This is a genomic window from Gordonia aquimaris (assembly GCF_026262595.1).
Taxonomy (GTDB): domain Bacteria; phylum Actinomycetota; class Actinomycetes; order Mycobacteriales; family Mycobacteriaceae; genus Gordonia; species Gordonia tangerina.
In genome coordinates this window covers 1-115343 of sequence record NZ_JAPKFM010000003.1, presented here as the reverse complement: position 1 = coordinate 115343, position 115343 = coordinate 1, and the positions used below count along the sequence as shown (strand labels likewise).

The 115343-nt window shown below is 64.4% G+C and carries 104 protein-coding genes and 2 pseudogenes (1 of these 106 running past the window's edge); 55 read left to right on the top strand and 51 right to left on the bottom strand.

Annotation, left to right across the window (positions count from 1 at the left end):
- Positions 1-762: the 3' portion of an NADH:flavin oxidoreductase gene (locus tag OSB52_RS04170; protein WP_266060342.1), read on the top strand. It extends 438 nt beyond the left edge of the window; only the last 762 of its 1200 coding nucleotides appear in the window; its start codon lies off the left edge, out of view; its stop codon occupies positions 760-762.
- A 21-nt stretch (positions 763-783) separates the two neighbouring features.
- Here OSB52_RS04170 and OSB52_RS04165 read toward each other — a convergent pair whose 3' ends face one another.
- On the bottom strand, positions 784-2406 hold the full coding sequence (locus OSB52_RS04165; RefSeq protein ID WP_266060543.1) for a serine hydrolase: 1623 nt from the start codon (positions 2404-2406) through the stop codon (positions 784-786).
- A gap of 192 nt (positions 2407-2598) precedes the next feature.
- On the opposite strand from OSB52_RS04165, the gene OSB52_RS04160 reads away from it, so the two are divergent.
- The gene (locus OSB52_RS04160; protein WP_266060341.1) at positions 2599-4662 is read left to right on the top strand and encodes a prolyl oligopeptidase family serine peptidase; all 2064 of its coding nucleotides are present in this window, start codon (positions 2599-2601) and stop codon (positions 4660-4662) included.
- A 13-nt stretch (positions 4663-4675) separates the two neighbouring features.
- Here the strand turns inward: OSB52_RS04160 and OSB52_RS04155 are convergent, their stop codons facing one another.
- The 6 genes from OSB52_RS04155 to OSB52_RS04130 form a co-directional block, all read right to left on the bottom strand.
- Entirely contained in the window at positions 4676-5494 is an 819-nt protein-coding gene (locus tag OSB52_RS04155) for a hypothetical protein (protein WP_266060340.1), read from the bottom strand.
- Positions 5495-5536: 42 nt separating this feature from the next.
- Positions 5537-6499: a polyphosphate kinase 2 gene (gene ppk2, locus OSB52_RS04150; protein ID WP_372475024.1), complete on the bottom strand. Its 963-nt coding sequence runs from the start codon at positions 6497-6499 to the stop codon at positions 5537-5539.
- A 142-nt stretch (positions 6500-6641) separates the two neighbouring features.
- Complete coding sequence (locus OSB52_RS04145) at positions 6642-7160, bottom strand: DUF6764 family protein (RefSeq protein WP_235723933.1); 519 nt, start codon at positions 7158-7160, stop codon at positions 6642-6644.
- A gap of 125 nt (positions 7161-7285) precedes the next feature.
- Positions 7286-7726, bottom strand: coding sequence for an SRPBCC family protein (locus OSB52_RS04140; RefSeq protein ID WP_235723932.1), 441 nt, complete (start codon positions 7724-7726; stop codon positions 7286-7288).
- Positions 7727-7789: 63 nt separating this feature from the next.
- Positions 7790-8467, bottom strand: a complete 678-nt coding sequence (locus OSB52_RS04135; RefSeq protein WP_266060337.1) for a DUF4166 domain-containing protein — start codon at positions 8465-8467, stop codon at positions 7790-7792.
- A 113-nt stretch (positions 8468-8580) separates the two neighbouring features.
- Positions 8581-9186 carry a TetR/AcrR family transcriptional regulator gene (locus OSB52_RS04130; protein ID WP_235723928.1) on the bottom strand — a complete coding sequence of 202 codons (606 nt, stop codon included), beginning with the start codon at positions 9184-9186 and terminating at the stop codon, positions 8581-8583.
- Positions 9187-9233: 47 nt separating this feature from the next.
- Here OSB52_RS04130 and OSB52_RS04125 point away from each other — a divergent pair, with 47 nt between their 5' ends.
- Positions 9234-9734, top strand: a complete 501-nt coding sequence (locus OSB52_RS04125; protein WP_266060336.1) for a PaaI family thioesterase — start codon at positions 9234-9236, stop codon at positions 9732-9734.
- 62 nt (positions 9735-9796) lie between these two features.
- On the opposite strand, the gene OSB52_RS04120 is transcribed toward OSB52_RS04125, so the two are convergent.
- The 5 genes from OSB52_RS04120 to OSB52_RS04100 all read right to left on the bottom strand — a co-directional run bounded on the left by OSB52_RS04120 (position 9797) and on the right by OSB52_RS04100 (position 15207).
- Positions 9797-10672 (bottom strand): DUF3159 domain-containing protein, encoded by an 876-nt coding sequence (locus OSB52_RS04120; protein ID WP_266060335.1) that lies wholly within the window; start codon positions 10670-10672, stop codon positions 9797-9799.
- A gap of 71 nt (positions 10673-10743) precedes the next feature.
- The gene (locus OSB52_RS04115) at positions 10744-11553 is read right to left on the bottom strand and encodes a tyrosine-protein phosphatase (RefSeq protein WP_266060333.1); all 810 of its coding nucleotides are present in this window, start codon (positions 11551-11553) and stop codon (positions 10744-10746) included.
- A 37-nt stretch (positions 11554-11590) separates the two neighbouring features.
- Positions 11591-12376, bottom strand: a complete 786-nt coding sequence (locus tag OSB52_RS04110) for a glycoside hydrolase family 16 protein (RefSeq protein ID WP_266060332.1) — start codon at positions 12374-12376, stop codon at positions 11591-11593.
- A 225-nt stretch (positions 12377-12601) separates the two neighbouring features.
- Positions 12602-14227 carry a chaperonin GroEL gene (groL, locus tag OSB52_RS04105; RefSeq protein WP_235723923.1) on the bottom strand — a complete coding sequence of 542 codons (1626 nt, stop codon included), beginning with the start codon at positions 14225-14227 and terminating at the stop codon, positions 12602-12604.
- Positions 14228-14529: 302 nt separating this feature from the next.
- Positions 14530-15207 (bottom strand): GntR family transcriptional regulator, encoded by a 678-nt coding sequence (locus OSB52_RS04100; RefSeq protein ID WP_235723922.1) that lies wholly within the window; start codon positions 15205-15207, stop codon positions 14530-14532.
- Positions 15208-15263: 56 nt separating this feature from the next.
- On the opposite strand from OSB52_RS04100, the gene OSB52_RS04095 reads away from it, so the two are divergent.
- The 6 genes from OSB52_RS04095 to OSB52_RS04070 all read left to right on the top strand — a co-directional run bounded on the left by OSB52_RS04095 (position 15264) and on the right by OSB52_RS04070 (position 20534).
- Positions 15264-16478, top strand: coding sequence for a nitrate ABC transporter substrate-binding protein (locus OSB52_RS04095; RefSeq protein WP_266060331.1), 1215 nt, complete (start codon positions 15264-15266; stop codon positions 16476-16478).
- Positions 16479-16607: 129 nt separating this feature from the next.
- Positions 16608-17240 (top strand): DUF4178 domain-containing protein, encoded by a 633-nt coding sequence (locus OSB52_RS04090; RefSeq protein WP_266060329.1) that lies wholly within the window; start codon positions 16608-16610, stop codon positions 17238-17240.
- Complete coding sequence (locus OSB52_RS04085) at positions 17237-17776, top strand: DUF2617 family protein (protein ID WP_266060328.1); 540 nt, start codon at positions 17237-17239, stop codon at positions 17774-17776. Before OSB52_RS04090 ends, OSB52_RS04085 begins: the two co-directional genes overlap by 4 nt.
- The gene (locus OSB52_RS04080; protein WP_266060326.1) at positions 17773-18420 is read left to right on the top strand and encodes a DUF4247 domain-containing protein; all 648 of its coding nucleotides are present in this window, start codon (positions 17773-17775) and stop codon (positions 18418-18420) included. The genes OSB52_RS04085 and OSB52_RS04080 overlap by 4 nt, the downstream gene beginning before the upstream one ends.
- Before the next feature lie 71 nt (positions 18421-18491).
- Positions 18492-18917, top strand: coding sequence for a DUF350 domain-containing protein (locus OSB52_RS04075; RefSeq protein ID WP_266060325.1), 426 nt, complete (start codon positions 18492-18494; stop codon positions 18915-18917).
- Between the two features lie 18 nt (positions 18918-18935).
- Entirely contained in the window at positions 18936-20534 is a 1599-nt protein-coding gene (locus OSB52_RS04070; RefSeq protein ID WP_266060324.1) for a polyamine aminopropyltransferase, read from the top strand.
- A 10-nt stretch (positions 20535-20544) separates the two neighbouring features.
- Here OSB52_RS04070 and OSB52_RS04065 read toward each other — a convergent pair whose 3' ends face one another.
- The 5 genes from OSB52_RS04065 to OSB52_RS04045 all read right to left on the bottom strand — a co-directional run bounded on the left by OSB52_RS04065 (position 20545) and on the right by OSB52_RS04045 (position 24714).
- The gene (locus OSB52_RS04065; RefSeq protein ID WP_266060323.1) at positions 20545-21381 is read right to left on the bottom strand and encodes an alpha/beta hydrolase; all 837 of its coding nucleotides are present in this window, start codon (positions 21379-21381) and stop codon (positions 20545-20547) included.
- Between the two features lie 148 nt (positions 21382-21529).
- Complete coding sequence (locus OSB52_RS04060; protein WP_266060322.1) at positions 21530-22414, bottom strand: helix-turn-helix domain-containing protein; 885 nt, start codon at positions 22412-22414, stop codon at positions 21530-21532.
- Positions 22415-22421: 7 nt separating this feature from the next.
- The gene (locus OSB52_RS04055; RefSeq protein ID WP_266060320.1) at positions 22422-23381 is read right to left on the bottom strand and encodes a helix-turn-helix domain-containing protein; all 960 of its coding nucleotides are present in this window, start codon (positions 23379-23381) and stop codon (positions 22422-22424) included.
- Between the two features lie 103 nt (positions 23382-23484).
- Positions 23485-23802 carry a helix-turn-helix domain-containing protein gene (locus tag OSB52_RS04050; protein WP_266060319.1) on the bottom strand — a complete coding sequence of 106 codons (318 nt, stop codon included), beginning with the start codon at positions 23800-23802 and terminating at the stop codon, positions 23485-23487.
- A 72-nt stretch (positions 23803-23874) separates the two neighbouring features.
- Positions 23875-24714, bottom strand: coding sequence for an alpha/beta hydrolase (locus OSB52_RS04045; protein WP_266060318.1), 840 nt, complete (start codon positions 24712-24714; stop codon positions 23875-23877).
- A 148-nt stretch (positions 24715-24862) separates the two neighbouring features.
- On the opposite strand from OSB52_RS04045, the gene OSB52_RS04040 reads away from it, so the two are divergent.
- Genes OSB52_RS04040 through OSB52_RS04025 form a run of 4 tightly spaced genes read left to right on the top strand, consistent with a single transcriptional unit; the run spans position 24863 to position 29010 of the window.
- Complete coding sequence (locus tag OSB52_RS04040) at positions 24863-26080, top strand: sensor histidine kinase (protein ID WP_266060317.1); 1218 nt, start codon at positions 24863-24865, stop codon at positions 26078-26080.
- 28 nt (positions 26081-26108) lie between these two features.
- Positions 26109-26894, top strand: a complete 786-nt coding sequence (locus OSB52_RS04035) for a LytR/AlgR family response regulator transcription factor (protein WP_266060315.1) — start codon at positions 26109-26111, stop codon at positions 26892-26894.
- Entirely contained in the window at positions 26891-27271 is a 381-nt protein-coding gene (locus OSB52_RS04030) for a hypothetical protein (RefSeq protein ID WP_266060313.1), read from the top strand. The genes OSB52_RS04035 and OSB52_RS04030 overlap by 4 nt, the downstream gene beginning before the upstream one ends.
- Complete coding sequence (locus tag OSB52_RS04025; protein WP_266060312.1) at positions 27268-29010, top strand: sodium/solute symporter; 1743 nt, start codon at positions 27268-27270, stop codon at positions 29008-29010. Before OSB52_RS04030 ends, OSB52_RS04025 begins: the two co-directional genes overlap by 4 nt.
- A 197-nt stretch (positions 29011-29207) precedes the next feature.
- Here the strand turns inward: OSB52_RS04025 and OSB52_RS04020 are convergent, their stop codons facing one another.
- Positions 29208-30455 carry an HNH endonuclease signature motif containing protein gene (locus tag OSB52_RS04020; protein ID WP_266060310.1) on the bottom strand — a complete coding sequence of 416 codons (1248 nt, stop codon included), beginning with the start codon at positions 30453-30455 and terminating at the stop codon, positions 29208-29210.
- A gap of 347 nt (positions 30456-30802) precedes the next feature.
- Here OSB52_RS04020 and OSB52_RS04015 point away from each other — a divergent pair, with 347 nt between their 5' ends.
- On the top strand, positions 30803-31162 hold the full coding sequence (locus tag OSB52_RS04015) for a DUF485 domain-containing protein (RefSeq protein WP_266060308.1): 360 nt from the start codon (positions 30803-30805) through the stop codon (positions 31160-31162).
- A complete protein-coding gene (locus tag OSB52_RS04010; RefSeq protein WP_266060306.1) occupies positions 31159-32790 on the top strand; it encodes a monocarboxylic acid transporter in 1632 nt (543 codons plus the stop codon). Before OSB52_RS04015 ends, OSB52_RS04010 begins: the two co-directional genes overlap by 4 nt.
- Positions 32791-33271: 481 nt before the next feature.
- Here OSB52_RS04010 and OSB52_RS04000 read toward each other — a convergent pair whose 3' ends face one another.
- Positions 33272-34843 carry an outer membrane protein assembly factor BamB family protein gene (locus OSB52_RS04000; RefSeq protein WP_266060305.1) on the bottom strand — a complete coding sequence of 524 codons (1572 nt, stop codon included), beginning with the start codon at positions 34841-34843 and terminating at the stop codon, positions 33272-33274.
- A gap of 335 nt (positions 34844-35178) precedes the next feature.
- Here OSB52_RS04000 and OSB52_RS03995 point away from each other — a divergent pair, with 335 nt between their 5' ends.
- The gene (locus tag OSB52_RS03995) at positions 35179-37047 is read left to right on the top strand and encodes a hypothetical protein (RefSeq protein WP_266060303.1); all 1869 of its coding nucleotides are present in this window, start codon (positions 35179-35181) and stop codon (positions 37045-37047) included.
- A gap of 2 nt (positions 37048-37049) precedes the next feature.
- Here OSB52_RS03995 and OSB52_RS24945 read toward each other — a convergent pair whose 3' ends face one another.
- Genes OSB52_RS24945 through OSB52_RS03980 form a run of 3 tightly spaced genes read right to left on the bottom strand, consistent with a single transcriptional unit; the run spans position 37050 to position 40826 of the window.
- Entirely contained in the window at positions 37050-38783 is a 1734-nt protein-coding gene (locus OSB52_RS24945) for an outer membrane protein assembly factor BamB family protein (protein WP_266060301.1), read from the bottom strand.
- On the bottom strand, positions 38784-40196 hold the full coding sequence (locus OSB52_RS03985; RefSeq protein ID WP_266060300.1) for an amidase: 1413 nt from the start codon (positions 40194-40196) through the stop codon (positions 38784-38786). It lies immediately after the preceding gene.
- 9 nt (positions 40197-40205) lie between these two features.
- Complete coding sequence (locus OSB52_RS03980) at positions 40206-40826, bottom strand: TetR/AcrR family transcriptional regulator (protein WP_372512318.1); 621 nt, start codon at positions 40824-40826, stop codon at positions 40206-40208.
- A 79-nt stretch (positions 40827-40905) separates the two neighbouring features.
- Between OSB52_RS03980 and OSB52_RS03975 the strand changes: the two genes are divergently transcribed.
- Complete coding sequence (locus OSB52_RS03975; RefSeq protein WP_266060298.1) at positions 40906-42150, top strand: MFS transporter; 1245 nt, start codon at positions 40906-40908, stop codon at positions 42148-42150.
- A 36-nt stretch (positions 42151-42186) separates the two neighbouring features.
- Here the strand turns inward: OSB52_RS03975 and OSB52_RS03970 are convergent, their stop codons facing one another.
- Positions 42187-42801, bottom strand: a complete 615-nt coding sequence (locus OSB52_RS03970) for a TetR/AcrR family transcriptional regulator (protein WP_266060297.1) — start codon at positions 42799-42801, stop codon at positions 42187-42189.
- A gap of 182 nt (positions 42802-42983) precedes the next feature.
- Between OSB52_RS03970 and OSB52_RS03965 the strand changes: the two genes are divergently transcribed.
- The 4 genes from OSB52_RS03965 to OSB52_RS03950 all read left to right on the top strand — a co-directional run bounded on the left by OSB52_RS03965 (position 42984) and on the right by OSB52_RS03950 (position 46602).
- Positions 42984-44180, top strand: coding sequence for an acyl-CoA dehydrogenase family protein (locus OSB52_RS03965; RefSeq protein WP_235726132.1), 1197 nt, complete (start codon positions 42984-42986; stop codon positions 44178-44180).
- 53 nt (positions 44181-44233) lie between these two features.
- Positions 44234-45346 carry an acyl-CoA dehydrogenase family protein gene (locus OSB52_RS03960; protein WP_266060296.1) on the top strand — a complete coding sequence of 371 codons (1113 nt, stop codon included), beginning with the start codon at positions 44234-44236 and terminating at the stop codon, positions 45344-45346.
- A 123-nt stretch (positions 45347-45469) separates the two neighbouring features.
- Positions 45470-45898 (top strand): DUF350 domain-containing protein, encoded by a 429-nt coding sequence (locus tag OSB52_RS03955; protein WP_266060294.1) that lies wholly within the window; start codon positions 45470-45472, stop codon positions 45896-45898.
- Between the two features lie 230 nt (positions 45899-46128).
- Positions 46129-46602, top strand: coding sequence for an SRPBCC family protein (locus tag OSB52_RS03950; protein ID WP_266060293.1), 474 nt, complete (start codon positions 46129-46131; stop codon positions 46600-46602).
- Positions 46603-47114: 512 nt separating this feature from the next.
- Here OSB52_RS03950 and OSB52_RS03945 read toward each other — a convergent pair.
- The gene (locus tag OSB52_RS03945; protein ID WP_266060291.1) at positions 47115-47915 is read right to left on the bottom strand and encodes an HAD-IIA family hydrolase; all 801 of its coding nucleotides are present in this window, start codon (positions 47913-47915) and stop codon (positions 47115-47117) included.
- 69 nt (positions 47916-47984) lie between these two features.
- Between OSB52_RS03945 and moeA the strand changes: the two genes are divergently transcribed.
- The 4 genes from moeA (at position 47985) to OSB52_RS03925 (ending at position 53370) form a co-directional block, all read left to right on the top strand.
- Positions 47985-49199 carry a molybdopterin molybdotransferase MoeA gene (gene moeA / locus OSB52_RS03940; RefSeq protein WP_266060289.1) on the top strand — a complete coding sequence of 405 codons (1215 nt, stop codon included), beginning with the start codon at positions 47985-47987 and terminating at the stop codon, positions 49197-49199.
- A gap of 109 nt (positions 49200-49308) precedes the next feature.
- A complete protein-coding gene (locus tag OSB52_RS03935; protein ID WP_266060288.1) occupies positions 49309-50025 on the top strand; it encodes a phosphatidylserine decarboxylase in 717 nt (238 codons plus the stop codon).
- Between the two features lie 103 nt (positions 50026-50128).
- Positions 50129-51079, top strand: a complete 951-nt coding sequence (locus tag OSB52_RS03930) for a CDP-alcohol phosphatidyltransferase family protein (RefSeq protein ID WP_372475449.1) — start codon at positions 50129-50131, stop codon at positions 51077-51079.
- Positions 51079-53370, top strand: coding sequence for an AAA family ATPase (locus OSB52_RS03925; protein WP_266060287.1), 2292 nt, complete (start codon positions 51079-51081; stop codon positions 53368-53370). Before OSB52_RS03930 ends, OSB52_RS03925 begins: the two co-directional genes overlap by 1 nt.
- Here the strand turns inward: OSB52_RS03925 and OSB52_RS03920 are convergent, their stop codons facing one another.
- From OSB52_RS03920 to OSB52_RS03880, 9 genes are all read right to left on the bottom strand, one after another.
- Entirely contained in the window at positions 53371-53793 is a 423-nt protein-coding gene (locus tag OSB52_RS03920; protein ID WP_266060285.1) for a Dabb family protein, read from the bottom strand.
- Positions 53794-53832: 39 nt separating this feature from the next.
- The gene (locus OSB52_RS03915; protein WP_266060541.1) at positions 53833-54774 is read right to left on the bottom strand and encodes an NAD(P)-dependent oxidoreductase; all 942 of its coding nucleotides are present in this window, start codon (positions 54772-54774) and stop codon (positions 53833-53835) included.
- The gene (locus tag OSB52_RS03910) at positions 54713-56410 is read right to left on the bottom strand and encodes a dihydroxy-acid dehydratase (protein ID WP_266060284.1); all 1698 of its coding nucleotides are present in this window, start codon (positions 56408-56410) and stop codon (positions 54713-54715) included. The genes OSB52_RS03915 and OSB52_RS03910 overlap by 62 nt, the downstream gene beginning before the upstream one ends.
- Positions 56376-57179: a TIM barrel protein gene (locus OSB52_RS03905; protein WP_266060283.1), complete on the bottom strand. Its 804-nt coding sequence runs from the start codon at positions 57177-57179 to the stop codon at positions 56376-56378. Before OSB52_RS03905 ends, OSB52_RS03910 begins: the two co-directional genes overlap by 35 nt.
- Positions 57180-57332: 153 nt before the next feature.
- Positions 57333-58451: an alpha/beta hydrolase family protein gene (locus OSB52_RS03900; RefSeq protein WP_266060281.1), complete on the bottom strand. Its 1119-nt coding sequence runs from the start codon at positions 58449-58451 to the stop codon at positions 57333-57335.
- 266 nt (positions 58452-58717) lie between these two features.
- A complete protein-coding gene (locus OSB52_RS03895; protein ID WP_266060279.1) occupies positions 58718-59665 on the bottom strand; it encodes a quinone oxidoreductase family protein in 948 nt (315 codons plus the stop codon).
- 99 nt (positions 59666-59764) lie between these two features.
- Positions 59765-60778: an ABC transporter permease gene (locus OSB52_RS03890; RefSeq protein WP_266060277.1), complete on the bottom strand. Its 1014-nt coding sequence runs from the start codon at positions 60776-60778 to the stop codon at positions 59765-59767.
- Positions 60779-60793: 15 nt separating this feature from the next.
- On the bottom strand, positions 60794-62335 hold the full coding sequence (locus OSB52_RS03885; protein ID WP_277614896.1) for a sugar ABC transporter ATP-binding protein: 1542 nt from the start codon (positions 62333-62335) through the stop codon (positions 60794-60796).
- A 17-nt stretch (positions 62336-62352) separates the two neighbouring features.
- Complete coding sequence (locus OSB52_RS03880) at positions 62353-63261, bottom strand: sugar ABC transporter substrate-binding protein (RefSeq protein WP_266060275.1); 909 nt, start codon at positions 63259-63261, stop codon at positions 62353-62355.
- 455 nt (positions 63262-63716) lie between these two features.
- Between OSB52_RS03880 and OSB52_RS03875 the strand changes: the two genes are divergently transcribed.
- From OSB52_RS03875 to OSB52_RS24940, 3 genes are all read left to right on the top strand, one after another.
- Positions 63717-64748: a Gfo/Idh/MocA family protein gene (locus tag OSB52_RS03875; RefSeq protein ID WP_266060274.1), complete on the top strand. Its 1032-nt coding sequence runs from the start codon at positions 63717-63719 to the stop codon at positions 64746-64748.
- A gap of 109 nt (positions 64749-64857) precedes the next feature.
- A complete protein-coding gene (locus tag OSB52_RS03870) occupies positions 64858-65550 on the top strand; it encodes a TetR/AcrR family transcriptional regulator (RefSeq protein ID WP_266060273.1) in 693 nt (230 codons plus the stop codon).
- 76 nt (positions 65551-65626) lie between these two features.
- Entirely contained in the window at positions 65627-66547 is a 921-nt protein-coding gene (locus OSB52_RS24940; protein WP_308203651.1) for an NAD(P)-dependent oxidoreductase, read from the top strand.
- Here the strand turns inward: OSB52_RS24940 and OSB52_RS25140 are convergent.
- The gene (locus tag OSB52_RS25140) at positions 66544-66939 is read right to left on the bottom strand and encodes a 3,4-dihydroxy-2-butanone-4-phosphate synthase (RefSeq protein ID WP_372512329.1); all 396 of its coding nucleotides are present in this window, start codon (positions 66937-66939) and stop codon (positions 66544-66546) included. The two genes, OSB52_RS24940 and OSB52_RS25140, sit on opposite strands and share 4 nt — an antisense overlap.
- Positions 66940-67022: 83 nt before the next feature.
- Between OSB52_RS25140 and OSB52_RS03860 the strand changes: the two genes are divergently transcribed.
- Both OSB52_RS03860 and OSB52_RS03855 read left to right on the top strand, forming a co-directional pair.
- A complete protein-coding gene (locus OSB52_RS03860) occupies positions 67023-67433 on the top strand; it encodes a hypothetical protein (RefSeq protein ID WP_266060270.1) in 411 nt (136 codons plus the stop codon).
- 40 nt (positions 67434-67473) lie between these two features.
- Positions 67474-67776, top strand: coding sequence for a DUF6262 family protein (locus tag OSB52_RS03855; protein WP_266060269.1), 303 nt, complete (start codon positions 67474-67476; stop codon positions 67774-67776).
- A gap of 289 nt (positions 67777-68065) precedes the next feature.
- Here OSB52_RS03855 and OSB52_RS03850 read toward each other — a convergent pair whose 3' ends face one another.
- Complete coding sequence (locus OSB52_RS03850; protein ID WP_266060268.1) at positions 68066-68794, bottom strand: GntR family transcriptional regulator; 729 nt, start codon at positions 68792-68794, stop codon at positions 68066-68068.
- Positions 68795-68962: 168 nt separating this feature from the next.
- Here OSB52_RS03850 and OSB52_RS03845 point away from each other — a divergent pair, with 168 nt between their 5' ends.
- From OSB52_RS03845 to OSB52_RS25135, 8 genes and pseudogenes are all read left to right on the top strand, one after another.
- Positions 68963-70057 (top strand): ABC transporter substrate-binding protein, encoded by a 1095-nt coding sequence (locus tag OSB52_RS03845; RefSeq protein ID WP_266060266.1) that lies wholly within the window; start codon positions 68963-68965, stop codon positions 70055-70057.
- The gene (locus OSB52_RS03840) at positions 70054-71775 is read left to right on the top strand and encodes an ABC transporter permease (RefSeq protein WP_266060265.1); all 1722 of its coding nucleotides are present in this window, start codon (positions 70054-70056) and stop codon (positions 71773-71775) included. The genes OSB52_RS03845 and OSB52_RS03840 overlap by 4 nt, the downstream gene beginning before the upstream one ends.
- On the top strand, positions 71768-72904 hold the full coding sequence (locus OSB52_RS03835; protein WP_266060263.1) for an ABC transporter ATP-binding protein: 1137 nt from the start codon (positions 71768-71770) through the stop codon (positions 72902-72904). Before OSB52_RS03840 ends, OSB52_RS03835 begins: the two co-directional genes overlap by 8 nt.
- Positions 72897-73733 carry a cyclase family protein gene (locus OSB52_RS03830; RefSeq protein ID WP_266060261.1) on the top strand — a complete coding sequence of 279 codons (837 nt, stop codon included), beginning with the start codon at positions 72897-72899 and terminating at the stop codon, positions 73731-73733. The genes OSB52_RS03835 and OSB52_RS03830 overlap by 8 nt, the downstream gene beginning before the upstream one ends.
- A complete protein-coding gene (locus tag OSB52_RS03825) occupies positions 73730-74977 on the top strand; it encodes a CaiB/BaiF CoA transferase family protein (protein ID WP_266060260.1) in 1248 nt (415 codons plus the stop codon). Before OSB52_RS03830 ends, OSB52_RS03825 begins: the two co-directional genes overlap by 4 nt.
- Positions 74970-75830: an HpcH/HpaI aldolase/citrate lyase family protein gene (locus tag OSB52_RS03820; RefSeq protein WP_266060259.1), complete on the top strand. Its 861-nt coding sequence runs from the start codon at positions 74970-74972 to the stop codon at positions 75828-75830. Before OSB52_RS03825 ends, OSB52_RS03820 begins: the two co-directional genes overlap by 8 nt.
- A gap of 237 nt (positions 75831-76067) precedes the next feature.
- Positions 76068-76202, top strand: a complete 135-nt coding sequence (locus OSB52_RS03815) for a hypothetical protein (protein WP_266060258.1) — start codon at positions 76068-76070, stop codon at positions 76200-76202.
- Between the two features lie 11 nt (positions 76203-76213).
- A pseudogene (locus OSB52_RS25135) lies at positions 76214-76573 on the top strand (IS21 family transposase); the annotation flags it as partial.
- A 325-nt stretch (positions 76574-76898) separates the two neighbouring features.
- On the opposite strand, the gene OSB52_RS03805 reads toward OSB52_RS25135, so the two are convergent.
- Positions 76899-77117, bottom strand: a complete 219-nt coding sequence (locus tag OSB52_RS03805; RefSeq protein ID WP_266060255.1) for a hypothetical protein — start codon at positions 77115-77117, stop codon at positions 76899-76901.
- A gap of 314 nt (positions 77118-77431) precedes the next feature.
- On the bottom strand, positions 77432-80920 hold the full coding sequence (locus OSB52_RS03800; protein WP_266060254.1) for an indolepyruvate ferredoxin oxidoreductase family protein: 3489 nt from the start codon (positions 80918-80920) through the stop codon (positions 77432-77434).
- A 155-nt stretch (positions 80921-81075) separates the two neighbouring features.
- Between OSB52_RS03800 and OSB52_RS03795 the strand changes: the two genes are divergently transcribed.
- The gene (locus tag OSB52_RS03795) at positions 81076-82224 is read left to right on the top strand and encodes a PucR family transcriptional regulator (RefSeq protein WP_266060253.1); all 1149 of its coding nucleotides are present in this window, start codon (positions 81076-81078) and stop codon (positions 82222-82224) included.
- A gap of 55 nt (positions 82225-82279) precedes the next feature.
- Here the strand turns inward: OSB52_RS03795 and OSB52_RS03790 are convergent, their stop codons facing one another.
- Complete coding sequence (locus tag OSB52_RS03790; protein WP_266060251.1) at positions 82280-82951, bottom strand: GntR family transcriptional regulator; 672 nt, start codon at positions 82949-82951, stop codon at positions 82280-82282.
- A 22-nt stretch (positions 82952-82973) separates the two neighbouring features.
- The gene (locus tag OSB52_RS03785; RefSeq protein WP_266060250.1) at positions 82974-84002 is read right to left on the bottom strand and encodes an asparaginase; all 1029 of its coding nucleotides are present in this window, start codon (positions 84000-84002) and stop codon (positions 82974-82976) included.
- 200 nt (positions 84003-84202) lie between these two features.
- On the opposite strand from OSB52_RS03785, the gene OSB52_RS03780 reads away from it, so the two are divergent.
- A complete protein-coding gene (locus tag OSB52_RS03780; RefSeq protein WP_266060249.1) occupies positions 84203-85555 on the top strand; it encodes a dihydroorotase in 1353 nt (450 codons plus the stop codon).
- Between the two features lie 62 nt (positions 85556-85617).
- Here the strand turns inward: OSB52_RS03780 and OSB52_RS03775 are convergent, their stop codons facing one another.
- Both OSB52_RS03775 and OSB52_RS03770 read right to left on the bottom strand, forming a co-directional pair.
- Positions 85618-86931, bottom strand: coding sequence for an SLC13 family permease (locus OSB52_RS03775; RefSeq protein ID WP_266060248.1), 1314 nt, complete (start codon positions 86929-86931; stop codon positions 85618-85620).
- 57 nt (positions 86932-86988) lie between these two features.
- Entirely contained in the window at positions 86989-88359 is a 1371-nt protein-coding gene (locus OSB52_RS03770; protein ID WP_266060247.1) for an MmgE/PrpD family protein, read from the bottom strand.
- Between the two features lie 256 nt (positions 88360-88615).
- On the opposite strand from OSB52_RS03770, the gene OSB52_RS03765 reads away from it, so the two are divergent.
- From OSB52_RS03765 to OSB52_RS03715, 11 genes are all read left to right on the top strand, one after another.
- Positions 88616-89419: an IclR family transcriptional regulator gene (locus OSB52_RS03765; protein WP_266060246.1), complete on the top strand. Its 804-nt coding sequence runs from the start codon at positions 88616-88618 to the stop codon at positions 89417-89419.
- Positions 89420-89447: 28 nt separating this feature from the next.
- Positions 89448-90845, top strand: a complete 1398-nt coding sequence (gene leuC, locus OSB52_RS03760) for a 3-isopropylmalate dehydratase large subunit (RefSeq protein ID WP_443673198.1) — start codon at positions 89448-89450, stop codon at positions 90843-90845.
- Complete coding sequence (gene leuD, locus OSB52_RS03755) at positions 90842-91450, top strand: 3-isopropylmalate dehydratase small subunit (RefSeq protein WP_160904046.1); 609 nt, start codon at positions 90842-90844, stop codon at positions 91448-91450. The genes leuC and leuD overlap by 4 nt, the downstream gene beginning before the upstream one ends.
- A complete protein-coding gene (locus OSB52_RS03750; protein ID WP_266060243.1) occupies positions 91447-92349 on the top strand; it encodes an isocitrate lyase/PEP mutase family protein in 903 nt (300 codons plus the stop codon). The genes leuD and OSB52_RS03750 overlap by 4 nt, the downstream gene beginning before the upstream one ends.
- The gene (locus tag OSB52_RS03745) at positions 92346-93500 is read left to right on the top strand and encodes a 2-methylaconitate cis-trans isomerase PrpF family protein (RefSeq protein WP_266060242.1); all 1155 of its coding nucleotides are present in this window, start codon (positions 92346-92348) and stop codon (positions 93498-93500) included. Before OSB52_RS03750 ends, OSB52_RS03745 begins: the two co-directional genes overlap by 4 nt.
- A 102-nt stretch (positions 93501-93602) precedes the next feature.
- The gene (locus tag OSB52_RS03740) at positions 93603-94577 is read left to right on the top strand and encodes an ABC transporter substrate-binding protein (RefSeq protein ID WP_266060241.1); all 975 of its coding nucleotides are present in this window, start codon (positions 93603-93605) and stop codon (positions 94575-94577) included.
- Between the two features lie 7 nt (positions 94578-94584).
- The gene (locus OSB52_RS03735) at positions 94585-95403 is read left to right on the top strand and encodes an ABC transporter ATP-binding protein (RefSeq protein ID WP_266060240.1); all 819 of its coding nucleotides are present in this window, start codon (positions 94585-94587) and stop codon (positions 95401-95403) included.
- Positions 95404-95489: 86 nt separating this feature from the next.
- The gene (locus OSB52_RS03730; RefSeq protein ID WP_266060239.1) at positions 95490-96209 is read left to right on the top strand and encodes an ABC transporter permease; all 720 of its coding nucleotides are present in this window, start codon (positions 95490-95492) and stop codon (positions 96207-96209) included.
- Positions 96194-97003 carry an ABC transporter permease gene (locus OSB52_RS03725; RefSeq protein WP_266060238.1) on the top strand — a complete coding sequence of 270 codons (810 nt, stop codon included), beginning with the start codon at positions 96194-96196 and terminating at the stop codon, positions 97001-97003. The genes OSB52_RS03730 and OSB52_RS03725 overlap by 16 nt, the downstream gene beginning before the upstream one ends.
- Entirely contained in the window at positions 97000-98454 is a 1455-nt protein-coding gene (locus OSB52_RS03720) for an MmgE/PrpD family protein (protein ID WP_266060237.1), read from the top strand. Before OSB52_RS03725 ends, OSB52_RS03720 begins: the two co-directional genes overlap by 4 nt.
- 17 nt (positions 98455-98471) lie before the next feature.
- Positions 98472-100007 carry a long-chain-fatty-acid--CoA ligase gene (locus OSB52_RS03715; protein WP_266060236.1) on the top strand — a complete coding sequence of 512 codons (1536 nt, stop codon included), beginning with the start codon at positions 98472-98474 and terminating at the stop codon, positions 100005-100007.
- A 178-nt stretch (positions 100008-100185) separates the two neighbouring features.
- On the opposite strand, the gene OSB52_RS03710 is transcribed toward OSB52_RS03715, so the two are convergent.
- The 8 genes and pseudogenes from OSB52_RS03710 to OSB52_RS25130 form a co-directional block, all read right to left on the bottom strand.
- Positions 100186-101244 carry a phosphotriesterase family protein gene (locus OSB52_RS03710; protein WP_266060235.1) on the bottom strand — a complete coding sequence of 353 codons (1059 nt, stop codon included), beginning with the start codon at positions 101242-101244 and terminating at the stop codon, positions 100186-100188.
- A gap of 191 nt (positions 101245-101435) precedes the next feature.
- A complete protein-coding gene (locus tag OSB52_RS03705; protein ID WP_266060234.1) occupies positions 101436-101789 on the bottom strand; it encodes a cupin domain-containing protein in 354 nt (117 codons plus the stop codon).
- 55 nt (positions 101790-101844) lie between these two features.
- Entirely contained in the window at positions 101845-103017 is a 1173-nt protein-coding gene (locus tag OSB52_RS03700) for a cytochrome P450 (protein ID WP_266060232.1), read from the bottom strand.
- 154 nt (positions 103018-103171) lie between these two features.
- A complete protein-coding gene (locus OSB52_RS03695; RefSeq protein ID WP_266060231.1) occupies positions 103172-104527 on the bottom strand; it encodes an APC family permease in 1356 nt (451 codons plus the stop codon).
- A 312-nt stretch (positions 104528-104839) separates the two neighbouring features.
- Complete coding sequence (locus OSB52_RS03690) at positions 104840-106315, bottom strand: APC family permease (RefSeq protein WP_266060230.1); 1476 nt, start codon at positions 106313-106315, stop codon at positions 104840-104842.
- 86 nt (positions 106316-106401) lie between these two features.
- The gene (locus OSB52_RS03685; protein ID WP_266060229.1) at positions 106402-106854 is read right to left on the bottom strand and encodes a flavodoxin domain-containing protein; all 453 of its coding nucleotides are present in this window, start codon (positions 106852-106854) and stop codon (positions 106402-106404) included.
- Positions 106851-107978 (bottom strand): ferredoxin--NADP reductase domain-containing protein, encoded by a 1128-nt coding sequence (locus OSB52_RS03680; protein ID WP_266060228.1) that lies wholly within the window; start codon positions 107976-107978, stop codon positions 106851-106853. Before OSB52_RS03680 ends, OSB52_RS03685 begins: the two co-directional genes overlap by 4 nt.
- An 87-nt stretch (positions 107979-108065) precedes the next feature.
- Positions 108066-108221, bottom strand: a pseudogene (locus OSB52_RS25130) (NAD(P)-binding protein); the annotation flags it as partial.
- A 415-nt stretch (positions 108222-108636) separates the two neighbouring features.
- On the opposite strand from OSB52_RS25130, the gene OSB52_RS03675 reads away from it, so the two are divergent.
- Positions 108637-109296: a TetR/AcrR family transcriptional regulator gene (locus OSB52_RS03675; RefSeq protein WP_266060227.1), complete on the top strand. Its 660-nt coding sequence runs from the start codon at positions 108637-108639 to the stop codon at positions 109294-109296.
- 12 nt (positions 109297-109308) lie between these two features.
- Here the strand turns inward: OSB52_RS03675 and OSB52_RS03670 are convergent, their stop codons facing one another.
- On the bottom strand, positions 109309-110082 hold the full coding sequence (locus OSB52_RS03670; protein WP_266060226.1) for a FadR/GntR family transcriptional regulator: 774 nt from the start codon (positions 110080-110082) through the stop codon (positions 109309-109311).
- Between the two features lie 121 nt (positions 110083-110203).
- Entirely contained in the window at positions 110204-111478 is a 1275-nt protein-coding gene (locus OSB52_RS03665) for a type I glutamate--ammonia ligase (protein WP_266060225.1), read from the bottom strand.
- 325 nt (positions 111479-111803) lie between these two features.
- Here OSB52_RS03665 and OSB52_RS03660 point away from each other — a divergent pair, with 325 nt between their 5' ends.
- The 3 genes from OSB52_RS03660 to OSB52_RS03650 are packed head-to-tail and all read left to right on the top strand — an operon-like array spanning position 111804 to position 115329.
- Positions 111804-113177: an aminotransferase family protein gene (locus OSB52_RS03660; protein WP_266060224.1), complete on the top strand. Its 1374-nt coding sequence runs from the start codon at positions 111804-111806 to the stop codon at positions 113175-113177.
- Positions 113174-113971 carry a gamma-glutamyl-gamma-aminobutyrate hydrolase family protein gene (locus OSB52_RS03655; RefSeq protein ID WP_266060223.1) on the top strand — a complete coding sequence of 266 codons (798 nt, stop codon included), beginning with the start codon at positions 113174-113176 and terminating at the stop codon, positions 113969-113971. Before OSB52_RS03660 ends, OSB52_RS03655 begins: the two co-directional genes overlap by 4 nt.
- A complete protein-coding gene (locus OSB52_RS03650; RefSeq protein WP_266060540.1) occupies positions 113968-115329 on the top strand; it encodes an aldehyde dehydrogenase family protein in 1362 nt (453 codons plus the stop codon). Before OSB52_RS03655 ends, OSB52_RS03650 begins: the two co-directional genes overlap by 4 nt.
- Positions 115330-115343: the final 14 nt, after the last annotated feature.

Genomic DNA, 115343 nt, shown 5'->3' with positions numbered 1-115343 from the left:
TTTCGGCGGGCCGCGCGCATCGCGGTGGACTGCGGTTTCGACGGACTCGAGATCCATTGCGGCCACAACTATCTGATCAGTTGTTTCCTGTCGCCACTGCTCAACCGGCGGCGCGACGAATACGGCGGCACCCTGGTCAACCGGGCCAGATTCGCCCGCGAGGTGATAGCCGGGGTCCGCGACGAGGTCGGCGACGAGGCAGCGGTATGGGCGAAGCTGAACATGTACGACGGCGCCGGCCGACTCGGTTTCGGCATCGACGACGCCTGCGCGGTGGCGCAGCTGCTGGAGTCCGACGGCCACCTCGACGCCATCGAACCGACCGCCGGCAGTTCCCTGCTCAACCCGATGTATCTGTTTCACGGCGATCCGCCGAGAGCAGAGTTCGCCAACGCCTTTCACGGCAGCATGCGTGCCGGACTGAAGGTGGCCGCCCCGTTCTTCCTGAAGCACTACGACTATCACGACACCTACCTGTTGCCGCTGGCCCGGCAACTACGCGCAGCCGTGCGGATGCCGCTGATCCTGCTCGGAGGCGTCACCGACCGGGCGTCGATGCAGACCGCATTGGACGCCGGCTTCGACTTCGTCGCGATGGGTCGTGCACTGCTGCGCGAGCCCGATCTGCCGTTGCGCATCCAGGGCGACCCGACGGTCACGTCACGCTGCGTGCACTGCAATCTGTGCATGCCGACGATCTACTCGCGCACCCGCTGCCCGATCCGGGAAGGCGAAGTCCCCGATCCACTCGCCGCGGTGTGACACCCACGCAGCGTCGGCACGCTACTCGGCCTTGGTGAATACTCCATCGCTGCTGTCGTCGTCGTAGTACTCGATCACCATCCGCGACGCCTCCGGTTCGAAGGACACCTTCGAGATCGACCCGAGTTCGGCGTTCTCGTTGCGCAGCGTGAATGTGTAGGTGTTGCCATCCCAGTGGCGCAGTTCGTGGGTGGTGATGCCATCGGGCCCCATCGCGAGGACCAGCTTCCCATCCTCGTCGCGGATCTCGGCCGGACCATAGACGTCGTTGCGGTAAGTGCCGACGTAGGTCGACGGCGGTTGCGCCGGCGCCGGGTTCTGCGGTTGTTCAGCACCGACGAGGTCACCGGTCGGCGCGGAATACGGTGCGAATGCCTGTCCGTAGAGGTCGCGCCAGTCGTTGCGGATCTCACCGAACTGCACGAGGTCGGCGAATTCACCGGTCAGCGCCTCCACCGCGCCGATCGGTGCCGCATTGGAGAGTGCGACGATGGCGACGTCTGCGGAGGGAATCGCCAAGAAGGTGGTACCCGCGCCCATCGCGAACGCGCCGGAATGGCTGAACTGGGTGCGACCGGCCTCGGTGACGCCGACGTTGAATCCGTGCCCGTAGAAGCCGGCACGCTCGTCGGGGGTCTTTGCCGGTGACGACGCGATCTGCGGGGTCACGGCGGGCAGCAGCGCGTCGGCGGCGACGACCTGCGTGCCGTCGTACTCACCGTCGGCGAGCAGCATCCGCATCCAGTGCGACAGATCGTTCACCGACGACGACACACCGCCGGCCGGCGATTGCGCATCGGGGTCGCGCTGGGCGGGCGTCGTGACCCATTCGTCGTCGACCTTGACGTGGCCGACCACCCGGTTTTGTTCACCTTCGAAATCGCTGAACCGTGAACTGGTGTGCGTCATCCCGAGGGGCTCGTAGATCGAGTTCTCCGACAACGTCGCCCAATCCGAGTCGGCTTTACGCGCCGCCGACTCAGCAGCGGCGGTGAGACCGAAGTTGGTGTAGTGGTAGGTGATCCGGAACGGATCGAGCGGGATGTAGCGCAGCCGGTCCAGGACCTGTTGGCGGTCGTAACCCATGTCCTCGAGCTTGTCGCCGGCATGTTCGGGCAACCCGGAACGATGTGTGTACATGTCGGCGATGGTGACGTTGTCGGTGACCCACGGGTCGGCCAGCGCGAAGCCGGGCAGATTGGTCACCACCGGGGTGTCCCAGCTGATCACGTCGTCGGTGACCAGCTTGGCGATCACCGTCGACCCGATGGGTTTGGACATCGATGCGAGGGGAAAGACGGTGTCGGCGTCCACCGCACCGTCGGTGCCGACCTCGGTGACCCCGAAGCCCTTGGCATAGACGGTGTCTCCGCCGTGCACCACCGCGACCGCCATCCCGGGGATCTCGGTGGACTCCATCAGCGATTCGACCAGACCGTCGAGCTGATCCACGGCGCTACCCACCGCATTGTCCGGCAACGCCAGCGCCACCTCGGCGGCCGGATTCGCGAGAGCTTCCGAACTCGAGGACGCAGGCGGCGTCGACGATGCTGCGCCGTCGCTGCTGCTGCCGGTGTCGCAGGCCGCCACCAGGGCCGCGACGACGAGAGCCGAGGTCACCACCCCGACCGGGCGTCGACGCATGAGCGATCGGGCAAGGTCGACCACCACGGGCACCTGCTTCCTGTTCTGCATGCCACGGCGGGCATGACGCTGTCCGACCCGCCCATCAGGCTACGACATCGCGACGTCGACGCGGACATTCCGGACACATGCGCTTGGGTTCGGCCGATAACCCCGACGACGCCACTCCGGCACTCGCGCTAGGTTGGCCGGGTGAGCGATAACGCAGGCCCCGAACCGACCGCCGCCGCTGCGCAGGGCGACGACCCGTTCCTCTGGCTCGAGGACGTCACCGGTGACCGCGCACTCGACTGGGTCCGGGCGCACAACCAGCCGACCGTTGACGACCTCGGGTCCGGCGACCGGTTCGCCGCGCTGGAGGCCGAGGCCCTCGAGGTGCTCGACACCGACGACCGCATCCCGTACGTCCGTCGTCGGGGGGAGTACCTGTACAACTTCTGGCGCGATGCGACCAACCCCAAGGGGCTGTGGCGCCGTACGACGCTGGACTCCTATCGCTCCGACGCACCTCTATGGGATGTGCTCATCGACGTCGACGCGCTGGCCGCCGCCGAAGACGAGAACTGGGTGTGGGCAGGAGCCACCGTGCTGCGGCCCGACTACCGGCACGCGCTGGTGTCGTTGTCGCGGGGTGGCGCCGACGCCACCGTGATCCGCGAGTTCGACATCGACACCAGGTCGTGGGTCACCGACGGTTTCGTGCTGCCCGAGAACAAGTCGAGCATCGGGTGGATCGATCGCGACACCGTCTACGTGGGAACCGATTTCGGCCCGCAGCCGGACGGGTCATCGTCGCTCACCACGTCGGGGTATCCGCGGATCACCAAGCAGTGGACCCGGGGCACGCCGCTTTCCGACGCTGTCGAGGTGTTCGCCGGTCTGGTCGACGACGTGTCGGCCGGCGCCGGATACGACAGCACCCCCGGTTACGAACGGCATTTCGCCAGTCGCGCCACCGACTTCTTCAACTCGCTGCGCTACGAACTACGCGACGGGGAGGCCATCGCCATCGACGTCCCCACCGACGCGCATTCGGCGGTGCGACTGGACTGGCTGCTGGTGATGCCGCGATCGGAGTGGGTCCTCGGAGAGCAGACCTTCGCGCCGGGCAGCCTGCTGGTGTTCGACTACGCGGAGTACCTCGACGGGGGCCGGACGGCGACCGTGCTGTTCACCCCCGACGCCCACACCAGTCTCGCCGACTACTCCTTCACGCGGTCCCATCTGATCCTGACCACCCTGCGCGACGTGCAGACCGAGATCACGACGTTGTCGTTGGGTGACTGGGCACCGATCGAGACCCCGGGTCTGCCCGAGTTGGCGACGATCTCCGTGCTCGACACCGACCCCGACGAGAGCGACGAGATCTTCTGGTCGGCGAGTTCGTTCACCACGCCGCCGAGCTTGCTCTACGGGCAGTCGGGGGCCGCCGCCGAGGTCATCAAGCAGTCGCCGGCGTTCTTCGACTCCGCCGACGTGGTGGCCGAACAACGCTTCGCCACGTCCGATGACGGCACCACCGTCCCCTACTTCGTGGTGCGCCGATCCGACGTGACGTCGGGGCCGACACTGCTGTACGGCTACGGCGGCTTCGAGAATTCGCTGACCCCCGGCTACATGGCGATCGCTGGGCGCGGCTGGGTGGCCCGTGGCGGCATCTACGTCATTGCCAACATCCGCGGCGGCGGCGAGTACGGCCCGTCGTGGCACACCCAGGCGCAGAAGGCCGGACGGCACAAGGTGTACGAGGATTTCTCGAGCGTGGCCAAGGCTTTGGTCGCCGAAGGACTCACCACCCCGCGGCAGTTGGGTGCGCAAGGCGGTTCCAACGGTGGACTGCTCATGGGCGTCATGCTGACCCGCTATCCGGACCTGTTCGGCGCGTTGGTGTGCCAGGTCCCGTTGATCGACATGCGGCGGTTCCATCTGCTGCTGGCCGGGGCGTCGTGGGTGGCCGAGTACGGCGACCCCGACGATCCCGAGCAGTGGGCGTTCATGGAACCGTTCTCGCCGTATCAGAATCTCCGGGCCGACGCCGAGTACCCGCAGTTGTTGGTCACCACCTCGACCCGTGACGACCGGGTCCACCCCGGCCACGCCCGAAAACTGGTGGCGCGGTTGGAGGAACTCGGGCACGCCGTCGCCTACTACGAGAACATCGAGGGCGGACACGGTGGCGCCGCCGACAACAAGCAGGCGGCATTCAAGTCGGCGTTGGCCTACGAGTTCTTGTGGCGGGCGCTCGGCGACGGGTGATCGGGCCGGGCGGTCAGCGGCGACCGCTCGCGAGCCGCCCGATGACGCCGAGGATGACCACCCCGACACCGATGCCCCCGACGACCAGCGCCAGGTCCTGCAGGTCGGATGCGGCGCCGTCGATGATCACCGCGGACACCTCGCGGCCGCCTTCTTCGGCGGCCTCGACCTCGGCCTTGGCGCGATCGGAGAAGAACAACGCCACCGCCCAGGCGAACACCGCCGAGACCACGACGGCGACACCCAGCCAGGCCAGCACGACCGACCGGCGCCGAGCGAAGAGCAACGCGAGCACTCCGGCGGCGATCGCCACCGCCAAGGACGCGTAGGCCATCGCGGTGATCTGCCGGCCGACCTCGTGATAGCGACCCGCCTCCAATCCCGCACCGCCACTACCGCTCAGCGGCACCAGGATCGGGCCGGAGACGCGCGCGTCCACGCCGGTCTGCGCGATCACCCGGTTGACCATGTCGGTGATGTCGAGCTGCATCGTCGTGGTGTCCGATCCGGCCGGCGGCTCATCGAACAACCACGCATGCTGCTGGGACACCACGTCGACGAAATCGGCCTCGAACGCGTCGCTGTGCGTGTAGGCGCGGGCCGCCGGCTCCACGACCGGGGCCGTCGCCGCGATGCCGACCTCCTCGGCGACACTGTCGGCGATCTGACCCGCCAGGTAGTCCTGTACCTGCTCGTTCTGCGCCATCGGCGTGATGGTCGCCACGAAGCCCTCGGAATCGACGAGTCGCTCCTTGACCCACAGCGACGGGAAGGCGACGACGATCGCCACCATCGCCACCACGGTCAACAACCCACTGAGGAAAGTCCGCACGCCCACGAGGCTACCGACGCCGTCGCCGACGACCGGTGACGCCTACTCCCCGACCAGGTCGCGGGCGCGTCCGACCAGCAACGGGTCTGGGGCGCCGACGAGTTCGGTGTTCTTGCCCTCGTACTCGAACAGGCTCAGCACGTGACGCATCGCGTTGATCCGGGCCCGCTTCTTGTCGTTGCTCTTGACCACGGTCCAGGGCGCGTGGTCGGTGTCGGTGGCCGCGAACATCGCCTCCTTGGCGGCGGTGTACGCCTCCCATTTGTCCAGCGACGCAAGGTCCATCGGTGAGAGTTTCCACTGCCTCACCGGATCGATCTGGCGGATCGCGAAGCGGGTGCGCTGCTCGAGCGGGGTCACCGAGAACCAGAATTTCACCAGGTTGATGCCGTCGTCGACCAGCATCCGCTCGAATGCGGGCACCTGGTGCATGAACTGGGTGTACTGCTCCTGGGTGCAGAAACCCATCACCCGCTCGACGCCGGCGCGGTTGTACCAGGAACGGTCGAAGAACACCATCTCACCGGCTGCGGGGAGATGCTGCACGTACCGCTGAAAGTACCATTCGGTGGCCTCACGTTCGCTGGGCTTCTCCAGTGCGATCGTGCGTGCACCGCGTGGGTTGAGGTGCTCGTTGAACCGTTTGATGGTGCCGCCCTTACCGGCGGCGTCGCGGCCTTCGAACACCAGCAGGTGCCGCTGCCCGGTCTGCTTGGACCACTTCTGCAGCTTCAACAGCTCGATCTGCAGGCGACGTTTGGTCACCTCGTACTCACGCCGACTCATCCGTTCGTCGTACGGATAGTCCTGCCGCCAGGTGTCGACGACATTGCGTTCGGGCAGCGTCAACAGGACGGGGTCGTCATCATCGTCGTCGTTGACCGTGAACTGCGTGGTGTCGCGCAGGTCGACGAGCCGCTGCAGCGCCTCTCGCCCGTTCATCACGCTGAAATCCGGGCCGGGCTCGGCCGAGGTACTCAGTACAGGATCGTGTGTCTCGGTCACGTCTCAACGATATGCGCAGCCGTCAAACGTCGCGTGGCGACAAGGTAAACCGCCGCAGGTTCTGGCCGCAGCTGCAAGTTCCGGCTTGGAGCGGGTACTTGCGGCCAGAAACCGTAGCTGCGACCAGAACCATTGCTCTACGTCAGTTGCGCAGGTCGATGGTTCCCGAGCGCAGGCAGGCTTTGCCGGTGGTGCTGTCGAAAGCCGTCGCGAATCCGCCCTGGCACATGGTGCCGTCGGGGCCGGCGACTGCCTGTCCGCCCCATCCCCCGATGGCAACCGTTGTGCCACCCTGACGTGCCTGGGCGACCGAGAATGCCTTGGGTCCGGTGGTCACCGAGAACGCGGTGCCCCCGGTCGAGGCGCCGGCGAGGGCGGTGGAACCGGGCTGCAGATTACGGGCCGTGGAATTGCCACCCTTGTCGGCAACCGCCACCGCAGTGCCTGCATCGCTGGAGTCCTCGGCGAAGGCGGTGCTGCCGGGGCCGGCTTTCGCCCCGCAGCCGCCGTGGCCGACGGTGCGCTCGATCTGGTGACCGTTGGATGCCGAACACGTGGTCGCTGCGTCGGCCGTCCCGCCGCCGAATGCCGCCATCGCCGCCAGCACTCCGCCGCCGAGCACGACGGCCGCCGCACGAATCCGAAGTTTGTTGATACGCATTAGCATTCGACTCCTCGATCGCCCCGAACGCACCGACCCGGCACGTGGGGAAAGAGTACCCATCCGGCGGCGGCTCGTACGCCCGGGGTCGACTGCGAGTCGCCGGTACGGCGCCCACCGCCCGATTAGTCCGAAGAGCGCCGTTCGACCTCGGCCGTGAGTCCTTTGCGTGCGGTGTCGACGGCCATCTTCTGGGCCCGTTTGACGATCATCCCGGGCAGTTTGATCTTCAACTCGACGTCGAGGGTGAACTCGATGTGCGAGCCTTCTTCGGTCTCGGTGATGACGTAGACGCCGTGCTGTTCGCTGAGCTGATTGGCCTCGACCAGATCCCACGTGCAGCTCTGTTCGGTCCAGCTGTACTTGAGGGTCTGCTCGTCGGAAATCCCCGCGGCCGTCACCACGACCCGCACCTCGTGCGGCGACCCGTCGTCGTGCTCGCTGAGGATCTCGGCTTCCCGGTGCGGACCCGACCAGTCGGGCAGGGACTCTATGTCCATGAGGACCTCCATCACGACGGACGGGGGCGCGGCTACATCGAATTCGGTTTTCGCGGAGACAGCCATGGCAGAGAACCTACCCTCCGCAATCAGCGGGAGAGGACGAACCCGATACACCGGTGTTTCCGGTCAGGTCTCGCGGTCGACGAGATTGAGGGGCCATGCCTCGTCCGGGATGTCACGCAGGGTGCATGCCTGGTCGGTCGCAGTGAACCAGCCGCGGAAATGCAAGATCTCACCGATCACTGGGTTGCGGACCGTCGCATCGCACCGGAACCGTTGCCGCGACTCGTCCCACCCTTCGATGTACTTCATCTGGGTGGCGAACATACCCTTCATGCCGATCTTCGGGCCACGTCCGAGCCACCGCATCGGACCACTCTCCAGCAGCAGCTCGCCCGCGGCGGTGACCGACGGCTCGATGGGATAGAGCAACTCGGGACCATCACCGAAATAGTCGACGAGGCCGCCCCGACCGGACACCAGCAGCGAGTTCAGGTTCCGCGTGCCGTTGGTGTACTGGAATGCACGCAGCACGGCGAGACATTCACGCTCCAACTCGTCGACGTAGCAGTAGTGACCTTGCGTGAACGGCACCATCCGACTGCTCTTGGGTGGCAGGGCATTACGTTTCGCGTAGTGCCAGAAGAACGGCGGCGGGAGCGCGGAGGTCACATACACCGATTCATAGATCCCGGTGGCCACCTGCGCCACACCCGACGTCGAGTCGATGCTGTAGCGCCACGCAACGTTGGGGTGCAGGCGGTCGAAGTCCGAGCCCAGGATCTGCCGGTACACCGGCGCCATGACGTCACCCTCCCCGAATCACCTGCGCATCGCCGTCTCCATCCGACGACACCTCGTGCCATTGGGGAAAGAACCTACGCGATGACAGTGGTCCCGGTCACGTCGGGCCTGGACTATCGCCCTGCCGCACTGTCGCACAGTCGGGCCAGTTCGTCGATCACCCGATCCAGCGGTTCGACGCTGCGCTGGGTCTGACAGAGCCCGACTGCCCCCTCGATGGCGGCGATGATCAACTGCGCCAGGGAGTCCGCCCGATCCGCCTCTACACCCTCGTGCACCAGCCGGGCGGCGATCTGCCGGGTCCAGCGACCGAAGATCTCCTCGGCCTCGTCGGCGACCTCGGGCTCCGAACGGCGCGCCAGCCCGCCGGCCAGCACCGGACACCCGAATTCAAAATCGGTGGTGACCAGCATTCGCCGCCAGATGTCGCCGATCTCGCCGACGGCCGCAGCAGGTGTCGCCGACCGCTCACGGCTGATCCGATGCGAGATGAAATCGCCCGCGTGACGCACCGCCTCGGTCATCAGCTGCGTCTTGCCACCTGGGAAGTGGTGATAGATGGAACCGCGCGGCGCCGAGCTGGCGGCGATGACGTCACCGATCGACGTCGCGGCCACCCCGTCGCGGCCGATCAGATCGGCGGCGTGCACCACCATCCGTTCCCGTGGCCCCCGGCCGGCCGATGCCTCAGCAGGCACCGACGTCGAGTCGGTTGTCATCGCTCACACTCCCTCGACTATGCAGGCCTTCATAATCGGACGCTTCTATGCAACCATACATAATCATGACGACCACCTCGCAGACTTCGCCGGAAGCCGCAACGGCCACCGATCCGCTCTCGATGTCGGGACTCGACCTGCTCCGCGCGTGGCAGTCCGATCCCGACCGGGACGCGCGACCCAGCATCGGACGACTCCTCGGGATGGTCCCGAAGCAGATCGACGAGGGCTCGGTGACCTTCACGGTGACACCGCAACCCGACTTCGCCAACCCGCTCGGCACGGTGCACGGCGGAATCTGCGCGACCTTGCTCGATTCGGTGATGGGGTGCGCGGTGCACACCACGCTGCCCGCGGGCGTCGGCTACACGACGCTGGAACTGAAGATCAATTACATCCGGGCGGTCGCGACCGACGCAGGTGAGCTGACCGCGACCGGCACCGTGATCCATGCCGGTGGACGCACCGCGACCGCAGAAGGCAAAGTGTTCTCCCACGACGGCAAACTCGTCGCACACGGCACGACCACCTGCATCGTCTTTCGCTGAGCATGGGCGGCCGCGGTCGGTGCTAAGCGGTCGGTGCTAAGCGACCGGTCGGTGCGACGCGGTCACTGCTGCGCCGACACTCCGCCGGCCGACGCATCGGTCTCCCCGGCACCGGGCTTCGGTTCGTCCGGGAAGAACACCCGCATCAGCTTGATCCCCACCGCACCCACCACGATCAGAATCCACCCCAGGACGCTGGAAATGGAATCGGTGACGAGCCCGGCGATCCCGACGACCAGGACGAAGACCGGCAGCCAGTCGAACAACCTCGCCACAGAGACGGGCGGTTCGGTGGCGAGGCCCATCTTCGCCATCGCCTTCGGCGGGCCGTAGTCGGGGTAGAACTCGGTGAACGCGATGGCGAACACCGTCGCGCCGATCTGGATGATCCAGCCCGTCCAGAAGTTGTCGGACGTGTCCAGGACGGCGTCGCCGATCAGACCGGCGATCGCCGACACCCCGAATGCGGCCACCCACGCCCAGGTGATCACATAGTTGGTCCGGACGAAGATCGGTGAGTCCCAGAACTCCTCGGGTGTCTGCTCCTTGGCGTACTCGATGGTGAACGGACGCCGGATCGCCACCGAGATGAGCGCGAACGTCACCAGGGCGATGTTGACGAGTTCACCGCCCCACAGCTCCAGCCAGTCGATCACCGACGACGAGGCAATCAGACCGATCACGCACATCACGCCGAAGAAGACGGCGTCGAACCACTCCAGCAACTTGATCGAGTTGCCCAGACGCCAACTCGCGAAGATCACCAGCAGCGCCAGACCGAGTGCGGCCGACACCGACTCCTCGAAGCGGCCCGGTCCACTGAACAACGCCATCACGATCCACGGGGCGAGGCCCGACAGTGGCGAGTTCACGAACGCACGCACCAACGATGCGCCTCTGCGACGCGGAACCGACCCGGCTCCGGATGAGGATGTCACATCGCGAATATTATTGCGGCCGGTCCGCCTACGCGGCACATTCGCGTGGTTTGGCTGCCGCCGTTGCCGGGTCAGTCGGCGTCGAGGTAGCGCTCACGCAGCGCGTGCTGAGCGGCAGCGTCCACCCCGAGACCGTCGGCGAAGTAGTTCTCGATGGTCCCGAACCGATCCTGCAGTTCGGCGAACGCGGCGTCGAGGTAGGCCGCCTGCACCCCGAGCAGTGGACGCAGCAGGTCGGGATCGCCACCGGCGGCCTCGAAACCATCGAAGACATGCCCGATGGCCGGCAGGAACATATCGTTGGTGAGCAGGTAATCCTCGTAGACCGCGTCCCGCGACACCCCGAGGAGTGTCAGGAATGATGCTGCGGCCCAGCCGGTCCGGTCCTTGCCGGCGGTGCAGTGGAACAGCGCCGGCGACCCTTCGAGGAGACCGGTGAACAGGGTCCGGTAGGAGCGCAGGGCACTGGGCAGGTTCACCAGTTCCCGGTAGGCCCCCAGCATGTGTTCGACACCGCTGCCGTCGGCGAGTTTCTCATTGGCCGCGGCCACGGTCTCCGGGTCGGAAAGCACCTTGTCCAGGTTGGCGGGAGCACTCACCGTCTCGGCGTCGGCCAGAACGTCGAGGTGCACTCCGGCCACACCGTCGAGAACCAGATCAGGTTCCGCCTCGGATTCGGCCACCGAGCGCAGATCGTAGATCGTGCGGATGCCGAGCCCGGCCAGAAAGGCGCGATCGGTCTCCGAGGCGTCGTGCAGGGCGGCGGATCGATAGACGCGGCCGGACATCACGCGCCGGCCATCGACGCACTCCCAGCCGCCGAGGTCGCGAAAGTTGGCGACGGTGGTGAGATCGAGGCGGTCGACACTGTGTTCGGTCATCGTCTCATCGTCGCAGACCCGCGTGAACACGCGCAGACTACAACGGGTACTCCGCGACCCGGTCCACGTAGAGCGACCCGGTCGGGAAGGTGACGCCGCCGTAGTTGTCCAATTGGAGTGCGAGGTGCATGGCTCGCGGTGGCAGGCGGTTGACGTCGGAACTTCGCGCCCACTCGACGCCGTCGAGGAACACGGCGATGTGGGTCGGGGTCCATTCGACGGCCCAGTTGTGCCATGCGGTGGCGTCCACCGACCGCGTGTGCCGTTCCAGGTTGTCACTGTTGCCCCAGTGCAGGTTGTAGTCCACGCTGTCACGCAGCGGATACGGGATCTCCATGAAGTTGACCTCCCCTCCTGCGGGCCAGTCCTCCGCGTCGGGCCACAGCAGTGCGTTGGGCGTCCACGCCGTGGAGGCCACCGTGGACCGGGCGCAGATCTCCCACCGGCCGTGAAGCCGGCCACCCCAGCGCGGGGTGACGCCACCGCTGTTGCCGGCGAGGTCGGCGCTGATCACCAGTGCGCCGTCGGACACCGTCACCGCATCCGGGGTACGCCGACCATTACCCGCATGACCGGCACCCTCATATCGGTGCCAATTGTCGAGCGAGGCAGCGCTGGTGAAGTCGTCGGAGTGATCCGGGCTGCCCCACCCCTGGGTCTGGGCGGCCGTCGTGGTGCAGGTACCCGAACCACCGAGCGACCCGGTGAACGGAAATGCGTGGGCAGACCCCGCTCCCACCGCCGCACACATCGAGGCGAACAGGAGGGCAACGGCACCGCCGACCGCGACCCGAATCCGCAGACGAGAAGTTAGGTTAGGCATACCGGAGAACGTAGCAGGGCCGATTTCGCCGCGGGGCATCGCCGCCGAAACCCAACGATCGTTGAGACCGATTGTGGGGCAGGCACACCGAGTCACGGTCGGCACCTCCCCGCACTCGACGCCACGGCGGCCCGAATGATCGACAGACCAACCGGGCACGCCGAAGGCCGGCCACCCTGTCGGGTGACCGGCCTTCGGTTGTTCGCTACGAAACGAGAGCTGGACTCAGAAGCCCATTCCGCCCATCTCGTCGCCGCCCGGCATGGCCGGGGCCGGGTTCTTCTCCGGCTTGTCGGCGACAACGGCCTCGGTGGTGAGGAACAGAGCCGCGATCGATGCTGCGTTCTGCAGCGCCGAACGGGTGACCTTCACCGGGTCGTTGATGCCGGCGGCCAGCAGGTCCTCGTACGCGCCGGTGGCGGCGTTGAGGCCGGTGCCCTTCGGCGAGTTGAGGATCTTGTCGGCGACGACGCCGGGCTCGAGACCCGCGTTGATCGCGATCTGCTTGGCCGGGGCCGACAGCGCAACCTTGACGATGTTGGCGCCGGTGGCCTCGTCACCGGTGAGCGAGATGCCCTCGATGGCCGATTCGGACTGCAGCAGGGCCACGCCACCGCCGGCGACGATGCCCTCTTCGACGGCAGCCTTCGCGTTGCGCACGGCGTCCTCGATGCGGTGCTTACGCTCCTTGAGCTCGACCTCGGTGGCCGCGCCCGCCTTGATGACCGCAACACCGCCGGCCAGCTTGGCCAGACGCTCCTGCAGCTTCTCACGGTCGTAGTCGGAGTCGCTGTTCTCGATCTCGCTGCGGATCTGCGCCACGCGACCGGCGATCGCGTCGGCATCGCCCGACCCGTCGACGATGGTGGTCTCGTCCTTGGTCACGACGACCTTGCGAGCGGTGCCGAGCAGCTCGATGCCGGCGCTCTCCAGCGAGAGGCCGACCTCTTCGCTGATGACCTCGCCACCGGTGAGGATGGCGATGTCGGCCAGCATGGCCTTGCGACGGTCACCGAAGCCCGGGGCCTTGACGGCGACGGACTTGAAGGTGCCGCGGATCTTGTTGACGACCAGGGTCGACAGGGCTTCGCCCTCGACGTCCTCGGCGATGATCAGCAGCGGCTTGCCGGCCTGGATGACCTTCTCCAGCAGCGGCAGCAGATCCTTGACGGTCGAGACCTTGCCCGACACGAGCAGGATGTACGGGTCCTCGAGGACCGCTTCCTGACGATCGGCGTCGGTGACGAAGTAGCCCGAGATGTAGCCCTTGTCGAAGCGCATGCCCTCGGTGAGCTCGAGCTGCAGGCCGAAGGTCTGAGCCTCCTCGACCGTGATGACGCCTTCCTTGCCGACCTTGTCCATTGCCTCAGCGATGAGCTCGCCGATGGACGGGTCGCCGGCCGAGATGCCCGCGGTGGCAGCGATCTGCTCCTTGGTCTCGACCTCCTTGGCGCTCTTGAGCAGCGACTCGGTGACGGCCTCGGTGGCCTTCTCGATGCCGCGCTTCAGACCCATCGGGTTGGCGCCGGCAGCGACGTTGCGCAGGCCCTCACGCACGAGAGCCTGGGCGAGAACGGTGGCGGTGGTGGTGCCGTCGCCTGCGACATCGTCGGTCTTCTTGGCGACTTCCTTGACGAGCTCGGCGCCGATCTTCTCGTAGGGATCCTCGAGCTCGATCTCCTTGGCGATGGACACACCGTCGTTGGTGATGGTGGGGGCGCCCCACTTCTTCTCCAGGACGACGTTGCGGCCCTTGGGGCCCAACGTCACCTTGACTGCGTCGGCGAGGCTGTTGAGGCCACGCTCGAGACCGCGGCGGGCCTCTTCGTCGAACGCGATTTGCTTGGCCATGGGTAAGTGATCCTCCGATAGGGGGTGACACCAGGTATCTATGGCCGGACTCGGTGCCCGCGACGGACGACCGGTGTGTCATTCGGAACCGATCTCACCGTCCCGACCTGGCACTCACTGCTTGCGAGTGCCAAAGACCGTTTTAGCACTCGGGCAGGGCGAGTGCAAGGCCGGCGACCTCTCGAGCCGAGCGGCCAGAGATGCCCCTGACCTTCTGCGACAACCACACGGTCGACACGACGCCGCGCACGTCGCGACATGCGCGCCAACGCGACGGGTGCGCGGAACCAGGGCGGCACCGCTCACTTGCGCAGCAACCGGACCAACACACCGGCGGCATGCGCCTTGGCGGCGCGCTCGGCCTCCTCGGCGTCCCCCGCTTCCAGCGCGCCGACGATGCGCCGGTGCTCGGCCACCGCGAGCCGCCGGTTGACGTCGTGGCTCCACATGTCCGACCGATACAGATGTGTCTGTGTGTCCAGGCGGAACAGGGCGTCACACAAGGGTTTGTTACCTGAGTGGGCGCGCACCGCGGTGTGGAAGTCCAGGTCCAGATCGGCATCGCGACGATGATCGGCCGGGGTCTGCAGATAGGACTCCTGCTCGCGGACCCGTTCCCACAGCTCACCGAGGTCGGCAAGGGTCACCCGGGTGGTCGCCTCCCGGGCTGCGAGACCGTCGAGCACCTCGCGTACCTGGAAGACGTGGCGCAGCATGTCGTCGTCGAGGTGGGCCACCTTCGCCCCCGCGCGCGGTGTGTAGACCGCCAGTCCGTCGACGACGAGTTGTTGCACCGCCTCACGCACGGGGCTCCGCGACACCTCCAGCCGAGCCGCGAGGCCGGGCACCGACAGGGAGGTGCCCGCTTCCAACGTTCCGGAGAAGATCTCGTCGCGCAGCTGGCGCAGTACTGCCTGCGTCAACAGCGCACCGTCGGCGCCGGGTGACCGCAGCGCCTGCAGGCTGTCGGGGATGCTCATGTTCTGTCCGTGGTGGTCGATGCGTCGATTGTGACTGAAAAACCAAGGAGGAGAACATGTTCACCGTCCCCACCATCGACATCTCCAGCTACGTCGACCCCGCCGGCGCGCCGGCCGACCGCGCCCGAGTCGCCCGCGAACTCGACGACGCCTGCTGCGCCGCCGCGCTCGCCGGCTGCGGCAGTGACGACGGCACCGATTCCGCCTCGACCGGCAGCTTGGCACCGGCATCGACGGAGACCAACCTCGCCGAGGTCTGCCCCGAGAACGTCGTAGTGCAGCTGCAGTGGCAGCCGCAGTCCGACATGGCGGGCGTCATCGGGCTTCTCGGACCCGGCTATCAGGTGGACACCGACACGAAGTCGGTGTCCGGCCCGCTGGCCTTCGACGGACAGGACACCGGCGTCGACATCACCCTGCGCGCCGGCGGTCCGGCCATCGGCTTCCAGTCGGTCCCGTCGGCGATGTACGCCGACGACTCGATTGACCTCGGCCTCGTCCACGGCGACCAGTTGATCGCCGCGGCCACCGATCAGCGCGTCGTGGGTGTGACGCCGCTGCTGCAGTACAACCCGTCGATCCTGATGTGGGATCCGGAGACCCACCCCGAGCAGCAGACCATCGCCGACATCGGGAAAACCGATGAGACCGTGGTGGTCAGCAAGGACCAGATCTTTCCGCAATGGCTGGTCGCGAAGGGGCTATTGAAACAGAGCCAGCTCGACACCAGCTATGACGGTGCGCCGGCCCGCTTCGTCGGCGATCCCAGCATCTCCCAGCAGGGTTTCGCCAACTCCGAGCCCTACACCTATGAGCACGAGACGCCGTCGTGGGACAAGCCGATCGCCTACGCGATGGTGAAGGACGCCGGGTACGACGTATATGCCTCCAACGTGTCGGTGCGCGCCGACAGGCTCGACAGCCTCACCCCGTGCCTGCAGAAACTCGTCCCGATGATCCAGCAGACCGGCAAGGACTACGTTGCCGCGCCGGACGCGATCAACGCGACGATCGTCGACTGGGTGTCCCAGGACGTCGGCTTCACCCCATACAGCGAGGGTGAAGCCGCGTACTCGGCGGCGCTGCTGAAGGACAAGGCCGTCATCGCACCCGGCTCCGACGGGGTGTGGGGTAGCTACGACATGGCCAAGGCCCAGTCGATCATCGACGACCTCACGCCGATTCTGAACGAGAGCGGAGCCGGCCTGCCCACAGAACTGCCCGCCGATCAGCTGTTCACCACGGAGTTCATCAGCGACCAGGTGCGTTGATCTGCGCCGAGCCGCGCACAGGCGCCGACGGCCACCCGAACGCAGCGGGTGGCCGTCGGTGTCTGCCGTCATTCATGACGTCGACGTCCGGCATGTCGGTTTCGGCGTGAGGAAGATAGGGTCGGCCGCGTGGAGTTCTTGCTGATCATCATCGTGGCCCTGCTGCTGATCATCGCGGTGGTCGTGGTGTTCAACTTCCTGGGCAGCCGTAAGGCGAGACGGGCCGAGACCGATGCCCTCAAGCAGCGCGCCTACGGTCCCAAGGACCCGTTCTCGACCGCCGACGACGATGCGGTCCGCGGCGATCCTCGGCAACTCAAGCCCGGCGACCTGGTGGAACTGCGCGGTGAGACGTTCGCGGTACGCGGAACGCTGCGGTTGTCGCAGAGCGGATTCGAGTGGACCGAGAACTTCCTCGACACCGGGACCGGCCGTAAGGCATGGCTCTCCGTCGAAGACGACCCCGACCTCGAGGTCGTGCTGTGGCACGAACTGACCGGCGTCACCCTCACCCCCGGACCGGATGCGCTCGAACTCGACGGGCGGCGCTATCACTCTGACGAGGCAGGGTCGGCCGAGTTCTCCTCCACCGGCACCACCGGCCTGAACCAGCGCGGATCGATGCGGTACCACGATTACGAAGCCGGCGACGAACGCCTGTCCTTCGAGGATTTCGGCTCCGGCTGGGAGAGCGCCCGCGGTGAGGTCCTCGCACGCAGCGAGTACCGTATCTACCCGACCGATCCGGCGCCGGGCACATGACGGCCGCCGGACTCACGAGCGGCCACGTGCTGCTCGACGTGCCCTACGCCGACACCAGCGCCGCGCAGCTCGCATTCTCGCTCACCGCCGATCCGCGAGCGCCGCTGGCCCGATGCGACCACCAATTCGGCTCCCGTACCGTGTCGTTGCGACTCCTCGGCGCCAGCCATCAGATCGTCGTCGACGACGGTGACCACCGAATGTGCGAGACAGTCGCGTGCCTGCCCGGGCTCGACGAACCGCTTCCGGGCACAGTCGCCGACGGCACCTATACGTTCACGTCGTCGGTCCGCAAGTGCGATGCCGAACAGATGGCGGCTCTGGTCGACGAACTTCATCACCGCACGGCCGATCACCGCGCCCAGGGCTTGCCCGCGTTGCTGGGCCGCTTTCCCGGGCAGCCGATGGCGGTGACCGCGGCGATCGCCACCGCCCGCGGCGACGGCATCGGGTGGCAGACCTGGCACACCTACCCACAGACGGCGGAAGTGGTCACGACCACTGGTGAACTGCGAGACGGCGGGGGCACGCGATGACCTACCCTCCTCCGCCCGGTGGACACCCACCCCCTGGCGGGCCGCCTTCACCCGGCGGGCCACCCCCGGGTGGTCCACCGCCACCGCCCGGCGGCCCGCCACCCGGCGGATTCCGCCCGACCCCCGGATTCGGCGACGACCCTCGCCGCGGCCTGCACCGCACCCGCAACATCATCATCGCGGTGATCGTCATGATCGCAGTGTTCGCGATCGTCGGCACCTGTTCGGTGAAGGCCCTCAACGGGCTCACCGGCGACAACGCCAACGTCCGCAACTACATCACCGCGAATTACCAGCGAGACCCCGCGCTCGACGAGGGCAGCGTCGACGCCTATGTCGCACAAGGCACACCGTCGTCGGTGGCCTCCGAGTTGAGCGGGGTGGAACAGCCCACCGATCAGCGCGCCGGTGACACTGCGAACACCGAAAACGTCGCGGGCACCGAATTCCTGCAGTATCCGGACTACGTTGTCGGACTGTTCCCGCTCGCGGCCGGGACCACCAAGGTCATGCTGAGCAGCGACTACCGATCCGGGTACAACCACTTCCTGCCGTATGTCGGCGGTTTCTGGGTTCCGACACCGAATTTCGGCGGCTCGGGCAGTAGCTACCGCGGCGGCGGCTCAGGAGGCGGCGGCAAATGACCACCAGCTCGACCATCGCACCACCCTCGAATCCCCATCCGACGCGCATCACCATCTGAACCGGAGGACACGTGCTCACCGACATCGTCCGAAATGGCTACGCAGCCGCAGCATACGGCGGGACCGGCATGGTCCTCATGCTGGCATCGTTTGCGGTCATCGACGCCATGACCCCCGGAAACCTGCGGCACCTGCTGTGGGCCGACCGCAACCGCAATGCCGGAATACTGGTCGGCTCCAACGCCTTCGCCGTCGCCATCATCGTCGCGGCGGCGATCGTGGCGAGCGAGGGCCGACTCGTGGAAGGCCTCACCTACACCGTCGTGTACACCGTCATCGGGGTCGCCATCATGACGATCACCTTCTACATCATCGACCTGTTCACGCCCGGCAAGCTCGGCGAGCTGGTCGTCCACCCGGACAGTCATCCCGCAGTGTGGGTGCACGGTGTCGTACACATCGGGATCGCACTGATCGTCGCCGTTTCCATCCTGTAGCCGTTTCCCGTCTCGACCATGACCGCCACCGATGACTCCGCGCAGCCCGAGCCCGAGCTGACCGACTTCCCGGTCGCCGACGACGCGGCGCGGCCCTCGGCCCGGTGGTCACGTGCGGCGCTGCTCGCCGTCGTCTTCGTCTGCGCGGCGTGCGGCCTCGTCTACGAGCTCGCGCTTGTGTCGCTGGGCTCGTTCCTGATCGGCAACACCGCGACCCAGGCGTCGATCGTGTTGGCGGTGATGGTGTTCGCGATGGGCATCGGGTCGCTGGCCGCCAAACCCCTGCAGTCGCGGCCGATCGTCACCTTCGCCGCGATCGAACTGGCATTGGCGTTACTCGGCGGCTTGTCGGTGATGGCGCTGTATGCGGCGTTCGCCTATCTGGCCCTGTACACGCCCGCGCTGGTGGTGGTCGCGTTTGTGCTGGGCGTGCTGATCGGCGCCGAGATCCCGTTGCTGATGGTGCTGTTGCAGCGCATCCGCCGACAGGACGCCGGCAGCGCGGTCGCCGACATGTTCGCCGTCGACTACATCGGTGCGCTCGTCGGTGGTCTGTGTTTCCCGTTCCTGCTGCTGCCACTGTTCGGGCAACTCGAGGGCGCCCTGGTGGTGGGTCTGGTCAACGCCGCCGCAGGCTCCTTCCTCGTGTTCGGTGTCTTCCGGCACGACCTGTCAGGTCCGGCACGGGCAGTCCTCGGTGTCGCCGCGGTCTCGGTCATCGCTGCACTGATCGCCGGCATGGTGTTCGCCGACCGGTTCGAGGTGACCGCCCGGCAGGCGATGTTCCGCGACCCGATCGTCGCCGCTGAGCGAACTCCGTACCAGGACATCGTGATCACCGAGAGAACCACGCCCCTGGGCCCCGACACCCGGCTCTATCTCAACGGCGACCTGCAGTTCTCGTCGATCGACGAGTACCGGTATCACGAGTCGCTGGTGCATCCGGCGATGGCGGGCACACACCAGCGGGTTCTGGTCCTCGGCGGCGGAGACGGCCTGGCACTACGCGAGGTGCTGCGCTACCCCGATGCCTCGGCGACCCTGGTGGAACTCGACCCGGAGATGATTCGGCTCGGCCGAGAGGACGAACGACTGGCACGACTCAACGAGGGGTCGCTGGACGACCCGCGCAGCACCGTCATCACCGCCGATGCCTTCTCCTGGTTGCGCGAGAACTCCGGCGTGTTCGACGTCATCATCGTCGATATGCCCGATCCGGACGAATCATCAACTGCCAAACTGTATTCCACGGAGTTCTACTCGTTGGTCGGCGCCCATCTCGCCGATGGTGGTCGAGCCGTGATCCAGGCCGGTTCGCCGTACTTCGCTCCGAAGTCGTTCTGGTGCATCGGCGCAACCGCGGCCTCGGCCGGTCTGCGCACGCTGCCCTATCACGTCGACGTCCCCTCGTTCGGCGATTGGGGCTACTTCCTCGCCGGTGACACCGAACCCCAGCTCGCCCTTGACCTTCCGGCGCCCCTTCGCTTCCTCGACCAGGCGGAGCTGACCGCAGCATCGGTGTTCCCCGCAGATCGTCCACCGCTGGACATGCCCCCGTCGACGCTGATGGATCCGCGCATTTTGCGCTATGCGCAGTCGGAGTGGGCGGTCTACTGAGTGACGGCCCTCACGGAGTGTGTGGCAGGGTCTCTGGCGAGCGCGGCGACGTCTGCGCAACCGCCCAGTCAAGGGCATGATCGGCGACCGCCTCCCAACCCGGTTCACCACAGGTCCAGTGCGAACGTCCGGGGAACTCATGGAAGTCCGTGACCGCCCCCGACTTCCGGTACTTGCGGGCGTTGGACTTGTTCACCGCGGCTGGCATGATGTGGTCGGCTCCCCCGGCGATGAACAGCAGTGGCGCACGATCACTCCGGCCGTAGTCTACCCACGTCTCCTGATGTCCGGGAAGAAGATTCGCGAACACTCCGTAACGGAACACCCATGCCCCGGGTGCGGGAATCGCATAGCGATCGTAGACGGCCTGGGACTCCGCATCGTCGAGGGTGTTGGTGAACGCGTAATGCCACTGCTCCGGGGTGAACCCGGCGGCCTTGTGGCGGTTGGACCACCGGGTGAGAATCGGCAGCAGCGATTTGACCTGCGATGGCGGCTGAGTGCGCACGCCCTCGGTGGGCGCGGAGTCGATCACCACGCCGGCGGCGCCAAGCCCACGATCGACGAGTAACTGGGTCATGATGCCACCGAACGAGTGCCCCATGAGGATCGGCGGGGTCGGAAGCGCCTCGACCACACCCGCCAGGTGATCGACCGTCTGCGGCACCGTGAGTGTCGCGATCACATCCGGATTCTCACGCAACGCCTCGACCTCGATGTCGAAGCCCGGATAGGCGGGCGTGATCACCCGGTAGCCCTTGGCTTCGTAGTAGGGCACCCAGTGTTCCCAGGACCGCGGCGTGACCCACAGGCCATGGATGAGGACGATGGTGTCGGGTGTGGCCATGACGGGCTCCGATCCTGATCGGGGTGCGAGGCGAAGCTCGGTGCGATGTGCGCGCGGCCACCCTACGGCCGAAACTGCCGCCCGATCTGGTCGTGCACGCACAATTGTGTGCTCTGCGTGCGGTGACCGGCATGGCCGGCGATGCTCATCACCCGGCGTTGTCGCGGCGCCACTGTGACGGCGAAACACCGAAGGCCATGCGGAATCGTTTCGCGAAGTGGGTGGGGTCGACGAACCCGTGTGAGCGCGCGACGGCTGGAATGGTGAGATGGCGCCGGGTGATCAGCGCGTCGCGGGCGCGTTCGAGCCGCCGCCGGATGATGTAGTCACCGAGTGCGGGACCGTCGTTCGGCCACTCCGCATACAGCTTTCGGGTAGAGATGCTGTGCTGTGACGCTATGAGACCCGCGCACAGGTCGGCGTCGGTGAGGTGTTCGTCGATATAGAGCTTCACCCGCACGATGAGTTCAGTTGACGGGCTGGGTTCGCCCGTCCGGACCGACATGAGCAACAGGGAACGGATGAGCTGGATCGTCGGCGGTGCCAGGTCGGGCAGCATCATCGGACAGGTCGCTCCGACACCCCCGAGGTGGGTCAGGTGCTCGCCGACGAACGCCGACAGCGGGTTGGCATCGTTCAGCCCGTCAATACCACGTCGGACTGTGTCGACCGGGAGGGTGAGCCAGGACATTGGAAAGTCCAGTACCACAGCGTTTCCCGGACCGAACGCTCGGAAGTCGAGGGGTTCGGACGGGTCGGCGACGGCAAGCACGCAGGGATTCGCCTGCGCAAGATCACCTCTACGCCGCAGAATCCACCGGTCGTTGTCGGGTACCGCGACCAGGATCCGGAGCGCGATACCCGGTAACCGTCGATTGTCGGTCACCGCGATGCCGTCATATCGGATGCGGGTCAACCACATGTCATCCCCCATCGGGGTGACGTATGTGTCCGGCGTGCCGACGCAATGCCCGCGGGGCGTCGACACGGCGATGTGATCGGCCAATCGCTGTGGCGCCGGGAGCTGACTCACGGGAACATCACCGCTCCGCGGACAGCGCGAGTTGACGCCACATCCTCGGGCTCATCCCGAACGTCGCGCGGAAGCGCCGACTCACATAGGAGGGGTTGGTCAAACCCCAGCGACGGGATATCTCCGCCACCGATCGGTGTCGGGATTCGGGTCGCGCGAGTTCGTCACGGATACCTTCGAGTCGGGAGGAGATGATCCACTGTTCGATGCTGAAGTCCGCCGCGGCGCAGATCGTGAAGAGCCGACGAACCGAGATATCATGCGCGGCTGCGATCATCGCCGGCGACAGATCGGGCTCGCCGAGGTGGCGACGAACGTAACCGCGGATGCGAGGCAACAACACGTCGGCCATCGGCCCACGGCCGTACTCGGTATCGTAGGCCGACGCCAGCAGAGCACGCGCCACATCGATCGCGACCGCCCCCACGGACTCGGCGGTCCCGAAATCGGCGCTGAGCCGATCACCGGCGTCGGTCATGTGATCGATGCAGGTGCGCAGCAACGGGTACACCGGGCTGGCGGGCAGCCGGGTCGACGCCGCCCGGACCACGTCGGTCGGCAGGTTCAGGTCGGCGAGCGGAACATATAGCGCGCGTGAACTTCCGCGGCCCGGCCAGGCGTATCGGTAGGGCGAGTTCATGTCGTTGACCATCAGGTCGCGCGGCGCCACCGCACGCTGGCGGCCGTACATCTCGTGGCGTGCTGTGCTGCGTTCCTGAACGGCGATGGCCAGCACATCCGCCGGACTCGACCGCACCTGCCGGGCCGACCTGGACAGATGCACCCCGGTCATCTGGGCGCGGAGGATACTGGCCCGGCCGTAGGTGAACACCTCGATGAACGAGTCGGCTGCGGTCGGTTCGTCGAGGTCCACCGTGGTCGGCCAGGACTGTTCGAGGAATGCCGTTCGGGTGACCTCTTCGCGGTCGTTGACCGCAACGTCGGCGGAACGAAACACGATCGCCATGTCTCTCCCTGGGTGACTGGCCGATCCCACAATTGCCACAGCGCTGTGACCAGCAATAATACTGCGTACTTCGACGCCACGCGCAATCTCGGCCAGATCGGTCTCAACCCTCGGCCCGCATCTCCCACCAGACGTACGGCGTCAGGCCGTAGGTGGTGGTGAAGGCCACGACGAGTGCCGCGAGATCGTGGAATCCGTGCTCATGCGCAAACACCGTATCGGGCTCCGCGGATGCGGACATCAGGTCATGGCGAGCGCGCGACAGACGTGCCCCGACGATCCAACGCTGCACGTCGACGTTCTTTTCGGCGGCGATCCGGCGTAGCTCACATTCCGTCACCCCGACCGCGTCCGCGACGAAGGCCACCGTCAGATCGAGATCTGCGATGTGGTCTGCCAGCAGAGCGTCGATCCGACGCATCAACTCCGACCACCCGTCGCTGCGGGGTATCGGCTGCCCTGAGCGCGCCTGCTGTCGACCCCTGGGTACGCGTCAGCTACTCACCGCGGTCGCGGCCGACAGGATGATCGCGGTCACCGCGTCCGGCCGCGAAACCAGCGAGGCGTGTGAGGCATCCACCGCGGCGGTGCGTCCGGGTGCCGCACGCGACGCCATGAAGCGTTGCAGCGCGGGCGGGATGACCCGGTCTTGCTGCGAGATCAGATACCAACTCGGCACCGTGGTCCACGAGGGAGCGCCGGACGGTTCGAGGTTGGCCACCAGCGCCGCCGACTTGTGGTGGGCGTACATGTCGGCGGCCACCGCCGGTGAGACGTCCTGGACAAAGATGTCGCGGAAGTACGGTTGGGCGATGTAGCCGTCGATGTTGCGGCCGGCGATTCCGGTCGGGTCGTTCTCGACCAGCTTCACCTGCAGCGCGGGGGGCAGCAACCGACTGCCCGGATAGGTGATCGGATTCAGCAGACCCTGGACGAATTCGCCGGAGGCCGGGGCGAACGCAGCGATGTACACGTTGGCGCGGACCTCGGGATCGTGGGTGTTGGTGATGACGAACCCGCCGTAGGAGTGCCCGACGAGCACGATCGGGCCGGGGATGTCGGTTAGCTTCTTCTCCAGCTGCGCGGAGTCATAAGCCGGCGACCGGAGCGGATTGTCGAAGGTCTGCACCGCGTAGCCCTGCCCCCGGAGGTTTGCCGCCACGTCCTTCCACCCCGAGGAGTCGGCGAACGCGCCATGCACGAGCACGATCGTCGGTTTCGGGTTCTGCGCGGACGCGGGCCCCGCTGCCGCGCCCAAGAGGAGTGCCAGCGCGGAGAGGACCAGCGCGGCGCGGGTGATCCAGAGACGCTGATCAGGGCGGAGAGCAGACATCGGCGACCTTTCTCGAAACCGGATGCGATCACCGTAGGGATGGCCCGCCCCCGCCATCTGGTTGCGTGCGCACGGATATGTGCTGAGCGTGCAGCCGGCCTGTTGGTCTCGATGGTCTCAGCGCATCAGGGATGAGAGTGTTGGAGCCATGTCCGGACAGCTCGCGGTAGCGCTGGCGGCGGTGGCCGTCCTGGTCGTGGTGATCGCAGTGGTCTTGATCCGCACCCGGCGGGTGGTCTCCACCCCCACTGAACGTGCCGTGCATTTCGCCCTGCAGACGGCATCCCGGGCGGCTCGGTCGTTGCGGACCGGGCTCTCGGCGGAGTCGGCACGCGATGCCGTACCGCACCTGCGGGCCCTGACCGCCGCCGATGCCGTCGCACTCTACGACGCGCACGGCGCACTGTTGGCCCGCGAACCCGACGACGATCCGTTCTGGGACACCCAGTTGGTCGCGGCAGCCGCGGACACCGCCACGATCGCCGACGACGACCAGCGCCGGGTGTTGGTCAACGATCCGTGCGGCACGGAGTCGCCGGTACGCGCACTGGTCGCGGCGCCCCTCGCAGGCGAGGACACCAGTGTCGGGGTGCTGGTGGTCGCCACCACCCACCGTCCCGGGCCCGGCATGCTCGGCGCGGTCGGCGAAGTCGCCCGGTACGTATCCAGTCAGATCGAGCTCGCCGAACTCGAGGCGTCCCGGGCACGGCTCGATCGCGCCGAGGTGTTGGCGTTGCGAGCACAGATCAGTCCACACTTCATCTACAACGCGCTCAACACGATCGCATCGTTCGTGCGCACCGACCCCGACCGCGCCCGAGAGCTGATCCTGGACTTCGCCGACTTCACCCGCTACTCGTTCCGCGCCGCGGGCGAGTACACCGTCCTCGCCGACGAGCTGCGGAACATCGACCGCTACCTGACCCTCGAGCGCGCCCGGTTCGGGCCGGCGCTGGACGTGAAGCTGCAGGTGGCGCCCGAGGTCCTCAACGTCGTCGTACCGTTTCTCGCACTGCAACCGCTGGTGGAGAACGCCGTTCGCCACGGGCTGGCAGGCAAGGGCGGCGGGACCATCACCATCACCGCGGCCGACGAGGGCGCCGACTGCGTCATCACCATCGAGGACGACGGCGTGGGAATGGATCCGGAGCTGTTGCGGTCCGGCGACATCGACGCGCTCGACGCGCCGTCTGCATCCGGTGAACGCAGCGAATCCGACGGGGCGCACGTGGGGCTGACGAATGTGGACCATCGACTGCGCGCCGCATTCGGCAACGACTACGGTCTAGTGGTCGACACCGGTGTGGGTGCGGGTACGCGGGTCGGCATGCGCGTCCCCAAATTCCGTGCCGGTATCCGCGCGTGACGATCTCGGTGGTGCAAGGAGGTGGCCGATGACCCTCGTCGTCCTCGCCGTCGACGACGAACCGCCGGCGCTCGACGAACTGGCCTACCTGCTCGGAAACCAACCCGAGGTCGGCGAGGTGCATACGGCAGGCGACGCCACGCACGCCCTGCGCGAACTCAGCGAGCGGCGTATCGACGCCATCTTCCTGGACATCAACATGCCCGGTCTGAGCGGTCTGGAACTCGCCGGGGTTTTGCGGCAGTACGCCGAACCCCCGCAGGTGGTGTTCGTGACCGCGCACGACGACAAGGCGGTCGACGCCTTCGACGTCGGTGCCGTCGACTACTTGCTGAAACCACTACGTGAGCAACGACTCGAGCAGGCGATCACACGTGTGCTCGCCGGTCGCGACACCGCGCCACGCACTTCCGATCCGGCGGTTCGCGCCGGCGCCACCGACGAGGTCATCCCGGTGGAGATGTCCGGGGTGACCTCACTGGTTCGCCGCGACAGCATCTCCTGGGTGGAGGCGGTCGGCGACTATGCCCGACTGCACTCCGACACCGGCGCACATCTGGTGCGGATTCCGCTGTCCACGTTAGCCACCCGCTGGCAGGATCACGGATTTCAGCGGGTGCACCGCTCCTATCTGGTGGCGTTGCCGATGGTCACCGGTCTGCGCGCCACCGGGTCGTCGACGGTGGTGGCGGTACGTGCCAACGGCGCCTCGGAGGCCGTCGAGTTGCCGGTGAGCCGACGCCAACTGCGCGAACTCAAGGATCTGCTGATCCGCGATCCCATGCGCCAGTATCGTTCCGACGGCGAGCCATGACCGAACAGCCACCCCGCCGCGAACGGGTCGTGCTGTCACAGCGTCGCAACGCCCGCATGATGCGCACCCGCGTCGAGGTGCAGGAGCAGACCGAGGTGGGTGACGCGCTGGTCCGCGGTTTGATGCGCGCGCAGCTGGGGATCGCGTTGCGGCTGGCAGCGGCCGTGATCGTCGTGATCGTGGCGATCCCGTTGACCGGCACCGTGTTTCCGTGGCTGACCTCGGTCGAGATCCTCGGCGTGCGCCTGAACTGGTTGGTGCTGGTGTTCGCGCTCTATCCGCTGCTCTATGTGGCCGGTCGGATCTATGTGCACTTCGCCGAGCAGGCCGAGCGTGACTTCCTACGGGTCGTCGACGACGAGACCGACCACGAATGAACACCGACGTCGACGCCCTCACCGCGATCGCCCTGGGGCTGGCGGCCATCGCCACCGTCGCCGTTGGCGCCTACGGTGGCCGACTGTCGCGCACCACCTCGGACTTCCTGGTGGCCTCCCGCAGTGTCGGACCGCGATGGAATGCTGCCGCGGTGTCCGGCGAGTACCTCTCGGCCGCATCCTTTCTCGGTGTCGCCGGGCTCGTCGCCAAATATGGGGCCGATGCCCTGTGGTATCCGATCGGATTCACCGCCGGCTATTTGGGGCTGCTGCTGTTCGTCGCGGCACCGCTGCGCCGATCCGGCGCCTATACCGTGCCCGACTTCGCCGAGTTCCGACTGAACTCCCGCGCCGCACGCCTGACGTCGATGACCGTGGTCGTGGTGGTGTGCGTGCTCTACCTGATCCCGCAGCTGCAAGGTGCCGGGCTGACCCTGAACATCCTGCTCGGCGCACCGGTGTGGGTGGGTGCGGTCGCCGTGGGGACCATCGTCATCGTCAACGTGGTCGGCGGCGGCATGCGGTCGATCACCTTTGTGCAGGCGTTTCAGTATTGGCTCAAACTGACCGCCATCGCGGTGCCCGCTCTGGTGTTGCTCGGCGTGTTTCTCACCGACCGTGCGGCGTTGGGAGATCCGGTGCCGCCGCGGGTGGATCAGGCGACCACGGTGAATGTCACCACCCCGGTCACGATGACCGTCCCCGAGGTCGACGGACTACTCATCACAGGCACCCTCGACGGCGCGGATGTGGACGCCGCGCCGTTCCCCAGCATCGGCACCCACGAGGTCGGCGCGGGCAGTGTCATCCGACTCGAGGCCGGCGCGGCAACCCCGGTCGTGGATGGTGCGCCGACGACTGGTGAGGGCTGGATCGCCTCGGGCGGCGGGTTGGGTGGACGTCAGCCCCTGTTCGAGGTGTTGTCGCTGATCATCGCCACCTTTCTGGGGACAATGGGCTTGCCGCACGTGCTGGTGCGGTTCTACACCAACCCGGACGGGCGGTCATCGCGACGCACTGCGCTGGCGGTCATCGCGCTGCTGTCGCTGTTCTATCTGTTCCCGACCGTGTTGGGGGTCCTCGCACGCCTGTATGTACCGCAGTTGCTGATCACCGGTACGTCCGATGCCGCGGTGTTGTTGCTGCCCGCTGCCGCCGTCGGGGGGCTGGCCGGGCAGATCCTGGCGGCGTTGGTGGCCGCTGGTGCCATCGCGGCGTTCCTCGCTACCTCGTCGGGGTTGCTGGTCAGCGTCGCAGGCGCGTTGTCCACGGACGTGCTGCGCGGACGAGTGCGCGACTTCCGCATCGCCGCGCTCATCGGCGGTGTCATCCCGATCGGTCTCTCGCTGGCGGCGTCGTCGCTGGAGTTGTCGCGGACGGTCGGGCTGGTGTTCGCCGTCGCCGCATCGACGTTGTGCCCTCTTCTGGTGCTGGGCATCTGGTGGCGCGGCCTGACCGCGCCCGGCGCGGTTGCCGGGCTCATCGTCGGCGGCGTGAGTTCGGGTGCCGCGACCAGCCTTGCGATCGCCGGGGTGGTGAGCAACGACGTGCTCGGCGGTTGGCCCGCGGAGATCATCGGCTATCCGGCCGCGGTGACCGTGCCACTGGCGTTCGCGACGATGATCGGGGTGAGTCTCGCGACCCGTCGCCGAGTGCCCGACGATCTGGCACGGACCTTCGCCCGCATGCACGTGCCGGAGCGGTTGGGCATGGGGATCGAGCGCCTGCCGAGCGAGTAGGCGGTCGGCCGGCGTACAGTGTCGCGTACCGCGCACCACATGGGTTGTTGTGCAACCGATGTGGCCGTCGGGTACGCGACACCGTTGCGGCGCCGTTGGTTCACTCTATGGAGTTCTCAAGGGACGGTTGCGGTCCCGACCGGGATCGGGTGCGTGGGAAGACTTGGCTGCGTGACCTACTCGCCGGTCAGCGTGGCTCAGGCGGCGGCGGGTAGGTTGTCGAGGTTGAGGGTGCGTCGGTTGTAGGCCGGTATCGGCCGCCGGTGCGGGTCGACAGCGACGGGTGGGATGAGCCAGGGATGTCGGTCGTGGCCCATGATCACCTGCCACCCGTTGTGGTGGATGTCGGCATGACACGACGGGCACAGCAGACAGCCGTTGTCCAACACCGTGATTCCACCATCAGCCCAATGCACAATATGATGGCCTTGGCAGCGGGAGGCCGCCACGCCGCATTTGATGCAACACTGATCCCGCTTGTGCAACGCCTTACGCAGATACGCTGGGAACAGGCGTTTGTCTTTACTCATCTCCATCGGCACCGCCTCACCATCGACGATCGCGACCGTCGCGGTGGTGTCACAGGTCAGGGTGCGCAGCATGGCTTCGGAGATCGACCCCATGAACGGCAGTTCGGCCAGATCCGGGGTATCGGCGGGCACCGACACCAGCATCTGGTGACGGGGCGCCGAGGCCGCATCACCGCTGCGGGCAGCGATATCCAGCAACGCTTCGAGGGCGTCGGCATGCCGGCGCTCGGTGGAACGCGCATCCGGTGAGCCGTCGGGTTCAGGGCGCGGAGCCGCCAGCTCTTCCATCGCGGCCGAGAATTTTTCGCCGACTTCGGTGTTGAGGTCGGCGCGTACCTGCAGCCGCCCGTCACCATCGACATCGTGGACGAGCGCGTTGAGGTTGCGGTCCTCGGATGCCGGTAACCCACCGGTGTCGGCGGCGGCCTGGTTGCCCAGACGACGCGCACGTTTACCGATGTCGGCGGGGGTGGCGCCGGAAAAGAATTGGGCGAGAAGTTCGGTCACGATGTTTAGACGCGCCACATCGTCGAGCGGTTCCGCCGATCTTTTCCCGACATGATCGACCCCTTTACCCACCGCATCCACATGTTCGGCGGAGATCGCCCCATCGGCGGCATGCGCGCCCAGAGTGGGCAGCTGCGCACGGGCAGTGGCGATACGGATCAGACGGGACGCGACCGCCGGCGCGAGCCCCATCACGATCAACAGTTCACTGAGTTTGCGGCCGTGGTCGCGGGCCACACCCAGTCGGTCCAGATGGCCGACCACCGTCGCAGCGTGATGGTCGATCAGATTACGCAACGTGACCAGAGCGGTCATCGCATCAAACGCCGCACGCCCCGACATATCGTCGGCAAAGTGCAGGTCACGAACAGAATCAGTGATGGTGGTGAGATCCCCCGAAGCTCCCATGACTCCACTATGGTCGAACACCAGTTCGATGTCAAGGAGTTTCTTGAAAATAGTGCAGAAGATTTTTGAGCGGGTGGGGTGGTTTCGATATGCGGCGGGCTCGCAAGCTCGCACGCCGCTGCTCAACCAGCGAGGGGGCGGCGGGCTGAGGCACTCGCCTCATGCCCCCTGTGCGGCCGCGAGACTTGGCGAGGGGTTCCCCACCCAACCGCTCGTCGGCCGCCATCGACCGTCCGTCGCACAGTCTCACTACTTCGCCGTGTGACCCACAACACCCCATTCTGCTGTGACTTGCACCTCAATACGCTTGCCAGTCGAGAGTCATCACAGACATTCAGGAGGTAGGCGTGTCCACGATCGAACATCCGCCCGGCTCGGCGTCGCATTCGCCGACCGGCGAGCAGTGGCTGGAAGTCCAGGCCAGCCCGGAATTCCAAGACCTGCGGCATCGACTGCGCCGGTTCGTCTTTCCGCTGACGGCGTTCTTCCTGCTGTGGTACGCGCTCTATGTGCTGCTCGGGGCGTTCGCCACCGACTTCATGGGCACAAAGGTTTGGGGCGATATCAACATCGGCCTGATCCTGGGCCTGCTGCAATTTGTCACGACCTTCGTGATCACTGGGCTCTACGTACGGTTCGCCAACCGTGACCTCGACCCGCGGGCCACCGCTATCCGCGAGAAGATGGAAAGCGAGATCAGCGCATGACCACGATCAATCTGGCTGCGTCCGTCGGCAACCCGGTCGCCAACATCTCCATCTTCGTAGCGTTCGTCGCCGTCACCATGTACGTGGTGATCCGGGCGAGCAAGAACAACAAGTCCGCAGCTGACTTCTTCACTGGCGGCCGTGGCTTCTCCGGCCCACAGAACGGCATTGCCATTGCCGGCGACTATCTGTCGGCGGCCAGCTTCCTCGGCATCGCCGGCGCCATCGCCGTCTACGGCTACGATGGCTTCCTCTACTCCATCGGCTTCCTGGTCGCATGGCTCGTCGCCCTGCTGCTGGTGGCCGAATTGCTCCGCAACACCGGCAAATTCACCATGGCCGACGTGCTGAGCTTCCGACTGCGCCAGCGTCCGGTGCGGTTGGCCGCGGCCATCTCCACGCTGATGGTGTCGCTGTTCTATCTCCTCGCCCAGATGGCCGGCGCCGGCGGTCTGGTGGCGCTGCTGCTCGACATCGAGAGCCGCGTCGGCCAGTCGATCGTGATCGCCATCGTCGGTGCGCTGATGATCGTCTACGTCCTCATCGGCGGTATGAAGGGCACCACGTGGGTGCAGATCATCAAGGCCGTCCTGCTGATCACCGGTGCCGCGGTCATGACGTTCATCGTGTTGGCGAAGTTCGGTATGAACGTGTCCAGCATCCTCGGCTCTGCACAGGATGCGATCACCGGGTCGTCGGATGAGAAGGTCGCCGCCCGTGACGTTCTCGCCCCCGGCGCCCAATACGGCGGATCGCTCTCGTCGCAGATCAACTTCATCTCGCTGGCGATCGCCCTGGTGCTCGGTACCGCAGGTCTGCCGCACGTGCTGATGCGCTTCTACACAGTGCCGACGGCCAAGGAAGCACGCAGGTCGGTGGTGTGGGCCATCGCGCTGATCGGCGCGTTCTACCTGTTCACCCTGATTCTCGGCTACGGCGCCGCCGCCTTGGTCGGCCCGGACGAGATCATGAACGCCGCAGGCGGACAGAACTCGGCAGCACCGCTGCTGGCCTTCGAACTCGGTGGCGTGGTACTGCTCGGCATCATCTCGGCGGTGGCGTTCGCGACCATCCTCGCCGTGGTCGCCGGCCTGGCCATCACCGCGTCTGCGTCGTTCGCCCATGACATCTACGGCAGTGTCATCAAGCGCGGCCAGGCCAGCGAGGACGACCAGGTGAAGGTGTCGCGCTACACCGTTGTGGTGCTGGGCATCATGGCGATCATCCTCGGCATCCTGGCCAACGGTCAGAACATCGCCTTCCTGGTGGCCCTGGCGTTCGCCATCGCCGCAGCCGCGAACCTGCCGACGATCCTGTACTCGCTGTACTGGAAGCGGTTCAACACCCGCGGTGCGCTGTGGAGCATCTACGGCGGCCTGATCTCGACGATCGTGCTGATCATCTTCTCGCCGGCCGTTTCCGGATCGGCGACCGCGATGATTCCCGGCGCCGACTTCGCCTGGTTCCCGCTGTCCAATCCGGGCATCATCTCCATCCCGGTGGGCTTCCTGCTCGGCATCGTCGGCACGCTGACCACGCCGAAGGATGCCGGCACCCCGGAACGTAACGCGGAGATGGAAGTTCGCTCGCTGACCGGTGTCGGTGCGGAAAAGGCGGTCGCGCACTAGGTTTCGCGGGGTTCCGTTCCACCGCTTCGTTCCCGCTCTCTCGCTTGAGGGAGCGGGAACGATGTGCGTCGTCGGCACCGACGGCCAGGATCAACGCAGGTCGGCTCGGGTCGCGCGGGTTGGCTCGGATCGCGCGGGCGGTCGACGACCTGCGTTTTCTCGGCCGACCCGCGCGGGCGAAGACGACCCACGGCAGGCGGACCAAGCCGACGAAATCGTGCGATGCCTGGACCATGCGCTCGGGTTGGTCCGCCGGCTATTCCCTGCTCGGAGAGATCGGCCCAGGGGCGCATCGGCTCCCGATGTGCAACCACTGTCAACATCGTTGTAATGCATCGATACTCAGGAAGGCCGGAAATCACCTTGCGCCATTGACGACCTCCACGAATAGTCCGTGGCCGAAGACAAGCACCGGGCCGCCTGGGTTCACAGTTACACAGAGGATCAGCGTGAGCGCCCACACATTGGCTGCCGGGTCTGCTCAGCGCAACGCGATGATCTCGACACCCGAACTATCGTCGTTGTCAGAACGCCGGCAGAGCATCAGAACGGCGCCCGGAACCGGAGTGATACCGCCGGGTCGTCGGCCACACGGTGAGGGTCGTCGACTAATCGAGTTGTCGGGGTGCACCGTCACCAGCCGGTACAGTCCGTCGACGGCGAACTCCGTTGCCGTCATCAACTCCTCACCAACCGTCGCCCACCGAGCAAGGTTCAGCGCCGGGCTCGACCATGAAGTCCAAGCTTCGAGGCCATCGATCCGGCGTCGTTCACCGGCGGGCATCGTCAGCACGTCGGTGAAATCATCACCGGGGTGCGCCATCAGCTCCGCCACGTCGCCCGGAATCAGTCCCTCCTCCGGAGACAGGTGAAGCCAGTCAACCTGTCCCCAGTCGACTCTCGCCGTCGCCGTCGCGGTGTCGACGATGGCCAGGGCCTCGTTGTGCCGACCCCGATCCAAGGTGTAGCGGACCGCTATTCGCGACCCCATCACCGCGAGAACGTCCCACATGATGGCGGCGTCGACACCTGCCCATCGGGAGAGGTCGACCCGTATCCGTTGTGGCGTACCGGTTTCCATGTCAAAAGAGACGGCCGAGACATCCTTCGGTCCCGGGCACAGCTCGAGCACGACCACCGAGCTGGTCACGGTGGTGGCGCTCCAGAGGTCCGCGCACTCACGCACCGGCCGACTCCATCGAACGTGTCCGGTCCGGATGTTGAGGGCGCCGATCCGCGCATCAGTACCCTCGCCACGCACCACACCGACGGCTCCGTCGCCATCCGACACCGCTCGCGCCCGTATTGCCCAGCCCTCGGAGTTGGTCCACAGGTGTCGGCCGGTCATCGCGTCGAATGCGGTGAGGCCGGCATCGGACTGCTCATCGAGCGCGGCAGGCGTGTACTCATCGTCGTCGGCACATTGCACGATGACGACGCTTTCGGCGTCGGTCCCGGTGGACCACGCCGAATAGGGGAAGCATTCCTCCGAGAGTCCGTCGGTCGAGAACCGCCAGCGTTTCCGACCGGTTGCTCCGTCGTAGGCGGTTACGGCTTCCTCGTCGACGGTGACGAATCCAGGGCCGGCCGGGACCACGCGCTGCGAGAGCGCGCTCCGGAGTCTGTAAGCCACATTCTGACCGAGCGAAGTCGGGATCGCCGGTATGGCGATCGGTTCTGCCTGTGCGGCGTCGGCCCCCGTACCCGACCCGGTCGCGACGCCAAAAAGGGTCACCACCAAAGCGACGACGAGTCCGATGATGGGTCCCGCCCATCGGCGCTTCTGCCCAGGGGTCGCGCGAACGTCATGGGTGAGCGAGGCGGCGAGTAACGCCAGCGATGCCACGGCGTAGAGCACCCAAGCCGTCCGGGAGAGCACGACCACCGAATGCGCACCCGGCCCTGAGAGCACGGATACAGCGGCCGGCGCGGATTCGCCCAGAAAGACAAACGCCGCCAGCGCTGTGGCACTTGCGGCCAACCCTGCCGCCGGCATCGTCATCGGTCGTCCGTGCACCAACACCCCAGCGAGCACGATGACGGTCGCGCCCACCGTCAGACCGATACCGAGCGAAACCGCCAGGTACGTGGTTGCGGCGTGGAAGTCACCTCCAACTCGATTGGCAGGCTTCCGGAGCACGAGTGCAAGAACCGCCAGAACGGTTGCGCCGACAGTGGTGCCTACGGCCGTTCCCACACAGACGACGCGCCACATGGCCCTCACCCCCCGATCGATTCGCTGCAAGACCCAGGCTCTACTGCCTGAGCCCATCCCTCCCCCACAACCAATGCGGGATCCTGGCACGAGAGTGCCGCATCAGCGCGGAAAGCGCCTCGCGCTGTCGTCCGAGCGAATGACCAGGTGCGCGCGGCCGATACGCTCATTCCGTGCCGGTAGAGACAAAGGAAGAGCTCAATCGCCCCGACGACGACGCCGTTGGAGCCGAACATAACCAGGTGATGCCGCAGCCGGGTTTGTCACTCGGCATCGTGGTTGGGTTGCCCGTGGTCGCGCTTGGGACGTTGGGCTGGGCGTGGTTGAATCGCACGACACCTGTAGTGATCGATGGGCTCAACGACACGCTGTCCGTTCTACGTCAGACGACGGCAATGGTCGGTGTGACCGCGGGGCTGGTCGTCGCATATCTCACTGCCGGCGCCTACCGGGCCGTGAACAGTACGCGGACCAAGTTCATGGCGTACACGTCCCCGACGCTCGTGGCCGCCGCCATCGCCGGGTTCGTCGCGTGGCGTCGATCGGACAGCAGGGATGTATTCCAGGGCGCCGCCACCGAACAGGCAATCCCCGGTTCGAGCAACGTCCAGTCCGCCGCCAGTGTCGCGTGGGTGATCTCGTGCATCGCCCTCGTTGCGCTGGCGGTCGTCGCTGCCCGCTCCTACTTGCCGTTCTATTACCTGTTGTCGGACGAACCCGTTCCCCGTAGACCAATGCGCACAGCGATAGCGACGCTGCTTGCGGCCGCGGTAATCGGTAGCGCGACGCTCGCCATCGCCACCTACCGGCCCTCGCCATACGAAGGCGAAACCGCTGCTGGCGTGTCGATCCCACCGCTGCCTGATAGCCCCGGCCGAGAAGGGTACACAATCGAGCCCTCCCGCGACTTCACGATCGCCGGGGCGGGATACGCGGTGGTCGCTTCTCATACCGATGGTGTCGCCACCAAGAGCCACGAGACCATCGAGGGACACGGCGGCTCGGACGGCGAGCGGCTGTGGTGGTTCGCCGCGCGCAATAGTGACGTGCTGGATTTGACGTCCACCGGCACCGGCGAGTCCTCTGTGCTGATTGCGCACATTTCCGGTCAAGGCCAGCAAGGTATAGCGGGAGAACCGTTCATCGGCCTTGATGCCACCACCGGCGAACGTTTGTGGACCAAATGGTTTACGTCGCTGCTTGACTCACGCCAACCGTTTGTCATGGTCGCCGACGACGTGCTTCTCCTGCGCGATCAGTCCGATGAGGCACCGGCGACCACGGTCGCCGCTCCACACGAACAGTGGACCGCGATCTCACCGCGAACCGGCGAGGTTATGTGGACCCGCCCCCTCCCGGACCACTGCGAAACCCGGGCCCGCGCCGCCGACAACGCAATCGTCATGACGACGTGCGACGGCGACCCCGACCTCATCGCATCAGTTCTCGATCCGAGGACCGGCGATGCACTCCGCGAGATCCGAGAATCGTACCTTGGGATCGACATTGCGCAGGACACCATTGTGTCTCTGGCAGATACAAGGGGTACCCACGCTGTGGTGACCTTCAGGCCAACATCGGGTCCCTACACAGACGGAGTGCAGGCGCTCGTCGACATCGGAACCGGCCGCGTCGTCCACCGCTTCCCGGACGCTGCTACCGCCCGGTTCATCGACGAAAGTTCAATACTCGTGCAAACGTACCGCATGGGGCATGGGAACTACTCACTGTCGATCTTCGACAGTGGCTCTCGCACAACAACTCCCACCGGACTTTACGTGGGTGACAAAACCTACAGCGGTTCACCACCCTGGGTGGCGCTCGGCGACAGCTGGCTGGGCGCCGCAGCGGAAACACCTGTAGATATTGCTGATTCACGGGTGGGCGCCGCACGATGGGACTATTCCGCGTGGGTTGTCGACGAGGCCGGCGAACACACCCTGCTGCCGAATCCGTGCAGTTCATATGACGGCGGGCTTCCGCAGTTGATGCCGGGGGCCTTACTGATCGGCTGCGGGAATGAACTCACGGCCATGAACTAACCTCAGCGCAGGCCCAGGATCTCGACTCCCCGACGACGGGGCTCGTCGCGGCGACCCGGGTAACACACGAGCACGACCGAACCAGGGACCGCAGTGATCCCACCCGCGGTTTCGTCGCCACATGGCGACGAACGTCGTTCCACGATCGTGTCACCGGAAACAACAACGAGCTCGTAGTTCTCGTCGAAGCTTGCGGCGGTGGCGACCTGGTCACCGATCTCCGCCCAGAGCTGATCGTCGGCCACATCGTCGTCGATAACAGTCATCCGTACATCTGAAATCCGTCGAGTCTGCCCACCGGGCATCATCAGCAGTTCCACATAGTCCGGATACGAACTGTCGACCAGCTGGGTCAACGGGCCGGGATAGCGGTCGTCCTGCAGATCACTGGTGCTGGGAGCTGAAACATCGCCAGGATGTGATCTGTAGGTCGCGTTAGCGGCATTGACAATAACCGCCGATTCCCGGCTGTACTCGTCGTCTGGCCACATCTGAATTGCCACGGAATCGTCGTTGACCGCAAAGATCTCAGCGTGAAGGCGCTGCGCCGCCACCAGATCGGGGGATACCGCCAGCCGCACCCGCCGCTCATTCCCAGTAGTCGCCTCGAACACGTGGACGGCCACCCGACCACGCTCCTGACACGACTCGACAACAACGACCGAATGATCGGCTGTCGCCATGCCAACGGGGTCGAAGCAACTCGGCGCGGACCGGCTCCACAAGATCGCTCCGGTTCTGGCATCCAACGAACCGATCTCGGTATCACCGTAGGGATTACGGAGTACCGCGACGGCTGCACCAGTGGTGACGGCACGTGCCCGCACCGTCCAGTTCTCGGCATTGGTCCATAGATGCTCACCGGTCATCGCATCCACGCCGGTGATATAGCTATAGGTCACGTCGTCCTCGAAGTACTCGGTACAACCGATCAACACGACGCTCGTCGGCGTCGTGCCCGTCGACCTCACTCCATTTGACGAACAATTGTCACGCACGTCGGCCGACGTAGTCCACCGACGAGCCCCGGTTCCGCCGTCGTACGCGGTCACCCTGTCGCCGTCGTTGGTGACGAAACCCGGTCCGGCAGGTATCACCTGCATCGGATCCGCGCTCTCCAACCGATAGGCGACCTGCGACCCGACTGTCGTCGGCACAGCCGGAATCGGCACCGCCTGCACCGACGTCTCATCGCTTGCTCTGGCTACCGCAGCGCCACCCACCGCGATCGGCACGATCACCGTCACGATGACACACGCCGCGACAAGCACAAACGGAGCACCTCGGACGCCTGATTCAGGCTGAGGCAGCACCGATCCTGCGAGTAGCGCGAGAGCCGAACACGCCAGCACGAGCCAGGAAAGCTGCGCGATCGAAATGACCGGACCTGCACCTGGCACGGACAAAGCGGACCGCGCGGCGTCCGTGACATCGGCGAGGTACACCCAGGCTGTGACCCCGGCACATGCGAAAAGAAGCAGCGCTGCGGGCACAGCCATCTCACGGCCACGGATCATCAACAAGCCCACGGTGGCGATGATCAACGCGACCACGCACACCAACGCCAAGGACGCCCCGAGAAAAGTCGTCGCCGAGGTCAGATCCCCACCGATCAATCGGTCCGGCCGACGAGACACAAAGGCGTACAGCGCAATCAGAACTGCACCGATAGCCAGGCCCGCGGCACACGCAACCCAGATCCCACGCCACACGGCGTCGGAGACAGTCCGCCGCACTCAGCTCTCCTGAATCCGCGCGAACGGCTGTGCCGCTTCAAGTTCGAACGCCAGCTCCAGCAACAGCCGCTCCCGCCCCAGGTCGGCGCCGAAGTGGATGCCCAGCGGCCGGCCGTCGGAGGTCCGTCCCAGCGGCAGGTTCATCGCTGGCGTGCCCGACGTATTGTTCGCAGGCGTGTAGGCGACGTAGTGCACGAGCCGCTCGAAGATCACGTCGAAGTCGCCGCCGGGATCGAGGTAGCCGATCCGTGGGACGGTGTGCGACAGCGTCGGCGACAGCAGCAGGTCGAAGCGGTCAAAGACGGTGCGGAACTTCGCTGTGGCCCGTTTGAGCCCGATGATCGTCGCCGGGGTGCGCCAGAACGCCCGCGCGTATCGCCGCGCAAGTCCCCGAGTGAACGGGTCCAGGGCCGCTTTGTCGAAGTCCTTGCCGACCATGAGTTTTCCGGCGCGGTCCATGGTGAAGGCGAGCATCGACCAGTAGTCGGTGAATTGCCGGACGAAGGTCTCGTCCAGCGGGACCGGGGTCGATTCCACGTGGTGGCCGAGCGACGTCAACAGTTCGACCACCTCGGTCATCGCAGTGGCGGTGTCGTCGTCGATCGGGGCGCCGGTAACGGTGTCGGTGATCAGTCCGATACGCAACCGGCGCGTTCCCGGCCCTTCCACCAGCCCGACGCGGGGCAGGCCTTCGGGCGCGCGGAAACGTTCGGCATCGTCGATGAAATGCGCGGTGTCACGCACGGTTCGACTCAGGATGCCGTTGGAGATGATGTCGACTGGCAGGATGCGTCCGGTCGGCGACGGTTCGACACGCCCGCGCGACGGCTTCAGCCCGACCAGCCCGCACGCCGCAGCCGGTATCCGGATCGAGCCGCCACCATCGTTGCCGTGGGCCAGCGGCAGCGCCCCGGCGGCAACCAATGCGGCCGAGCCTCCCGACGATGCGCCCGCCGAATAGTCGGTGTTCCAGGGGTTTCGGGTGGGTTCGCGGTCGACGAACTCCGTGGTCGCGGTGAGCCCGAAGGCCGGCAATGTCGAGGCGCCGACGATGTTCACGCCGGTCGACAACAACTGCTCGGTGAACGGCTCGTTGCCCTTTGCCGGCAGATCGGGCATCGCGGCCGACCCGTTGCCCACGGGCAACCCCTCGAACAGGGTGTTGTTCTTGATGATCGACGGGACTCCGGCGAACGATCCGCCGGGAATGCCCTCCCCGACCGCCCGCTTGCGGGCCCGCTCGCGATCGTCGACGGCGACCGCATTCAGATGCGGCTCTACCGCATCGATGCGGGCCAGAGCGGCCTCCAACGCCTCAGCGGCCGATATCTCCCCGCCGGCGATCGCGGTGGCGATGCCGACCCCGTCCCGATCGCCGAGAGCATCATCGCCGAAGGCATGCACGTGTCGCATGCGCCGACCCTAGCGCGATGTGCCGCGCGATTCGGTCATGCGCATGACATCGGCGGCCAGCGTCGCGGCGTAGGTGTCGTCGAGCCCCAGGCCGAACACCGCGTGGTGATACAGGGGCGCGATGACATGGTCGAGGATCTGCCGCACCGACGGCGTCGCCTCGTCGCGCTGGGCGGCCCGATCCACCATCTGTTCGGCCTGTTCGCGCCGGATCTCCCAGCACGGGCACTCCTCCACTACGTCATCGCGGGCGAACACCATCGCCCGGAGGTAGGCGCGGCGCTTGGGCCGACCGATGTCGGCGGCGATGATCCGCGACCACTCGGCCAGATCAGCGCCGAGATCGCTGGTGTCGGGTAGCGGCTCACCCTGGGTGAGCGCTGCGACGGCCACCTCACCCAGCAATGCCTCGATGGAACCCCATCGCCGGTAGATACTGGTCGGATTGACCTCGGCCAACTCGGCGACCTCGGGGATCGTCATGGTGTCACGCCGACCTGCGCCCACGAGCTGACCTACCGCGGCATAGACCGCCGACTGCACTCGCGCGCTACGTCCGCCGGGCCGACGCGCCCGATCACCGGCGTCCGGACGCGATGCGGCGGCATGGGAACTACTCATACGATCCATTATTGCAAATCAAGTTGCTTTAGTGGCGGCCTCTGGATACGTTGAATCTAACGCAAATGTCTTTGCTTTAGGAGTGGCGATGCCCCGGTTACACCCGCACCGCGCGTTCTGGGTGGTCACCGCCACGTTCGTGATGGTGCTCTTCTCCTCTGCGGCACCCTCGCCCCTCTATCCCGTCTATCAGGAGCTGTGGGGCTTCTCCGCATTCACCCTCACCGCGGTCTTCGCCATCTACGTGGCGACGATGCTGATCAGCCTGCTCACGGTGGGCGCGCTCTCCGACCACATCGGACGACGTCCGGTGCTCGCGGTGGCGCTCGCGTTGCTGATCGCGAGCATGGTGCTGTTCGTCGTGGCCGACAACGTCGGCGTTCTGATGGCCGCACGCGCCCTGCAAGGCCTTGCCACCGGCGCCGCGATGGGCACCCTGACCGCGACCGTCGTGGACCTGCAGCCAACTCCCCGCCTCGGCTCTGCCATCACCGGCGCCGCGCCGGCCATCGGACTCGCCGGCGGCGTCGCGATCGCCGGACTGCTGGTCGAGTACGCACCGGCACCACGGTTCCTCGTCTACGAGGTGATCCTCGGACTGTTCGCCGCGCTCCTCGTAGCGTTGCTGGTGGTCCCCGAAACCTCCGAGCGCGTCGGCTTCACCTCCCGACGACACCTTGTCGCCACCCTCTCACCGCAGGTGACCCTCCCCTCGTCGGTCCGCCGGGTGTTCGTCGCGGCGGTGCCCGCGCTGGTCGCGACGTGGTCGCTCGGCGGGCTCTACCTTTCGCTCGGGTCGTCGGTGGTGGCGCGGGTCTTCGGCGTCGAGAACCACGCCGAGGCAGGCGTGCTGCTGTTCACCTTCTTCGCCTCGGCTGCGGTCACTTCTCTGGTGATCACCGGTCGCGAAGCCGCCACCAAGCTGGCCTTCGGCTATCCCGCGCTCACCGGTGGTGCGGTCATCTCCCTGTCGGGCGTGCTGTCCGAGGCGCTGCCGCTATATGTCGTAGGTTCGATCGTGGCCGGATCCGGATTCGCCGCGACCTTCCTCGGCGCACTGGACAGCATCGTCGCGGCAACCCCGACACAACAACGCGGACAGGTCTTCTCATCGGTGTTCGTCGCCAGCTACCTCGCGTTCAGCCTCCCTGCGGTGGTGGCCGGGCTCGTCGTGTCCCATGCGGGCCTGCAGGCAACGGTCGTCGGGTACGTGGCCTACGTCCTGACGCTGGCGATCCTCGGCGCGCTCGTCAACGCGGTGCGACGCCGGTCGACGCGACGCGACGCCTCAGCAGCAGAGGCAGCCGACCACGCGATCGCGGCGCCTCGCTGAGGAGCTCGCACACACGCAGTCGCTCGGTCCCGAACGTCACGTACCCGCGTCGGACTCCCGAGCACCGACGATCCGCGCAGCCATATCTGCATGGAACTCACCGATCTGCTCGGGTGTCATCGCACCCGATTCCCGGTACCAACGCGCGACGTCGACGCCCATCGACAGCAGCAGCGTCGTCGTCGCCTTCGGGTCGTCGACGTCGAAGGCCCCGTCTGCGATACCCGCGCCCACAATCGCGCCGACTCGTGCGGCGACCTCCTTGCGCATGACCTCGATGGCCGCGCGATGCTCGGGCGAGAGCGAGTCCAACTCGTAATTGACCACCCGCGACCAGACGTGATCGCGGGCGTGGTGGGCGGCGAGCGCACCGATCACGGCCCGCAACCGGAGGGCGGGCGACTGCTCGGGGTCGTCGGAAGCGTCGATCAATCGCAGAAACGACCGATGCCCGGCGTCGGAGAGCTCGTAGAGCACCTCTTCCTTGGACTTGAAATGCACGTACACCGCCGCCGGACTCATCTGCGCGCCGGTGGCGATGTCGCGGGTGGTGGTCGTGGTGAACCCCTTGGCGGCAAAGGCCTCCACCGCGGCGCGCAGCAACCGTGAGCGTGCCGCGACGGCACGGGGCGGCGGTTCCACGACAGACATGTCCCCGTTCTCCGTTCTCGACATTTCGCCGGTTGCACGGCTCCGGACATTGACAGGGGCCGCGGGGCGCGGCATAGTGCACAGTATCACTAAGCAAGCGCTTAGTCAGCAGCCGCGGACAACCGGCCACCGAGTTCCGCGACCGCACCCCACATCCCCTGACCAGGAGTAGGACAGAACTCATGCAGCTGACATTCAGTCCCGAAGAAGAGGCGTTCCGCGATGAGTTGCGGGCGATCTTCGCGAAGGTTCCCGAAGATCTGCGGCGCCGGTCGGAAGCGGGCAAGCTGAACTACCCCGACGACCTGGTCACCACCACGCGCATCCTCAACGAACACGGGGTCGCGACGCCGGGCTGGCCGGTCGAGGCCGGTGGCCGCGACTGGACTCCCATTCAGAGCCACATCTACCGCGAGGAGATGAGCCTGATGCATGTCCCGGACCTGCTGCCGTTCAACGTCGGCATGATCGGCCCGGTCATCGCGCAGTTCGGTTCGCCAGAGATGAAGGAACGCTTCCTGGCCAAGACCGCCAACCTCGACATCTGGTGGTGCCAGGGCTTCTCCGAGCCCGAGGCCGGCTCGGACCTCGCCTCACTCAAGACCCGCGCGGTGCGCGATGGTGACCACTACATCGTCAATGGCCAGAAGACGTGGACCACCCTCGGCCAGTTCGCCGACTGGATCTTCTGCCTGGTGCGCACCGATCCGGACGCCAAGAAGCAGGCCGGCATCAGCATGCTGCTGTTCCCGATGGACACCCCCGGCGTGGAACTGCGGCCGATCCAGTTGATCGACGGCAGCTTCGAGGTCAACGAGGTCTTCTTCAACGATGTCCGCGTGCCGGTAGAGAATCTGGTCGGCGAGGAGAACGAAGGCTGGACGCAGGCCAAGTTCCTGCTCGGCAACGAGCGCAGCGGCATTGCGCGGGTCGGCTACACCAAGACCAAACTCGCCAAGGCCAAGGAACTCGCACGCCAGATCACCACGGCGTCCGGCGGCACCCTGCTGGAGGACCCGCTGTTCGCAGCCCGGCTGGCCGAGTTGGAGAACGACCTGCTCGCCCTGGAGATGACCCAGTTGCGTGTGGCCGCCTCGTCGGCGGACGGAAAGCCCAACCCGGCGTCGTCGCTGCTGAAGCTGCGCGGCAGCCAACTGCAGCAGGACGCCATGGAGTTGCTCGCCGACATCGCCGGCGCCGACTCGCTGCCGGTTGCCGGTCTCGATGCGTCGGCCGCCAACGGCACCGCCGACGTCACGTCGCCGGAATGGGCACAGCTGTCCGCGCCGACCTACCTCAACTACCGCAAGGTCAGCATCTACGGCGGATCGTCGGAGGTTCAGCGCCAGATCATCGACAAGGCCGTGCTGGGTCTCTGAGCCAAGCGCCGCCTCACTACTTTTCACGACTCACGAGAACCTGGGAACCATTCATGGATTTCGAACTTTCCGACGAACAGACGATGCTGCGCGACACCGTGCGCGAGGTGCTGACCCGCAAGTACGACGTCGAGACGCTGCGTAAGGTCACCGACACCGAACTCGGTTGGGACAAGGGGGTGTGGAAGTCGTTGGCCGACATCGGCATCCTCGGCCTGACCTTCCCCGAGGACGACGGTGGCATGGGCGCCGGTCCGGTGGAGTTCACCAGCGTCATGACCGAGATCGGTCGCGCCCTGGCACCTGAGCCCTACCTCGACTCCGTCCTCGTTCCGGGGTCGCTGGTCGCCGCAACCGCCGACGACGAGACCCGCGCCGAGCTGCTCGGCGGGCTGGCCTCCGGCGAACTGCTGATGGCATTCGCCCACCTCGAAGCCGGCGACCGCTGGCCGGGCGCGAAGGTGGCCACCACCGCCACCGACAGCAAGCTCAATGGCACCAAAACACTTGTCGGCCACGGTGACTGCGCGGACAAGCTGGTCGTGTCGGCGCGCACCGACGACGGCGTCGGGCTGTTCCTGGTCGACGCGAACGCCGGCGGTGTCACGCGCACCCCGTACCGTTCACATGATCGCCGTCGCGGGGCGCAGATCGAGTTCGCCGACGCGGCAGCGGTGCGTCTGGGCAGCGGCGACGCCACGCAGGTCATCGCCGACGCCGAGGTCGGCATCCAGACCGCCCTGTGCGCCGAGGCCGTCGGCGCAATGGAGCGTGCCCTCGACCTCACCGTCGAATACCTGAAGACCCGCAAGCAGTTCGGTGTCACGCTGTCACAGTTCCAGACACTCACCCAGCGCGCTGCGGACATGTACGCGCAACTGGAACTGGCCCGCAGTATGAGCCTCTACGCGACGACCGCATTATCCGACGGCATCTGCGATCCAATCATCGCCTCGCGGGCGAAACTGCAGATCTGCCGCTCGGGCCGGGCCATCGGCCAGGAGGCAGTGCAGATGCACGGCGGCATCGGCATGACCGCCGAGTATCCCGTCGGCCACTACCTCAGCCGACTCACCGCGATTTCGCACACGCTCGGCGATGCCGCTGACCATGTGTCGGTCCTGGCACGCTCAGTCGGCGACCACGAGATGGTGATGGTCGGCTGAGTCGATTCGACACCTGACCGTCCAGGCCCCTGCCGCGCTTTCCGGAAGTTATCCCGATCGGCCGCCAGGGGCCTGGGCGTTATCGGGCGCCGCGCCTCGTCTCGGATCGCTACTGTTTCTCCCATGGACCAACTGCGCGACAACCTGGGCGATGCCGCCGCCTACAGCCTCGTGGGAATCGCGTTGCTCATCGTGGGGTTCGTGGCGCTGGACCTCGTGACCCCCGGCCGATTGCGCAATCTGATCTGGCTCGACCACAACCGCAACGCGGTGATGCTGGCGACCGCCCAGGTCATCGGTCTTTCGATCGTCCTTGTTGCCGGCGCACGCGATTCACTGGCGCTCGAACTGTGGCGAGGAGTGCTCTACACCGCCATCTATGTATTGCTAGCGATCGCAGTGATGATGTGGTCGTTCGTTCTCATCGACTGGCTCACGCCCGGCAAACTCGGCACGCTGCTGCTGGAGGACGACGGGCACCCGGCGGGGTGGATCTGTGGCGCGGTGTTCATCGGGATCGGCGCGGTCATCGGCGCTGCCCTCGGCTTGTAGTAGCGCTCGCGCGTTCCGAATCTGGTCAAGCGTGTCCGCCGGCATCACCGCTGAGCGCGCTCGGATGGATTATCCAGCCGATGGCACCCAACCGTGATGCTCGCGGACATCCGCAGCCCCAGAGAAGCCATCCGCCCACTATTGACTCGGAGACAATTGCCTATTGACCACCAGACAACAAGCTCTTAGTCTCGTGGCAATCGCTTAGCCACTCACCGAGGAGAAACAGCATGGCCGCGCCCCTGATCGAAGAATCCATCGTCATCAACGCCTCTGCCGAGGACGTCTGGGCGGTGATCTCCGACCTCAAGCGCATGGGCGAGTGGAGCCCGCAGTGCAAGAAGATGATCATCCGCGGCGGTGCCGTGGGCCTGGGCACCAAGACCATCAACATCAACCGTCGCGGCCCGCTCGTGTGGCCGACCACGTCGAAGGTGGTCCGGTTCGCCCCCAACCGTGAACTCGCGTTCCGCGTCGCCGAGAACCGCACCGTGTGGAGTTACACCATCGAGCCCACGGACAACGGTGTGACGCTGATCGAGAAGCGGGAGGTCGGCAACGGCACCACTGCTGTGTCGTCGTTCCTGGTGGACAAGGCCATGGGTGGTACCGCCAACTTCGAGGCCGAACTCAAGCTCGGGATGGCCGAGACCCTCGGCAAGATCAAGCGCGAAGCCGAGGCGTCGGCAGCGCGCGCTGCCTGAGCAGGTAGTCGGCCCTCGCTGGAAGCCTTTTGCCGCTAGGTGACGGGCATACACCGCTGGCCGAGCGCCTTTCATTCGCTCGTCGAGCGCCTTTCATTCGCTCGTCGAGCGCCTTTCATTCGCTCGTCGAGCGCCCTTCATTCGCTCGTCGAGCGCCCTTCATTCGCTGGTCGAGTAGCCGCCGAGCCGCTAGGCGAGGGGGTGTATCGAGACCGCTTCTCGCGCAACTGGTCTCGATACGTCCCTCGCCTGGCGGCTCGGGACTACTCGACCAGCAGAAAGAGCGGCTCGGAACCACTCGACCAACAGAAAGAGCGGCTCGGAACCACTCGACCAACAGAAAGAGCGGCTCGGAACCACTCGACCAACAGAAAGAGCGGCTCGGAACCACTCGACCAGCAGAAAGAGCGGCTCGGAACTACTCGACCAGCAGAAAGAGCGGTCGGGACTACTCGACCAGCGGACAGAGAGACCGGACGCCAGGGCGACGACGACAGCGGACGCCAGGGCGGCTATTGCTCCGCCAACTTCTGCACCAGCGCGGGCAGGTCGGCCACCGAATCGATCACGTGGTCGGGCACCGGCCCGAATTCGTCGCGTTGTAGCGCGCGCAACGCCTCGTCCCGGAACTTACCGGTACGCACCAGCACACCGATCAGCGCGGCGGCCTGCGCACCGAGGACGTCGTTGTGCATGTCGTCGCCGACCATGATCACCTGGTTTGGTTCGAGCTGCATCAGGTCAACGGCGGCACGGAAGCCGAGCGGGGACGGTTTGCCGATCGCCTTGATCTTGCGCCCGGCGGCTTTCTCCAGTCCCTCGAGGTAGACGCCGGTGTCGATGCTGAGCCCCCCGGCCGTCGACCATGTCATCGACCGATGCATGGCCACCACCGGCACACCGCTGACCATCGATTCGAGCACCTGGGACAGTGACCGGTGATCGAACACCGGTCCGGCGCCGCCGAGCACCACGACTTCGGCCGACGCGGGGTCGTCGGTGAGCTCCACACCCGTCATGTCTTCGGCGATGGGTCCCTCGTTGAGCACCCAGACCCGCTTGCCGGGGTGGTTGGCGGTCAGATACTCGGCAGTGAGCTTGGCGGCGGTGAGGATCTCCTCGGGGGACACCTCGAAGCCACACGCGTTGAGCGCCTCGGCGATGTCACCCCGCGACCGCGAGGTGGTGTTGGTCAGGAACATGCGCGGATAACCCCGCTCGTACAGTTCCGCGACCGCGTCGACCGCTCCCGGCAGCACCTTCCACGAGGTGACCATCACCCCGTCGATGTCGAGCAGCAAACCGAGCGCCATGGTGTTCGAATCTAGTCCCGTCGACGGCACCCTGCACGGCCGGCCGACGCGAGATGGCATGCTGAGCGCATGCGATCGGTGTCCGACCACCAGGCCGTCGTCGCCGCACTCTTCGGCGACCCCGTGTCCGAGACCGTGCCGGTGGCCGCTGCGCTCGGCGCCGTCACGACCACTGAGATCCTCGCGTCGTCGGCGTTGCCCGGCTTCGACAACTCGGCAATGGACGGCTACGCCGTGCGTGCCGGCGAGATCTCCTCCGCCACCGAGCAATCACCGGTGACACTGCCGGTCGCCGAAGACATACCCGCGGGACGCACCGACCGGCTGGCGCTGACCCCCGGCACGGCGCATCGCATCATGACGGGTGCGCCGATGCCCGCCGACGCCGATGCCGTGGTGCCGGTGGAGATGACCGACGGCGGCGTGGACCAGGTGACGATCCGCTCCTCGATCCCCGCTGGCAAGCACATCCGTCGCGCCGGTTCCGACATCGAGGCCGGCCGGCCCGCCATTGCCGCCGGCACCCGGATCGGTGCACCTCAGGTCGGCCTGCTCGCCGCGCTGGGAATCACCGAGGTCGCGGTGCTCCGGCGGCTGCGCGTGGTGGTGCTCTCGACCGGCTCCGAACTCGTCACCCCCGGTCAGCCGCTGCACCACGGACAGATCTACGAATCCAATGGGCCGATGCTGACCGCGGCGGCCACCGAAGCCGGCGCCGAGGCCACCCACCTGCACTATGTGACCGACGACGTCGACGCGTTCCGCACCCGGCTCGACGAGATCAGCGGCTGGGCCGACGTCATCATCACCTCGGGCGGGGTCAGTGCGGGCGCTTTCGAGGTGGTCAAGGATGCGCTCACCGACAGCGACGACATCGAGTTCGTGAAGGTCGCGATGCAGCCCGGCATGCCGCAGGGCTGCGGCCACTACCCCGGGCCCGACGGTCGCCGCGTACCGATCATCACGCTGCCCGGCAACCCGGTGAGTTCGCTGGTGTCGTTCGAGATGTTCATCCGGCCCGCGCTGCGCGCGGCGATGGGGCTGCCGGAGGACCGTCCGATCCGAATGGCCCGGCTGAGCGCCGACGTGGTGTCGCCGGCCGGCAAGCGACAGTTCATGCGCGGAGTGCTGCGCAGCGACGACACCGGCGCGGTTGTCGACCCCATCGGCCCACCGGCCTCCCATCACCTGCGCTATCTGGCGCAGGCGAACGCACTGATCGACATTCCCGAGGATGTCGATGCGGTCAGCGAGGGTACATCCGTCCAGGTGATCGAGCTGTGACGTGCTCGCAGCGGGCCGCCGTCACGCTGACCGACGGGCTCGACACTCTAAGCTGGGGCGAGCGGGCCGTGACATCGCATGTGCCCAGTCGACTAGCAGGAGGTTGATGGTGGCCAGGCGCCCGCGGCCGAACGGAACGCGCAGCGGACCAGGACATCTCGTCGACCTCGCGCGGGAGACCATTCCCCCGGTGCATTCGGCGGGTATCCCCTTCGTGGTGGGACCGGCCACTGTCGCCTTCCTGGGCCGACGCCATCCGTGGATCGCCCGGCCTGCCGCACTCACCGCAGCGGCGTGTGCGCTGTTCTTCCGGCATCCACCACGCGTGCCGCCCGCCGACGCGGGCGCGGTCGTCGCCCCCGCAGACGGCACCATCTCCCTGGTCGACGCGGCTGTGCCGCCACCGGAGTCGGGCCTCGGCGATGAGCCACTGCCCCGCGTGTCGACCTTCTTGTCCATCTTCGACGTACACGTCCAGCGCGTACCGGTGGCCGGTCGGGTGACGTCGGTGACGCACACACCCGGCGCTTTCGTCTCCGCCGATCTGCCCGAGGCCAGTTCGGTCAACGAGCGGTCCACGATGACGTTGCGCTGCCCGGTCGGCCAGACCGTCCACGACGTCGCCGTCGTCCAGATCGCGGGACTCATCGCGCGGCGCATCGTGTGCGAACCCGTCGTCGGCGACGAGTTGGCCATCGCCGACACCTACGGCCTGATCCGATTCGGCTCCCGCGTCGACGTCTACCTGCCCGCAGGCACGATTCCGAACGTCCGGGTCGGCCAGCGCGCAGTGGGCGGCGAAACCCTGTTCGCGACGCTCGGCTGATCGCATGCCTCCCGCCCGCAGGTCCGAACGTCCGACTCCCCACCGAACACCGAGTTCCCACCGAACGCCGAGCGCGCATCCGACGCGAGGCGCACGCACCACCGTGTCCACCGCTGCCGCACCCGAGCGCACCGGATTGCGCGGTCAGGCTGCCGCCGGACGACTCTTCGTGCCGTCGGCGCTCACGATCCTGGCGATCTGCGCGGGTCTCACCGCGGTTCGGGTCACCGACGCAGGTCAGATCGATGCGGCGATGGGTCTGGTCGTGGCGGCCGCACTCCTCGACGGCATCGACGGCCGTGTCGCCCGGATGATGGGGGCGACCACCCGGATCGGGGCGGAGATCGATTCGCTGGCCGACGCGATCAACTTCGGCGTGGTACCCGCGCTGATCGTCTACCTGTATCTGACGCCCGACAAGGACATCGGCTGGGCGTTCGCGCTGATCTACTGCTGCGCGATCGTGTTGCGGCTGGCTCGCTTCAACACGCTGATCGACGACGACGAGGCGCCCGGGTACACCCGCGACTTCTTCGTCGGTGTCCCGGCCCCGGCCGCGGCGATCATCGCCCTGCTGCCGGTCGGGCTGTCCCAGCAGTTCGGGTCTGGCTGGTGGACGTCGCTGCCCGTGGTCGGCGGGTGGCTGGTGTTCGTGGCTTTCCTCGCGGTCAGCCGCATCCCGACCGCGTCGCTGAAGACCGCGTCGATTCCACCGCGTGCATTGGCCGGATTGTTGATCGTCGTCGCGATCGGCGCCGCTCTGCTGCTGACGTTCCCCTACACCCTGATGCTCATCGCGATCGGCGGATATCTGCTGCACATCCCCTTCGCCTGGCGCAATCAGCGCTGGGTGGCCTCGAGACCCGAACATTGGGAGGCGCACCCGTCGGAGCGTCGGGCCGAACGGCGCGCGATGGCCCGCTCACAGCCCCGACGCCCGCGATTGACGTCAACGAACCGGTCGCAGGCTCGGCTGGGCTTGCGCCGCCCGACCGGGACGATCGAGCCCACGGCCTCCGGTGTAGACCAGGGCCACGACGTCGAGGAGCGCTGATGGCCGGCCACGTCCAGCTGACGCTGACCGCACGGGTCAATCCCGCCGCGGGTGAGGCGCGCCGCGGGATCGTCCGGGTGCATCCCGAAGTGCTCGCCGCGCTGGGCCTGCGCGAATGGGATGCCGCGTCGATCACCGGTGCCCGCGTCACCGCTGCGGTCCTCGCCACGGCCGGCCCGGACACCCCGCCGGGCACCGCATTGCTCGACGACATCACGTTCGCCAACGCCGGCATCCGGGAGAACGCATCGGTGGTGGTGGCGCCGGTGACGGTGCACGGCGCCGGACAGGTGACCGTGTCCGGCTCGGCATTGGCCGCCGGACAGGTCGACGAACCCACGTTGCGGCGCGCACTGCTGGGCAAGGTCGTCTCGGTGGGCGACTCGGTCTCATTGCTGCCCCGCGACCTCGGTCCCGAACTGACCGCGACGCCGGCCACCCGTGCGCTGGCGGTGTCAGTGGGGATCACCTGGACCAACGAATTGGTGACGGTCTCGGCTACCGAACCCGACGGGCCCGTGAGCGTGCAGACCAACACGGCTGTGATGTGGGCGGGTGAACGTGGCACCGGTGGCACATCTGCGCCGACGCCCCCGCCGTCCACGGCACTGGGATTCGCCGCGAGCGCACCGCTGGAGCCGACGGCGGCGCGGTCGACGACGTCGATGGGCGTGGTGTCGCACCGCGCGTCGACCGGGCCGCTGGTGCGCCCGGTGTCGACGCTGGTGGGCGTGGACACCCAGGTGGCCCGGCTGACCGAATGGCTGTCGATCACCCTCGACGAACCCGAGGTTCTGCACACCCTCGGTGCCGCGCCGCGCCTCGGGGTGCTGATCACCGGGCCGCCCGGCGGCGGCAAGGCCACCCTGGTGCGTTCGGTGTGCGCGGAGCGAGCGCTGACCGTGGTGGACGGCCCGACGGTCGGGGCGTTGGAGAGCGGGGCCCGCCTGGCTGCGGTGCGGTCGGCGATCGCCGACCTCGCCGAGACGGGCGGGGTGCTGATGATCACCGACGTCGACGCCCTCCTGCCCGCACCCCGGGAATCCGCGGCCGCCGACCCGGTGTCCACCTTGATCCTGGACGAACTGCGTGCCACGGTCGGCGGCGGCCGTGTCGCACTGATCGCGACCACCGGGGAAGCCGTCCGCCTCGACAGCCGCCTGCGCGACCCTGCCCTGTGCGATCGCGAACTCATCGTCGGACTACCCGACTCGTCGACGCGTGCCCGACTGCTCGGCGTCATCCTCTCCGACGTACCCACCGAGGGTCATCTCGACCTCGACCTGATCGCCACCCGCACACCCGGTTTCGTTGCCGGTGATCTCGCCGCCCTGGCCCGCGAGGCCGCGTTGCGCGCCGCGGCCCGGGTGACCTCGGCGGATGACGAGGAACGGCCGGAACCGGCGCTGCGGACCGACGATCTGCTGGGTGCGCTGGCGGTCATCCGCCCAGTGTCGCGGCTGGACTCCCCGGAGGTCGCGGTCGGGTCGATCACGCTCGACGAGGTCGGCGACATGGTCGAGACCAAGCAGGCACTCACCGAGGCGGTGCTGTGGCCGCTGCAGCATCCCGACACCTTCACCCGCCTCGGTGTCGCCCCGCCGCGCGGAGTATTGCTGTTCGGACCACCCGGCTGCGGCAAGACGTTCGTGGTGCGAGCGCTGGCCGCCTCGGGCCGGCTGTCGGTGCACACCGTCAAGGGTGCGGAACTGATGGACAAGTGGGTCGGGTCGTCGGAGAAAGCGGTGCGGGATCTGTTCGCACGCGCCCGCGAGTCGGCGCCGTCGCTGATCTTTCTCGACGAGATCGACGCGCTGGCCCCGCGTCGCGGACAGTCCAGCGACTCAGGTGTCGGCGACCGGGTGGTGGCGGCGCTGCTCACCGAACTCGACGGCGTCGAACCGCTGCAGGACGTGGTGGTGCTCGGTGCCACCAACCGGCCCGACCTCATCGACCCTGCACTGCTGCGCCCCGGACGGCTCGAACGACTGGTGTTCGTCCCACCACCCGACGCCGCGGCGCGCGCCGACATCCTGCGGGCGTCAGGTCGCAACGTGCCGTTGGCCGACGGCGTCGACCTCACGGCGCTCGCCGACGATCTGGATGGTTACTCGGCCGCCGACTGTTCGGCGCTGCTTCGTGAGGCCGCGTTGTCGGCGATGCGGCGCGATATCGACGCCGCGACCGTCGGCCCCGACGACATCGCCGACGCCCGCGGTCGGGTGCGGCCGTCGCTGGATGCCGCGCAGGTGGCGAACCTGCAGGCGTTCGCGCAGCGACGGGTGGAGTGACTACGTCGCTGACCCGTGGTCTCCCGGCGCCGCACTACCTGCATAATCATCGAGTCCCGCAACGAGATCGGAGACCCAAGGCATCTCGTCGTAGCGCCGCTGATGCAGCGCCGAAATCTTGGTGCCCACATCGGGGTCGGATTCGTCGGTGACGTCGAATGAAACGAACTTGGAGATGTGCGGCAATCCAACCTTGTCGCTGTTGAGATGCGACGGGTGAATGAGGTACTCCCAGTAGCCATCGAGGTCAGGTAGAGCGTAGACGGCACCATACTCATACTCGCCGCCGAAGTCGCGTCCTACCACATACGACGAGACCGCGGGAATGGATTCGCCCTGATTGCGCAGACTGTCCATACAGGTATCTATCTGCTCCTGGGTTGCACTGTCTCGGAATGTAAACCGAATTCCGTGGTAGATCATTTCTATTCCTTTCTTAGGGTGATTCACTAACTGGAGTGCTCAATCGTCCTGATTCCCGGCCATTTCCAGATGCGCCGACAGTCGGCTGACATCGACGCCGACATCACTGCCCTCAGCCGCTTGCGTCAATATCTCCTTGGCGGCGGCGAAGAAGTTCCCATCGATACCGGCGGACGCTAATTCCGATGCAATGGGACCTGACACCGATATCAACGCGCTGATAGGCGCTCCGCACGACGTGTTATCCTGCTTCCGCTCCGCGTCGAACGCTCTGCGCAACATCGTGCTGGCAGCCCACCCTCCCTCCAACACCCGGGCCGACTCCTCCACCGGTAGACCGGTGGAGCGCAACAAGTTGACGCCGATCGCCGCTGACACGACATGGGTGGTCACGAGGAACTGGTTGATCAACTTCAGACGCAGTCCTGCACCGCCGTCACCGAGGTGCACCACGTCGCGGGAATACTCGAGCATGAGAGAACGAACCTGATCGGTGGCCGACTCGACTCCACCCACCATGGTGATCAAAGTGCCGGCACGCGCCCCCTCGGGGCCGCCGGTCACCGGCGCATCGAGGAACGTGGCGCCCACCAGTGCAGCGCGATCCGCTATCTGAGACCGTACTTCCGGCGAGAATGTGCCGTGTTCAACGAAGACGTGCCGTTCCGTAGCGTGCGTGAGCAAACCGTTCGCGCCCAGATAAACCTCCTTGACGGCAGCATCATCCAGGAGGCAACTGAAGACCACATAGCAGTTCTTCGTAACCTCCGCCGGCTGTTTCGCAATACGCGCTCCGCGTGCCGCGAACGGTGCCGATTTGTCCACGGACCGGTTGTAGACGACAAGACGATGGCCTGCTTGTTGGAGTCTCTCGGCCATTCGCCCGCCCATGGTTCCGAGGCCTACGAATCCGACGTCGCTACACACGTGCACCGCTCCTGAGAAAGTCAAAATCGCAACCTTCCGAGGCCTGCAGCACATGCTCGTGGTGCAGGCGCTCGAAGCCACGTGACGGTGCCTTGGCTTGCGACAACCTCGCTCGACGCGCTTCGAGTTCATGTTCGTCGACGAGTAAGTCCAACCGGCCCGCGTGCACATCCAGCTCGACGGCGTCACCGTCGCGCACCAGCGCCAATGGACCACCCACAGCCGCCTCCGGACAGGCGTGCAATATCATCGTTCCGCTCGATGTTCCGCTCATGCGAGCATCGGAGATCCGTACCATGTCGCGAACCCCGGCCTGCACCAACGTCTTCGGGATCGGGATGGCACCAACCTCAGGCATGCCGGGCCCGCCTACCGGGCCGACCCCGCGGAGTACCAGGACGCTGTCAGCGGTCACCTCCAGGTTCGGGTCGTCAATCCGATCGTGGAGGTCCTCGACACCGTCGAACACCACTGCCGGACCGCAGTGCCTGAGCAAGCGTTCATCTGCTCCTGCGCATTTCACGACTGCGCCATCGGGCGCGAGAGTCCCGGCCACCACTGCAAGCCCCGCCGTGCGTGCCGAAGAAACCGAACTACGAATTGCCCCGGAAGTACGCACCGGTGCACCATGAACGATGATCTCCGACCACGGGCGGTCGGTTCCGGCCAGCTGGGTGGTGTCGAAGAGGTCGCCTAGTTCAGCGATCACGGCCGGAGCCCCGCCCACCGCGTCGAGATCAGACAGGTGGTAGTCACCGGCAGGTCGCACATCGGTGATCAATGGGACGCCACGCAGACATTCGCGAAGTTCACCGGTGTCGAGCGGCTCGCCGACGCGTCCGGCAAGTGCTGCCAGATGAAGCAGTGCATTGGTGGAACCGCCGCATGCCGCGGTAACCCTGATGGCGTTCCAGATCGCCTCACGGGTCACCACCTGCGAGGGCGTCAACCCCGCTCGAGCGCGCTCGACGATCTGTCGTCCGGTCTTCTCTGCCGCGGCACGGCGCCGAGCGCTGGTTGCCGGCAAAAGAGCGCTACCGGGTAGCGCCATGCCGAGGGCCTCCGCGACGATCGCCATCGTCGTGGCCGTACCCATGACATTGCATGTACCGACGCTGTCGTTGAGACATGTCTCGACACATGACCAGTCCTCATCGCTCAACAGCCCCGCACGGTGGTCATCCGACAACGACCAGATGTCGTCGGTGGTGAGTTCCCTGTCCCCCCAGCGTCCCAACGCCCGTGGGCCGGCGGCGATGGTGAGCGATGGGCGGTTTGCGCTGTAGGCTCCCATCAACTGGGCCGGAACGGTCTTGTCACATCCACCCAACAAGACGACCCCATCGATCGGCGACGAGGTGATCATCTCTTCGACGTCCATCGCCATCAGATTGCGTAGGTACAGCGAACTGGGCCTGATGTATGGCTCCGACAGTGAGATTGTCGGAAACTCCAGCGGGAACCCGCCCGCGGCGATCACCCCTCGTTTGACGGCCGCCGCAAGCTCGCGCAAGCCGGCGTTACATGGAGTCAGCTCGCTCCAGCTGTTCGCAATACCGATCACTGGGCGCTGCCCCACCGCTTCTGGTGAGAAGCCCTCAGCGGTCATGAACGCCCTCGCGAGGAAACCGTCGAATCCCTTTGCCGAGAACAGCTCACCGGTTGTCTGCGATACCGATTCCTGCGGCACCGTACTCACCTCCGTAGGTCCATCCCAGACCGGCGCGTGCATCGCTGGGAACATACTCAAGACTGACCTTGCCCCGATAGTCACGGTCCGCAAGGATTCGGAAGAACCGACTCCAGTCGATGTCGCCGGTCCCTGGGTCGCCACGTCCGGGTGAGTCCGCTACCTGGACGTGGCGAACCCATGGCGCATACTCTGCGAACACGGTGGACACGTTGTGCCCCTCGGCGGCGACGTGAAAAGTGTCGAACAGCAGCCCGAGTCGCCCGGGCTCATCCAGGCCGGCACGTAGTCGAATGACTTGTTCACAGCTGGTGATCAAATACCCTGGATACGTCGTCTCACTCAGCGGTTCGAGTAGTAGCTGCGCGCCGTCAACGGGAGTTCTGCTCAGTGCCCAGTTCAGATTCTCAGTCAGCACAGCGTCCTGATCGACACCGGGCTGGCGGTTGCCGGCGACCATGTTGATGAACTGCACGCCCAAACAGACTGCAGCCGACAACGTCTCTTCAAATGAGCGCCGCCACTGCGCGACCTGTTCCGGGTCGGCCATCCGTCCACATTCGGCATGCGAACCACGCGGCACGTTGATCGAATTCACCTGGACTCCAGCCGATGCCACCGAATCGGCAACGCGGTCCAGTTCTCCGGGCGGCACTTCCCAGAAATCCACATGCGAGAAACCGTCCTCTGCGGCGGCAATGACTCGCTCCGAGAGCGACACGGCCGGATACAGTAATCCCAGGTGCGCAACTGCTGTGCGACCTGCCACCTCGACCACCTCTACTGACCTCCTGATGCGGTCACCGCAGGATTCGCGCGGCATCAAGCCACCATCGATACAGCCACGTGCGCAAGCGCCGCGCGAATCCACGCGGGGCGTCCACCCCGCACACGACACCCGAACGCACAGCGTCGTCGTCGATCATCGACCGAGTTGTCGCTGTAGCCACGATCCGATGACGCTCACCGACGCAGCTGTCGAGTCACACTGACAGTGTTCACATCCGGGCTCACCGTACTCAAACACTTTGAGTTCGTTGTCACCCTCGGGCAAGGCTTCGAAGAGCCGGTGGGCAAGACCCACCGGGACGATGGTGTCGGCCGCACCATGAACCACCAGCACCGGACACTGAAGTTCGTCCACAACCGGAATACGGAAGGGCGCAAGAGCTTCGAGGGCAGCCTCGGTGTCGGCGACCCCGAGCATCTGCGGAAGCAGTGCAGCAAGATGGTCAATCGTGTGGCCACCGTGCTGGAGCTTGGCCTTGATCTGCGCCTGGATATCCCACTGCGCTCCCCAGGCGATTGCGCCCGCGAGACGCGGCTCGTACGCCGCCGCTCGGATCGCGAACAGCCCGCCCAGGCTCTGCCCGACCATCGCGATGCGGTTGACGTCAGTGACTTCGTCCTGCTCGAGGAAGTCGATAGCGGCGCCCACGACTGTCTCCCAGTCATGTCGAAGCAGGTGCCCTCGCACGCGCGCCTCACCCTGACCAGGGCCATCGAGAGTCAGGACTTGGAATCCTCGCTCGGCCAGCCGACGCCCGAGCGCGAAGTACAGCTCCTCACAGACCGAATCGGCGCCACCACAGATCATGACGGTGGGTAGCGGTCGGCTCGGCGCCGGCTTGTGGAACAGATAGCCTGGCAAAGTGCCGCTTTCGAAGGGAATCTCGACACTTCGAATGGCGAGATCGTCATACGCCAACGACTTCTGGAAGGCCCTCCGCCGATCTGCCACCCCACTGCGATAGCGCTGGTCCTCGGGCAAAAGGAAGAAGATCGAAGCTCGGTAGTAATTACTGGCCCGCCGCCAGGCGTCCCGAGCGGTGATGGTATCGCCGGTCGCCCGCGCCTCGTCGCCCGACTTCTCGACCCGCGAAGCCAGCGCGTACAGCGACGCGTACCAGCCTTCGACATCTCCCGGCCGCAGGTCTCGCACCGCGAAGTGCACTTCAGAGATGTCCGCGCCGCCGTCACTGGCCTGCACGAACAAGCGCAATACCTGGAATGACCAATAAGGACTTTCCGGCCAATACATGAAGGCACCCGGCTCCGCGTCGGCGGGGATGTCAATGTCAGAGTTCACAGTCACAGTTGACTCCTGTTGTGTATTAGTTGTTTTGGCTGTAGCGCTCGTCGGCGCTAGGCGGTGCTGTTCGCAAATCCGTCCGGGGTCTTCGGTACAGCGATGGGCGACTGGCAGGTCCGAGGACGGAGCGACGACAGCGTCATCGCGAGCGACGACAGCGCCGCGCCTCGTCGATCGAACGCCGAAGACCCCGGGCGAATCTCCGGACAGGGCCACTAAGGAACGGTGACAACGATCTTGCCGCCGCCGCTTCTCGTCCGAAGCGCATTCACGGCTTCATCTGCTTTGTCGAACGCGTAGCGGCCGCCGTCATCAACGCGAAGATCGCCCGCTGCAAGGAGCGCAACGAGTTCCGCCATCGATTCGCGGAGAAGTCCCGGCGGAAACGTACCTAGATACATTCCCGACACAACGAGGTTGCGTCGGCTGAGGGCACGCGGATCGTACGGCGTCGGCGCATCGCCACTTGCTTTCCCCACCGAGACGAGTCGCGCCAGTGGACGCGCAGCCTCTACCGCCTGATCGAAGGCCGATCCTCCGATGTTGTCGACCACAACGTCCACACCGTGATCCCTGGTGGCATCCATGATGGCAGATGCGAGATCGTCTCCGCGCGAATTGATCACGTGATCAGCACCCAGTTCGGACACCTTTGAATTCTTCGATTCCGAAGACACCCCGGCCACAACCGTTGCTGCACCTGCCAGTTTGGCCAGTTGGATTGCCAGCATTCCGACGCCGCCGGCTGCGCCGAGCACGAGAACCGAGTCCCCTTTGCCGATGCGCCCCAGCGTGTGCAACGCGTGCCACGCAGTGTTGCCTTGGATCACCATCGTCAGAGCTTCGAGGTCACCTACGCCTTCAGGAAGAGGAAAGACCACTTCCCTGGACACCGCCACGCGCTCGGCGAACCCGCCGCCCTCTGTCGTGAGCGCGGCCACCCTCGTCCCGTCCGCTAGGCGACCGATGACCTCTGATCCGAGAACGTGCGGTAGGGCTACATTCTGCCCATACGCGTTGGCAGCGACATTCAGATCGTGGAAGTTCACGCCGACCGCCTCGACGTCGACCAGCACCTGGTCCTCGGCCAACTCCGGATCTTTGGTCTCGACGATCTCGAACTCGACGGGTTCGCCGTACCGGACGATCTGCGCAGCACGCATTCGTCGCCTCCTTCGTATTGTGTTTGAGCACTTGTGATTTGAATCTACGCGGCCGAATTTGTTAATGCAACTATTCGGTGCAGTACCGCTTCGCGGTCGTCAACTACGGTGTCGTCGTCCGACCAGAGTCGATGCCGCTACCGCAATGACCAGTGCAGCACCAGTGAAGACGTCGCTTACCCATCCTGCCGCGCCCGCCAGCGACAGGCCCGCGACGCTGATCGCGATGAAGAACACCGCAACAAAAGTCCCCAGTACGTTGAACCTTCCTGGCCAAATTGCCGTGGCCCCCAGAAAGACAGCAGATAGTGCCTGGAGGGTGAATGCCGTGCCGCCGGCCTGAGGGCTCGCAATTCCGTTCCGGGCCAACAATGCGATACCCGCGAGCGAGGCAAACAACGCCGACAACACAAATGCGGAAGCCACGTGCCGCTGGACACTGATGCCGACCAGATCGGCCGCTCGGCGGTTGGACCCGATCATGGTCAGTCGACGGCCAGGAGGGGTGAGCGCAAAGAAGTACGCAACCAAACCACCGGCAACCGAGGCGGCGATGGTCAATGCGGGAATGCCGATGATGGCCATGGTCCCAACGTCGGTCAAACTACGTGGGATTCCTTCGACAATGTTCACCCCACCGGTCCCCCAGGTGACCAGCCCGGTCAGCAACGTTGCCATGCCGAGGGTAGTGATGATTCCGTTCACTCCGACTCGGGTCACCAGTACCGCGTTGATGCCACCCACCACCAATCCCACCAGTAGACCCATCACGATCGCGACGGGCAGCGACCAGCCGCTCGCCGCGAAGGATGCCACGACGATGTGGGTGGTTGTCGCCACGGCGCCCACCGACAAATCGAACTCCCCGCACACGAGCGGGAACAACGAGGCAAGAGCGGCTAACACGAGTGCGGACTGATTGGCTGCGACGTTCTGCAGGTTGTCGATCGACAAGAAGGTCGCAGATGTCTGGGGCCATGTAGCGAAGAAGACGAAGACACCGAAGGTCAAGATGACCAGCGCGAAGCGTTCCAATATCGACTGAACGGTCTTGGTACGAGTTCTCGCAGGGCCGATGTCTTGGTCAGGGTCGGTCTGGGTTGCAATGGACACAGTGGTCTCCCTAGGTCAGGCATGAGATGCGACCGCAACGCTGCTGGCCGCGAGGCTCGTGAGGCGGTGTTCGGACAGCTCGTCCCGTGGCACTTCGGCGACGATCGACCCGGCCCGGAGTACAAGAACGCGGTCGCAGAGTTCGGCCAGCTCAGCAAAATCCGATGAAACGACGAGTGCGGTTGCGCCGTCAGCCACCGCAGAAGCGATCAACTGATGTATCTCGGCTCGCGCTCCGACATCGACGCCTTGAGAAGGTTCATCCAACAGAGCGACGCGCGGAGCGTTGCGCAACCAACGAGCCAAGATGACCTTCTGCTGATTTCCTCCCGATAGTGCACTCAACGGTTGCGCGCAACCATTCGACGCAACCAAGAAGCGCTCCGAGTCACGCCGCGCGTCGGCGCTCTCGAGGCTGAGACGCAGACGGAGCCCACGCCAATACTCGCGTATGCCGACGATCGACATGTTCGTCTGAATCGACTGGTCCATGAAAGCGGCGTCGGCGGCCCTGTTCTCCGGTACGTACGCAACGCCCGCTGCGATCGCGGATCCGATGGACCCCGCCTCGAGATACTGATCCCCGATTCTCACGCTGCCGGCATGTACCTGCGCTCCGAAAATACTGCGCAACAGGCGAGATCGCCCACTTCCAACCATTCCCGCGATCCCGACGGTCTCACCAGGCCAACAGGAGAAGGTCACGGCGCCTGTTGACGCCACCGGCAGGCTCTCGACATCGAGAAGTGGTGCGCGCGTTCGTGTCGACAACGTCGTGGCGGAGTTGCGCCGCTCGCGTTGAGGGACGGCTCCGCCCGCAATCAGCTCCACGATCCGGTCTTCAGTGATCTCGTCTGCGGTAAGTGTCGCGGCCTTTCGGCCATCTCGCAGAACAGTCGCCGAGTGTGCCACACCCACGACATCACCCAGGCGGTGACTCACCATCAAGATGGTGTGTCCGGCGGCGGCATAGCGTGACAACCTACCCAGTAACCGGCTTGCTTCGTCGTTTGGCAGACATGACGTTGGTTCATCGAGCACCAGAACCGATTTGGTGGCTCCGTCGAGTTCATCATCCTGGAGTGCCCGCGCGATCGCCACCAGCGTGCGCTCCACCTGCGACAGCTCCACAAGCGGTTGTTCGGGAGTGACGCCGATATCGAATCGTTTGATCAGTTTGGCAGCTCTGTTACGTAGGGCGCGCCAATCTATCCGTCCGTGCCGAATCGGGAACTCCTGGGCTGCGGTGAGGTTCTCCGCGACCGAGAGCTCGTCAAACAGACCTAGATCCTGGTGGACGAACCTCAATCCCACGCGCGCAGCCCAGCTCGGATTCACCCGTCGCGCATCGATTTCCATACCCTGCACCGTGAGTGCTCCTGCATCCGCGGTATGCACCCCGGCCAGAATCTTGATGAGTGTGGACTTGCCTGACCCGTTTCCACCCAGCAGGGCGTGAATTGACCCTGCCGCGATATCGATATCCACATCGCAGAGTGCCGGAATCGAATCGAACGTCTTTCGTAGTCCCCGGGCAGACAGTGCAAGTTCTTTCATCACCATGGCCCCTTCGATCACTTGCCCCAGGCAGTTCGATAAGCGCTCTCGTAGTCGACATTTGCCGCGACTATGTCACCGGAAGGCACATTCGAACTGTCGACGAGCGTCCACGTCAACCCTGAGTCCTGGGGTTGTTGATCAGCGAAAACACTGTTGAAGGTGTCGATGGCCGCCCATCCGGCCCACTGCCCTGGCATCGTCGTCGTCGACAACAATTTGCCCGATCGGATCAAGCCGATTTCCGAAGGCAGCCCCTCACCGCCGATTGCTTGCACTCCGGCTCGAGACGACGACAGGGCCGGGACGACGTACTGCGCGGTCGCCGAGCTGAACGGGCTCTTGATGTAGTTGGCCTCCGGATGCCGCGATAACGCGGTCTGGATCATCACGGTCAGCTTGCCAGAAGCAAAATCGGGCGTGGTAAACGGCACGGTCTCCACCACCTCACTGCCCTGCGACGCTTCGATGGTGTCGTTGAATCCCTCACTCATCGCCTTCACCACACCGACTTCGGGATCGAGCACCGAGATCACCTTGGCTTGATCATTGCTCTCAGCGATGACCTTCTGCGCGGACAGCACACCCGCCTGCCTCCAGAAATCGGCCCAGCCACCGTCGGCAGTGCTCACGTCCGCACTGAACGCCGAACCTCCCGGCGACGGCGACGCCGGATCGTCGCAGTCGACGCCATCGATCGGAACAATCGCCACCCCTTGCGCTTTGGCTTCCTGAAACGAACTGGCGGCATAGCTGCAATCGATGACGACCGGCATGATGCCGTCGTACCCTGCTGTCACGGCACGCCGAACCATCGCCGAAACCTGAGAGATGTCGTGATTGGCGTTGAAGACCGTCGTCTCCCAGCCAATGGCTTCGGCAGCCGCCTTGGTCGCCTCGACTGGCACCGAGCCCGACTCGTCCAACGACAGGGTGATGATCGCGATCCTCTTGTCGGGCACAGCGGGCCGCGAAGCGGTCGAGGGTCCTTCGCTGCTCCCATCCCGGGCGACGTCGACCGCAGACTGCGCGGCCGCAGCGGCCTGGACCTGCTGGCCATCCCCCGCTTCCTGCGCATCGTCGCCGCTGGACCCGATACTCGAACAACCTGATATCCCGACTGCAATTCCGACCGCGATGGCGGTCGAGGCCAGGCGACGGCCCCGTCCGAAAGGACGCATCTGAATCCTCCTACGTGCTACGTGCGGAGACCCACACGACTGCGAGCTATTAACGCATCTGCCAGTTGCATTTATATTCGGAGGGGCTACGCGCGTCAACCGGAAGCCCACAATTTTCTTGAACCACCACCCGCTCGCGGCTGCGCAGGCGAGTACCATCATGCTGCAAACGCAACTGATCGTCTACTTAGGAGTTCCAGATGCTGCACGCCGCCATCGTGGGCATGGGCTGGTGGGGACGTACCGTTCTCGACGCCATGTCCGACAGCGCTGAGGTGCGCACGGTCATGGCCGTCGACCCGGCGCCTGCTGCCCTACACTTCGCCCAAGAGCGAGGTCTGGCGACAACGACCGATTTTGCCACCGCGTTGAGCAGCCCGCATGTCGATGCTGTCGTGCTGTGCACACCTCATCAGCAGCATCACGAGCAAGTTATCGCTGCTGCGCAGGCCGGTAAACACGTTTTCTGCGAGAAGCCGTTCAGCATGGATCTCAACGGCGCCGAGTCGATGGTACGGGCGGCCGAGGCCGCCGGAGTCCACCTCGGTATCGGCCATGAGAAACGCTTCGAGCCTGGAGTGCAGTACTTGAACGACCGGTACCGGGTCGGCGACATCGGAACCGGACTCGTACTCGAGGCCAACTTCAGTCAGAACAAATTTCTTGCGCTACCGGCAGACAACTGGCGACTCTCCGTCGAGCACGCACCTGCTGGGCCACTGTCGGCAACCGGTATCCACTTGGTCGATCTCGCCGTCGCCCTCTTTGGCTGGCCGGACCGCGTCTGGGCCAGGCTTGCCACGATGGCGACACCGTTCGCGAATGGCGACACGCTGTCGATAACAATCGGCTTCCCATCCGGCGCCACTGCACTACTCACCGCAATACTCACGACACCGTTCATGGGTCGGCTATGTCTGTTGGGCTCCGAGGGACGGATCGAAGTTCTCGACCGGGCCCACCCTGAGGATCCGAAGGGCTGGAATGTGACACTCACCCGCCACGATGGCTCAGCCACGCAGTTGAGCTACCCTGCGATGTCGGCCGTGCGGGCGAACTTGGAGGCGTTTGCTCGCCACGCCACCTCAGGCGAGGCGTACCCGTTCACCACCGAGCAGATCCTGGCGACCGCGGCTACGACGGAGGCGATCATGACGTCCATCGCCACGGACAGTGTGTGTCGGGTAGCCCGAAGCGCGCACACTAGTTCACCACAGACCACAGGCGCCTGACAGGCTCTGACACGGCTCATCGGACCGCCAAAAATCGCACAAGCGAATAGGGTTCGGTGGTGTGGCCTGCGAGCCGAAACCTCATCCACCCACGACGAAAAGAGGGATTGTGACCGACGAGCCATCCGGAGGGCTTGCCACCGACGGCGAGCGAGATCTCAAGGCGGCACTGCGCCAGTTCAACGCGGACGCGGCGACCACCCGCAGTGGTGGTCGAACAGCACGGGTGGGCGAGGCGGTAATCGACGCAGCGCTGATCGAGCTCAGCGAGCGCGGCTACGCCAACATTCGCATCGATGACGTCGCGGCCCGGGCCGGCGTCAACAAGACCACGATCTACCGCCGGTGGGGCTCGAAGTCGCGTCTCATTGCCACCGCGCTTGTCGAACGCCACGCCGAGATGAATCCGATCCCCGACACCGGGGACGTGCACGCCGATGCTCTGACCCTGCTGAAAGAGATCTGGGAGTCGCTGCGGGCCCCCTGGGTCGCACCATTGATCGCCGAGGCGACCACACAACGCAGCATCGGCGCCACCGACGAAGTACGTACCGTACTGACCGAACTGCTCTCCTCGAGATACCGACACTCCAAGAGCATCTTTGAACGAGCAATTGCGCGAGGGGAGCTGCCGCAGTCCGCCAACCCCGAACTCTTACTCGAGGCCATGTGCGGGCCTGTCTATTACCGCGGCCTTGTCGTAGGACTGCCAGTCGATGACGCGTACCTCAAATCTGTTGTCCAGCTGGTACTTTCAGGATTTTCTTCGATGCTTCCGGGGCATTCCGTTCAGGAGACCTGAAACACCTGCTCGGGTTTAACGCAACTGCTGGTAGCGTTATCTGTGGTAGCCTGCGTGAAACCGCGACTATCGGAGGGTGTTCGTGAATCCAGCAGACAAGCGCATCGGCGTCGTCGGACTCGGCATAATGGGGTCCGCAATCTCGAAACACCTGCTGCGCCGGGGGTATCCGGTATCCGGATTCGACGTGGATAAACAACGTCTCGACGAATTCGCAAGTGCCGGTGGTGATTCTCGGACATGTGCGGCTGATGTCGCCGAGAATTCTGACATCGTCATCGCCTCGCTCCCATCTGCGGCGGCGCTGCGCGTGATCACCGATGAGCTGAAAGAGGCGAAGGCGCCTGGGCTCGTACTCGTCGAGACCAGCACACTGGATGCGGCGGACAAGATCGTGGCGCGTGACGAGTTGAGTGACGTCGGTGTCGTGGTGCTGGACTGCCCGCTCAGCGGAACAGGCGCGCAGGCACGCGACGGTGACCTTGTGGCATTCGTCAGTGGGGACGAGCAGGCTACCGACGACGTCGCGCCGGTGCTCGAGACATTCTGTCGCGAGACTGTCCGTCTGGGCGAATTCGGTGCCGGGACCACTACCAAGCTCATCGCGAATCTGCTTGTCGCTGTGCATACCTTCGCAGCTGCCGAAGCTCTGACACTCGCCGATCGGGCGGGACTACGACTGGAACAAATCATCTCCGCACTCGCCGGCAGCGCTGCCGATTCGAGGATGCTACAAGTTCGTGGACCCGTCATCGCGCGGCGCAGTTGGCAAGAGCCAAGCATGCGGTTAGAACTCTTCCTGAAGGATCTCGCCCTCATCACCAGCTTCGCCCAGAGTGTTGACGCGCAACTCCCGCTGTTCACCACGACGCAGGAGTACTTCAGGCAGGCTGCGGATGCAGGCCTGGGCAGCTACGACAGCGCCGCCGTCGCTGCACTTCTGCGCGACGAAAGCGGTGACTTGGACGCTGGTCGGAACCTTGATGACTGCAACTAGGTATTCCCACGACGCCCACTTTTATCGCTCAAGAATCCCAAGGCACGGGCGTCCAACACGACCAAACCGTGCACAGCTGCGAAGTCGCTAGCCTCATTAGCAGACGCCATTCGCGGCGAGTTGCCCGGAAACACAAGGTCGGCGTAGACCGCACCGAGTGCGTCACATGCTGCAGCTGTTAGCGTAAGTGCAACTGCAGGTAGGGCTCTCGCGCACAAGTCAGGTCTTACACGCATCGGCACGAGGTGTCCTGGTCGGTTCCACTCCCCAGGAGTCGTGCTAGGGTGAGCGACAATACGCGCGGTGCGCGCCCCATCTGCCGCGGAGATTCCGGTCGTCACACCCGTTGCTGCGTCCACGGCGACGCACTGCCCGTGTGTGGCAGCGCCGATGCGGCGACGGTCCGGTGTCGCCTCGGAGAGCTGCAGATAGTCTGCATATCACCAGATAGCGCACCTTGGACGAAACCTGACGAATGGCGGATGAGCGACGCCATCCGAGCCGTGTCGGAGGTCCCGGCGTCGGACATCAGTACTTGTTCGACTCCACCGTCCGCACCGAATACAAGCGAACCCTCGACCTCGCCAAGAGCCAGAACGGCACACTCGCCGTCGACCGACCTCAACTCCCGATCACCGATATCACCGGATCCGACTGCAAACAGGCTCTGGCCATCAAATCGCGCCTGGCAGGTTGCTACTGCCTGCGGGCACCCGCCCAGGGAACCTGCTCGTATGCCAACATCTGTGAACATTGTCCCAGCTTCCACACGACGCGACTCATCTCGGAGTCCTTGCTGCGCAACGCATTGATGCTCAACAGCTCGCCGAGGACGCCGAGTCGCGTGGCTGGGTCGACGAGGCGCGCCGCCACCAGCAACTCGTAACCCGCCTCGATACTCTCATCGCCAGCACCACCGAGACTGCATGAGCAGCAAAGCCCTAGCCGAGGTTGAACGAACCTGCGCCGAGCTCGCCGCCGCAGGCCAACCGATCACATTCACCGCAGTCGCTGCCCTCACCAAGATCGGTCGCGCGACCCTTTACCGCAACACCGAAATACGCGCCATCATCGATGAACACCGCACTCGACAGACCGACGCCCGCACACTCACCGGCCTCGCTACCGAAGTTGCGCACCTGCGAACGATCGTCGAGAGCCTCGCCGACACCGTCGCCCAGCACGACGAACAACTGCGTCGGCAACGCCGCAAACCGGATCGACAATGAACCATCCGGCCGATCGTTGCCGCAGGCTCGACCACTATTAGCCGGTCAATGCTGGGACAACGCCGGCGCCGAATCACTGTGGTCAACCGTCAAGCACGAATACTGAAAGCGACACGCGTTCACCACGTACACGAATCGCTCAGCAGGACTTGACAATTACACCTGGCTCACTCATCGACCAATCCCGGTCCGGCAAAGTAGGAGCTGAAACTCGACGCAGCGTCGGTGGCCGAGGTGGGCCGCTCGCGCAAACCGGGTGGTGGACGTAGCCGTGTGGCCTCAACCGCGCTCAGGCGTCGCTCGCGAGGTGCACCGAGGCCGCGGTGAGGTCACGCATGGCACTCTCGGCTCGCTCAAGCGCGGTACGCTCAGCTGTGACGGGGTCGCGGTCACGGATTGCGTTGAGCGTACAGCGGTGACTATTCCACCGGGCGCGAGCGAAGGTTCGGTCCGCGCGGAGTCGGGTTAGCGACCGCTCACGACGTTCGGCGCTGGACAGTGCCCGCGTCTGTTCAAACAGACGAACCAGCACCGGGTTGTGGGTGCTGGCCAGGATACCGCTGTTGAACTCCTGAATCCGGGCGTAGAGGTCCTCGGCATACCCGTCGATGGGTAGCCCCTCGTCCACCCGGGCTGTGTAGAGACGGCTTTGGTCCTCAGCCGATTCCAGCAGTCGCGCGAGGTGAGCGATGTCGTCGTCGGTGGCGTGCAAGGCTGCCAGTCGCGCCACCAGGCCACGCAGAGCGACCTCCACCTCCGCCAACTGCGCCTGGCTGGCTGGCGTCGGCGCAGCGACACAGATCGTGCGCGGGCCGAGACGTTCGAGGAGACCGTCGGCCTCCAGGCGTTTGATCGCCTCCCGTATAGGCGTCGAGCTAACCGCGAGCCGCTCGGCAAGGCCGCGCTCGGTCACGCGTTCCCCGGGTTTGAGGGAGCCGTCGACGACGGCGTCCCGAAGATGCTGGTAGGCACGTTCGGCCAGGGACGTCGACTCCAGCCCAAGAAGCTCTCGCTGCACCCGTTCCTCCTACGCTCCGATGTGCACAGACTAGTGGCAAAGTCAGGCATTTGTGTTTTGCTATTGCATATAGCAAGTTCGTAGCATAATCTGCACTCAGGCTCGGCTGTGTGATTGGCGTCATAACTTCTGCCGGGCAGTGATCGAATCACGAAAGGTGCTTTGTCCATGAGATCCATAACCGGACGCGTCGCGGCCCTTGGCCTGATCGGCGGTCTCCTGCTGACTGCGTGCAGCGGAGGCGACGGCGGTCAGGGCATTGTCCCCGATACGTCCAAACCGTCCGAGATAAGCGCGGACGCCATAACGAAGGCTCAAGCCGAGGGGGAAGTGATCGTATACACCAACTCCCCGGACGAATTGTGGGACGAATTGATCCCCAAGTTTGAGCAGGCCTACCCAGGAATCCGGATCTCGCCGGTCAGCCTCAACGGTCCCGAGCTGGTGCAGCGGCTGCTATCGGAGAAGAAGTCCGGCGCATCCACCGCGGACCTGGTGATCGACAGTTCGCCGAGCACCTTCTTCGGCCTCCAGGACGCGCTGTCGGATCGCTCGTCGGTCTTCGACGCTGCGCTGCCGGACTACGCAAAGCCGTGGCCGGGACTCTATGCGATCTCTGCTGAGCCCTCGATCATTGTTTACAACAGGGCAACCTTCCCCGGTGAGCCGCCGAAGTCGCTTGCCGATGTCGCCGCCATCGCCCCGGACAACCGCGGCAAACTCACCACCTACGACATCGACAGCGAGAACGGTTACGCGCAGATGTGGACGCTCACCAAGAACCGTGACGACGCATGGCCACTGTTCGACAAGCTGGCGCCGTCGACGAAATACGAGATGAACGGCGGGTCGATGACCCAGAAGCTGGCCCAGGGTGAGTACGTCGCCGGCTACTTCCAGTCGGGCCTGGTCCGTGGCCTGCTCAAGCCGAACGGACTCGACTCGGTGCTTGGCTGGTCCTATGAATCCGACGGTACGACAGTGGTTCCCCGCTACACCGCGGTGGTGAAGGGTGCCGCACATGCCAATGCCGCGGCGCTGCTCCAAGACTATCTACTCTCCGCGCCCGGCCAGACGGTCGCGTGTTCCAGCGGCCTGACCGCGGTGCGCGACGACGTCGCCGAACCCTGCGGAGACCTTTCGGTCAAGAGTGTGACCGACACCGTCGGACAGCAGAACATCCTGATGGTGCCGCTCGATGAAGCCATGCGCGCTGACAAGCCGGCCTTCAGCGCCCGCCTGGCCAAGGCGCGGGAACAATGACGCTGGCCCAGGTGCCGGCACTGACATGGCGTCGGGTCAGCACCTTCGGAACCGACCGGGCGATCCATTGGGGCATCTGGCTGCTGGTCCTGATCGTGATCTTCGGCCCGATAGTCCCGGTGGTGTACGCCGGTTTTGTCGACCGGCCGCTCTATGAGGACGGTGGTCGACTGACGCTATCGAATTTCGTTGCGCTGCTGAGTGATGCGTCGTTTTGGGCGGCGCTACGCAACACTGCACTGTTCGCGGTGATGGCCGCGGTGCCGGGTGTGCTGATCGGTGCAGGGCTGGCCATCCTTGTCGCTCGCACCGACCTGCCGTGGCGCCGGGTGTTCACCGTGGTGATGGTGGCGCCGCTGATCCTGCCCGGACTGGGAGTCACCCTCGGCTGGGTCACCATGTACGCCCCCAGCGGGTTCGTGTCGACCTGGTTCTCCGATCACATCGGCATGGTCCCGTGGAACCTCTACTCTCTGCCTGGCATGGCAGCGGTCTCGCTGGAGAAGACGGTTCCGCTGGTGTATCTGATGGTGCGGGCACGCCTGGCCTCGGTCGACACCAGTATCGAGAGTGCCGCGCTCACCACGGGTGCCTCACCAGTGCGGGTGCTGCGCACCATCACCCTGCCGATGATCAAGCCCAGCATCTGGACCGCCGCGATCCTCATAGCAATGGTCTCTTTCGAGACACTAAGCCTCCCGCTGGTACTGGGTGGGCCCGCCGACATCGACACTCTCTCGACCTACCTCTACCGCACCTGGACCACAGATCCCTCGCGGCAGGGTACCGTGTCGGCCGCGGCCTCTGCGCTACTTCTCCTAGTGACGTTGATGTTGCTGCTGCGCAACCACGTCGAGGGTCACGCGGGACGTTACATGACCGCCGCGGGAAAACCATCTGCAGCACGTCAACTCGGCCTGGGCTGGCTCCGGTGGCCGTTCACCGCCCTCATCTCACTGTATCTGACCGTTGCTCTGGCGCTTCCCGTGATCGGATTGGCGATGACCTCGGTCACCTATGTGTTCACTCCGGCGGTGACGCCCTGGAGTGTGCTGACCACCCAGCATTTCGAGACCGTCTTCACCAACAGCGCGCTGTTGCGTTCGATCACCAACAGTCTGCTGATCGGCGTGGTCGGAGCCGTCATCGCGACGGTGTTTCTGGCGGCCGCCGCGTTGGTGGCGCACCGTTCGCGGTTCCGCTTGCGGTCAACGGTACCGCCGATGCTGCTCTATCCCCGGGCTCTGCCCGGAATCGTGCTCGGCGTCGGCGTCTTTTGGACATTCGTGCTCGTCACCCCACTAGAACCGCTACGAACCACGGTGTGGGGCATCATGATCGCCTTCATCATCCGCAACACCGCCATCGGCTATGCCGCAATACAATCCAGCGTGCTGGGGATCAGCAACGAGCTCGACGCAGCGGCCCGCACCTGCGGGGCGAGCTGGTTCAGGGCATGTCGCGACGTGGTGGTCCCACTGCTGCGGCCAGCGCTGCTGGGCTGTCTGGTGCTGATGTTCGTCTCCATTCTCAACGATTACGACCCCGCCGTGTTCCTCGTGACCACCGGTAACGAGGTGCTGGGCGTGACCATGCTCAAACAGTGGGTGGCCGGCTTCGTCGGACCGGTTGCAGCACTGGGCATTATCCAAATCGCCATCACCGCGGTGGCGCTAATGATCGGCCGTGTTGCCTGGGGAGTGAAACCGAATGCCTGAAATCAAAGTATCCACACTGGGCCTGGACTATGCTGGCAAGACCGCGATCGACGACGTCGAATTCACTGCGCGCGATGGCGAGTTCCTCACTCTGCTCGGTCCGAGCGGGTGCGGCAAGACCACCACCCTGATGTCGATCGCCGGACTGGCCGAGCCGACGAGAGGCTCGATCACCTGCGGCGACGAGGTGCTCTTCGACAGTGCGCGATCGATCAACCGGCCGCCGGAACGGCGTAATTGCGGCGTGGTGTTCCAGTCGTACGCGATCTGGCCGCACAAATCAGTCGCCGCGAACGTCGCCTACCCGCTGCGGCTACGCAAAGTGCCGAAGAAAGAGATCCGCACCCGGGTGCATGAGGCTCTGTCGATGGTCGGCCTCGACGGGCTTGCCGAACGGTACCCTTACCAACTGTCTGGTGGCCAGCAACAGCGCGTTGCGCTGGCGCGGGCTGTCACGTACTCGCCGGGTGTCCTGCTGCTCGACGAGCCCCTGTCGAACCTGGACGCCAAACTCCGTGAGCAAGCCCGCAATTGGCTCAAGGAGTTTCAGTCGGCGGTCGGCCTGACCACGATCTTCGTCACTCACGACCAGGATGAGGCCCTCGCACTCAGCGACCGCATCATCGTGATGAACGAGGGACGGATTGAGCAGGTGGGTGCGCCCGAGGAAATCTACCGCAAGCCCTACTCGCCTTTCGTCGCATCCTTCCTCGGGTCGGCGAACTTGCTGCGCGGCGACATCGTTGGTCGACGCGGCGAACTCACTGAGGTGCAGCTGAGCGGATCATCCGGCCCAACACTGGACGTGCTCGACGACACCCCGCACAAGTCGGTGCTGGTGATGGCCCGCCCGGAGGACATCGACATGGCCACTGATGGCCAGGACACCGTGGCATTCCCGATACCCGGCCGGATCACGTCCCGGATGTTTGTGGGCGCGGCGTTCCGCTACGTAGTTCGATGCGGTCGCCACGACATCGCGGTCGTCTCGCGGCAGCGGTTGGAACCTGGTCCGGTCCGACTGCGCGTCGATCCCCAGAGGTGCCGATTGTTCCCCGGCGACGCCGACATTGCGGCCGATCTCGACGCATCACCGAGCATCGCGACCCGGGAGGTCACCCATGCTTGAGGACACCCAGAACGGACTCTCGGCGCGCCTCGGACGGTCGGTGCAGGTCTATGACCTGTCCCAGCCGCTGGAAAACGGGATGCCGTGTTCACCGAGCCATCCAGGGTTCCATATGGCCCTGATGCGTCGCCACGGCGACCTGATGCGTGGGGCCGGATCGGGCTCCAACGAGATCATCACCCTCGGCGGTCACGTCGGCACGCACGTCGACGCGCTCGCCCACGTCGCGGCCGAAGGAGTGCTGTACGGCGGCATCGATGCCGTCGCCAACAGCGTCGGCGGACGCCACCGTGAACTCGGTGCGGAGACGATCGCGCCGATGCTGTGCCGCGGTGTGCTTCTGGACATCCCCCGTGCTCTGGGCGTTTCGCGCCTGGAGGCCGGGTACGGCGTCACCGCCTCAGACCTGGAGGCCGCGCTCGGCGACGGACACGTCGCCGCCGGCGACGTGGTCCTGGTCCGGACCGGCTGGCCGCAGGTCTACACCGACGCCCAGACCTACATTGGGCATCCCGGTGGCGCACCGGGGGTCACCGGCGCCGGCGCCCAGTGGCTGGTCGATCACGGGGTGCGCGCCGCGGGCACCGACACGATCGCCTTCGACCAGATCTCACCTGGCGCCGGTCACTCGCAGATGCCCGCACACCACATCCTGCTGGTCAAGCACGGCGTTCACATCATCGAGGTGCTCAACCTCGAGGAACTGTCCACCCACCCCGTCCGGGAGTTCACGTTCGTGATGATCCCGCTCCGTCTCGTCGGAGCCACCGGCTCCCCCGTCCGTCCACTCGCCGTCGTCGAATCACCAACCCCGGAGGCCCGACTATGAGTACACCCACAGTCCACGAGTTCGATACCGACGCCGTCGGACCAATGCACGGATGCCGTGTGCTCGACCTGAGCCGGCTGGTCTCCGGCGGCCACTGCGGAATGGTGCTGGCCGATCTCGGTGCCGACCTGATCAAGATCGAGCGACCCGACGGCGGTGACGAATTGCGCCGCGGCCAGATCGCCGGGGTTGCCGCGTTCTGGACCGTGTACAACCGCAACAAGCGATCAGTCAGCCTGAATCTAAAATCCCCGCAGGGCCGCGAGATCCTGCTCGAACTGGTGAAGACGGCCGACGCAGTGGTAGAGAATTTCCGGCCGGGAACCCTAGAGAAGTTAGGGATCGGCCCCGATGTGCTCCTGGGCGCCAACCCGTCGCTGGTGGTCACTCGGATCTCGGGCTGGGGCCAGACCGGCCCCTACTCCCAACTGCCGGGGTTCGGGACGCTTGCCGAGGCTGTGTCGGGGTTTATGTATCGCAACGGCACCGCCGACACCCCGCCGGTGACGCCGCCGACGGCGCTGGCGGACATGGTCGCCGGCCTGTACGCGGCAACCGCGACCATCGCCGCCGTCCTGCACGCCCGCGGGGGCGGGGCGGGACAGACGATCGATGTGTCGCTATTCGAGCCGCTCGCCTCGATCATGGGCCCGGACGCACTACTCGATCAGCTCGGGCACCTGCCCCGACGTGGCGAAGGTACCCGCGCGTCGTCGGTGAAGGGGGTGTTCCTCACCGCCGACGACAAGTGGGTAGCGCTCTCCGCGGCGGCCGAGAGCATCGTGAGAAACCTCTTCGTCGCGATCGGCGCACCGGAGATCCTCAATGACCCGCGTTTCGCCAGCTATGAATCGCGGCTCAACCGGCGGGCCGAGATCAACGAGGTGATCGGGGCGTGGATAGCGCACCGGTCCGCCGACAACGTGCTGAGCACCCTGCGCGGTCAAGGGGTGACGGTCGCGCCGGTGCTGTCCACCGCCGACGCCCGCAAAGACCCCCATTTCATGGCCCGCGAAGTCTACGTCGACGTGCCTGGACGCGACGGTGAACCTGCAACGATCGCGATGCACAACGTAGTGCCCCGAATGTCGGAGACACCGTCAGGCCTGCGTTTACCCGCGCCGCGACTCGGCGAGCACAACAACGAGGTGCTCACCGAACTTGGCATCTCCGGCGAGGAGCGGCACCACCTCGAACGCACCGGGGTGGTCGGCGCTGCGGTCATGGACGGTGCCGATGCGTGAGCACCGCGACAACGAGTGGCGATCGCTGCTATACGTGCCAGCGAACCGCGACCGATATCTGCGCAGCGCCGCGTCGTCGGCAGCCGACGCCGTGATCCTCGACCTCGAGGACGCAGTGCCAGCCGGCCTCAAGGCCCAGGCCCGATCCACCCTGGCCGAGGCTGTGGCGACACTGCGAAACGGCACCGCCACTGTCATGGTGCGGGTGAACCGCTCGTGGACGCTGATGATCGACGACCTTGCCGCCGCGGTGGCCGCAGGTGTGGACGCGGTGGTCGTCCCCAAGAGCGACGACCCGTCCGTAATCCGCACCGTCGATGAGGCACTCACCGATATGGAGGCCGGCACGGCGCCTGTCGCGGTCATTCCGCTGATCGAGTCGGTACGCGGCGTGCGCAGAGTCGACGCGATCGTCGCGGCCGCCGACCGCGTAATCGCGGCGAGTACCGGCATCGGCGACCTATGCATGGACCTGGGGGCAGCACCCGACAGCCCCGCCGTCGTTCAGGCGTTCAACGAGGTCATCGGTGCCACCCGGGCCAGCGGTCGGACGCCACTGGGCCTTGCCGGACTGATCGTCTCCTTCCAGGACCAGGAGGCGTTCCGGGATCTGGCGCTGCTCTCGAAGGCGATAGGCAGCCGCGGCGGCTCGTGCATCCACCCGAGCCAGGTGGACGTGCTCAACGACGTCTTCAGCCCCACGCCCGCGGAACTCAAGCACGCACAACGCCTGGTCGATGGATACGAACAGGCCGCCGCCGACGGCCACGGTACGGCGGTACTCGACGACGGAACCTTCGTCGACAACGCGAACTACCAACATGCGCGCCGGTTATTAAGACGCCGAGCATGACCCCTCTTCTGTCCTGTCTCGATTGCAATCGACGCACCCACAGCGCTGACCCGCAATGGCGTCAGGTAATTTGAAAAGGGACGTACAGGGTGCCGTCCATCCAGTCTGGGACAATTCACCGGATGATCACCCGAAGTTCGTTCGGATCTGCGTCACCTGGGCACCCACTTCCAGTATCGAGCAACATGAACTGTGTGAGCTTGGTGATCGGCAACGACCTCAACCGACTTCGGTTCAATGATAGCCAAGCTGGCCGGTCCGCCGGACCCGCGTGACCACTTTTCCGGCACCGTCGCGGTCGAGCTCAGCAGCCAGGCCCGCGTCCTGCACGAGGGTGACCGTGGCCCCGATCGGCCGGTGGGCACCGAGTAGCAAGCTGCGGCCGGGTGGCCATCGCCCTACGCGATCGCACCGCGCCGAGCGTTGTTCGCCAATCCTGGATCAGGTGTTTTCGGGCCCTGGGCGGTGCCGACGTATGTGTTGTCCGACAACGCGAAAAGACGAGAAGCCGTCACCGCCGGTCACATCGCAGGGTGCCAGTGCGCAACCGTGACGCGGTCTCGTTCAGCCGCTTCAACGGCGTCACGGCACTCACCTGCGAGCCGCCGCCGACCCGGCGTTCAAGGGCGGGGCGGAGAACAGCGGTCACGCTGGCCACGTCCGATATCGTGCCGGCGGCAACGCACCTGTTCGATACCTACGATTCGTTTGGCGACGTACAGGCGGCCTGTGAGCAGTTCATGCTCGAGATCCAGTGATGGTCGGCAAGAGCAAGCGCCGCGTCACAATGTGGATCGGATTGCGCTGACGCTACATACGAACGCGAGCCTACTAGGGGCGAGATCGGGAAGGATACCAGGGCAAACCAAGTGGGCGGTTGCGGCTAGCAGCGAGCGCTGAACGACCCAGGCCATCACGTTCGCTGACCGGATGCCAGCAGCCGAAGATCACTGATCGAAAGCATTCGACCACACGCAAAGTACACCGAATATTGGACAGCCCCGGGGGATGTCATTTGCCACCGTGAAGGAGATTGAATCGTACCGGGGTTTGGTGCACACCTCGTTACTAGTGTGTTCCAACGGATGTGGCGACATGCTGAGTGCAATAGTTGCGATCAGCGGGGATGCGTCGCGAGCACACGTCGACCAGAAGCGCGGTATAGACGAACCCGACAGCGTCCAACAGTAAGGTGAAACATTGATCGGACAGGGTCGGCAGCGTCGTCCATTGCCGGTCGACAAAGATCGATATGGCGCGATGCGCCTCATCACGCTCGGTCGTCACGATGCGACGTTTGCCCCGCACGACGCCCCTTCCGCGTCAGTCGTCCGACCTGGTCGCGGCCCATCTCGTGGTATAACGCCGCATCCTGCGCCACGGCTCTTACGCACGCCGTAAAGGCATGAGATTGCGCTTAAAGTCCTGGTAGGACAGCGTGTGCGGCGTACGGCTCAAATAGGTGAACCGCCGAGAACGGACCGCCGCGTTTCGCGGGCATAGTAAGGGGACGGAGCGATCTGCACGCCAAGTTCGCACAGCACGCCGGGCCGGGGCGACCGGCATGTCCTTAATGACCCAGTTTTCGCAGAGTCGCCTGACTAGGCGGACGCGACCGGTGCCAGCTCGCGGGCCTCGGCTACCTTACGCCGGAACTCAGCAACACTGTCCATCTTGATCTCTTCATACCCTCGGATCTCTTGGGGCATCGCCAAAATCGAGTTCACATGGTCGGCGGTATCCTGCGTGACCTCCGAAACCACCTCCGCGGTGAGCGCAGCGAACTCGCTGATCAACTCCCGCTCCACCTTCCGGACGTGGGCATATCCGAAGGGATCGAACGCAGTTCCGCGAAGTCTACGACTTTTTCGCAGCACGTGGAACGCGGGCTTGAACCATGGCCCGAGCGAGATCTTGCTCTTCATACCCAATGCGCGAAGTACCGGCGGATGAAGCTTGTACTTGTACCTCGCATTGTCACCGAACTCGTCTCGCACAGCGCGCTCGAACTCGGGATCAAGGTAAAGACGTGCGGTTTCGTATTCGTCCTTGTAGGCCATCAGCTTGAACATCGATTCCGCCGCGGTCTCGCTCAATAGCCCTGGCATTCCGAATGTTTCCGACTCTCGCGCAGCGACGTCGCTGACGAATCGGACGTAGGACAGTGCATACTTCACGTCCTGATAGTCCGCGAGGTCGGCCGCCAGAAAGCCGACACGGTCCTTCAGCTGCTCGCTCATTCCGGCGAGACCGTTGATGGCATCCCGCAGCATTGCACGCTGGCGGGCGGTCCGGGCTTCACGCGACCTCGAGGACGCACCCTTGGTGACGCTCGGCTCGAGGACGTGCATACGGCCCACTTTGATGGCACGCCGATTGGCGGCGACGGCTACCCCATTGAGTTCAATGGCCCGGTCGATAGACGCCAACGGGATTGGCAGGGCCCCGGCCTGGATCGCCATCCCCACCAGCACCATGTTCGCCAGTTGATCGGAACCGAACTCACGGTAGGCGATCGACCGGGCATCGGCGTACACCGAATCCTCTGGTCGACTGACGCCATCGAGCAAGCGGCGGACCGATGCAAGCTGGGGGAATCTTGTGCTCGGCCGGAGAATCATGGCGCCGGTGGGCACCTGCGCCGTGGAGATCACAGAGACCGTCCGTGATTTGGACGCAACCTTCAGGTTCGTGTCGTTGGCGGCGACCAGGAGGTCGCAGCCAAGGTACAGGTCGCATTCACCCTCGGCGAGCTTGTTCGTTCCGGGAATCGGACTGGTGGAGAACTTCAAGTCGGATACGACCGCTCCACCCTTTTGTGCCAAACCGAGCTGATCGAGACCGCGAACGTGCAGTCCCGCAAGTGCGCCGGCGGTGGACAGGATCTGCGCGACCGTCACGACGCCGGTACCGCCGACACCGGTGATCCGCACGTTGAATGCGTCGGGGCCCACCTTGGCTACGGGGAGTGGAAGATCTACCACATCCCGGTGGGCCGAGTCCGCACGCGAAGCGGTTTCCGGTTCCACCGCGATGAATGACGGACAGTCGCCATCCAGGCACGAATAGTCCTTGTTACACGATGCCTGATCGATCTTCGTCTTCCGTCCGAACACGGTGTCGGTCGGCTGCACGGACATGCAGTTCGACTTCTGACCGCAATCGCCACATCCCTCACACAAACGTTCGTTGATGAACGCTCGGGTCGTCGGCGATTCCACAAGTCCGCGCTTTCGTTTGCGTCGCAGCTCGGTTGCGCATTCCTGGTCGTGAATGAGCACCGTCACGCCCGTGGTCGCGGCCAGTTGCTCTTGCAGGGGGATGAGCTCCCTTCTGTCGAGTACTTTCACCGATCGCGGTAGCTTGACCTTTCGATACTTCTTGACGTCGTCGGTGGTGATTGCGACACGAGAAACGCCTTCAGCCAGCAGTTCCTGGACGATGTCGGGAACTGACATCTTGCCCACCGCGCTCTGCCCACCGGTCATCGCCACCGCGTCGTTGTAGAGGAGCTTGTAGGTGATGTTCACTCCTGCGGCCACCGCCGCCCGTATCGCAAGACTTCCCGAGTGGTGGAATGTGCCGTCACCCAGATTCTGGAACATGTGCTCGTCGGTGACGAAAGGCGCCATTCCAACCCAACTAGCGCCTTCGCCGCCCATCTGACCGAGAGTCGCGATCTGACCCACCCGATCTTCGGGCATCACCTTCACCAATGTGTGGCAGCCGATGCCGGCGCCGACCAGCGACCCTTCTGGGACCACCGTCGACCGGTTGTGCGGGCAGCCCGAGCAGAAGTACGGGGTACGAGTGAGCAATGGCAGCGTCAGCCGCTCACGCCGAATGGCCTTTTCCGGCTGCAGTTCACCCCACCTGTCCGGCAGCACCACGCCCAGGCGTCGAGCAAGTGCTTCCGCCAGCACTTCGGGCGGCAGGTCCGAATCAGCACGAAGAAGCGGCCGAGACTGATCATCTCGCTTTCCGACCACACGGGGAGCTCCGGGAACGCCATACAATGCATCCTTGACGGCCAGCTCCACAAACGGCCGCTTCTCCTCGACGACGAGTACTTCGTCGAGCCCGTTGCTGAACGCGCGAACCGCGTCGGCGTCGAGCGGATTGATCGCTCCGAGTTTCATCAGACGCACTCCCGAGTCGCCGAGCACATCCTCGGAGATCCCGAGACGTTCGAGCGCCTGCACCGTATCCCGGTATGTTGCGCCCGCAGCTATCACCCCGAGCTTCGCACCTTCATCGCCAACCGTCCCGTTGATATCGTTCGCCGCGACATACCTGGAGGCCAGTTCCATCCGCTCATACATCAGACTTCGCTCCAGCCGGCCGAGGGTGGGTTGCAGGAAGTCCGCGGAAACGTCGTGTACGTATTCTTCTCCGTCGATCACCCGGCTTGGCGAGGTGGCGGACACTCGGGTGGAATCCACCCGCACCGTCGCCGCCCCGTCAACGACGTTCGTCGCGAGCTTCACACCCACCCACAAACCGCTGAAACGCGACATGGCGACCGCGTGCAAACCGAAGTCCAGTACCTCCTGCGGATCGGACGGCACGAGGGTCGGTAGTCCCAATTCGGCCATGGCCGACTCGGAACTACTGGGCACGGTCGAAGACTTTGCGATCGAATCATCCCCAACCAGAACCACCGCTCCACCGTTTGGCGCAGCACCGCCCAAATTCGCATGCCGCAACGCATCACTTGCCCGGTCGAGACCGGGCGCCTTGCCGTACCAGAATCCGACGACTCCGTCGTACTCGCAGTTCGACGATGCGGAGGCCAACTGAGAGCCCTGTACGGCATTCGCTGCCAACTCCTCGTTGACCCCCGGCCGAAACACAATCGCCTCCTGGTCCAAGAGTTCGCGCTGCCGGTTGAGCTCCAAGTCGTATCCGGCGAGCGGTGACCCTTCATAACCACTGATGAGGGTGCCTGATCGCACGCCGGTGGCGACATCTCGCCGGCGCTGTTCCAACGGAACGCGCACCAGCGCCTGAAGTCCCGTGAGATACAGCTCCCCATCGGTCATCTCGTACCGGTCGCTCAGTGTGAAATCTCGTGTTCGAACCTGCGACACAACTACCTCCTGCTCTGATGTGGCCCAGCGACCATCTCCGGTCCGTGCCTCTCATGACATTCTCCTTCGAGTCCGGCTGTCGCACTACGGAAGAACCACCAAAGATGCGCGTGGCCGTCCGATACTCTTGTGGCATTCACACAAAGGAGGCGATCATGGTCCAAGTCGACTGGGGACCCGTTGTAGATCGCGTCGACGTGGTGCTCGACCGACTCGACGTGGTCACCGACCACACCGTTGCACGGATTCGCTCCGAACTGGTCGACTTCGCTCTCGTCCCCTACGCCGAGCATCGTGTCGCCGTGCGGGAACAGCTGAAGCACAGACTCATGGCTTTCCGAGAGAGGCGAGTGTGGCATGAGAATGAGCTGAACGGAGTTCGACAACTCGCCCGGCGACGGGCACATCAGACAATCGCTTTGGATGCGGTCATCCGGGCCTACTACGTGGGTGACCAAGAGTTGTGGAAGAACCTGAGTTCAGAATCAGACGAGGCGCAACCACTTCTGCCGGAGTTGGCATCACTCATGCTCGAGTCACTGCAGTCGGTGACGTCCACGCTCGCGCTAGCGCACGGCTCCGAGGTGCGAACACGTGACCGCGCACGTATGGCGGTGTCGCAGAGGCTGATCGATTTGCTCAGTTCACGCTCACTCGAGATCGAAGCAGCTCGGCTGGCCGAGTATCTCGGTTTCGAGGTCGAACAGCCATTCGCGGGAATTGCCTACGCCGCCGCCACACACGAAGTGCCGCAAAGCATCGAGTCCCTCGAGGCGGACCTTGTGGAACGCCGGCTCGTTGCGTACGGAGGCATCGGCACGACTCGGGTTCTGCTCTCTCAAGCCGGCGACGCGGACGTCGAGCAGATCGCGGAGTTGTTGACGACCGCCGGCTATCGAGTCGGCATAGGTTCCAACCGTGCCGGGATTGCTGGTGCGTCACGTTCGCTGCGTCAGGCACAGCTTGCCTTGGACGCGACAACACCCGGGAACACCGTCAGCAGATTCAGCTCGGACTGGATCATCAATTGTGTTGTGAGCCTTCGAGAACTTCTCGAGGACGAGGTCTTCCAGGTCGCGGAGGTCGCAAGAGCTCATCGGTCACTGCGCGACACAGTTGTCGCCTACTCGGAATCGGACATGTCCATCCGCCAATGCGCGCGGATGAGTCATCTCCATGCCAACACCGTCGTCTATCGTCTCAGCCGCTGGCATGAGCTGACCGGTTGGGACCCGCGCACATTCCTCGGTCTCACTCACTCGGTTGTGGCCTGCGCGCTCGCCGACGCCACGACAGCCCCCTGAGTAGAGGCGTTGTGCCGGAGAGACATTGAGGAGTCGGCGGGCGATGACGCGGCCGTCAACCTCCGATTTGTTCCTGCGCTCGCTCGATATCCGCCAGAGTAACGCGAAGATGCTGCACCGTGACCTCTGTTGCTCCTTCGATGTCGTTGTCCCGGTAGCAGCGGATCAACTGTCGATGCTCTTCATTCGACTCCGCCTGACGACTGCTGTTCATTCCGAGTGAGAGGGCTACGTACATCGAAGCGCTGTCGCGGAGGTTCGAGATGACCGATGCGAGACGGCTGGAGTCGTCGTCGAAGGCGAACAGAGAGTGAAATTGCCTGTTCAGTTCCGACCATTCTGCAAGCTCTGTGGTCTTCGCGAGCTCGGCGCAGATCTCGTCTGCCCGGTCCAACTGCTCTGTAGTGATTCGTCCCATCACCCGTCGCACCATCAGCGGTTCCAGAGCGATCCGCATCTCGTAGAGTTCGCGAACCTCGTCGAGGTCGAGAGTGCGCACGCGTGAGCCCCGGTGCGGATCGAACACGACCAGGCCTTCGCCGGCCAGATCACGCAGCGCCTCACGAATTGGTGTGTTGCTGACATTGAGCTTGGTGGCCAGCTCGGATTGGATCAGCCGCGTACCGCCGGCGAGCGTTCCGTTGAGGATCGCCTCCCGGATGGTCTCACGCACCCAGACGTGGGCCGTGAGCGCACGGTCATTCCGAGCGTTCAGGCCAGATGTCATGCCTTCCCCCTGAGGTGCAACGTCATACGGTCGCTGACAGCCTACCGCTCCAGACTTGATGACCGCGGACCGCGAATTCCGAGCGGATGCTGGGCTCCGAGTGTTGGCCGGCGATCAGACACGACAGCAGAATGCGCGCTTTGCGGGCGTCGAGCCAGCCGCCCAGAATGGCACCTTTGTTCGCCAGGTCTGATTCCGAGCCGGGGAATGCATAACTGTTGTCGTGGGTCCGGCCGGCCCCGGTCCGCGAGGTCACGACCACGGGAATTATCGAGGTGGCGCGTTGGACCGCCCGTGCGCAGGACGCTGAGACATGTCCGACACCGAATCCGGCCAGCACTACTCCGTCGAATCCGCACTCCACGATCGCGTCGAGCACTTCGCCGTCGTCGCCGAGGTACGTTTCGAGTAGGGCTACGCGTGATGGAGCATGACGTCCCGGAAGCTCGAGCGGTAGAGGGCGGTCCACACGATTGCCGAAATAGACCTGGCGTTCGTCCACATAACCGATGGGCCCGAAATCGGCGGTGGCGAACGCTCCCAGTCCGCTGGCCCGCGCCTTGCGTACCCTGCATGCCGCGTGCACCTCGTCGTTGAGCACCACCAGCACGCCACGGTCACGTGAGCGGTTTGCGCTCGCAACCCGAACTGCCGCCATGAGATTGGCAGGTCCGTCCGCGCCGGGGAGTTCCGGGGAACGCATCGCTCCGGTGATGACCAACGGCGCAGCCGAATCCCAGTAGATATCGAGAAGGTAGGCGGTCTCCTCGATCGTGTCCGTTCCTTGAATCAGCACGACCCCGTCGGCCCCGCGTGCGACCTGGCTGCGCGCCCACGCCAACCCACGCAAGACACTCTCGAAGGTCAGCGATGCACCCGGAACCGTATCGAGCGTTTCGGTGTGTAGCTCGGCGACATCTGCCAATCCGGGCACCGCACCCATGAGCTGTTCGGCACTCAACGCAGGATTCACGCCCACTCCGTCGGCGGCCGCCGAGGTCATGGTGATCGTCCCCCCGAACGATGCCGCAGCTATCCGTGGACCCGACATTCCACATCGCCCCTTCCTTGTCTCACGAAGCCGTCGGCGACGGCGACTGCTGAATGACTTTTACAACGGTCAGAACATGCACAACCGATGCTGCAATGTATACCATGCATCATGCAGTGCGTACCGACGGTCCTTGGTGATCGTCATTGCCACCTGTCTGCGACTTGCCGTACGTTCGGAAACCAATTCAGGAGATACTCATGGACAACGACCTCATCATCGCCGGCGGAACACTCGTGTCGCCGCAAGGCAAACGACGGGGCAACGTCCTCATCCGAGACGGGCAGGTGTCTGCCATCACCCAGGCTGTACCGCCAGATGTCCAAGTAATCGATGCAACGGGGCTGTTCGTGATGCCCGGCGCGGTCGACACGCACGTGCATCTGATGGATCCGGGTAGTCCCGAGCGCGAGGACTTCCCTACCGGGACGAGCGCGGCTGCGGTGTCCGGGGTCACCACCATCATCGAGCATTCCCACGGCCGTCCGGTACGCACCACGGCCGACCTCAACGAGAAGCGGCACTACTTGGTCGGTCGCTCGTCAGTGGACTTCGGCCTGGCGGCGCATGCCTGGCCGGGAAGTTCGAGCGACGTGGCCGACTTGTGGATTGCCGGAGCGGCGTTTTTCAAGGTCTTTACCTGCACCACTCACGGTGTCCCTGGCCACAATCCCGCTGCGCTCAAGGCACATCTCGAGGCGACTGCACTCAGCGGCGCAGTGAGCTTGATCCATTGCGAAGACGAATCCCTCACTGCAGAAGCAGAATCGCTGCTACGAGAAGATGGACGCGATGACAACGCTATCCTCATCGACTGGCGTAACCGCGATGCCGAAATCGTCGCGGCCGCCGTCGCCGCGATCCTGGTTCGACGTACCTCGGCACGCGCATCGGTTGCGCATGTCAGCAATCCAGAGGTTGCCGCCTACATCGCCGCTGAGCGCGCGCGCGGCGCACTGCTCTTCGCAGAGAGTTGTCCACAGTACTTTCTGCTTCGCGAGGACGAGGTTCACCACCAGGGGCCACTACGCAAGTTCACCCCGCCGGCCCGCGCGAGAACATCTGACGATGAGGCTCAGATGTGGAGGCTACTCAGGGAGGGAACGCTGACGCACATGTCCACCGATCATGCCCCGTCGACTCTCGAGCAGAAGAGAGACGGAGACATCTGGAATGTGCACTTCGGCCTGCCAGGCCTCGACAGCACAATGTCGCTACTCCTGGATGCAGCCGCACGCGATCAGCTGGCTTACGAGGATGTTGTGCGAGTCTATTGTGAGAAACCAGCCCAGATCTACGGCCTCTGGCCTCGAAAAGGCAGACTTGCCGTGGGCGCCGATGCAGACATCCTGCTCGTCGACCCAACCGCAAAGCGAACTCTTCGGAATGACGATGTCCTTTCCAAGGCCGGCTGGACACCCTATGACGGACGCGAAGTGCAGGGCAGAGTCGTACAAACGTTCCTGCGCGGTCAGCTGATCGCCGAGGAAGGCAAGCCGGTGAACGATCGAGTCGGTCGTTTTCTGCCGGGTGCGGGGGCAGTCGAAGCGTGAGATCCTGCGATTGGTCTTCGCTGTGATGAACCACTTCCGATGCGGATGATTCATCGAGGTGGTCACACCCAGTTCGGCACCACCAAGAGCAGCCATGACACGAGCGGCCCGACAATCACCATCGCGCCAGTGAACTTCAGCAAGCCTCGGTACAGGCTCGGACGCCACCGTTCCGGCGCGTTGGCGAGGTAGATTGCTCCGCCGGTGGAGAAAGGCGACAGATCCACCAATGAGGACGAGATCGCCAGCGCGATGAGGAATCCCACCACCGAGACATGCCCCGTGGCCAGGAACGGCACCGCGAGGGGGACGATCATCCCGAGCAGCCCCGTGGTGGAGGCGGCCGCCGACGCGACGGCCGCCACCACCAGGATGAGCAATGCCGTGATCATCGGCGCTCCGGCCGTCGCGACCTTGGCGCCTGCCCACTCCACGGTTCCGTTTTCCTCGAGGAGCCCGACATAGGTCAGCACACCACATATGAGCAGGATCACGCCCCAGCTGATCTCCGACATCGCATTCTTACTCGACCCGGGGAACACCAGGGTCAGCACGACGGCGATGGTGAGAGCGAGAAACCCTATGTCCCAACCGATGACAAGGCCGCCTATGGCTAGCACCACGAATCCGGCCAAGGTCACGTAGTTCTCGACACCCGGTCGGTGAACTTCGGTCGGTGCGGCCATCGCACCGGGCCCACTCGGCCGGGAGTTGCCCACCACCGGAAACCGCTCCTCGCCGGAGAGATCTCCGTCGTCGGAGGCGTTCGAGCGGTGAGCCAGTCGCAGCACCACCGCGGTTCCGACAGCCACGAGAGTGGTCATGGCGAGCACACCGAGGTAGAGAACGGTCGGATTGACCTCGATGCCGCTTCGTTCGCCCACGCTGTTGACGATCAGTCCGAGCGGCGCAATAGGCGAGAATGATCCGGCGATGCAACCCAATCCGATGACGATGCTGGACAGCAGCGGATCCAGCCGATACTTGACCGCGAAGCTCATGGCGATTGGCGCGAGCATCGCCGCCACGGCCGGCGAGAACGCCCCGATCGAGCAGATGATGAGTCCCAACACGAACAGAACCCAAGGGATCACGTGCGCGCGATTACCGGTCAATCGCACGGCACCTTCGACCATCCAATCGACTGTTCCACTCGCGCGAGCGACCGAGAACAGGTACGTGATGCCCACGAGCATCACAAACAAGTTCGCAGGAAAGGGCTCGAGTATCTCGGGCACGGTGGACCCGAACCCGACCGTTCCGACGATGAACGCGGCGACCAGCGACAGCGCGCCAAGATTGATCGGTCGTACAGTTCCCAAGACGAGGATGCCCGCAAGCACCAGGACGCCGATGATGTGCATATGGGTTTGCATGTTGTTGCTTTCGCTTCAAGAGAATTGATTGGCTGCAGCTACTTCGCCGACGTAGGGTCACGCGCGCAATAGTCGGATCACTTCGGCGACGTCCGGCGCCGCCGGCAGGTCTCGCAATGCCGACACGATGTCATCACGGTGCGACGGAGCCCACACCGCGGTGGTGATCGACCGGAACTTGCGCTCTACCACATCGAAATCCAGGTCACCGTCCGGCTCACCAGACGGGGCGTCGATCCTGACCTCCTCGTCACCGACCGCGAGAACAGCACCAGCGGTCGCGACATCGGGATTGGCGGTGATCTCGATCTGGTCGATCAGGGTCTCGACCGCCACATCACCCAGATGGTCGTACACCCCCCATCCGAGATTTCCGTATTGCAATGCTGTCGCGACCTGAAAATAGGCACTGAACTGGCCATCCACCGTGGTCGTCGGACGCAACTTTGTCGACACCGCCCCGCCGACGATATCGAGAGCGATCGGACTGATCTCGAGCGTGACGCCGGCGCCGGCCAGCTGCCCAGACGATAGTGTGCGTCGGACCTCGAGCGCTGCGTCGATCGCACCGTGGGTGAGTCGGCACGCGGGGTACGGCTTGACGCCGGTCCCGAGGAAGCGCCAGTCGCGCCCCAACGCCGCAGTCAGCACACTTGGGTCCGGATCGGTCGAGAACGCCTGCAGCGCACCATATCGCCCGGTCAGCGGATCTGTGGTGCCACGAAAATCGGCGTGCGCGAGGTCAAGTGCGAACAGCGCATCACGCGCCGCCAACCCGGGGTGAATACGCTTGTTCCACGTGCCGTCCTCGAGACACTGCAGCGATCCCGACGCCATGGAGCCAGCGATGCCCAGCGCGCTGGCCGTCTGCTCCTCATCCAGTCTCCGCAGCACGGCTCCGGCCGCTACCGCACCGAAGATGCCCGCCAGCCCCGTGGGATGAAAGCCGCGATCGTAGGGCGATTGGCCGAGCGCTTCACCGACGCGGCATGCGATCTCATATCCCGCGGCGAGTGCGATGACCAAGCGGCTGCCATTGACCTGCAGAGCCTCCGCGATCGGCAGCGCAGCGGCGATGACGGGAGCCCCCGGATGCAACGACGACGAGATCGTCGTGTCGTCGAAGTCCAGCGAGTGGGCGTACGCGCCATTCAAGAAGGCCGCGAGATCCATTCGCAGCGCCCCGGTTTCACCGACCACAGTGTATTCCGCGCCGGGATTGACGGTCGGACCATGTGACGGATATGTGGCCGCTCGCAGCGATTTGCTGGAGTCTGCATATACCTTGCCCGCCGCGGCCACAGCGATAAAGTCCAGAAGGTGTAAGGGTATCCGGGCACATACCTCCGGGGACAAGTCGTCGAAGGTGAGGCCGGCAATCCAGGTCGCCATCGGTGACGCCCCATTACCGGGCGATTCTTGTGTCATCGTTTCTGCCATCCATCAGCTGGGATACAAAGCGGCTGTCGACTATGTACAGGGAGACCCATCCTCCACCAGGTCGGTCAACACCATAATGTGGTGATTGAACCCACATAGCGGTGAAGAATAGGCATGTGTCGCCGATCACGTCAACCGGAAGATCTGGGCTCCAGCTATCATCCACCGTCTACTTGCGTCCCACATCACACCACGATACGGTTGCTCAAACCACATTATGGTTATCGAGCTCATGGAGGTTGCGTTGTCCACTGAATCGGTGCAGGTATTGGGAAAAATCATGCGGATCCTCGACAGCTTCACCCCAGATCAGCCCCGCCTTACCATCACGGAGATCCGACGAATCACCGGCCTACCGCCGACCACCACAGCGCGCCTCGTCCGGACACTGGTCGACCATGACCTGCTCCGCAGAACCGAGGACCACTACTCGATCGGGCTTCGGTCGCTGAGCTGGACCGAAGCGGCCACCGCCGGTTCGGACCTTCTCGAGGCCCTCGGTCCGGTGCTGGTCGAATTGCGCGACCTGTCGGGAGAAACCTCTGGGGCCTATGTCCGCAGAGGCAACAGTCGAGTCGCGATCGCCGTCGAACTGTCACAACGTTCCGTGGTGTACCAGGCTCGCGTCGGGCAGGTGATGCCGATGCACGCCGGCGCAGCCGGCAAGGTGTTCATGGCGTTCAGCGACGACATCTACCGAGCTGCGGTGGCGCAGGAAGGACCCGACGCGGGCGGGGCGCTATCCGACCTGGGCGCCCTTCGCAGCGAGTGTGACAGCATCCGCGCGCAAGGCTGGGCGTATACGCAGGGTGAACGGGAGGTCGGGCTAAATTCGCTCGCCGCACCCGTCCGAGACACCTCCGGCCTGATCATCGCGACCCTTGCAATCGGCGGGCCCTCGCTGCGCCTCTCCCCTGAAGTCGCCGAGCGGCTCGGCCCGGAGATCGCACTGTCTGCGGAGCGGCTGTCCCGGCGACTCGGCTGGCGCGACGAGGCATCACCTGCCGACACACCTGACATGCCTGCGAGAAACCGCCCGACTGCTTGATCCGAAGGGACCCGACACCGTGCCCAATATCATCGAAAAGCTCTGGGAGTCGCACGTCGTTCATCGCGCGCCCGACTCCCCCGACCTCCTCTACGTGGACTTTCACCTTCTTCACGAAGGGTCTAGCCCGCAGGCGTTCGATGGCCTGCGACGCTCCGGTCGACGCGTTCGCCGGCCAGACCTGACGCTGGCCACCGAGGACCACATCGTGCCCACCGGAACACTGACCTATCCCCCACGCAACACCACTGCCGCATTGCTCATGCGGACACTGCGTGCAAACTGCGAAGAATTCGGGATCACCCTGCACCCCATGAATTCCCAAGGCCAAGGGATCGTTCACGTCATCGGACCAGAACTCGGCGTCACCCAGCCTGGGATGACGGTCCTCTGCGGAGACAGCCATACCAGCACCCACGGCGCGTTCGGTGCGCTTGCATTCGGCATCGGAACCAGTCAGGTCGAACATGTGCTCGCCACCCAAACCCTCGCCGCGAAAAAGCCCAAGACCATGGCGGTCAACGTTCTCGGTGCCCTGCCCACCGGGGCGACAGCCAAAGACCTGGCGCTGTACATCATTTCCCAGATCGGCACCGGCGGGGCACAAGGGCACATCGTCGAGTACCGTGGCGACGCCATCCGTTCGCTTTCCATGGAGCAGCGTATGACATTGTGCAACATGAGTATTGAGCTCGGAGCCCGCGCCGGTCTGGTCGGTCCGGACGAGACCACATTCGACTACCTGCGCGGTCGTTCGTACGCACCCAGCGAGAACCAGTGGGCTGCCGCAACCGAACGATGGCTGAGCTTCAGCAGCGACGACGACAGCGACTACGACGCCCAGATCGACATCGACGCAGGTGAAGTGTCACCGTACGTCACCTGGGGCACGAATCCCAGTCAGGCGGCACCACTATCCGCGACCGTGCCAGAGCCTGATTCGATAGCGAATTCCGAAGAACGACTCGCCGCCGACAATGCCCTGCAATACATGGATCTCGTGCCCGGCACACCTCTGTCTGCGATCCGCGTCGACACAGTCTTCCTCGGCTCGTGCACAAACGGTCGTATCGAGGATCTTCGGGCCGCGGCGGACATCCTGCGCGGACGAGCCGTCGCGAGCGGGGTCCGAATGGTGGTGGTTCCCGGATCGATGGCGGTCAAAGCCGATGCCGAAGCGGAGGGACTCAACCGCGTCTTCACCGACGCCGGTGCGGAATGGCGCAATCCGGGCTGCTCGTTGTGTGTCGGCATGAACGACGACGTCCTTGCGCGTGGTCAGCGAGCCGCGTCCACATCCAACCGCAATTTCGAAGGGCGACAGGGAAAGGGATCTCGCACCCACCTGGTATCGCCTGCTGTTGCCGCGGCGACCGCCGTCACCGGGCAACTCACCTCTCCCGACAGATTGGCGGTACTCGCATGAAGCCGATTCCCTTCCACCGCGGGACTGCGATCGCGGTCAACCGGACGTCCATCGACACCGACATCATCATCCCGGCCAAGCATTGCCTACGAGTGACACGCAGCGGATTCGCCGACCATCTGTTCGAGGGTTGGCGCTCCGACCCCAACTTCGCCCTGAACGACGACCGTCGTCGCGAGGCAACCGTCCTGGTGGCCGGACGCGACTTCGGCACCGGGTCCTCACGGGAGGCGGCCGTTTGGGCTCTGCAGGAGTGGGGTTTTCAGGTAATCGTGTCTTCGCGATTCGGCGACATCTTCTACACCAATTGCGGTAACAACGGTGTCGTGGCCGCGCGTATCGACGACGCGCCCCTGCACGATCTGATGAGTGCTGTGCTCGACCGGCCGGACACGACAGTCAGCATCGATCTCCCCACGAAGACCCTCGAGTGGCGCGACGGCCACGTCCGACATCAAACGCTCATCGATATCGACGACTTCACCAGCCGGCGTCTGATCGAGGGTCTTGACGACATAGACATCACCCTGCAGCGCGACTCGGAGATCACGACCTATGAGCACGCCAACAGTCGATATCTACCCAGAAAGGCCACCGTCGCATGATCGAGCCGACCGTTCCCATCGCGTCTCCGGGTGCTCGTCTGCGCGCCCTCGTGGAGACCGGTGAGTTCATCGCCGCCCCCGGTATCTACGACGGCCTCACCGCCGCACTTGTGGAATCAACGGGTTTCCCCGCCGCCTATGTGTCCGGTGGTGCTGCTTCTGTCGCGGTGACGGGTGTACCCGACCTCGGACTGATGACGGCGTCGGAGATGGCCGCACATGTCAGTCGGCTCCGCGCAATGTCCTCGCTGCCCCTGATCGTCGACATCGATACCGGCTACGGAAATGAACTCAACGTCCGCCACACCATCGAACGGATGTGGCGAGCGGGAGCCGCCGCGGTACACATCGAAGATCAGCAGTTGCCCAAGCGATGCGGTCACTTGTCGGGGAAGTCGATCTCATCGCTGGCCGATTCGGTCTCGCGGGTACGCGCTGCCGTGATCGCCGCCGCCGGCACGGATCTGATGGTGATTGCACGAACCGACGCATTGGCGGTCGAGGGCCGGGAGGCGGCCATCACCCGCGCTCATGCATTCGAAGACGCCGGCGCCGACATGATCTTCATCGAAGCACCAGAAAGCATCGACGACCTCGAGGCCATCGGATCGTCGGTGACTACCCCTCTGGTGGTCAACGTGATCGCCAATTCACGCACACCGGTGCTGTCCGCCGACGAGTACCGCGATCTCGGCTTCAGCGTGGGGATCTACCCGGCGGTGACGATCGCGGCGGCGGCCGGTGCCGTCCGGTCCGCACTACATCAACTGATAGCCAACGGATTGCCGCCCGTTGACGGCGAAGGTCCGGCCGATCTGTTCGAGATCGTGGGTCTGAGCAGCTGGCTGGAGTGGCCAAGGCAGAACGGCCTGGTCCCCGAGGGCAGGACGGCGGGATGAACCCCGGTCCAGATCGATCCGGTCCACAGACCATCCCAGCGGTGCTCATGCGCGGCGGCACCAGCAAGGGTGTGTACTTCCACGTCGGCGACCTGCCTGCCGACCGCTCGGAGCGCGACGAGATCCTGTTGCGCGTGATGGGCTCACCGGATCCTCTGCAGATCGACGGCCTCGGCGGGTCACGTGCCATCACCTCGAAGGTTGCGATCGTCGGCCCCTCCACCCGGTCCGACGCGGATGTCGACTACACCTTCGCTCAGGTGGCTGTCGATCAGTCGCTTGTGCAGTGGAACGGCAACTGCGGAAACATATCTGCCGGCGTAGGACCCTTCGCGGTCGACGAGGGCCTGGTATCGGCGACCGACGGCATCACCCGAGTGCGCATCTTCAACACCAACACGGGCAAGGTGATGACCGCTTACGTCCCGGTCACGGGCGGTCGACACAACCCGGCGGGCACCTTCGCCATCCCAGGCGTTCCGGGCACCGGCGCCGAGATCGTCATGGACTGGTCGGCAACCATTGGTTCTCGTACCGGGAAACTACTACCAACAGACAATGTCGTGGATCTCCTGACGCTTTCCGATGGCAGTAGCGTTCCGGTCACGATCTGCGACGTCGCGAATCCGGCGGTCTGGGTGTCCGCCTCATCGATCCAAGCTCGTGGCAACGAATCCAAGGCCGAGATCGACGAGTCCGGACCACTACTGCGCACACTGCAGGAGATCCGGGCACGGGTTGCCGAGAAGCTCCGGATATCCCCGAACTGGCAGGACGCGGACAAGATCACACCGGGTCTACCCGTGGTCGGGATGGTTGCGCCGCCATCCGGGTACACCACGATCGACGGCACCCCGGTCGCCGCAGATCGGATGGACCTATCGGTTCGATTGCTCTTCATGGGCAAAGTGCACGAAAGCCTGGCCGGCACCGCGTCGGTCAACCTCGCAGCGGCTTCCCGAACCCCGGGGACTGTTGTCGCCGACGCGATGGCCAATATCGACTCAGAGCGACTCCATGCGGGGCATCCCTCCGGCGTCATGAGCGTATCGGTCGCCTGTGAACCCGGCGAGCACACCACACCACGGTTTCACCTGCTCGGCATGGGCAGGACAGCACGGCGCATCGCCGACTGTCAGATCTACCTCTGAAGACGCCACTTCCCCACCTCCCACATGCGAGGACAACGTCTTTTTTCGTACCCACAACCAGCACGACATCGGAGCACAATCATGATCAGAGTAGGGACAACAATGGCAGCGGGCGCGCTGGTCGCAAGCCTCGCACTGAGTGCCTGTTCGGCCGACGGGGATGGCGGCGATGCCACGTCGTTCGACATCGCCGTCAGCAACGCCACCGAGCCGTACTCGATCCCGTGGCTTGTCGGTAAGGACCAGGGGTTCTTCGAAGATCGAGGCGTGACGATCGGCGACATCGTCCCGAGCAAGGGCGGCGGCACGACTGTCCGCAACATGCTCAGCGGCGACCTGCCGATCGCCGACGTCGGATTCACCTCCGTGCTCGAAACCCAGGGATCTGGAGCCGATCTGACCGTCGTGGGCGGCGCCACGCAGAGTGTCTACGGGCTGGACTTCTACTCGCTGTCCAGCAACGCCGACATCGAAGGCATCAATGACATCTCGCGGTGGGCCTACACCAACCCGCAGTCGGTCACCCAGGCGCTGACGTTCATTCTTCCGCAGGTGGCCGGCGCAACACAGCCGATCGAACGGGTGTCGTCGGGTGGGGTCGGAGAAGGAGTCGCCCTCCTCGAAGCCGGCGACGTCGACGTCGCCGTGGTGCCGCCATCAGTCGTTGCCAAAACCGACAAATTCCGCGTGGCAGTGTCGAGTGCCGACTATCTCGAAAAGTTCCAGCAGAGCGTCATCACCACCACTCCCGAGTTCGCCGGCGACAACCCGGACACCGTGCGGGCGGTGGTCGCCGGCTACGCCGAATCGGTCGACCACATCCGAGCGCATCCTGATGACGCCGCCCAGCTCTATGCCGACTACATCGGTATCGATCTCGAAGCGGCCAAAACGATTGTGGGCAAGGCAGTTCAGTACGACAACTGGGGAGCGGGTTTCAACGCGGACGCGATCGAACAAGCGGTTGAGGCGCAACGCGTCGCCATGGATACCGACGACCTCGAATTCTGCAATCTGTTCCACGACGACTTCCTACCCGACGACGTCTCCGACACCCTCCCCGACGAATGCAAGTGAGCACACCATGAACACCAAATCCCAAGCAGCGCCCGGCTCAGTGATCGACCCACCAACACCGATCGTGCAGGTCAGCGGTGTCGAACAACACTTCGGTTCGGTGCACGCCCTCGGTCCCGTCGACCTCACGATCGAGCGCGGTGAGTTCGTATCCATCGTCGGGCCGAGTGGTTGCGGCAAGTCGACCCTGCTCGAGATCGTCGGCGCACTCCAGGACCCGTTCCGAGGAACGGTAGAGGTCGGCGGATCACGGCTCAACGGTCCTCGCCGTCACACCGCGATCGTCTTCCAAGAGTCGGCGACGCTGCCCTGGCGCACGGTGCTCGACAATGTCGCATTCGCACTGGAGGTCAGAGGCGTCGGCAAGCGAGCACGCCGCGATCGAGCTCGCGAACTCGTCGGAGCCGTCGGGCTGAGCGGGTTCGAAGACCACTACCCTGCACAGCTGTCCGGGGGTATGCGACAGCGCGTGGCCATGGCACGCGCGATGTCCATGGAACCCGACCTGGTCCTCGCCGACGAGCCCTTCGGTGCACTCGACGAACAGACACGGATGCTCATGGCAGAGGAGCTGCTGCGCGTGGTCTCGACCATCGGTTGCGGCGTTCTGTTCATCACGCACAGCATCCAAGAAGCGGTGCTCCTCTCCGACCGAGTGCTGGTGATGGGAAGGCGCCCAGGAACGTTCATCGACGAAGTGCCGATCACGCTGCCGCGACCGCGGGCCCATGCTGCCCTGTCGGAAGCCTCTGCCACGGCCGCCCAAGATCGGATCTGGAGCCAGATTCGAGCAGAGGCCGAAGCTGCGATGGGACAACAACGGTGAGTGCACGGTCATCGGTCGTACCATCGTATGTCCGCCCGACACCGCGCCGGGTGTCCGGCCTACCGGCACCGGCATGGACGGCCGTGATGGTCGTTGTCGCGATCCTGGGTCTGGAGATCTACGCGCGCTCGGGTGCCATCTCACGTCTTGACCTCATCCCGGTGAGCGAGATGGCTTCGCGGGCCACAGAGTTGCTCGGCAACCGAGAGTTCGTCGTCGACGCACTGATCCGCAGCCTGATGCTCATCTGCGTCAGTTTCGTGGCGTCCGCGGCAACCGGTATCATCGTCGCCTATCTGATGTCTCGGTCGTGGTGGGTCCACCGCGCGGTCAAGCCGTACATCAACGTCTTCTATGCGTTGCCGATCTTCGCCCTCTACCCGGTGATGGTCGTGATGTTCGGTACCGGCATACTGCCGATCATTCTCCTGGCCACGTTGTTCAGCGTCGTGATCGTGATCTCGAACTCGCTGGTCGGGTTTGAGGCCACCCCGACGATCGCGCGGAAGCTGGCGAAGTCTCTCGAGATGACGACCAGCCAACAGTTTCGGAAGATCCTGCTCCCATCCGCACTCCCCGATATCCTCGCCGGCCTCAAACTAGGGCTTTCCTATACGATCATCGCGGTATTGGCCACCGAGTTCATCTTGGCTACTTCGGGCCTCGGCCATGTGGTCAACGAGGCGTACAACAATTTCGACACCGTGGACATGTACGCGGGCATCCTCTTCGTCAGCGCCTTTGCCCTCGTGGCCAACCTCGCGCTCAGCGCCGCACTGAAGTCGTTCGATTGGAGAAGGCGATGACTTCAACCGTCAAGTCGACACCCGTTTGTTCCAGGATGCTGCGTGCAGCGCCACCATGGGTACCACCCATCCTGCTCGCCGGCGTGGTTCTCCTCGCTTGGGCCGTCACAGCTTCACTCGCCGACAGCGCCGTCTACCCCGGTCCGATCGAGGCGTTGCAGAGTTTGCTCTCAGACATCGGCAGCAGCCGTCTGCAGGACAGCATTGTCGACACCACCAGAGTTCTACTCTTCTCCTACCTGGCCGCCGTAGCGGTCGGATCGATCGCCGGGATGCTCCTCGGGTTGAGCGCTTTCTGGTCCACCGCGACACTGCCTGTTGTGTACGCACTCAACAGCATTCCGAAGATCGTTCTGTATCCGATATTTCTGCTGTTTCTCGGTATCGGCGACTTCAGTCGAGGGTCCTTTGCATTTGTCTCCGGGGTCTTGCCGATGTTCTTGATCATGGTCGAGGCAACGTCCAACGTCAGTCGTCTCCATCTCAAGCCCGCTGCCAGCCTGGGTATGTCACGGATCTCCCTGATGCGGCGCATCGTCGTGCCGAGCGTCCTTCCTTCATTCGCCTCGGGCATGCGCTTGTGCTTCGGACTCACTCTCATCGGACTCATCTTGGCCGAGATGTTCTCCAGCTCCACTGGGCTCGGCTACGAACTGCTGCGCAATCTGTCCCTGGCGCGGGTGGAAGACATCCTCGGTCAGGTGATCTTGATCGGATTACTCGCGCTGATACCGACCTTCGCTCTCCAGTACCTGGAGATTCGGATACGCAATCGTTACGAGGTGGCTCCATGACAACGACTCCGACCACCGGCATCGCCGACCCCGCCGCGTTGCCGACAGACCCCAACGGCGTCACCGGACGCCTCGCAACCTTTGTCGCATCACTGAGCTACGACGACATCCCGGCGGAGGTCCGTCTACGAGCCGCTCATGTGATGCTGGATGGGCTGGCATGTGCTTTGGTCGGCGCACGCCTGCCCTGGTCGGTGCGCGCTGTCGAGGCTGTCCTCGCCATGGAGGGGCAGGGAGACGTCCCCCTCCTGGGTTGGGCGCGCACCACCTCAGCGCCCGCCGCCTGTCTGCTGAACGGCACTTTCATCCAGGGTTTCGAGCTCGACGACTATCATGTGCATGCCCCGCTGCACAGCAACTCACTGGTACTCCCCAGTGCCATCAGCACGATCACCATGCTCGACCGCGCTGTCTCCGGTGACGAGTTGCTTACTGCGCTGGTTGCCGGTTATGAGGTCGGGCCACGCGTCGGACTCGCACTACATGGAGCTGAAATGCTCTCTCGTGGATGGCATTCCGGAGCAGTGTTCGGAACACATGCGAGTGCCGCTACCTCTGCCTGGCTCCGCGGGCTTGACGCAGCACAAGTCGAAGACGCCCTTGGGCTTGCTGCCACCCAGTCGGCGGGCCTCATGGCAGCTCAGTATGAGGCGATGTCCAAGCGGATGCACCACGGCTTCGCGTCCCGCAACGGTTGGTACGCGGCCGGACTCGCGCAGGCGGGATACACCGGAATCAAACGTGTCTATGAGCGGCCCTACGGCGGATTCCTCGCCACATTCGGCGAGGGACATAATCCAGACGCCGACCTCATCGCTTCCGATCTCGGTCGTGAATGGACACTGATGGATACTGCCGTCAAGGCCTACGCGTCCATGGCGGCAACGCACGCCCCGATCGACTGTGCGCTCGAAGCGCGCTCTCGAGGAATCGCAGTTGACGACATCGAGTCCGTGGACATCGAAGTTTCCCATGCCGCTTACCATCACGGGTGGTGGGAGCCCACCAGACCACTCGAGACCATCGGCGCCCAGATGAACATCGGCTACACCGTCGCGGTTGCCCTCCTCGACGAGCAGGTCTTGGCCGAACAGTTCGCCAGCGCGCGTATCGACTCCGACGACGTCTGGCGGCTGCTGAACCGCATACGTGTACATCACCGTGCGGACTTCGATGGTCCGCAGAGCCGATTCCGCGCTCGTATGCGCCTCCAACTCCGCGGTGCTGCGCCAGTCACCTTCGAGGTCGACGGACCGCTCGGTGGCGCGACGCGACCCCTCTCGAATTCCGACATTGTGACCAAGGCCCGACGACTCGCCGATTCCATCGGGATCACCGCACGTTGGCACGAGATCGAAAGCCATGTACTCGATCTCGAATCGGTGACCGACGCATCCGAGATCGTCAGACTCGTCGCAGCCGACGTTGCTGCGTTGCCTGTATCCCTCTGATCAGAAAGATCTCATCGATGACCAATCTCGCGGATCTGTTGACTGGTACGGCCGCACGCCACAGCGACCGTGTGGCCGTGGCGTGTGGAGACACACGATTGACCTACGAACAGCTCGACCGGGCGGCGAACCAGGTTGCGAACCTGTTGGTGGCGCACGACGTCAAACCCGGCGACAAGGTCGCGATGTCGTTTCCGAACCTTCCCCAGTTCACGATCGTCTATTTCGGGATTCTCAAGACCGGAGCTACGGTCGTCCCGTTGAACGTGCTACTCAAGAGTCGCGAGATCGCCTACCACCTCGATGACTCGGATTCAATCGCGTATGTGGCCTTCGAGGGCTCTCCGGAGCTCTCCATGGGGCAGGCCGCAGCGAGCGCATCGGAAGAATCCGAATCCTGCCGGTCACTGATCGTCGTACCCGCGGACCTCAGCCATGCGCCGTGGGCGTCTGAACCAGCGGGTTTCGACACAGTCGCGGTCGAAGACGACGCAACCGCAGTTCTGCTCTATACGTCAGGGACCACCGGTCGGCCGAAGGGCGCTCAGTTGCGGCACAGCAACATGCGCAGCAACGCAATCGTCAGCGCTGAGCTGTTCGGATGCGACGAGGTAACGCCCGACACCTACCTGTGCGTGCTACCGTTGTTCCACTCCTTCGGCCAGACAGTCATCCAGAACAGCGCAATCGCTCTCGGCAGCAAGATTGTCATGCTGCCCCGCTTCGATGCCTCGACCGCATTGCAGTTGATGCGGACACATGGCATCACGTTCTTCGCGGGAGTGCCGACAATGTACTGGGCACTCTTGCGCGCGGCTGACGATGGCATCGAAGTGTCTGAGGTCGCCGACAACCTCCGGATCGCGGTGGCCGGCGGCTCAGCATTGCCCGGCGAAGTCCACAAAGACTTTTTCGACCGTTTCGGCGTCACCATTCTCGAGGGTTACGGGCTATCGGAGACATCACCGGTCACATCATTCTCCGTGCTCGGCGAACCACCGCGCATCGGATCGATCGGCGTTCCGATCCCCGGCGTGGAAATGAAGCTCATCAACGATGATTGGTCTGAGGTTGCCGACGCCATCAACGACGATGGCTACACCGCCATCGGCGAGATCGCCGTCCGCGGTCCGAATGTCATGAAGGGCTACTACCAGCGGCCGGATGCCACGCGTGAAGCGATACACGACAACTGGTTTCGAACAGGGGACCTAGCGCGTCGCGATGCCGACGGGTGGTATTACATCGTCGACCGGAGCAAGGACATGATCATCCGCGGCGGATACAACGTGTACCCGCGCGAGATCGAAGAACTGCTGATGACCCACCCAGCTGTGTCACTCGTTGCGGTCGTCGGAGTGCCACACGATTCGCACGGCGAGGAGATTCACGCGGTCGTCGTTCGAGACCTCCAGCACGGTGAGCTCACCGAGACCGAGCTCGTCGACTGGGCGAAAGAGCGACTCGCCGCCTACAAGTACCCCCGTGTCATCAGGTTCGTCGACAGCCTTCCCATGACCAGCACGGGCAAGATCCTCAAGCGAGAGTTGTGAACGAATGGTGGCACGGGAGTGATCACAATCGCATAGTCGCCCTGTACTGCCACCCCGGACTCGGTCGGCGACCCGAGATCCGAGGTGGCAGCCGGCGGTACCCACTCGCCAACGCAGTGTGCTCCGCGAAGAGAGCGTGGCGGCACTCGGCCGTGCCGAGCCCGAGCGCCCGAGTCGATCACACCGCCATCGGCAGGATGTTCTGACAGTTCGTCTCGAGAATCTGCTCGAGTACTTTGTCGTCCAATCCTTTTCGCTTCAGCCACGGAACGATCACGCGGTGAATGTAGCCGAAGCCGTGACCTCCCCAGCGCATCAAGGTGGTCTTGAAGATGACGTCATGGGACAACACGAGACGATCGGCCAGACCTGCCTGCGCCATCGCCAAGATGACCTCGACCCGGTCACCGTCTGCGGGATACATGAAATCTGCTTCGGGTTCGTATCCCGATTGGTACCCGAACATATCCAGCTCTGCGACGAAGCCGTGGTCGCGAACGAGTTCGATGAATCCGGGGTCACGTGCGAAACCGTCGGTATGGCCCATGATCACCCGGCTCATATCGGCCCCGAGCTCCGAGATTCGCTCGGCGATCACCCGAAGAGGTTCGAGCCCGCCGATCCCGTGCGCGTAGTACGGGTTGTGGATCGCCAGCGCCGCTCCCGTTTTGCGGTGGGCGTCCACGCTGGCGGCAAGAACCTTCTCCTCGACAGGGTCGAGGGGCCACGACAGTCCCACCTCACCGACGATTCCTGCTCGTATGTCGGTGCCGTCCATTCCGGTCGTGATGTCATCGACGATCCGTTGCGAGATCTGCTCCTCGGACATGTCCTTGAGCTCTGAAGGGTGTGACTCGGCAGTGTAGTAGGTGGAGCCGGCAACAATGTTGACGTTGGCCGCCTGCGAGATTCGACGCAGTCCCTCAGCATTTCGATACATACCGATCGGCGTCAGGTTCACCACGGTTCGCACGCCGAGGTCGGGCAGAATTCGCATCTCGTCGATGGACACTTGTTCGTCTGTCATGTGCATGTTGCCCTTGTTGGCGACCGGGTTCTCCTTCCAGTGCCACAGATTGTCGACGCGCGGGGCGGCGGCTGGGTCCGGGTCAGCCAGCGGGTCATCACCCGGGTACCAGTACACATCGCAGACGCCCTGAATGTGCTCGTGAGGCAGTGTTTGACCCATCTCGGTAGGGTCGATGTCACCGAGAACGGTGCGCAGTTTGTGTGTCATGATTTCTCCTGCAGTTTTTCACCACGAGCTGGCACGGCCCGTGGGTTTGGTGCCTGGCGGGCGCCCCGACTGCGCATATCGTCAGGCAGAACCTTCGACCACGGCCGCGACCGGGGGGTGCGTCCGTGGTCGAAGACAGTTCTCCTGATTCAGTTGTCCATGAATTCTGAACAATGAACCCCGTGTCTGGGTCAGAACGCGGTGTAGACCTTGAAAATGGTTTCCTCGATATCCCACGTTCCCGACCAGCCTTTGGGAAATACAGCGCTGTCCCCTGCCGCGATGACGTACGAACCGCCGCTGTCCTCGGTGACGGTCATCCGGCCCGTCAGCACCGTGATCGATTCGTTGGTCTCGAACAACCACCGCGATGGACCGGGCGCACATTTCCAGAGGCCGGCTTCGAGCGGGCCCTCACCCTTCCACAGAACCTTCCCGGCCGTGCTCATCGGCTCTCCGGTCGCCTCCGGCAGCGGCCCCCAGTCCTCCAACTCGATCTTCTCGGCGTCGTTGATCAGAACAGTCGACGTGGTTACAGATGTCATGGCTGATAGAACCTTTCAGTGATCAAATCGGTCGGTTTTGCGAGGTCGCGGTTCGTCAGGTGAACCGCAACGGCTGGGTGATGAAGTGACGCGACGCATCGGTCAACATCATCTCGGGCGCGCTTGCCACCTTGATCTGCGAGTAGCGCAGGGCAATTCGTTCCCACACGGTCTTGATCTCGGCTTCCGCCAGCAATCGACCCTGACAGCTGTGACTTCCCAGGCTGAAGGTGAGACTGCGCGACTGCGCCGGCGGCCGGGTGTAGTCGAACTTCTGTGGATCGTCATACACGTCCGGGTCGCGGTTGGCGGCGCCGAGCATCAAGCGGAGTGTGCTTCCGGCGGGGACCTCGAAGCCACCGATGTCGAGATCCTCGCTCGTCGCTCTGGTGACAACAGGCTCAGGGGCGTCGTAACGCACGAGCTCGCTGACGATGTTCTGGCGGACGTCCGGATTCGTTCTGAACGCGTCGAACACCGCAGGCTGCTCAGCGAACAGCTGGAGTCCAGACGAGATCAGGTAACTCGCGTCCATATGGCCGACGGTGTAGAAGAACAACGCGGTCGCCAGTGTCTCAGCGGCTGTGATCTCACCTCGTTGCTCCGTTTCCACGAGTTCGTGGATAAGTCCGTCGCCCGGATTCTCGCGTGCATGTTCGAGGAGTTCGCGCACGCGGCCTTGGAGGTAGACATGGGCTTGTTCGCAAGCTTCGAAGTCTTCGGGCCCCGCCGCCGCACTGAGGACCGGCATGGCCATCCGCATGTAATGGCGCACATCGTCGAACCCGTCCTCGGTCACCTGCAGCACGCGACAGATGGTGCGATGTGTCGCCTCCACGGCCAGCGACGAACCATCGATCAGGCCGTCGGCGCCGATGCGATCGAGGATTTCGTCGGTGACAGACGCGGTGATCGCCACCCATTGACGGACGCGCTTCGGCGTGAACCAGTTCGAGGTGAGTCGTTTGAGTCGAGTGTGGTCAGGTTCGTCGTGACCCAGAGCCATGTCACTCAGGACGCTCCACGCACCGGCCTTGTCCCACTCAGGCGCGATGAGAACTGACGGCAACCTCCCGTAGTGCATGAGGTCCGCGTACTTGGTGAGCACGACGGTACCGTCCTCGTCGCGACTGACCGGGGCATGTGTCTGCGCATGGGCGTAGAACGGGTAGGGGTCGCGGCGCAGTTGGGGATCTGTCCACGGAAGATGGTCCCTGGTGCGCGGCATCTCCCCGAACGGCCTGATATCGATGGCGACCCTCGCTCGGTCACCTTCTGTGTGAGTTGTGGGCATAACGGCTCCTCTCAGTAGCGGGTCTGTTGATGGTCGGTGCACTGCACGCGAGTACGGTCGCGCAGAGTCATGAACGTCGGACTCAGCGTCACTCCTGGCGCCCGATCTGGGCGTACACCTCGGGTCGGCGTCGCCGATAGATGAGCGCCAGCACCACTCCGAACGCGAACAACAGGTAGATTGCCGCGAGCATCGTGTCCGAGATGACTGCCGAGGCCCCGACGAGCAAGCTGAAATTCTTGGTGGCGAACACAACGACGATTGCCAGGGGGATCACGGCGAGGACCGGGCACACAATGGAATTCCAACGGTTGACACCCGGGTGGTCGCGCCTCCGGATCAGGTACGCCGGCACCGCGAGGCTGGTCAGGAAGAGCAAAGCGAGTAAGGAGTAGCTGTACACGCCCACGAATCGTGCGTAGAACATGTTCGGATCACCATCGGCGAGAACAAACGGCACCAGGACTACCAACACCGCGACACTGGTGATCGCCGAAGCTACGTGTGGCGAACCGTGTTTGGGATGAGCAAGTCCAGCCGTCCGCGGGATGATCGCGTCGGTGCCGAGGCTGAAAAGGTACCGGGCGGTGATGTTGTGTGCAGCGAGCAGTACGGCGAAACTACTCGTCACGAGCAGTACTGTCGCGATGTCCACCGCCACCGAGCCGAGGTTGTCCTGGATACTCGCCATCGATGCATCTGTGGCGCCGGCGGACGCCAGAACAGCTTCCGCTCCACCGGCATTGATGAAGAGCATGGTTGTAAAGGCGAAGAAGATCGCGACGATAGCGATGACGAGAAACGTTGCACGGGGGATGGTGCGCTCTGGTCGTTTGACCTCTTCGCGGAAGATCAATGTTGCCTCGAAGCCACCGAAGAGCCCTACACCCATCATCAACGCGAGTCCTAGCGAACCGGAGAACACGTTGTCCGGCGCGAACGAGTCCAGCGAGAACGCCGATGTGCCATTGCGTGCGATCACGGCAATGTCATATGCGCTGATCAGGACAAGCTCGAGAATAAGGAACACCGATAGAACCTTGGCGGAGACATCCATCCTGAAATGTCCGAGCGCGGTGACGATCACGAATACGATCGCCGTCCAGACCCACCAGGTGATGTCCGGACCGTGGAAAAGGTCGCGGCACAGCGACTCCAGGGAAACGCCCAGCAGCGCATATATCCCGACGAGTGTGAAGAAGTAGCAGATGAGCGCGATGAACGACGCGCCGAGTCCCGCCTCCCGGCCCAGGCCTGCGGTGATGTAAGCGTAGAACCCTCCGGGATTCGACATGCTTCTCGACATCGCGATCAGTCCCACCGCGAATAGCGCTAGAACGACTCCTGCGACAAGAATCGCCGCAGGTGACCCGACACCGTTGCCGGTGGCGATCATCACCGGGATATAGGCCATGAACGCCACGACCGGCGCTTGAAAGGCCATCACCGTGAATACGAGGTGAGGTACTCCGAGATTCCCGGTTAAGCCGGCGGGAGATGCGGTCGCGGTTGAGTTCGTTTCCGCTGTGACACTAGCGTCCTGGGTCATGGCAGGCTTTCTCTAACGTGAACTGGGCTGGAAGGACAGTGACATCGAGACGCGCTCCGAACGAGCCCCCTGGCACGACCGATTGGGGTGTTGCGCACCTCGGTTGCAAGACAAACCTCGACGAGGCATCAGTGAGCGCGATGAAGTCCGGGATCGTATTCGATCAACAATGTCGTCGGCGAAAAGTCGACAACACGCGTAGGCGTGTCAGCCCGCCACGTCGGCGCGTCCCAGTCTCCTGAACACCTCGGGCTTGCGGGCCCGGAAGTAGACGGCCAGTACAGATCCGCACAGAAGCGATGCAGCCAGAATGAAGAGGAGGCCCGTGTTCTGCCCAGGCGCTCCACCGACAACCAGGTCCAGATGCATTACGGCCAGCACAACCGTAGTCCCCAACGCGATCACAGCCAGTGCCGGAGCGATGAAGCACTTGAAGACATTGCCGCCGTTCGAAATCCCGCGACGCGCGAACCAACCGATGACCGACAGACTGACCAAACACATCAACACCAGGACGCCGACGGTGCCGAGGCCGAAAAGCTGTGCGTCCAGTCCGTCTCCCGCAGTGTTCGCCAGGCTCAGAATCACCAGGATCACGGCAACCACTGCGGCAACCGTTACTGATGCACGGTAGGGCGAATGGTGGCGAGGGTGAACCCTGGCGAGCCACGCCGGCAGAGCATTGTCGACTCCGAGGTTATAGGCATAACGTGCGGTGACGTTGTGCACGGAGATGGCAGCCGCCAGTTCCGATGTGATGATGAACAGGAAAGTGAGCTGTGTAAAGACCGGCGCTGCGAGATTCCCGATTGCATCTGGGAACATGGACTTCGGGTCGTTTGTCGCGGTTTCCACTGCGTTCGATCCGTAGGCCGTCGTCAAGAGGTAGCACGACACGATGTAGAGCGACCCGACGAACAGTACGGCACCGTAGGTCGCACGGGGAATGGTCTTGTCCGGGTCGCGGACCTCGTCACGAAACAGGGCCGTCGCCTCGAATCCAAGGAAGACCATGATGGCGAAGAGCATCGCGACCCCGATGTCGCCGTTGGAGAGTTCGGCGGGATTGAGCGGGGTGGCGGAGAATCCTTCGGGACCACCGCCGTGGACTAGTACAGCTACGTTGAAAACCAGGACGATGGCGATCTCGAGAAGCATTGCCACACTGAGAACTTTCGCGGACACCTCGATGTGGAAGTAGCACATGACGCTGACGATGAGCCAGGACGCGATGGTCCACACCCACCATGGGATCTCCGGACCGTCGAGACTCGCGATGAACTCGTTGGCGGTCAGTCCGATGAAAACATAGCAGCCGCCGAGCATCAGCAAGTAGGAGACCACTGCCAGAAAGGCCCCTCCCAGGCCGGGGATCTTGCCGAGTCCGGCGCTGATGAACGCATAGAATGAGCCGGGTTTGGGAAGACTCTTGGCCATGGTTACGTAGCCGACCGCGAACAGCAGCAGGAATACGGTGGCCATGATGAAGATCAGCGTTGCCGCGGGGCCACCGAAACTGATGGTGAACGGTATGTATCCCGCAACAACAGCAATGGGCGCAGAGAATGCCAGGACGGTGAGCAGCAACGCGCCCATGCTCATGCGGCCGGTCAACGCAGGTGTAGTAGCAGCGTCAGCATTCGATTGCGGTGAAGATGAAGGGGCGAGGGTATTCTCGGTCATGTTGGTACTCCTTGGGTACGCACAGAGCGAGTAGATGTGAGACCGCGTGTCGGCACTGACATACGATCAGGTGAATATCGGTGGTTTCAGAAAGTGAGACCCGCGAGGTTCTCCCGCGCCCACTCGATCGCGACTGTCGGGGCGTCTAAGCCGCTGTCCGCGTCGTGTCGGCCGGTCAGTCCGACTTGCCGGGCTCCCAGATCGACGATCATCTTGATCAGTATGTCGATGCCCTGGTTATAGGTGTCGTAGGTACTGTCGCCGAGACCGAATGCGGCGAATCGGTTGTGTGACAGATCAGGTCGCTTCTCCTGCAACGACTCGAAGAAGGGAACCGCGGTGTTCGGCAGGTCACCCTCCCCGTACGTCGAAGAGACCAAGATGATCAGATCGTTGTCGCTGAGGTTCTCGACGTCGACTTCGTCCATCGCAGCGACCTCGCCGGCTATGCCCATTTCTGCCAGCACTTCGACCAAGTCTTCTGCGACCATCTCGCAATTTCCGGACTCGGTTCCGAACAGAACTGCTGCTGTACTCACGCGCTTACCCTTCTGTCGGATTCTCCGACTGTGTCTGTGGTGTAGATGTCCTCCGCCGCAGATCGATCGAGCATGGTGGCGTCACGCGACGCTGCGATTTCCAGCATCTGTTCGAGGTCGATCAGTTTGCGACGGCAGCGACCCGGCTCGGCGGATTGGTTCTCCGTCTTCTCGATGCGTTGCCAGTCGGCGAAGCTGACCATCCGGTTCCGAATCAGCGGCTCGACGACCGCAAAGCCAGGAGATCCCACCGGCACCGCACCGCTCGCCAGATCCCGTGTGATGGTGCCTGCGACGTCTCTGGCATCCTTGCGGTTCTCGGGGATGGACCCCACTGGCCCCCGTCGAAGCCAACCGACGCGGTAGACATGTGGTCCCGCCCATTCGCTTGTCGGGTTGCCCGGGATGTGTTCTGCAGCCTTGTCGAACCCGATGGCGGTGATCACGCAATCCACCATGTACGAGTGACGACCGCCGTTCACGGTGGATACCGTGACGGTCGTCGTCGGACCCCGACTCTCGACCGACTCTGGGGTTCGGCCGAAATGCAGGCGAACGTGTGTGCGCGCGTCGGCCGACTCCATCCCAGAGTCAGCAACACCGATGTGCTGACGTAGAAGATCTGTCACCGGCGTTGCATCTGATAGGTCAATCCCCTCGGCACTTACTCGAATCGTTCTGAGGCTCAATAGTTCTCGCAGCATAGTCAACTCACACTTCACACCGTCCGGTGCCGATCGACTGAAGACATGGATCTTCCGCGGAGGTTTTGGCCGAAGCTGGTTCAGTGCCACGTCGCTGACATCCGAGCCATGCAGTGCAGCATCGTTTTTCGACAGGAGCCTGATGACATCGAGCGCAACGTTGCCGAAGCCGATTACGGCGACTTCATCCCCCAGCGACATGTGGCGACCCTGCCCATCAACCGGGAGCAGAGATTCGGGGAAACCGTTCAAAGTCCGCAAGAGCGCTCCGGCCCCGATGATCCGCGCGCCGGCGTGCGTCGGTATCGGCAACGCCCGATCGTCGGGCAACCCGGTGGCGAGAACGACAATGTCGAAGGCCTCGGCCACGGCGTCGAAAGGGAGGTCGCGACCCACTGCGACGTTGCCGACGAATCGCACCCCACCACGGGTGAACAACCGGTCGAATTGGCGGCTGACCGCCTTTGCGCCCTGGTGGTCGGCCGCGACTCCGTACCGTACCAGCCCATACGGGACCGGCAGTGACTCGAAAACTGCAATACGCGCACCCGGCAAGGCCTTCGCGAGGAACTGACTGACGTAGCACCCAGACGGTCCACTGCCGACAACCGCGATATTGGGATTCAGCAGCAGCGCCTGGGAAGAGAGTTTCTGTTCGTGCATAGTGACACCTTCGTGAACGGCCAGAGAACCCGACACCGATGAATTTAGACTAGAGACGCGACTCGCGTCGCATATCTGAAAGATTAGTTCGCCGTCGCATCCGCGTCCATACGAGACGTGTGACGTTTACAGGGACGTAACCAGTCGCTCTCGCGCTTCATCGAGAGCTCTCGACAGGGCGTGTGAACAACCAAGCGCGGGACAGGGCAGCGCGAATTCCAGATCGACCAATCACCCACCGCCCTAGTGCAATTCGCCCATGTGCGTGCAGGACTGATCGTGCACTACATGGTGCACACAAGACGGTCGGGAGTACGCCCAGCACGGACCCGAGCTGTCAGGCACCTCGACCAAGAACACGACTGTTGTCGCATTAGTGTTACTGTCGGATTTCCAATGCAGATGAGGAGCAGTCTTGACGAAAGCAGCGAGCCCGACGATCAGCGCGGTGTGGGACGACCCGTTGGCCGGCGGGTTGCGCAAGATCCCACTCCAGGAGCGTTCCCGGACCATGGTCCAGCATGTGCTCGACACTGCCGCCGAACTCGTCCACGATCTCGGGTTCGAAGCGGTGGTGGCGTCACCGACGCTGCTACTGGACGCAACGGGTGTGAGCCGCGGGTCATTCTATGCATTCTTCGAGACACCCGAGCGAGTCCTCGATGAGCTGGCGTTTCGGCAGATCAAGCTGTCCGTCACCGATCTCGAGAACGCGATGCGACAACGAGCAGGACGTAAGTGGACCGAGATCGTTGACGTCCTCGTCGACTACTACGTCGAGGAACACCGTATTCCGCTCATCCGCGAGCTGTGGGTGCGGCAGAACCTCACTCGTCGCGTCCGAGAGCTCGACCAGCTCGCCATCACCGACCTCGCATCGCTGACGCATCGGGAATTCCGGCTGTATTCGCCACAGTTCGCCAAGCTCCGAGAACTGAACTGCGCAGTGGCCATCCACAGCCTGGAGCGACTCTGCCAGTTCGCATTCGGCGAGGCCCCGACCGGGAACCCGGCCATCATCGGCGAGGCACGGCACATGCTCACCACCTATTTCGCTGACTTCGCGGACACGTAGCGTCATCAACTTCTACTCGCGTTGCGACTCGCGCAACGACGACAACAGCTTCTCGACACTCCACATGCTGCGCCGCACGTGTTCACTCATCGTTTGTTCGGCGAGTTCCGCCTCGCCGGCTCGCACTGCATCCAGGATCTCGCTGTGCTCCGCGATGGTCACCTCGTGAAACGCTCCCCCTTCGGGTAGGAGGACCAGCGCAGGGTGACAGCACTGCCGCGATTCCTCGATACCTCGAACGAGGAACGGGTTCGCAGTGACATTGGCCAAGGTGAGATGAAAGACAGCATCACTACGCATGAAGGACGCATCGTCGGCCGCTTCCATGAGTAGTGCGTGCGCCGACTCGAGTTCACGCAGCTCGGCGGCAGTTCGCCGCTCGCTGGCGAGTCGGGACGCGGACGGTTCGACGATGCACCGATACTCCATCGCCATCCGGATCTCGTCCCGCGTGGCCAGGGCCTCCCGGATCACCTCGCGGAATCGCTCCTCGTCTTCGTCCTGTCCGGTCAGCCGAACGAATGCCCCGCCGTTGCGGCCCCGACGCTGCACGATCAGCCCTTCGGATTGCAGTTGCCGAAACGCTATTTGCACCGGCGTCCGACCGATACCCAGCTTGTCGGCGAAATCCCGTTCGGATGGAAGCGCCGAGCCAGGCGGAAGCAGGCCGAGTCGTATCTCCCGACGCACCAGGTCCGCCACGTACCGGTTGATGTCGACTCGATTGCCAGAGCGGGCGGGCGGCATGTTCATGGCGCGCGAATCACCAGGATCGGGGCTGTTCACCACCCTCCCTTCACGAGCCACATCAAGAACGTGGGGCCTGCGACACGGCGTGTCGATGTGCGCTGACTCACCAGCAAACTCTAACAATCCAACGTCGGTGTTCCCCACCGCTGAGAAGCCGTCAGGCATACCGCTGACGCTCCCAATCGCTCACCGCATCCTGCCACGCATGCAGCTCCCACTCGCGGGTGTGCAGGTAATGGCGGCAGAACCGGGCGCCGAGAATGTCGTCGAGTCGCGAGTCACGCCGCCGAAACTCGCAGACCGCGGACTCCAGACTGTTCGGCAACGGGGCGTCGTGCCTGTCGAGTTCGTCGCGGGGCGGCACCACGGTGTCGACGAGACCCAAATACGCCGACGCCGCGAGCGCCGCGAGCGTGAGGTAGGGGTTGCAGTCGGCGCCCGGGCGTCGCAGCTCGAACCGACTCGATCGCGGTCCACGCAGCAGCGCGCGCAGTGCAAACGACCTGTCGTCAGGGCCGCAGCCCGCAGTGACCGGAGCGAAGTAGCCGGGTACCAACCGCTTGAAGGAGTTGATCGTCGGGTTGTAGATCACGCTCATGGCAGGCAGGTGTTGGACAATGCCCGCCGCGCAGCGCCGGTAGAACTCGTCGTCTACATCGTCAACGGCACCTCGCAGGGCGTTGTCGCCCTCCTCATTCCAGAACGAGAAGTGCACATGCGCGCTGGAACCCTCTTCACGCGCGACCGGTTTCGACATGAAGCACGCACGAAGGTCGTGGCGCCGGGCGGCCTCGGCCGCGGCGGTACGCAGGAGTACAGCGACGTCGGCTGCATCGAGACCGACTGCCGGATCGACATTCACCTCGATCAGACCCGGCGCCCCCTCGCTGTGCACCACCGATAGACCCAACCGCATGGCCTCCGCGTAACTGTGGAACGTCGCAATGAAGTCAGCGACCTGTGCCAACGGTGCCATGCTGTAGCTGAGTCCGGACGTCGCCGGTTCCCACGAGCCGGCGCGGAACAATCGGAACTCGAATTCGAAGGCAGCCATGATCTGCAATCCGCATTCCGACAGCGCCGTGAGTGTGCGACGAAGCACTCCTCGCGGGCTGACCTCGCATGTCGAACCGTCGGTGTTGTGGAGGTCGCCGAGCACAAGGTAGGCATCGTCGTTCAGCCACGGCATGCGGCGGACAGATGCCGTATCGGGTTTCAGCAGCAAGTCTTTAGAGCCCGCCGTGATGCCGATGTCGGTAAGTGTGGTGATCGGTTCATCAACCGGGTCAACGGCCAGCAATAGATCGGTCGTCGGCAGACCCACCGTGCGCGCGCTCTCGGACTCGAGCTCGGACGGCACCACCAGCTTGCCGCGCAGATTTCCATTGATGTCGGGAAAGAGCAGGGCAGCACTACCTGCACCGGCCGGCAAAACGTGGCTATCGGCGGATTCGCCCGTCCGGTCTGTCGCACCACACTCGTGGCTACGAGCATCAAGGGATTGTGTGTGCAATGGTTCCTCCCGGCGACGAGCCGATGGGTGTCGCGTCCGCGGCACGGACACGTAAGGATTGCTGTACGCTCCTTTTTATCAGACTTCGGTCGCATTAGCTACCGGCAATCACCAACACAGACAGCGCTCCGCTTGACGAAGTCCTTGCAGTATCGATAAAAAGGATCGTGTCGCACTCCTTTGCCTCTCTTCCGGCGCCGCAACCGACGGTGCATTGACCGCAAACCCCGAAAGGACCGGAACCATGACTTCCGTACAGACCCGCCACGCACTCGAGACGCGCGCACTCGATCACTTGTGGATGCACAGCAACGACCTGGAGTGGGACGACCTGCAGGAGGGTGGCCTACGCGTGTTCAGTCGGGGTCATGGTTCTACCCTCATCGATGTACACGGAGCCGAATACATCGACGGCCTCGCCGGACTCTTCGTGGTAGCCGCCGGCCACGGACGCACCGAGATAGGCGAGGCGATGGCGCATCAGGCCGGCGAGATCGCCTACACTGCAGCCTCGAACGCAGCGAATCCGGTGAACATCGCACTCGCGGAGAAGATCAGCAGTCTCACGCCAGGGGACCTCAATCGGGTGTTCCTGTGCTCAGGCGGTTCCGAGGCGGTCGAGAGTGCGATGAAGATTGCCAAACAAGTTCAGGTCATGCGCGGACATGGTAAGCGCTACAAGATCATTGCGCGTCGCGGTTCCTACCATGGGACGACATTCGGTGCAGCAAGTCTGACCGGCAGTGCGAGTGAGAAGTACTTCGGCCCCTTCATGCCCGGCGTCAGCAAGGTCCCCAACCCGAATCAGTACCGCAATGACTTCGGACTCGACGGAGAGGCGGGAGACATCATGTGCGCTCGCTTCGTCGAGCAAGAGATCCTCACACAGGGGCCCGAAAACGTGGCGGCGGTCATCGGTGAACCGATCTCCGTGGCCAACGGTACCCATCTGCCGAGCCCGATCTACTGGCAGATGTTGCGTGACATCTGCGACCGGTACGGCGTTCTGCTCATCATGGACGAAGTCATCACTGGCTGGGGACGCACCGGGAAATGGTTCGCCGCAGAGCATTACGGCGTCGTTCCAGACATCATGACAATGGCGAAGGGACTGTCGAGCGGATACGCCCCGGTTGCCGCCGTCGCGGTGCGGTCGTCGATCTTCGATGACTTCCGTCCGACCGGGCAAGCTCTCAACCACTTGATCACGTTCGGCGGGCACGCTGTGGCTGCGGCCGCCGCCCTGAAGAACATCGAGATCCTGGAGCGCGAAAACCTCGTCCAACGATCGGCCGAGATGGGCACCTACCTCTACGATCTGGCTCAAAAGCTGCGCAGTCATCCGACAGTCGGCGATGTTCGCGGTGGACTGGGCCTGCTCTGCGCGATCGACTTCGTCAAGAACAAGGACACCCGAGAGGCGTGGGGCACGTCGCATCCGTTCATCAAGTTCCTGGCACTGCGCACTCAGGAGGAAGGGCTGGTCACCCGAGTCTGGGATGTCCTGCACCTGGCGCCGCCCTTCGTCCTCACCCGCGACGAAGCCGAACGTGCCATCGACATCGTCGACCGCTGCCTGACCGAGGCCGAAGCGAAGTTCGCGGACGAGATCCAGTGACCACCGCACCCGAGCCAACCGCCACCCACGAGTCAAGCACGTCAGAGGTCACAGCGCACACCCCGATCATCGGAGTCTGCGCGGCTTTCGAGACCGCAACCTGGGGATTCTGGCAACAGCATGCTGCCATCGTCCCGAGTACCTATCTCAACAAGATCGCAGCGGCGGGGGCGATCGCCGTCGGACTGCCGCCCGATGAGCGAGCCGCCCGCAATCCGGAGTTGATCCTCGACCGAATCGACGGACTGATGCTGATCGGGGGTCTCGACCTGACCCCTGGGTCGTATGGCGCAGTGCGAACGCGCAAGACCGAGGCCACCGAGCCGCTCCGCGACACGTTCGAGCTGAACCTCACTCGTGCGGCGATGCATCGCGACATGCCGATCCTGGGTATCTGCCGTGGCATGCAGATCCTCAATGTCGCAACCGGCGGCACGCTGCATCAGCATCTGCGTGACCAAGGGTTCAGCGAACATCGGCCCAGCCCGGGACGGCTGGACGACGAAACCTTTCACCAGGTCGAGGTTCGTCCGGAGTCACACGCGGCAGCGTTGTCCGGGAGCGGAATTCAGGTGGTCAACTCACACCACCACCAGGGTGTCGATGTATTGGGAGAAGGGGCCGTGGTCACCGCACACGCCCTCCCCGATCGACTGCCCGAAGCAGTCGAGTGGCCACGCCACCGCTACGTTCTCGGAGTGCAATGGCATCCGGAAGCGGTCGAACTCACCCACGCCCTAACCGATTTCGTCACCCACACCACCCCTATGCGCGCAGGAGCATTACTGGCATGACTGTGATCGATGTGATTGAACCAGCCACCGAGCAGGTGCTAGCGACGGTGGAACGAACGGCCGAGATGCAGCTCGACGAGCTCATCGAACGTGCTTCTCGCATCCAGAAGGATTGGGCAGCAGAAGCTCCCGCGACACGCGCGCGTGTTCTGTTGGCCGTCTCGTCGGCGATAGATCTCCACACCGAAGAACTCGCCGAGCTCGAGTCCCGAAATGTCGGCATGCCGATCTCCGACGCGCGCGGTGCGATAGCCGGCGTTGCTACGACGTTCCGCTACTACTCCGCAGCACCGGAGCGGCTGCTTGGTCAGACGATTCCGGTCGAGGGTGGTGTCGACATGACATTCCGTGAGCCGATCGGTGTGGTCGGATTGATCACTCCATGGAACTACCCGATGACGATCGCCGCGTGGAAGGTCGCGCCGGCGCTCGCCGCCGGGAACGCTGTAGTGGTCAAGCCTGCCGAATTGACACCGTTGACCACGATCCGGATGGCCGAGCTCGCAGTCGAAGCCGGATTGCCGGAGGGTTTGCTCAATGTCGTTGTGGGAGCTGGCTCAACGGTGGGGCGTCGGCTCGTCGAACACCCTGGAATCGGGAAGATTGCATTTACCGGTTCCACCGCCGTCGGCAAGGACATTGCACGGCGCGCTGCCGACTCGATCAAGCGGGTGACACTCGAGCTTGGCGGAAAATCCGCAGCGCTGGTCTTTGCAGACGCTGACCTCGACTCAGCGGCTGAGGGGCTGGTGGGCGCGGTCTTCGGCAATTCGGGTCAGGATTGCTGCGCTCGTTCCCGGGTCTTCGTGGAACGATCTGCGGTGGATGACTTTCTGGCGAAGTTACACGATGTCGTCACCGGGATCACTGTTGGTGACCCCCTACAAGATTCCACTCAGATGGGGCCCTTGATCTCCGCCGGCCATGCAAAGCGGGTGGAGCAGTATGTGTCGGACGCCGATGTCTTGGTGCAGGGCACAACCCCTTCGGGTCCCGGCTATTGGTTTCCGCCCACCGTGCTGCACCCGGCCGGCGACGTCGACCGTGCGGTGCGCGAAGAGATTTTCGGCCCGGTCGTCGCAATCCTTCCCTTCGACGACGAGAACGAGGCGATCACGCGGGCCAACAACACGATCTACGGTCTGGCCGGCTCCGTCTGGACCTCGAACGCAGCTCGCTCCATGCGGGTCGCGCGAGCCATGAATGCCGGCGCACTCGCCGTCAATTCATATTCATCCGTGCGCGTATCGACGCCGTTCGGTGGATTCAAACAGTCAGGTCTGGGCCGCGAACTGGGGCCCGACGCACTCGACGCGTACACCGAGGTCAAGAATGTGTTCTTCAACACGAATGACTGACGGCGGGACCGGCT

Excerpts from the sequence above, each read along its gene's own strand:
- OSB52_RS04165 (WP_266060543.1), bottom strand. The coding sequence starts at position 2,406 with ATGCGTCGACGCCCGGTCGGGGTGGTGACCTCGGCTCTCGTCGTCGCG.
- OSB52_RS04145 (WP_235723933.1), bottom strand. The coding sequence starts at position 7,160 with ATGCGTATCAACAAACTTCGGATTCGTGCGGCGGCCGTCGTGCTCGGC.
- OSB52_RS04140 (WP_235723932.1), bottom strand. The coding sequence starts at position 7,726 with ATGGCTGTCTCCGCGAAAACCGAATTCGATGTAGCCGCGCCCCCGTCC.
- OSB52_RS04135 (WP_266060337.1), bottom strand. The coding sequence starts at position 8,467 with ATGGCGCCGGTGTACCGGCAGATCCTGGGCTCGGACTTCGACCGCCTG.
- OSB52_RS04130 (WP_235723928.1), bottom strand. The coding sequence starts at position 9,186 with ATGACAACCGACTCGACGTCGGTGCCTGCTGAGGCATCGGCCGGCCGG.
- OSB52_RS04125 (WP_266060336.1), top strand. The coding sequence starts at position 9,234 with ATGCAACCATACATAATCATGACGACCACCTCGCAGACTTCGCCGGAA.
- OSB52_RS04115 (WP_266060333.1), bottom strand. The coding sequence starts at position 11,553 with ATGACCGAACACAGTGTCGACCGCCTCGATCTCACCACCGTCGCCAAC.
- OSB52_RS04110 (WP_266060332.1), bottom strand. The coding sequence starts at position 12,376 with ATGCCTAACCTAACTTCTCGTCTGCGGATTCGGGTCGCGGTCGGCGGT.
- groL (WP_235723923.1), bottom strand. The coding sequence starts at position 14,227 with ATGGCCAAGCAAATCGCGTTCGACGAAGAGGCCCGCCGCGGTCTCGAG.
- OSB52_RS04100 (WP_235723922.1), bottom strand. The coding sequence starts at position 15,207 with ATGAGCATCCCCGACAGCCTGCAGGCGCTGCGGTCACCCGGCGCCGAC.
- OSB52_RS04095 (WP_266060331.1), top strand. The coding sequence starts at position 15,264 with ATGTTCACCGTCCCCACCATCGACATCTCCAGCTACGTCGACCCCGCC.
- OSB52_RS04085 (WP_266060328.1), top strand. The coding sequence starts at position 17,237 with ATGACGGCCGCCGGACTCACGAGCGGCCACGTGCTGCTCGACGTGCCC.
- OSB52_RS04080 (WP_266060326.1), top strand. The coding sequence starts at position 17,773 with ATGACCTACCCTCCTCCGCCCGGTGGACACCCACCCCCTGGCGGGCCG.
- OSB52_RS04070 (WP_266060324.1), top strand. The coding sequence starts at position 18,936 with ATGACCGCCACCGATGACTCCGCGCAGCCCGAGCCCGAGCTGACCGAC.
- OSB52_RS04065 (WP_266060323.1), bottom strand. The coding sequence starts at position 21,381 with ATGGCCACACCCGACACCATCGTCCTCATCCATGGCCTGTGGGTCACG.
- OSB52_RS04055 (WP_266060320.1), bottom strand. The coding sequence starts at position 23,381 with ATGGCGATCGTGTTTCGTTCCGCCGACGTTGCGGTCAACGACCGCGAA.
- OSB52_RS04050 (WP_266060319.1), bottom strand. The coding sequence starts at position 23,802 with ATGCGTCGGATCGACGCTCTGCTGGCAGACCACATCGCAGATCTCGAT.
- OSB52_RS04045 (WP_266060318.1), bottom strand. The coding sequence starts at position 24,714 with ATGTCTGCTCTCCGCCCTGATCAGCGTCTCTGGATCACCCGCGCCGCG.
- OSB52_RS04040 (WP_266060317.1), top strand. The coding sequence starts at position 24,863 with ATGTCCGGACAGCTCGCGGTAGCGCTGGCGGCGGTGGCCGTCCTGGTC.
- OSB52_RS04035 (WP_266060315.1), top strand. The coding sequence starts at position 26,109 with ATGACCCTCGTCGTCCTCGCCGTCGACGACGAACCGCCGGCGCTCGAC.
- OSB52_RS04030 (WP_266060313.1), top strand. The coding sequence starts at position 26,891 with ATGACCGAACAGCCACCCCGCCGCGAACGGGTCGTGCTGTCACAGCGT.
- OSB52_RS04025 (WP_266060312.1), top strand. The coding sequence starts at position 27,268 with ATGAACACCGACGTCGACGCCCTCACCGCGATCGCCCTGGGGCTGGCG.
- OSB52_RS04020 (WP_266060310.1), bottom strand. The coding sequence starts at position 30,455 with ATGGGAGCTTCGGGGGATCTCACCACCATCACTGATTCTGTTCGTGAC.
- OSB52_RS04010 (WP_266060306.1), top strand. The coding sequence starts at position 31,159 with ATGACCACGATCAATCTGGCTGCGTCCGTCGGCAACCCGGTCGCCAAC.
- OSB52_RS03985 (WP_266060300.1), bottom strand. The coding sequence starts at position 40,196 with ATGCGACACGTGCATGCCTTCGGCGATGATGCTCTCGGCGATCGGGAC.
- OSB52_RS03980 (WP_372512318.1), bottom strand. The coding sequence starts at position 40,826 with ATGGATCGTATGAGTAGTTCCCATGCCGCCGCATCGCGTCCGGACGCC.
- OSB52_RS03975 (WP_266060298.1), top strand. The coding sequence starts at position 40,906 with ATGCCCCGGTTACACCCGCACCGCGCGTTCTGGGTGGTCACCGCCACG.
- OSB52_RS03970 (WP_266060297.1), bottom strand. The coding sequence starts at position 42,801 with ATGTCTGTCGTGGAACCGCCGCCCCGTGCCGTCGCGGCACGCTCACGG.
- OSB52_RS03965 (WP_235726132.1), top strand. The coding sequence starts at position 42,984 with ATGCAGCTGACATTCAGTCCCGAAGAAGAGGCGTTCCGCGATGAGTTG.
- OSB52_RS03960 (WP_266060296.1), top strand. The coding sequence starts at position 44,234 with ATGGATTTCGAACTTTCCGACGAACAGACGATGCTGCGCGACACCGTG.
- OSB52_RS03955 (WP_266060294.1), top strand. The coding sequence starts at position 45,470 with ATGGACCAACTGCGCGACAACCTGGGCGATGCCGCCGCCTACAGCCTC.
- OSB52_RS03950 (WP_266060293.1), top strand. The coding sequence starts at position 46,129 with ATGGCCGCGCCCCTGATCGAAGAATCCATCGTCATCAACGCCTCTGCC.
- OSB52_RS03945 (WP_266060291.1), bottom strand. The coding sequence starts at position 47,915 with ATGGCGCTCGGTTTGCTGCTCGACATCGACGGGGTGATGGTCACCTCG.
- moeA (WP_266060289.1), top strand. The coding sequence starts at position 47,985 with ATGCGATCGGTGTCCGACCACCAGGCCGTCGTCGCCGCACTCTTCGGC.
- OSB52_RS03925 (WP_266060287.1), top strand. The coding sequence starts at position 51,079 with ATGGCCGGCCACGTCCAGCTGACGCTGACCGCACGGGTCAATCCCGCC.
- OSB52_RS03920 (WP_266060285.1), bottom strand. The coding sequence starts at position 53,793 with ATGATCTACCACGGAATTCGGTTTACATTCCGAGACAGTGCAACCCAG.
- OSB52_RS03915 (WP_266060541.1), bottom strand. The coding sequence starts at position 54,774 with ATGTGCTGCAGGCCTCGGAAGGTTGCGATTTTGACTTTCTCAGGAGCG.
- OSB52_RS03900 (WP_266060281.1), bottom strand. The coding sequence starts at position 58,451 with ATGTATTGGCCGGAAAGTCCTTATTGGTCATTCCAGGTATTGCGCTTG.
- OSB52_RS03895 (WP_266060279.1), bottom strand. The coding sequence starts at position 59,665 with ATGCGTGCTGCGCAGATCGTCCGGTACGGCGAACCCGTCGAGTTCGAG.
- OSB52_RS03885 (WP_277614896.1), bottom strand. The coding sequence starts at position 62,335 with ATGAAAGAACTTGCACTGTCTGCCCGGGGACTACGAAAGACGTTCGAT.
- OSB52_RS03875 (WP_266060274.1), top strand. The coding sequence starts at position 63,717 with ATGCTGCACGCCGCCATCGTGGGCATGGGCTGGTGGGGACGTACCGTT.
- OSB52_RS03860 (WP_266060270.1), top strand. The coding sequence starts at position 67,023 with ATGGCGGATGAGCGACGCCATCCGAGCCGTGTCGGAGGTCCCGGCGTC.
- OSB52_RS03855 (WP_266060269.1), top strand. The coding sequence starts at position 67,474 with ATGAGCAGCAAAGCCCTAGCCGAGGTTGAACGAACCTGCGCCGAGCTC.
- OSB52_RS03845 (WP_266060266.1), top strand. The coding sequence starts at position 68,963 with ATGAGATCCATAACCGGACGCGTCGCGGCCCTTGGCCTGATCGGCGGT.
- OSB52_RS03840 (WP_266060265.1), top strand. The coding sequence starts at position 70,054 with ATGACGCTGGCCCAGGTGCCGGCACTGACATGGCGTCGGGTCAGCACC.
- OSB52_RS03835 (WP_266060263.1), top strand. The coding sequence starts at position 71,768 with ATGCCTGAAATCAAAGTATCCACACTGGGCCTGGACTATGCTGGCAAG.
- OSB52_RS03830 (WP_266060261.1), top strand. The coding sequence starts at position 72,897 with ATGCTTGAGGACACCCAGAACGGACTCTCGGCGCGCCTCGGACGGTCG.
- OSB52_RS03825 (WP_266060260.1), top strand. The coding sequence starts at position 73,730 with ATGAGTACACCCACAGTCCACGAGTTCGATACCGACGCCGTCGGACCA.
- OSB52_RS03820 (WP_266060259.1), top strand. The coding sequence starts at position 74,970 with ATGCGTGAGCACCGCGACAACGAGTGGCGATCGCTGCTATACGTGCCA.
- OSB52_RS03815 (WP_266060258.1), top strand. The coding sequence starts at position 76,068 with ATGATAGCCAAGCTGGCCGGTCCGCCGGACCCGCGTGACCACTTTTCC.
- OSB52_RS03795 (WP_266060253.1), top strand. The coding sequence starts at position 81,076 with ATGGTCCAAGTCGACTGGGGACCCGTTGTAGATCGCGTCGACGTGGTG.
- OSB52_RS03790 (WP_266060251.1), bottom strand. The coding sequence starts at position 82,951 with ATGACATCTGGCCTGAACGCTCGGAATGACCGTGCGCTCACGGCCCAC.
- OSB52_RS03785 (WP_266060250.1), bottom strand. The coding sequence starts at position 84,002 with ATGTCGGGTCCACGGATAGCTGCGGCATCGTTCGGGGGGACGATCACC.
- OSB52_RS03780 (WP_266060249.1), top strand. The coding sequence starts at position 84,203 with ATGGACAACGACCTCATCATCGCCGGCGGAACACTCGTGTCGCCGCAA.
- OSB52_RS03775 (WP_266060248.1), bottom strand. The coding sequence starts at position 86,931 with ATGCAAACCCATATGCACATCATCGGCGTCCTGGTGCTTGCGGGCATC.
- OSB52_RS03770 (WP_266060247.1), bottom strand. The coding sequence starts at position 88,359 with ATGACACAAGAATCGCCCGGTAATGGGGCGTCACCGATGGCGACCTGG.
- leuD (WP_160904046.1), top strand. The coding sequence starts at position 90,842 with ATGAAGCCGATTCCCTTCCACCGCGGGACTGCGATCGCGGTCAACCGG.
- OSB52_RS03750 (WP_266060243.1), top strand. The coding sequence starts at position 91,447 with ATGATCGAGCCGACCGTTCCCATCGCGTCTCCGGGTGCTCGTCTGCGC.
- OSB52_RS03745 (WP_266060242.1), top strand. The coding sequence starts at position 92,346 with ATGAACCCCGGTCCAGATCGATCCGGTCCACAGACCATCCCAGCGGTG.
- OSB52_RS03740 (WP_266060241.1), top strand. The coding sequence starts at position 93,603 with ATGGCAGCGGGCGCGCTGGTCGCAAGCCTCGCACTGAGTGCCTGTTCG.
- OSB52_RS03735 (WP_266060240.1), top strand. The coding sequence starts at position 94,585 with ATGAACACCAAATCCCAAGCAGCGCCCGGCTCAGTGATCGACCCACCA.
- OSB52_RS03730 (WP_266060239.1), top strand. The coding sequence starts at position 95,490 with ATGGTCGTTGTCGCGATCCTGGGTCTGGAGATCTACGCGCGCTCGGGT.
- OSB52_RS03720 (WP_266060237.1), top strand. The coding sequence starts at position 97,000 with ATGACAACGACTCCGACCACCGGCATCGCCGACCCCGCCGCGTTGCCG.
- OSB52_RS03715 (WP_266060236.1), top strand. The coding sequence starts at position 98,472 with ATGACCAATCTCGCGGATCTGTTGACTGGTACGGCCGCACGCCACAGC.
- OSB52_RS03710 (WP_266060235.1), bottom strand. The coding sequence starts at position 101,244 with ATGACACACAAACTGCGCACCGTTCTCGGTGACATCGACCCTACCGAG.
- OSB52_RS03705 (WP_266060234.1), bottom strand. The coding sequence starts at position 101,789 with ATGACATCTGTAACCACGTCGACTGTTCTGATCAACGACGCCGAGAAG.
- OSB52_RS03700 (WP_266060232.1), bottom strand. The coding sequence starts at position 103,017 with ATGCCGCGCACCAGGGACCATCTTCCGTGGACAGATCCCCAACTGCGC.
- OSB52_RS03695 (WP_266060231.1), bottom strand. The coding sequence starts at position 104,527 with ATGGCCTTTCAAGCGCCGGTCGTGGCGTTCATGGCCTATATCCCGGTG.
- OSB52_RS03690 (WP_266060230.1), bottom strand. The coding sequence starts at position 106,315 with ATGACCGAGAATACCCTCGCCCCTTCATCTTCACCGCAATCGAATGCT.
- OSB52_RS03660 (WP_266060224.1), top strand. The coding sequence starts at position 111,804 with ATGACTTCCGTACAGACCCGCCACGCACTCGAGACGCGCGCACTCGAT.
- OSB52_RS03650 (WP_266060540.1), top strand. The coding sequence starts at position 113,968 with ATGACTGTGATCGATGTGATTGAACCAGCCACCGAGCAGGTGCTAGCG.